The 115,343-nt window shown below is 43.5% G+C and carries 92 protein-coding genes, 1 tRNA gene and 1 riboswitch (1 of these 94 running past the window's edge); of the genes, 75 read left to right on the top strand and 18 right to left on the bottom strand.

Features of this window, described 5'->3' with window-relative positions:
- A protein-coding gene (locus ABHC48_RS13725; RefSeq protein WP_118583384.1) for a hypothetical protein crosses the window boundary here: on the top strand, positions 1-100 show its 3' portion. It extends 92 nt beyond the left edge of the window; only the last 100 of its 192 coding nucleotides appear in the window; its start codon lies off the left edge, out of view; the stop codon is at positions 98-100.
- Between the two features lie 213 nt (positions 101-313).
- On the opposite strand, the gene ABHC48_RS13720 is transcribed toward ABHC48_RS13725, so the two are convergent.
- Positions 314-952, bottom strand: a complete 639-nt coding sequence (locus tag ABHC48_RS13720) for a helix-turn-helix transcriptional regulator (RefSeq protein ID WP_148463365.1) — start codon at positions 950-952, stop codon at positions 314-316.
- A 544-nt stretch (positions 953-1,496) separates the two neighbouring features.
- On the opposite strand from ABHC48_RS13720, the gene hydA reads away from it, so the two are divergent.
- Positions 1,497-2,876, top strand: a complete 1,380-nt coding sequence (gene hydA / locus ABHC48_RS13715; protein ID WP_195699712.1) for a dihydropyrimidinase — start codon at positions 1,497-1,499, stop codon at positions 2,874-2,876.
- 387 nt (positions 2,877-3,263) lie between these two features.
- Here hydA and ABHC48_RS13710 read toward each other — a convergent pair whose 3' ends face one another.
- Positions 3,264-4,457, bottom strand: a complete 1,194-nt coding sequence (locus ABHC48_RS13710; RefSeq protein WP_195699713.1) for a cation:dicarboxylase symporter family transporter — start codon at positions 4,455-4,457, stop codon at positions 3,264-3,266.
- Positions 4,458-4,775: 318 nt separating this feature from the next.
- On the opposite strand from ABHC48_RS13710, the gene ABHC48_RS13705 reads away from it, so the two are divergent.
- From ABHC48_RS13705 to ABHC48_RS13690, 4 genes are all read left to right on the top strand, one after another.
- On the top strand, positions 4,776-5,825 hold the full coding sequence (locus ABHC48_RS13705; protein WP_195699714.1) for an XdhC/CoxI family protein: 1,050 nt from the start codon (positions 4,776-4,778) through the stop codon (positions 5,823-5,825).
- Positions 5,826-6,151: 326 nt separating this feature from the next.
- On the top strand, positions 6,152-6,526 hold the full coding sequence (locus tag ABHC48_RS13700; protein WP_148463369.1) for a response regulator: 375 nt from the start codon (positions 6,152-6,154) through the stop codon (positions 6,524-6,526).
- 25 nt (positions 6,527-6,551) lie between these two features.
- The gene (locus ABHC48_RS13695; RefSeq protein WP_195699715.1) at positions 6,552-8,603 is read left to right on the top strand and encodes a hypothetical protein; all 2,052 of its coding nucleotides are present in this window, start codon (positions 6,552-6,554) and stop codon (positions 8,601-8,603) included.
- A 260-nt stretch (positions 8,604-8,863) separates the two neighbouring features.
- Positions 8,864-9,361: an SH3 domain-containing protein gene (locus ABHC48_RS13690; RefSeq protein ID WP_118579901.1), complete on the top strand. Its 498-nt coding sequence runs from the start codon at positions 8,864-8,866 to the stop codon at positions 9,359-9,361.
- Between the two features lie 151 nt (positions 9,362-9,512).
- On the opposite strand, the gene ABHC48_RS13685 is transcribed toward ABHC48_RS13690, so the two are convergent.
- Positions 9,513-9,992 (bottom strand): S-ribosylhomocysteine lyase, encoded by a 480-nt coding sequence (locus ABHC48_RS13685; RefSeq protein WP_118579904.1) that lies wholly within the window; start codon positions 9,990-9,992, stop codon positions 9,513-9,515.
- Between the two features lie 166 nt (positions 9,993-10,158).
- On the opposite strand from ABHC48_RS13685, the gene ABHC48_RS13680 reads away from it, so the two are divergent.
- A complete protein-coding gene (locus ABHC48_RS13680) occupies positions 10,159-10,959 on the top strand; it encodes a peptidylprolyl isomerase (RefSeq protein WP_243284529.1) in 801 nt (266 codons plus the stop codon).
- 124 nt (positions 10,960-11,083) lie between these two features.
- Here ABHC48_RS13680 and ABHC48_RS13675 read toward each other — a convergent pair whose 3' ends face one another.
- The gene (locus ABHC48_RS13675; protein ID WP_207749328.1) at positions 11,084-11,644 is read right to left on the bottom strand and encodes a class I SAM-dependent methyltransferase; all 561 of its coding nucleotides are present in this window, start codon (positions 11,642-11,644) and stop codon (positions 11,084-11,086) included.
- A gap of 321 nt (positions 11,645-11,965) precedes the next feature.
- On the opposite strand from ABHC48_RS13675, the gene coaBC reads away from it, so the two are divergent.
- From coaBC to ABHC48_RS13660, 3 genes are all read left to right on the top strand, one after another.
- On the top strand, positions 11,966-13,165 hold the full coding sequence (coaBC, locus tag ABHC48_RS13670) for a bifunctional phosphopantothenoylcysteine decarboxylase/phosphopantothenate--cysteine ligase CoaBC (protein WP_118579910.1): 1,200 nt from the start codon (positions 11,966-11,968) through the stop codon (positions 13,163-13,165).
- 228 nt (positions 13,166-13,393) lie between these two features.
- Positions 13,394-14,044 (top strand): ECF transporter S component, encoded by a 651-nt coding sequence (locus tag ABHC48_RS13665; protein ID WP_195699717.1) that lies wholly within the window; start codon positions 13,394-13,396, stop codon positions 14,042-14,044.
- A gap of 93 nt (positions 14,045-14,137) precedes the next feature.
- Positions 14,138-14,911: a type III pantothenate kinase gene (locus ABHC48_RS13660; RefSeq protein WP_118579916.1), complete on the top strand. Its 774-nt coding sequence runs from the start codon at positions 14,138-14,140 to the stop codon at positions 14,909-14,911.
- A gap of 83 nt (positions 14,912-14,994) precedes the next feature.
- Here the strand turns inward: ABHC48_RS13660 and ABHC48_RS13655 are convergent, their stop codons facing one another.
- Positions 14,995-15,885: an RluA family pseudouridine synthase gene (locus ABHC48_RS13655; RefSeq protein ID WP_243284530.1), complete on the bottom strand. Its 891-nt coding sequence runs from the start codon at positions 15,883-15,885 to the stop codon at positions 14,995-14,997.
- Between the two features lie 193 nt (positions 15,886-16,078).
- On the opposite strand from ABHC48_RS13655, the gene ABHC48_RS13650 reads away from it, so the two are divergent.
- The 13 genes from ABHC48_RS13650 (at position 16,079) to ABHC48_RS13590 (ending at position 30,437) form a co-directional block, all read left to right on the top strand.
- On the top strand, positions 16,079-17,422 hold the full coding sequence (locus ABHC48_RS13650) for an MATE family efflux transporter (protein ID WP_195699718.1): 1,344 nt from the start codon (positions 16,079-16,081) through the stop codon (positions 17,420-17,422).
- 50 nt (positions 17,423-17,472) lie between these two features.
- Positions 17,473-17,736, top strand: a complete 264-nt coding sequence (locus ABHC48_RS13645) for a hypothetical protein (protein WP_195699719.1) — start codon at positions 17,473-17,475, stop codon at positions 17,734-17,736.
- Between the two features lie 17 nt (positions 17,737-17,753).
- Positions 17,754-18,929, top strand: a complete 1,176-nt coding sequence (gene cbiD, locus ABHC48_RS13640) for a cobalt-precorrin-5B (C(1))-methyltransferase CbiD (RefSeq protein WP_195699720.1) — start codon at positions 17,754-17,756, stop codon at positions 18,927-18,929.
- 142 nt (positions 18,930-19,071) lie between these two features.
- Positions 19,072-19,755 carry a precorrin-2 C(20)-methyltransferase gene (gene cobI / locus ABHC48_RS13635; RefSeq protein WP_195699721.1) on the top strand — a complete coding sequence of 228 codons (684 nt, stop codon included), beginning with the start codon at positions 19,072-19,074 and terminating at the stop codon, positions 19,753-19,755.
- Positions 19,756-19,862: 107 nt separating this feature from the next.
- Positions 19,863-20,621 carry a precorrin-4 C(11)-methyltransferase gene (cobM, locus tag ABHC48_RS13630; RefSeq protein WP_118579928.1) on the top strand — a complete coding sequence of 253 codons (759 nt, stop codon included), beginning with the start codon at positions 19,863-19,865 and terminating at the stop codon, positions 20,619-20,621.
- Between the two features lie 46 nt (positions 20,622-20,667).
- The gene (locus ABHC48_RS13625) at positions 20,668-21,774 is read left to right on the top strand and encodes a cobalt-precorrin 5A hydrolase (protein WP_243284531.1); all 1,107 of its coding nucleotides are present in this window, start codon (positions 20,668-20,670) and stop codon (positions 21,772-21,774) included.
- Entirely contained in the window at positions 21,767-22,507 is a 741-nt protein-coding gene (gene cobJ, locus ABHC48_RS13620; protein ID WP_173716581.1) for a precorrin-3B C(17)-methyltransferase, read from the top strand. Before ABHC48_RS13625 ends, cobJ begins: the two co-directional genes overlap by 8 nt.
- Entirely contained in the window at positions 22,500-24,548 is a 2,049-nt protein-coding gene (gene cobK / locus ABHC48_RS13615) for a precorrin-6A reductase (protein ID WP_195699722.1), read from the top strand. Before cobJ ends, cobK begins: the two co-directional genes overlap by 8 nt.
- A 64-nt stretch (positions 24,549-24,612) precedes the next feature.
- Positions 24,613-26,115, top strand: coding sequence for a cobyrinate a,c-diamide synthase (locus tag ABHC48_RS13610; protein WP_195699723.1), 1,503 nt, complete (start codon positions 24,613-24,615; stop codon positions 26,113-26,115).
- Entirely contained in the window at positions 26,112-27,077 is a 966-nt protein-coding gene (gene cbiB / locus ABHC48_RS13605) for an adenosylcobinamide-phosphate synthase CbiB (RefSeq protein ID WP_195699724.1), read from the top strand. The genes ABHC48_RS13610 and cbiB overlap by 4 nt, the downstream gene beginning before the upstream one ends.
- Before the next feature lie 127 nt (positions 27,078-27,204).
- Positions 27,205-28,269: a histidinol-phosphate transaminase gene (locus ABHC48_RS13600; RefSeq protein WP_195699725.1), complete on the top strand. Its 1,065-nt coding sequence runs from the start codon at positions 27,205-27,207 to the stop codon at positions 28,267-28,269.
- Between the two features lie 15 nt (positions 28,270-28,284).
- On the top strand, positions 28,285-29,793 hold the full coding sequence (locus ABHC48_RS13595) for a cobyric acid synthase (protein ID WP_195699726.1): 1,509 nt from the start codon (positions 28,285-28,287) through the stop codon (positions 29,791-29,793).
- Between the two features lie 2 nt (positions 29,794-29,795).
- Positions 29,796-30,437, top strand: coding sequence for a precorrin-8X methylmutase (locus tag ABHC48_RS13590; RefSeq protein WP_118579949.1), 642 nt, complete (start codon positions 29,796-29,798; stop codon positions 30,435-30,437).
- A gap of 149 nt (positions 30,438-30,586) precedes the next feature.
- Here the strand turns inward: ABHC48_RS13590 and ABHC48_RS13585 are convergent, their stop codons facing one another.
- Positions 30,587-31,915 (bottom strand): PLP-dependent aminotransferase family protein, encoded by a 1,329-nt coding sequence (locus ABHC48_RS13585; RefSeq protein WP_118579952.1) that lies wholly within the window; start codon positions 31,913-31,915, stop codon positions 30,587-30,589.
- 109 nt (positions 31,916-32,024) lie between these two features.
- Between ABHC48_RS13585 and ABHC48_RS13580 the strand changes: the two genes are divergently transcribed.
- Together ABHC48_RS13580 and ABHC48_RS13575 are read left to right on the top strand one after the other, a co-directional pair.
- Complete coding sequence (locus ABHC48_RS13580) at positions 32,025-32,996, top strand: bifunctional hydroxymethylpyrimidine kinase/phosphomethylpyrimidine kinase (RefSeq protein ID WP_195699727.1); 972 nt, start codon at positions 32,025-32,027, stop codon at positions 32,994-32,996.
- Between the two features lie 151 nt (positions 32,997-33,147).
- The gene (locus ABHC48_RS13575) at positions 33,148-33,789 is read left to right on the top strand and encodes a TIGR04100 family radical SAM protein (protein ID WP_195699728.1); all 642 of its coding nucleotides are present in this window, start codon (positions 33,148-33,150) and stop codon (positions 33,787-33,789) included.
- Positions 33,790-33,976: 187 nt separating this feature from the next.
- Here the strand turns inward: ABHC48_RS13575 and ABHC48_RS13570 are convergent, their stop codons facing one another.
- Together ABHC48_RS13570 and ABHC48_RS13565 are read right to left on the bottom strand one after the other, a co-directional pair.
- On the bottom strand, positions 33,977-34,753 hold the full coding sequence (locus tag ABHC48_RS13570; protein WP_195699729.1) for an inositol monophosphatase family protein: 777 nt from the start codon (positions 34,751-34,753) through the stop codon (positions 33,977-33,979).
- Between the two features lie 495 nt (positions 34,754-35,248).
- Complete coding sequence (locus ABHC48_RS13565) at positions 35,249-36,151, bottom strand: Abi family protein (protein ID WP_195699730.1); 903 nt, start codon at positions 36,149-36,151, stop codon at positions 35,249-35,251.
- An 873-nt stretch (positions 36,152-37,024) separates the two neighbouring features.
- On the opposite strand from ABHC48_RS13565, the gene ABHC48_RS13560 reads away from it, so the two are divergent.
- The 4 genes from ABHC48_RS13560 to ABHC48_RS13545 all read left to right on the top strand — a co-directional run bounded on the left by ABHC48_RS13560 (position 37,025) and on the right by ABHC48_RS13545 (position 41,389).
- On the top strand, positions 37,025-38,533 hold the full coding sequence (locus ABHC48_RS13560; protein ID WP_148462856.1) for a class I SAM-dependent DNA methyltransferase: 1,509 nt from the start codon (positions 37,025-37,027) through the stop codon (positions 38,531-38,533).
- The gene (locus ABHC48_RS13555) at positions 38,523-39,716 is read left to right on the top strand and encodes a restriction endonuclease subunit S (protein WP_294431790.1); all 1,194 of its coding nucleotides are present in this window, start codon (positions 38,523-38,525) and stop codon (positions 39,714-39,716) included. Before ABHC48_RS13560 ends, ABHC48_RS13555 begins: the two co-directional genes overlap by 11 nt.
- 110 nt (positions 39,717-39,826) lie before the next feature.
- A complete protein-coding gene (gene xerA, locus ABHC48_RS13550; RefSeq protein ID WP_148462853.1) occupies positions 39,827-40,813 on the top strand; it encodes a site-specific tyrosine recombinase/integron integrase in 987 nt (328 codons plus the stop codon).
- 15 nt (positions 40,814-40,828) lie between these two features.
- Positions 40,829-41,389, top strand: a complete 561-nt coding sequence (locus ABHC48_RS13545) for a restriction endonuclease subunit S (RefSeq protein ID WP_294431787.1) — start codon at positions 40,829-40,831, stop codon at positions 41,387-41,389.
- Here ABHC48_RS13545 and ABHC48_RS13540 read toward each other — a convergent pair.
- A complete protein-coding gene (locus ABHC48_RS13540; protein ID WP_347505691.1) occupies positions 41,386-41,931 on the bottom strand; it encodes a restriction endonuclease subunit S in 546 nt (181 codons plus the stop codon). The genes ABHC48_RS13545 and ABHC48_RS13540 overlap by 4 nt on opposite strands.
- 81 nt (positions 41,932-42,012) lie before the next feature.
- Between ABHC48_RS13540 and ABHC48_RS13535 the strand changes: the two genes are divergently transcribed.
- The 12 genes from ABHC48_RS13535 (at position 42,013) to ABHC48_RS13480 (ending at position 57,436) form a co-directional block, all read left to right on the top strand.
- Positions 42,013-45,141 (top strand): type I restriction endonuclease subunit R, encoded by a 3,129-nt coding sequence (locus ABHC48_RS13535; protein ID WP_195699732.1) that lies wholly within the window; start codon positions 42,013-42,015, stop codon positions 45,139-45,141.
- Positions 45,142-45,246: 105 nt separating this feature from the next.
- Positions 45,247-45,445, top strand: a riboswitch (cobalamin riboswitch).
- Between the two features lie 117 nt (positions 45,446-45,562).
- A complete protein-coding gene (locus ABHC48_RS13530) occupies positions 45,563-46,555 on the top strand; it encodes an ABC transporter substrate-binding protein (RefSeq protein WP_195699733.1) in 993 nt (330 codons plus the stop codon).
- 1 nt (position 46,556) lies between these two features.
- Positions 46,557-47,642 carry an iron ABC transporter permease gene (locus tag ABHC48_RS13525; protein ID WP_173716563.1) on the top strand — a complete coding sequence of 362 codons (1,086 nt, stop codon included), beginning with the start codon at positions 46,557-46,559 and terminating at the stop codon, positions 47,640-47,642.
- Positions 47,639-48,412 carry an ABC transporter ATP-binding protein gene (locus tag ABHC48_RS13520; protein WP_195699734.1) on the top strand — a complete coding sequence of 258 codons (774 nt, stop codon included), beginning with the start codon at positions 47,639-47,641 and terminating at the stop codon, positions 48,410-48,412. Before ABHC48_RS13525 ends, ABHC48_RS13520 begins: the two co-directional genes overlap by 4 nt.
- 22 nt (positions 48,413-48,434) lie before the next feature.
- On the top strand, positions 48,435-49,223 hold the full coding sequence (locus ABHC48_RS13515; RefSeq protein ID WP_195699735.1) for a sirohydrochlorin cobaltochelatase: 789 nt from the start codon (positions 48,435-48,437) through the stop codon (positions 49,221-49,223).
- Positions 49,220-49,576: a CGGC domain-containing protein gene (locus ABHC48_RS13510; RefSeq protein ID WP_195699736.1), complete on the top strand. Its 357-nt coding sequence runs from the start codon at positions 49,220-49,222 to the stop codon at positions 49,574-49,576. Before ABHC48_RS13515 ends, ABHC48_RS13510 begins: the two co-directional genes overlap by 4 nt.
- A gap of 167 nt (positions 49,577-49,743) precedes the next feature.
- A complete protein-coding gene (gene hemA, locus ABHC48_RS13505) occupies positions 49,744-50,973 on the top strand; it encodes a glutamyl-tRNA reductase (RefSeq protein ID WP_173735320.1) in 1,230 nt (409 codons plus the stop codon).
- A complete protein-coding gene (locus ABHC48_RS13500) occupies positions 50,963-51,448 on the top strand; it encodes a bifunctional precorrin-2 dehydrogenase/sirohydrochlorin ferrochelatase (RefSeq protein WP_118579973.1) in 486 nt (161 codons plus the stop codon). Before hemA ends, ABHC48_RS13500 begins: the two co-directional genes overlap by 11 nt.
- Positions 51,441-53,879, top strand: a complete 2,439-nt coding sequence (gene cobA / locus ABHC48_RS13495) for a uroporphyrinogen-III C-methyltransferase (RefSeq protein WP_195699737.1) — start codon at positions 51,441-51,443, stop codon at positions 53,877-53,879. The genes ABHC48_RS13500 and cobA overlap by 8 nt, the downstream gene beginning before the upstream one ends.
- On the top strand, positions 53,870-54,853 hold the full coding sequence (gene hemB, locus ABHC48_RS13490) for a porphobilinogen synthase (RefSeq protein ID WP_173718125.1): 984 nt from the start codon (positions 53,870-53,872) through the stop codon (positions 54,851-54,853). Before cobA ends, hemB begins: the two co-directional genes overlap by 10 nt.
- A complete protein-coding gene (gene hemL / locus ABHC48_RS13485; RefSeq protein WP_195699738.1) occupies positions 54,853-56,124 on the top strand; it encodes a glutamate-1-semialdehyde 2,1-aminomutase in 1,272 nt (423 codons plus the stop codon). The genes hemB and hemL overlap by 1 nt, the downstream gene beginning before the upstream one ends.
- A gap of 223 nt (positions 56,125-56,347) precedes the next feature.
- Positions 56,348-57,436 carry a lactonase family protein gene (locus ABHC48_RS13480; RefSeq protein ID WP_195699739.1) on the top strand — a complete coding sequence of 363 codons (1,089 nt, stop codon included), beginning with the start codon at positions 56,348-56,350 and terminating at the stop codon, positions 57,434-57,436.
- A gap of 116 nt (positions 57,437-57,552) precedes the next feature.
- Here the strand turns inward: ABHC48_RS13480 and aroC are convergent, their stop codons facing one another.
- Complete coding sequence (aroC, locus tag ABHC48_RS13475; RefSeq protein WP_195699740.1) at positions 57,553-58,644, bottom strand: chorismate synthase; 1,092 nt, start codon at positions 58,642-58,644, stop codon at positions 57,553-57,555.
- A gap of 264 nt (positions 58,645-58,908) precedes the next feature.
- On the opposite strand from aroC, the gene ABHC48_RS13470 reads away from it, so the two are divergent.
- From ABHC48_RS13470 to ABHC48_RS13455, 4 genes are all read left to right on the top strand, one after another.
- Positions 58,909-59,850, top strand: a complete 942-nt coding sequence (locus ABHC48_RS13470) for a magnesium transporter CorA family protein (protein WP_148462836.1) — start codon at positions 58,909-58,911, stop codon at positions 59,848-59,850.
- A 13-nt stretch (positions 59,851-59,863) separates the two neighbouring features.
- On the top strand, positions 59,864-60,721 hold the full coding sequence (locus tag ABHC48_RS13465; RefSeq protein ID WP_118580009.1) for a hypothetical protein: 858 nt from the start codon (positions 59,864-59,866) through the stop codon (positions 60,719-60,721).
- A gap of 98 nt (positions 60,722-60,819) precedes the next feature.
- Entirely contained in the window at positions 60,820-62,253 is a 1,434-nt protein-coding gene (pyk, locus tag ABHC48_RS13460; RefSeq protein ID WP_195699741.1) for a pyruvate kinase, read from the top strand.
- Positions 62,254-62,341: 88 nt separating this feature from the next.
- Complete coding sequence (locus tag ABHC48_RS13455; RefSeq protein ID WP_195699742.1) at positions 62,342-63,628, top strand: diaminopimelate decarboxylase; 1,287 nt, start codon at positions 62,342-62,344, stop codon at positions 63,626-63,628.
- A 285-nt stretch (positions 63,629-63,913) separates the two neighbouring features.
- On the opposite strand, the gene ABHC48_RS13450 is transcribed toward ABHC48_RS13455, so the two are convergent.
- A tRNA-Leu gene (locus ABHC48_RS13450) sits at positions 63,914-63,996 on the bottom strand.
- A 148-nt stretch (positions 63,997-64,144) separates the two neighbouring features.
- Between ABHC48_RS13450 and ftsH the strand changes: the two genes are divergently transcribed.
- From ftsH to ABHC48_RS13400, 10 genes are all read left to right on the top strand, one after another.
- Positions 64,145-66,004: an ATP-dependent zinc metalloprotease FtsH gene (ftsH, locus tag ABHC48_RS13445; protein WP_195699743.1), complete on the top strand. Its 1,860-nt coding sequence runs from the start codon at positions 64,145-64,147 to the stop codon at positions 66,002-66,004.
- Between the two features lie 236 nt (positions 66,005-66,240).
- Positions 66,241-66,579 carry a zf-HC2 domain-containing protein gene (locus ABHC48_RS13440; protein WP_173735330.1) on the top strand — a complete coding sequence of 113 codons (339 nt, stop codon included), beginning with the start codon at positions 66,241-66,243 and terminating at the stop codon, positions 66,577-66,579.
- 23 nt (positions 66,580-66,602) lie between these two features.
- On the top strand, positions 66,603-69,242 hold the full coding sequence (gene polA, locus ABHC48_RS13435; protein WP_195699744.1) for a DNA polymerase I: 2,640 nt from the start codon (positions 66,603-66,605) through the stop codon (positions 69,240-69,242).
- A gap of 92 nt (positions 69,243-69,334) precedes the next feature.
- Positions 69,335-69,934, top strand: coding sequence for a dephospho-CoA kinase (coaE, locus tag ABHC48_RS13430; RefSeq protein ID WP_118580027.1), 600 nt, complete (start codon positions 69,335-69,337; stop codon positions 69,932-69,934).
- Positions 69,921-70,718 (top strand): MBL fold metallo-hydrolase, encoded by a 798-nt coding sequence (locus tag ABHC48_RS13425; RefSeq protein WP_118580030.1) that lies wholly within the window; start codon positions 69,921-69,923, stop codon positions 70,716-70,718. The genes coaE and ABHC48_RS13425 overlap by 14 nt, the downstream gene beginning before the upstream one ends.
- 141 nt (positions 70,719-70,859) lie before the next feature.
- The gene (locus tag ABHC48_RS13420; RefSeq protein ID WP_021925040.1) at positions 70,860-71,132 is read left to right on the top strand and encodes an ACT domain-containing protein; all 273 of its coding nucleotides are present in this window, start codon (positions 70,860-70,862) and stop codon (positions 71,130-71,132) included.
- A gap of 83 nt (positions 71,133-71,215) precedes the next feature.
- A complete protein-coding gene (locus ABHC48_RS13415) occupies positions 71,216-72,580 on the top strand; it encodes a PFL family protein (protein ID WP_195699745.1) in 1,365 nt (454 codons plus the stop codon).
- A gap of 544 nt (positions 72,581-73,124) precedes the next feature.
- On the top strand, positions 73,125-74,150 hold the full coding sequence (locus ABHC48_RS13410; RefSeq protein ID WP_173718134.1) for an ABC transporter substrate-binding protein: 1,026 nt from the start codon (positions 73,125-73,127) through the stop codon (positions 74,148-74,150).
- A gap of 16 nt (positions 74,151-74,166) precedes the next feature.
- Positions 74,167-75,099: an ABC transporter permease gene (locus ABHC48_RS13405; RefSeq protein ID WP_195699746.1), complete on the top strand. Its 933-nt coding sequence runs from the start codon at positions 74,167-74,169 to the stop codon at positions 75,097-75,099.
- A gap of 3 nt (positions 75,100-75,102) precedes the next feature.
- On the top strand, positions 75,103-75,894 hold the full coding sequence (locus tag ABHC48_RS13400; RefSeq protein WP_195699747.1) for an ATP-binding cassette domain-containing protein: 792 nt from the start codon (positions 75,103-75,105) through the stop codon (positions 75,892-75,894).
- 76 nt (positions 75,895-75,970) lie between these two features.
- Here ABHC48_RS13400 and ABHC48_RS13395 read toward each other — a convergent pair whose 3' ends face one another.
- Positions 75,971-77,284, bottom strand: a complete 1,314-nt coding sequence (locus tag ABHC48_RS13395; protein WP_195699748.1) for a nucleotidyltransferase family protein — start codon at positions 77,282-77,284, stop codon at positions 75,971-75,973.
- A gap of 165 nt (positions 77,285-77,449) precedes the next feature.
- On the opposite strand from ABHC48_RS13395, the gene pta reads away from it, so the two are divergent.
- From pta to ABHC48_RS13360, 7 genes are all read left to right on the top strand, one after another.
- A complete protein-coding gene (gene pta, locus ABHC48_RS13390) occupies positions 77,450-78,454 on the top strand; it encodes a phosphate acetyltransferase (RefSeq protein WP_117853900.1) in 1,005 nt (334 codons plus the stop codon).
- A 124-nt stretch (positions 78,455-78,578) separates the two neighbouring features.
- Entirely contained in the window at positions 78,579-79,769 is a 1,191-nt protein-coding gene (locus ABHC48_RS13385) for an acetate kinase (protein ID WP_118580050.1), read from the top strand.
- Between the two features lie 283 nt (positions 79,770-80,052).
- On the top strand, positions 80,053-80,580 hold the full coding sequence (locus tag ABHC48_RS13380; protein ID WP_195699749.1) for a DUF177 domain-containing protein: 528 nt from the start codon (positions 80,053-80,055) through the stop codon (positions 80,578-80,580).
- A gap of 5 nt (positions 80,581-80,585) precedes the next feature.
- Entirely contained in the window at positions 80,586-80,768 is a 183-nt protein-coding gene (gene rpmF, locus ABHC48_RS13375; protein ID WP_077610953.1) for a 50S ribosomal protein L32, read from the top strand.
- Positions 80,769-80,903: 135 nt separating this feature from the next.
- Positions 80,904-81,791 carry an alpha/beta hydrolase gene (locus ABHC48_RS13370; RefSeq protein WP_195699750.1) on the top strand — a complete coding sequence of 296 codons (888 nt, stop codon included), beginning with the start codon at positions 80,904-80,906 and terminating at the stop codon, positions 81,789-81,791.
- Positions 81,792-81,975: 184 nt separating this feature from the next.
- Positions 81,976-84,057, top strand: coding sequence for a hypothetical protein (locus ABHC48_RS13365; protein ID WP_195699751.1), 2,082 nt, complete (start codon positions 81,976-81,978; stop codon positions 84,055-84,057).
- A gap of 18 nt (positions 84,058-84,075) precedes the next feature.
- The gene (locus tag ABHC48_RS13360; protein WP_347505681.1) at positions 84,076-85,983 is read left to right on the top strand and encodes a GHKL domain-containing protein; all 1,908 of its coding nucleotides are present in this window, start codon (positions 84,076-84,078) and stop codon (positions 85,981-85,983) included.
- A 73-nt stretch (positions 85,984-86,056) separates the two neighbouring features.
- Here the strand turns inward: ABHC48_RS13360 and ABHC48_RS13355 are convergent, their stop codons facing one another.
- Positions 86,057-86,761, bottom strand: coding sequence for a LytTR family DNA-binding domain-containing protein (locus tag ABHC48_RS13355; RefSeq protein ID WP_195699753.1), 705 nt, complete (start codon positions 86,759-86,761; stop codon positions 86,057-86,059).
- A gap of 223 nt (positions 86,762-86,984) precedes the next feature.
- Here ABHC48_RS13355 and ABHC48_RS13350 point away from each other — a divergent pair, with 223 nt between their 5' ends.
- Positions 86,985-87,608, top strand: a complete 624-nt coding sequence (locus tag ABHC48_RS13350; protein WP_195699754.1) for a hypothetical protein — start codon at positions 86,985-86,987, stop codon at positions 87,606-87,608.
- Positions 87,609-87,783: 175 nt separating this feature from the next.
- Here ABHC48_RS13350 and ABHC48_RS13345 read toward each other — a convergent pair whose 3' ends face one another.
- A complete protein-coding gene (locus tag ABHC48_RS13345; RefSeq protein ID WP_243284532.1) occupies positions 87,784-89,721 on the bottom strand; it encodes a sugar-binding domain-containing protein in 1,938 nt (645 codons plus the stop codon).
- 353 nt (positions 89,722-90,074) lie between these two features.
- Between ABHC48_RS13345 and ABHC48_RS13340 the strand changes: the two genes are divergently transcribed.
- The 3 genes from ABHC48_RS13340 to selA are packed head-to-tail and all read left to right on the top strand — an operon-like array spanning position 90,075 to position 94,935.
- Positions 90,075-91,436: an MATE family efflux transporter gene (locus ABHC48_RS13340; RefSeq protein WP_195699755.1), complete on the top strand. Its 1,362-nt coding sequence runs from the start codon at positions 90,075-90,077 to the stop codon at positions 91,434-91,436.
- 60 nt (positions 91,437-91,496) lie between these two features.
- A complete protein-coding gene (locus tag ABHC48_RS13335; protein WP_195699756.1) occupies positions 91,497-93,362 on the top strand; it encodes an ABC-F family ATP-binding cassette domain-containing protein in 1,866 nt (621 codons plus the stop codon).
- Complete coding sequence (selA, locus tag ABHC48_RS13330; RefSeq protein WP_195699757.1) at positions 93,355-94,935, top strand: L-seryl-tRNA(Sec) selenium transferase; 1,581 nt, start codon at positions 93,355-93,357, stop codon at positions 94,933-94,935. The genes ABHC48_RS13335 and selA overlap by 8 nt, the downstream gene beginning before the upstream one ends.
- A gap of 38 nt (positions 94,936-94,973) precedes the next feature.
- Here the strand turns inward: selA and ABHC48_RS13325 are convergent, their stop codons facing one another.
- A complete protein-coding gene (locus tag ABHC48_RS13325) occupies positions 94,974-95,627 on the bottom strand; it encodes an L-rhamnose mutarotase (RefSeq protein ID WP_118580077.1) in 654 nt (217 codons plus the stop codon).
- 650 nt (positions 95,628-96,277) lie between these two features.
- On the opposite strand from ABHC48_RS13325, the gene ABHC48_RS13320 reads away from it, so the two are divergent.
- The gene (locus tag ABHC48_RS13320) at positions 96,278-97,615 is read left to right on the top strand and encodes an MATE family efflux transporter (RefSeq protein ID WP_118580128.1); all 1,338 of its coding nucleotides are present in this window, start codon (positions 96,278-96,280) and stop codon (positions 97,613-97,615) included.
- Between the two features lie 280 nt (positions 97,616-97,895).
- On the opposite strand, the gene ABHC48_RS13315 is transcribed toward ABHC48_RS13320, so the two are convergent.
- Positions 97,896-100,331 carry a glycosyl transferase gene (locus tag ABHC48_RS13315; protein ID WP_195699758.1) on the bottom strand — a complete coding sequence of 812 codons (2,436 nt, stop codon included), beginning with the start codon at positions 100,329-100,331 and terminating at the stop codon, positions 97,896-97,898.
- 569 nt (positions 100,332-100,900) lie between these two features.
- On the opposite strand from ABHC48_RS13315, the gene ABHC48_RS13310 reads away from it, so the two are divergent.
- The 6 genes from ABHC48_RS13310 to ABHC48_RS13285 all read left to right on the top strand — a co-directional run bounded on the left by ABHC48_RS13310 (position 100,901) and on the right by ABHC48_RS13285 (position 108,220).
- Positions 100,901-101,929, top strand: coding sequence for a LacI family DNA-binding transcriptional regulator (locus ABHC48_RS13310; protein WP_118580086.1), 1,029 nt, complete (start codon positions 100,901-100,903; stop codon positions 101,927-101,929).
- A gap of 42 nt (positions 101,930-101,971) precedes the next feature.
- The gene (locus tag ABHC48_RS13305) at positions 101,972-103,324 is read left to right on the top strand and encodes a hypothetical protein (RefSeq protein WP_148462812.1); all 1,353 of its coding nucleotides are present in this window, start codon (positions 101,972-101,974) and stop codon (positions 103,322-103,324) included.
- Positions 103,325-103,557: 233 nt separating this feature from the next.
- On the top strand, positions 103,558-104,538 hold the full coding sequence (locus ABHC48_RS13300) for a sugar ABC transporter permease (RefSeq protein ID WP_118580131.1): 981 nt from the start codon (positions 103,558-103,560) through the stop codon (positions 104,536-104,538).
- Positions 104,535-105,407, top strand: a complete 873-nt coding sequence (locus ABHC48_RS13295) for a carbohydrate ABC transporter permease (RefSeq protein ID WP_226814790.1) — start codon at positions 104,535-104,537, stop codon at positions 105,405-105,407. The genes ABHC48_RS13300 and ABHC48_RS13295 overlap by 4 nt, the downstream gene beginning before the upstream one ends.
- Before the next feature lie 317 nt (positions 105,408-105,724).
- Positions 105,725-106,363 (top strand): TRIC cation channel family protein, encoded by a 639-nt coding sequence (locus ABHC48_RS13290; RefSeq protein WP_173715597.1) that lies wholly within the window; start codon positions 105,725-105,727, stop codon positions 106,361-106,363.
- A gap of 24 nt (positions 106,364-106,387) precedes the next feature.
- Entirely contained in the window at positions 106,388-108,220 is a 1,833-nt protein-coding gene (locus ABHC48_RS13285) for an ABC-F family ATP-binding cassette domain-containing protein (RefSeq protein ID WP_195699759.1), read from the top strand.
- A gap of 136 nt (positions 108,221-108,356) precedes the next feature.
- Here ABHC48_RS13285 and ABHC48_RS13280 read toward each other — a convergent pair whose 3' ends face one another.
- A complete protein-coding gene (locus ABHC48_RS13280; protein WP_195699760.1) occupies positions 108,357-110,084 on the bottom strand; it encodes an ammonium transporter in 1,728 nt (575 codons plus the stop codon).
- Between the two features lie 329 nt (positions 110,085-110,413).
- Positions 110,414-112,513 (bottom strand): glutamine synthetase III, encoded by a 2,100-nt coding sequence (locus tag ABHC48_RS13275; RefSeq protein ID WP_195699761.1) that lies wholly within the window; start codon positions 112,511-112,513, stop codon positions 110,414-110,416.
- 418 nt (positions 112,514-112,931) lie between these two features.
- Between ABHC48_RS13275 and purF the strand changes: the two genes are divergently transcribed.
- Complete coding sequence (gene purF / locus ABHC48_RS13270) at positions 112,932-114,356, top strand: amidophosphoribosyltransferase (protein ID WP_195699762.1); 1,425 nt, start codon at positions 112,932-112,934, stop codon at positions 114,354-114,356.
- Positions 114,357-114,618: 262 nt separating this feature from the next.
- A complete protein-coding gene (locus tag ABHC48_RS13265) occupies positions 114,619-114,846 on the top strand; it encodes an HPr family phosphocarrier protein (RefSeq protein ID WP_118580104.1) in 228 nt (75 codons plus the stop codon).
- Positions 114,847-115,343 lie beyond the last annotated feature (497 nt).

The raw sequence follows: 115,343 nt of genomic DNA, 5'->3' as shown, positions 1-115,343 counted from the left end.
GATACTTACCTTTATGGACTGTGCCTATAAAAGATGTGTAAATCAGGGCGCCTGTGAAATTTATAAAGAAGCGCACCAGTTGGGAAGCGAGGAAGAGTAGCCGCAGCCTGCAGGCAGCAGACTGCAGAAAGCCTTTTTAAACACGCTCTAACGAACAGCAGGTAAAACTGGCAGAGGGTGTTCTGACTGGTTTTATAAAATAAGCCATATAATAACCAAATCCTGTAATGAGGAGACGGTATTATATGGCTTTTTTATAACATGTTTCCAATATGTTATTTTTGTTATAAAATATAAAGAAATAACTATAATATTACTTGTTTACATCAATATAACTATAAAGCGTATATTTAGAGATTCCAAAATAATTCGCTACTTTATCTCCGGACTTTGTAATAAGGAAAGCTCCGGAATCATTAAGAAACTGGATCGCAGTTACCTTATCCTCTTTATTCATGAGAGCTACCGGCTTGCCTACAAGCTTCACGGATTCCTCGATGAGACGATCCAGAAGATCGTTGACACTGTGAGTGATCTGCTTCGGCTTCTCTTCTTTGTTCTTCGGGGTGATCAGATCATCAAGGGCACTGTTGATCAGGGTCAGCTTGGTGATGTCGTAGTTGATGCCGAATACATAGTGAAGGCTGCCGTCATCGTCCTTTATATATGAAGTACTGCACTTCAAAATCTTGCCGTCTGCTGTTTTCATCAGGTAACCATTGTGGTCGGCTGGAGCATAGTCACTTCCCCGTCCTTTCTGGCGGATGCCGTCGAAAACTGCGTCCGATGGACCGTCACCTACATTTCGTCCGGTTACGTGTCCGTTTACAATATAGATAATGGAATGCTCCGGTTCTTTTGTCTTCAGATCATGGATGACGACCTCGCAGTCGGTCCCGAATTCTGCTGCGATATCCTGCGCAATCTGCTCTAAGACAGTTAATCTTCCCATATTTGTTCCCTCCTGTTTTGGATTTGATTTTTTTATTAAGAGCAGGAAAATCCTGCCATGGGTCGATGCCTGGAATCTCCGCATAGAATCCGGGCATCCTGTCTGTATTTATTACTGTTCACTGGGAGCGTTCCGCGAGGTGTTTTTTGTGAACAGAGTTCACAGAAAACCCGAGAATGTCGGCGCGAAATCATGCAAGGCATGATTTCTGTGCATCGCGAAGCGGGTTGCTGTGAATGTAGTGAACAGTAACCTGTATTCGTATGTTGCAGATAGTAACGAATGACTTACTATATTTATAATAGCATGTCAGAAAAAAAATAAAAAGACAATTTTACAAAAAAATTATTGAAGGCTTAAAAAATTTCGTATTTATTTTGTTGAAGATGGAAAATACATGTGGTATATTTACATTAAAATAAGATATGAGGTAAATAAAATTGGTTATTTTGTATAAATGCAAGTCAATGTGGAAGAAAAATAAATACAGGACTGGCTTGGGAATGGCAGATAACTACAGAAATGTGAAGGGAGGATCTGTTGTATGAAATATCTTTTGAAAAACGGAACCGTAATATCAGGTGCAGGCACAAGGAAACAGGATGTGTTGGTGGAAGGCGAAAAAATCATAAAAGTAGGAGAGGAGCTTTCACAGCCAGATGCCAAGGTGGTGGATGTATCTGGTAAGCTCCTTTTCCCGGGATTTATTGACGGACATACCCATTTTGACCTGGAGGTCGCAGGTACTGTAACAGCAGATGATTTCGAGACAGGAACAAGAGCGGCAATCCTTGGCGGAACCACTCTGGTTATTGATTTTGCTTCACAGGATAAAGGTGGACATACCCTGAAAGAGGGCCTTGAGAAGTGGCACAAAAAGGCTGACGGCAAATGCTCCTGTGACTATTCTTTTCACATGTCCATTGTGGAATGGAATGAGGAGACAAAGAAAGAAATTCAGGATATGATCAATGAGGGCATTACCAGCTTCAAGCTATATATGACTTACCCGGCAATGATCGTAGACGACGAGGATCTTTATAAGATCATAAAGGCCTTAAATGAAAAAGGCTGTTTCGCAGGCGTACATTGTGAAAATGCAGGCGTGATCGACGCATTGATCCAGGAAGCGAAAGCACAGGGAAAACTGGGTCCGGAGAATCATCCTCTTGTACGTCCGGATACCATGGAGGCCGAGGCAGTACACCGTCTTCTTGTAATTGCGAAGGAAGCAGGAGCTCCGGTCATGGTGGTGCATTTGACCAACCGCAAGGCATACGAAGAAATCATCCGTGCCCGGGAAAATGGTCAGACCGTATTTGCAGAGACCTGTCCTCAGTATCTTCTTCTGGACGACAGCGTTTATTCCAAACCTGATTTCGAAGGTGCCAAATATGTGTGCGCTCCGCCAATCCGCAAGAAAGCGGATCAGGATTGCCTGTGGAAAGCCCTGGCAGATGGAGATATCCAGACAGTAGCTACAGACCAGTGCAGCTTTACCCTTGCCCAGAAAGCAATGGGAAAAGCGGATTTTACCAAGATTCCAGGTGGCCTGCCGGGAGTTCAGACAAGGGGAACTCTTCTTTATGCTTACGGCGTGCGCACCGGCAAAATTACAGTCGAGAAAATGTGCCAGCTTCTGTGTGAAAATCCAGCTAAGTTGTACGGTGTATATCCAAACAAAGGAGTTATCGCCGAAGGCAGCGACGCAGACATTGTAGTATTTGATCCGGAAAAAGAGAATGTAATTTCTGCGGAAACACATGCTTATAATACAGACAATAACCCCTATGAAGGCTTTGAAATACATGGAGATATTGACAAGGTATTCCTCCGGGGAAAACTTGCTGTGGATGATGGAAAACTGGTGCAGGAGAAACTTGGAACTTATATTAAGAGAGGATTGAGACAGCCACTGGCCTAGAACGTGTCTGAAAAAGGCTTTTTGCAAGATGTGCGCCACAATTTGTGGGAGATTTTACCCGAACTCGGTTGCCGTAGCCCGCGTTTTTTGAAAGTGAATATTGTCTGAAAAGTGAGCAGATCATGAAGGAAAGTATTGGGCAGCCGCGAAAGAAATAATGAAAGCGAAGAAAAAGGAACAGCCATAATTGCAGCTATTTCTGTAATTGTTAAAAGATAATGTAAGGTAGCCGTAAAATAATGAATGACCAGAAACTCTTACAGTAAAGGAAATAAGAGTTTCTGGTCATTTAAGTTTTGTGAGATGTGAATGAACTGCTATTGTGCGACTAAAGATATGAGAGCAAATAATACTTTTTAGCTTTTAAAGCTTACTTTCTGCGCTAAATCATAAATCATGTCTTTTCACATACCCTGTCAGAAACAGTGCAGCGGCTCCGTCACATGTGGCATTACATGCTGCTGCAAAAGCATCATTTAGTGCAAAAACAGCGAACATCAGCGCCACACCGGAATCTCCGAATTTCAGGATTCCGGTCAGGGTTCCCAGGGATACCATTACGGTTCCCCATGGAAGTCCGGGTGTGCCAATGGAACAGGTGGCAAGCAAAATACTGAAAATCACCATAGTTCCCGGTGCAGGAACAGAGCCGTATAGAATACGGGAGATCATCATAGCGAAGAATACCTCTGCAAGCACAGAACCACAGTGATGAATCTGGGTAAAAAGAGGAATTGCCTCTTTGATAAGCTCGGAATCAAGCGGCACACATTTGTCAGCTGCTTCCTGTGAATATTTTTCCACAGCTGTGGAAGAATGGGTTCTTAAAGCCATTTTATAGATCGGTATATAATTTTTCAAAATTCCCCATGCCTTTTCTCCGGCATAAGATCCTGCAATATGATACAGAACCAACACCCAGACCATATAAGCCGGAATTATAATAATAAGTGCCAGAAGCAACAGTGGCAGATACTTGATGAAATATCCCTGATAAGCCAGTGTACATAGAGAAAGCCCGATATAAGCAGGCAGCAGTGGAAGAAGAATCCTGGACATCAGGGAAAGGGTGATTCCCCGAAACTCCTGCAAAAGCTCTTTGGTTCGCACTGCATTGGTCCAGCAGGCACCAAGGGCAAGCAAAATAGCAAGTACTAACGCGCTCAGTGCAGAAACCGGTGCTGGAATGGGAAGCTCAAACAAGGTATCCGGCAGGAAGCGGAAAGATAAACTGTCTGTGGATACCGGAAGTTTTGGAATGATCAGATATCCAAGAACGGATGCGAAAGCTGCGGCTCCAAGCATCGAAAAATAAGTGATCCGGACAATTGGCGCGGTGACTGGTGTGGGAGCTTTTTTTACGGAAATAATGGAAGATGCCACAAGACCGATAATGATCAGCGGTGCCAGAAAGGTGATTATCTGACTTAGCACATAACGGGCTGTAACCACCAGATTCAAAGCCCCGGAGGTCAGTCCCATAGTTCTTGTGACATTTAAAAACAGGCCTGCAAGGAGGCCGGGTATACTGACTGCCAGAATCCGAATGGGAAAACTGGCCATAATTCTTTTTTTCTTCATTGTGAAAATTCCTCCGGATGTATTATAATATATAGGAATGAAAGGTGCAATGAAATTTTAACCGCTGCATCATCCTCTTGCCAATAAAAGGTTACTGTTCACTCCGTGACCAGTAACGCGCTTCGCGATGCACAGAAATCATGCATTCGCATGATTTCGCGCCGCAATTCTCGGGTTTTCCGTGAACTTTGTTCACAAAAAACACCTCGCGGAACGTTACCGGTGAACAGTAACAATAAAAGGGATTGATTAAAGAATGCCTGGTAATGATGGCAGGAAGGGATGGGTAGTTGATATGACAGGATGGAGTGAAAAATCATGTATAATAAAATTTATCAGATTCTTGATGAAAAAGGCAGGGCAAAAACTGGAATTTTTCTGGATGGACCATATATGGGAAAGAAGTGCATTTTGAAACCCGAAACGGTTATTAGAGAAGAAAACTGTGGTGAAGCTGCTGAAAAAAAATCAGGTGTACAGCTGATCCCCGAGAAAACGGAAGATGCTTCCATATGGGATAATTATCTGAATATTCTGAGTGAGACGAAAGAGACAAAAGTGACAGAAGCAGACGGTCGCCGGCTTTTCGTAGAAGATTACCGCAAGAATCCAAGGCTTGTGATCTTTGGAGGCGGTCACGTATCCCAGCCTACTGCCCATCTGGGAAAAATGCTTGGCTTTCATGTGACGATCATGGATGACAGAGAAGATTTCGTGAAAAAGGCTCGATTCCCGGAAGCAGACCAGCTGGTCTATGGTGATTTCAAGGACCTGGACAAATATATTGCTCCTTATGACAATGCCTATTATGTAATTCTTACCAGAGGCCACATTGGTGATGCAGACTGCCTTCGCAGGCTTCTCCATCGTCCCTACGAATATCTTGGCATGATCGGCAGCAAAAACAAAGTGCGGATCACTAGGGAAAATCTTCTAAAAGAAGGTTACACTCTGGAGCAATTGGACGAAGTCCATGCACCAATCGGAATTCCTCTTGGCGGGCAGCTTCCGGAGGAAATTGCAGTGAGCATTATGGCAGAGATCATTAAGGTAAAAAATCAGCATTATTCCGCATACTGTGATGAAAAAGTAGAGACAGCAGTTCTGGAAGGTCGTCATGGTGTCATGGTCACTATCGCAGAGAAATCCGGCTCTTCTCCAAGAGGAGTAGGAAGCAAAATGTTCGTAGAACCATCCGGATACATTACAGGCAGCATTGGCGGCGGCAAAGTAGAGTACGAAGCCATCAATCATTGTAAAGAAGTAAAAGAAAAAGAAGTAAAACACTATGCCTTAACAGCAGACGGCCAGGACAGTCTTGGAATGATCTGCGGCGGACAGGTGACGGTGGTATTTGAGCGGGTATAAGTTATGGAATGGGAAAATGTTCCTATAACACGTACAAGATCACATTGTAAACCAATAAGAATTCAGGCTGGCTTCTACAGAAGATATGTGGACCAGCCTGTTTTCTTTGAGTATATAAAATATAAATGTGATGGCACTGCTAAAAAAGAAATTAATCCCTGTCCGCTCCGACAGACAATTCCCCAAACTTAAAATTATCTAAATACCATAGATTTACAATTCGTGTCATTTTCTGGCGTTTCGTGACAGAATTATTGAAATAATTTCCGACTTTTTTATAATGAGAATAACAAATGGGAGACATCAGATGGAAAAGGAGGGATGTCGTGTATTGTATTGCTATATTGACTGATCAGAAACAGGAAGGACAGAACTGTGCGGAATATATCAGGAATTACTGTACAGAAAAGAAAATTTTTCCATTGATTGAAATCTATCAGGATCAGGAACAATTTTTTGAGTGGACACGAAAAACAGTACCGGCAGTGGTGTTTCTTGCATTACCTGGTGTGTCCGGGCTGAATGCGGCAGAACATCTTCGTTCCCTGTATCCCAAATGTGGGATCATCTGGTGCAGTGATCTTGATTTTTCGCTTCATGCGTTCAGGATGCGGATAGAATATTTTTTTATGAAACCTATGGAAGAGCAAAAAATAAAAGAAGGACTTTCCATTTGGTTTGAACGCAGCAAGGTAATATGATAAAAACACTCAGGAGGAAAACAATATGAAGAAAAGAGCTTTAATTCTTGCAATGATCACTTTTATAGCTGCTGCAACATCTGAACCATCAATAAATATGGTACGTGCAGAAGAAACACAGACGGAGGAAAATACAGCTCAGACATCAGAACTGCCCATAAAGACACTTACACAGAAGGTTATTGACGAGAATCCTTATATGGCAGCAAGTGATTCCAATATTCATCATGACTGCTACAATACAGATTCCACAGACGAAGTATTACCGGTAGGCATTTATTCAGAAATCAATGTTTCTTATGAAAAAACCAATGCAAATGCGTCTCCTGCTATCTTTTTCGATTCTTATGGACATGCAGTGGTTCCGTTGCTTGGTGGACTGGCAATTCGTGATATCAATGCAGAGGAAACACAGACACTGGGATATTTTTCTCCAAAACAGCATGACAATGGAGAATATCTGATCCAGAGCTCCTATTCCTTTGTAGATGAGAGTAACCGTCTGGTGTGTCCAACCAATAATAACCATGTGCTGATGCTGAAGGCAACAGATGAAGACGGAAATGTACTTCCGGAATTTGAGAAAGTGCTGGATATTGATATTAAAGCAGCGGCAGAGGCAGCACTTGGAAAAACACTGGATCAGAATCTTCTTGCTGTAGTGTTTGACTATGAAGGAAATCTCTGGTTTGCAACCGGAGGATTCCGTATTTACCCTGACAGGAAACAGCAGGGTGCTATGGGCTATATTTCCCGTACAGCTATTGATGCCATTTTAAATGGAGAGGAAACTGATCTGTCAGAGGCAGTCTTCGTATATGAGCTGGCTCCGGGAGAGGGTGCAGAGAATGGAATTGCAGCATCCAAGGATGGAGCAGTGATCCTGACGAATCAGAACTGTTATCTGCTGCAGGCGGACAATGGGGTGAAGAAAATCTGGGAAACTCCTTACGAGAGTGCTGGTGCGAAAGAAAGCAAAGAAGGGGATGAAACAACTGGCGGAGGTCTTGCCTGGGGCAGCGGATGCTCTCCATCCCTTACAAAAGATCTGGTGATGTTTACCGATAATCAGGAGACCGTAAATCTCCTTGCTCTGGATATGAAAACAGGAGAAGTTGTTGCAAGTCTTCCTGTGATCGATGAACTTCCGGAGGGCAGCCAGGTATCTGTTGAAAATTCTGCGATCGTATATGATAACGGTGCAGGAACCGTAAGTACCATCGTATGTAACTGGTTTGGTGCAGGAAGTGCCAACCTGGGAAAAGAGGACAGTGATTCCTCCATTCAGAGTTATACCAATATTTATGATGAAAATTGGTTGAGACAGGGAAATAAAATGATCACGCCGGGTGTGGAACGCGTAGATACGATTAAGACTGAGGATAGATATGAAATGAAGAGTATCTGGTGCAGAAGTGATCTGTCAGATACTTCCATGATGAAATTATCTACGGCAACCGGATATATTTACGGATATGTACAGAATCTGGAAACCGGTATGTGGCAGTATATTATACTTGATTTTGAGACCGGTGAAACTGTTTTTTCCATGGATGTTGCCAGCAAGCCTATGTACAATAACATGGCTATCGGAATGTATGCCGGAAACAGCGGAAATTCACTTTACTGTCCTACCGGTTATCTGGAACTTCTGAGACTTCAGGACAGGTTCGTTTATCTGCCGGAAATGCCTTATCGTAAGGTTAATCTGGATCAGGCAATGCGCAATGTGTTAAGCCAGGAGAAATTTGCGGCAGATGGTGGTCTGGGAGATGTGGAAGGATGGCTGAATACGATCACAATTGAGAACGTACATCCGAATACAACCGTTGCAATACGTATGAAAGGAATCTCTGGGGAAACAGGTTCTCTGAAGCTGTATGCATACGGCACAGATGGTACCTTGAAAGAAGTTCCGGCAGAGAAATGGCATATCCAGACAGAAGATGGTGAAACACCGGATACATTATCCGAAGATGTACTGTATGAGGTACACATGACTGTGGAAGATGGCGGTGACTTTGATCTCAGTGAAACAGAAAAGGAGATTAAGATATCTGCTGTTCTGGGAATCTGAAGGAGGTCTGATAAACAACCACCAGTTGAGCCGGTGGTTGTTAACTAAGAACGCTTTATTTCAAATTACTGTTCACTCCGTGACCAGTAACTATTTCAAATATGCTTTATTGCAAAGATACACTTAGGGGTTGCATAATTTGTAATAATACTGTATATTAATTGTAACGATTCGCGAAATGAGTCTGTTTTTGTAATATTATATGAAAAGAAGATGAATCAATTCAAAGCACCATTGCTTTGTAAAGGAGGAACTATATTATGAAAAAAGCAGCATTAGCCGTTTTGCTTCTGGGCGCAGCACTTTGCATCCCTGGATGTGGATTTGAGGAAGGTGCAGGAGCAAGCGTTACAGTTATACAGGCAACCCCGACCCCTATTCCAACACCAACCCCTGAGGTGACTCCTACACCAGAAGTTACTCCTACTCCAGAACCAGTTGTAGAGCAGACTGCAAGCGGTGTGAATGTAACCAAGCAGGATGGTACATATGTTGCGAATGCAGATATTAACCTTCGTGCAGATGCAAGTGCAGATGCTACCTGGATCGCAGGTGTAACAAGCGGTACACAGCTTACAAGTACAGGTGTATGCGACAATGGCTGGATTGAGGTTTCCTATGAGGGACAGACTGCTTATGTGTCCGGTGATTATGTAAGTGCAGTGGCAGCTGACGGTGCAGCCGCAGATGGAACTGCTGATCAGGCAGCTACAGAAGGAAGTGCAGATGCTGCAGCTGATGAGGCTGTCGCAGGCTGACAGGCTGGAAATTTAAGCGATGAAATGATGAGATGAAAGACGCTATGTAAATGGATGATATTATCGTTTGCATAGCGTTTTTTGAGTACTAAAGAAATTCCCTCCTGCCATGAAATGGTAAGAGGGAGATTTCTGAATATATCAAATCAAATTATTCCGGATAAACCAGTCTGTCTGGCTTGATGTCATACAGCACTTCATCCAGGAACTTCTTAGCCAGATATTTCGCCATTCCAAGGTTCATATCCAGATAATTTCCACAGTCTTTCGGGGAAGCACCAGGAACCTCGCCCTGGAAATCACGGATAAACTCAAAGGTTTCAACCATAAGCGGAACAATATCCTTAGATTCATAATCTCCGTTCAGCAGCAGATAATTGCCGGTACGGCAGCCCATTGGTCCCCAGTAGATCATCTTCGGTCCGAATTCCTTGTGGTTGCGAAGAAAAGTAGCAGCAAGATGCTCAATGGTGTGAAGCTCTGCTGTGTTCATAACAGGCTCCTCATTTGGGGAAGTCATACGAATGTCAAAAGTGGTGATCACACTATTTCCAACCGGATCCTTGCGGGAAACGTAAACGCCTGGCTGAAGTTTGATGTGATCTATTGTGAAACTGGTAATCTTTTCCATAAAAAAGACCTCGCTTTCTGATAAATTCTTTCTTGATTTTAGCAGACAATACAAGCTGTGGCAAGACAAAGAAAAAGAAATTGAACAATCTGTGAAAACAATTGTTTTTTACGTGATTTTCGTTATAATAGAAAAAGATGGCATCAAGAATTGGAGGCATAAAATCATGAAAAAAAGAAAAATTCTGGCAATGCTGATGGTGGCAGCTCTTTCCGCAGGAATGCTGGCAGGCTGTGGTTCAGATAATACGAAAGAGGAAAGCAAGAGCACAGAAGCAGATACTAAGGAGAATACAGAAGAAAATAAAGACACTGAAGAAACAAAAGAGGAAAGTACAGAGGAAAGTGCTGACCAGCCAGAAGGAACGGAGGAAGAAGTTTCCGGCTTTACAGACGGTTCCGGGGATGGAGAAGGTACAGATGAGACAGCAGACGATACCAGCACTGTTCTGGATACTTCAGAGCCTCTTACCGGTCTTCATCATGCAGAGATTGAGGTGAAGGACTACGGTACCATTAAGGTGGAACTGGATGCGGACACAGCACCTATCAGTGTAACCAACTTTGTGAAACTGGCACAGGAGCATTTCTATGACGGACTTACTTTCCACCGTATTATTGATGGATTTATGATCCAGGGCGGAGATCCGGAAGGAACCGGAAGAGGAGGCTCTGATGAGACTATTAAGGGCGAGTTTTCTGAGAATGGTGTAAAGAACGATATTTCCCATGAGAGAGGTGTGATCTCCATGGCAAGATCCTCAGATCCGGACAGTGCAAGCTCCCAGTTCTTTATCGTGCAGTCCGACAGTACCTATCTGGATGGACAGTATGCCGCTTTCGGACATGTGACAGAAGGCATGGACATTGTTGACCAGATCTGCAAGGATGCAAAGCCTACAGATAACAATGGAACTATTTCAGCAGATGAGCAGCCGGTGATGACAAGCGTTACCGTTATTGACTGACAAAGTACAGTTTAAGAATATCGAAGATAAAATACCCCTTTGGCAGACACAAATAATTACAGTCTGTCTAAGGGGTGTTTTTGAGTAAATATATGGAAAAAAGTTGTTGCTTTTTGTATACAAGTTACAGTTTGACTACAAGTACGGGCATAGGCGGATGATTAGGACGGTTGTAATATTCTGTTTTGATAACCAGAAATTTCCTGGAATCCAGTACCTTCAGCCATTCCAGCAGTGCATCCCGTTCCTCAAACCCGGAATCTCCGCCGCTGTAGATACACAGCATCAGGATCCCGCTCTTTTTCAAAAGGGACAGGGATACGGTAAGTGCCTGAATACTGGATTCTGCCCTTGTGGCAAGAGTATGATCGCCCTTCGGCAGATAGCCGAAATTGAATACAATGCAGCTTACACTCACAGGCTCTGCGTATTTTCCCATATTTACGTGGGAATCCAGAAATAGTTCATAATTGTGGGGGGCATTTTCTTTTTCGAGCCGCTCTCTGGTATTGGCAAGTGCTATTTCCTGAATATCGAAAGCGAGTACATGCCCTTTTTTCCCACAAAGACGGGAAAGAAGCAGAGTGTCATTTCCGTTTCCCATGGTGGCATCAATGCAAAGGTCTCCTTCTTTTACATGCTCTGAGATAAAGTGGGCGCACCACTGTGTGATCTGGTAGTTCATAATGGTTCCTTTCTTTTGTAGTATCCTTATAATGAAAGTCGAAAACAGATGGCAAAATTTCCCGCAAAGTGGGGCATGCAGGTTGCGGGAAGGATTTTCAAACATGCTCTGGAATAGCTGTTAAAAGTCTAAGGCTATTATAACAGATAAAAAAACAAAGAAAAGATGCATATAAAGGTAAATTATGTATGAAAAGCCGAACATATAAAAAATACATTGCATTCATACGTCTCTTTGCATTATAATAAGCGGTACGGACAAAGATATAAAATAACAGATGAATTTTGTCCAAAAGATTTCAAAGAGAGATGAGGGAAGATAATGTTAGAGGGAAAGACAGTTCTTCTGGGAGTTACTGGAAGTATTGCAGCATATAAGATCGCATATCTTGCAAGTACGCTGAAGAAGCAGCAGGCAGACGTTCATGTGCTAATGACCAGAAATGCCACTAATTTTATTAATCCCATTACTTTTGAGACACTTACCGGGAATAAATGCCTTGTGGATACCTTTGACCGGAATTTTCAGTTCCAGGTAGAGCATGTGTCCATTGCGAAAAAGGCTGACGTTGTGATGATCGCACCGGCAAGTGCCAATGTGATAGGCAAGCTGGCTCATGGAATTGCAGACGATATGCTTACAACCACCATTATGGCATGCAGATGCAAGAAATTTATTTCTCCTGCAATGAACACCAATATGTTCGAGAACCCCATTGTCCAGGATAATCTAAAAACCTTGGAGCATTATGGATACGAAGTAATCGATCCTGCTGTAGGCTATCTTGCATGCGGCGATACCGGAGCGGGAAAAATGCCGGAGCCTGAGACTCTTTTAAACTATATTTTGAGAGAGTGTGCCTGTGAGAAGGATATGAAAGGGCTGAAGGTGTTGGTTACCGCCGGTCCTACCCAGGAGGCAATTGATCCTGTCCGTTATATTACCAACCATTCTTCCGGCAAGATGGGCTATGCCATTGCAAAAATGGCTATGCTGCGCGGAGCAGATGTCACACTGGTAAGTGGACGTACTGCACTTGCACCGCCACCATTTGTGAGAGTGGTTCCAGTGGTAACAGCCAGAGATATGTATGAGGCTGTAACCTCTGTCAGTCAGGAACAGGATATTATCATTAAAGCAGCAGCAGTGGCAGACTATCGTCCGGCCAGTGTGAGCGATGAAAAAATTAAAAAGAAAGACGATGACATGTCCATTGCCCTTGAGAGAACAGATGATATTCTGAAATATCTTGGAGAGCACAAACCGGATGGACAGTTTCTCTGTGGATTTTCCATGGAAACAGAGAATATGATCGGTAATTCCAGAGTCAAACTTACCAGGAAAAATCTGGATATGGTAGCTGCCAACAATGTAAAAATGGCAGGCGCCGGATTCCAGGGGGACACCAATGTTCTGACTCTGATTACACAGGATGAGGAAGTATCACTCCCGCTAATGAGCAAGGAGGATGCAGCCGGTAAGATCCTGGATAAAATACTGCTTGAGAGAGTTCGCAGATAGTTATTTACAGGCTGTCATTCTGGCAGCATTTATAAATCTTTTGCGAAGCCGCAGGCAGTGGCACTGGTGTTATATTCGCAGATTGTATTTTGTAAATCTGGACAGAGGATAACACATTTTTCAGAGTGGCGGGTAAATACAAAAAAAGCATGCCCGCTGTTCCATACCGTATTGTATCCCTGAGTCTGAATAGGCTCTAATATAGGGAACGATAACAAGGAGGACAACATGAACAAAAAATTTACAACATCTCAAATCACCTTACTGGGCCTTATGATCGCAATTCTGCTTCTTATGGCTTACACACCTCTTGGCTACCTGAATATCGGGCCTCTTGCAATCACCTTTAATATTATTCCGGTTGCCATCAGCGCAATTACAATGGGACCTGTAGGCGGAGCCATTGCGGGAGCCGTATTCGGACTTACCAGCTTTGGACAGTGTATCGGCATTGGCGGTACCAGCCTTATGGGTGTTACCTTATTCGGAATCAATCCATTCCTGGCGTTTGTTCAGAGATTTATTCCAAGACTGGTTGACGGACTTCTTCTTGGATATATTTTCCAGGGAGTCCGCAGAAAATCAAAAAATATTTATCTTTCCTGCGCTGTAACAGGATTTCTTTCCGCATTTTTCAATACTCTGTTTTTTATGGGGTTATTAGTTGGCCTTTTCGGAAATACCGAGTATGTACAGGGACTTATGGGTGGAAAAAACGTGATTCTGTTCATCTGTACATTTGTAGGAATCAACGCAGTATGTGAAATGCTTTCCGCTACCGTTATCACAGGTGCTGTAGGTGCAGCCCTTTACAAGGCAAGGCTTCTTCCGGGAACAGAGAAGAAATCTGAGAAAGTGGTAAAAACAGCAGAAGTTTAAGAAAATTGAAAACAGCCAGATTGTTTCTGAAAAGGTCCGCTGATTGCGGCTGAAAGCAGTCTGGCTGATGATAGAGAAACCATGGAGGAAAAAATGATTTTAGCAATTGATATTGGAAATACAAATATTGTGGTTGGCTGCATTGATTCAAAGCAAACCTATTTCATTGAGAGACTTTCCACTGTCCGTACAAAAACAGAACTGGAATACGCAGTTGACCTGAAGACAGTTTTGGATTTATATCATATTAAGCGGATTGATATTGAAGGCTGCATTATTTCCTCTGTAGTACCGCAGATTACCAATGCCGTGAAGCTTGCAGCTGAAAAGGTTCTGAAAAAAGAACCTATGGTATTGGGACCAGGTGTAAAAACAGGACTGAATATCCTGATGGATAATCCCGGACAGCTTGGAGCAGATCTTGTAGCAAATGCAGTTGCAGGAATTCATGAATATTCTCTTCCACTGGCAATTATTGATATGGGAACTGCAAGTACGGTAAGCGTGGTAGATGAGAAGAAGCATTATGTGGGAGGCATGATTTTTCCCGGAATGGGAGTGTCCCTGGATGCCCTTACAGCCCGTGCTTCTCAGCTTAGCGGAATCAGTATTGAAGCACCGAAGCGCATCATTGGAAAAAATACCATTGAATGCATGAAAAGCGGTGTGATTTACAGCAATGCAGCAGCCCTTGACGGAATTGTTGACAGAATTGAAGAAGAGCTTGGTCAGAAAATTACAGTTGTTGCAACTGGTGGTCTTGCACGTAAGATTATCCCACATTGCAAGCGGGAGATTTTGTTGGATGAGGATCTTTTGTTAAAAGGTTTGCTCATTATATATGAGAAGAACAGAAAAGAATTATAAGCTTTCTGAGAGTGAAAAATGAGACAGGTCAGAACTTCACGGTTATGAGGTTCTGACCTGTTTTTGCCCGAATTCGGTTACCGTTAGGAACGATGAAAGGCATCTGCAAAATCTTCTGGGACAGGGGCAGTAATACACATGTTTTCTCCTGTAACAGGGTGAGCAAATTCCAGCTGAAAGGAGTGCAGGGGCTGTCTTTTTATAATTCTGTAATCTGGATTGTAGAGAAAATCTCCTGGCAGCGGATGTCCAATGTACTTCATATGCACACGGATCTGATGAGTGCGTCCGGTTTCCAGATGGAGCTCGATGAGAGAGTAGGAATGATAGGTGGCTAATCGCTCATAGTGTGTGACCGCACTTTCCCCATTTGCGAAATCCACCTGTCTTTCGATGGTGGAATCTGCTGCGCGCCCGATAGGCGCATCAATAGTTCCTTGCTCTGGTGCGATTCCCTGTACAATTGCCAGATAGGTACGCCGGATCTGACGCTGTTTCATCTGGGCAGAGAGAACTGCTGCACTATAAGGATTTTTCGCCAGGATCAGGGCTCCTGTGGTGTCTCTGTCCAGACGGTTGATGCAGCGGTAGACGAACTGCTGTCCTTTTTCTTTGAAATACCAGGTAACTCCATTCGCCAGTGTATTATCATAATTTCCAATGGAAGGATGCACAGGCATGTCTGCCGCCTTATTTATGACTAAAATATCTTCATCTTCATATAGAATAGAAAGATCCATTTTCACAGGCAGGATATTCTCAGTGTTGTCCGCTTCCGGAATATGTATGTGAAGAGAATCCCCGGCCTGAAGAATTGATTTCCCAAATCCTCGTTCACCATTTAGCTGAATCGCATTTTTATCTGCCTTCATGGAAGATAAAATTCCCCGGGAAAAGCCCTTGCTCCTGAGAAAATCAAGAAGCTGCATTCCTTCCTGCTCTGGCTTTATAGTGTATGTAAGAATTCTGTCCAAGGTGTTCCTCCTGAAATTGTATTAAAATTATGTTGAAACATAAGGATTGTGCGTAATTAAATACTGTATTTTTTTCGCTCAAGGTGTATAATAGCACAGAAAATATTTGCATGGAAGTATCTGAAGCAGTTTTATGAGATATACATCCATGCGACAGGAACTATTTATACATTTAAGGAAAAAGAGAAAACATATGAAACAACAGCAACATCTTTTTACAAACAAAATGCTCCGGGCGCTTCTTGTTCCCATTATTATGGAGCAGCTATTAAATGCCTTGATGGGTACGGTAGATACCATGATGGTCAGCAATGTAGGTTCTGCGGCCATTTCCGCCGTTTCTCTTGTGGATTCTATCAATGTACTGATCATTCAAGCCTTTTCTGCACTGGCAGCTGGAGGTACCATTATCTGTACCCAGTATCTTGGACAGAAGAATCACGAGATGGCGAACAAATCAGCCAGGCAGGCACTTTTTATTATAACAGCCATTTCTGTCTTCATCGTTGTGCTTGGACTTGCTTTCCGTGCACCGCTTCTTAGCTTTATTTTCGGAAAAGTAGACGCGGATGTTATGGAGAATTCTATGGTGTATTTCTTTTATACTGTGCTGTCCTATCCTTTTATTGCACTTTATGATGCCGGAGCATCCATTTTCCGTGCACAGGAAAACACCAGAGGACCGATGGTAATCTCCATTATTTCCAATGTGATGAATATTGTGGGAAATGGAATCCTGATCTGGGTATTTCATATGGGAGTTGCCGGAGCAGCTATTTCCACACTGGCGTCCAGAATTTTCTGTGCAGTAGTAGTGCTGTACCAGCTTAGAAAAGACAGGCAGCCAATTGTGGTACGTGATTATCTGAAAATCCGTCCGGATGGAAAAATGATTGGCAGGATTCTTGCTCTTGGCATTCCTTCTGGCATAGAGAACAGCATGTTCCAGCTTGGAAAGCTGGCAATCCAGTCTACAGTCTCTACACTTGGAACCACTGCAATTGCAGCCCAGGCTATGACAAATATGCTGGAGATGTTAAATGGAACAGCTGTAATTGGTGTTGGAATCGGACTTATGACAGTAGTGGGACAGAGTCTTGGAGCCGGAAAAAAAGACGAGGCAGTTTATTATATGAAGAAACTGATGATCTTTTCCGAAGTCTTTCTCATCGCCTGCTGTGCAGTGGTATATGTCCTTGCACGGCCGATTACCATGATTGGTGGAATGGAAGCTAAAAGCGCTGAAATGTGTCTTGATATGATGTTCTGGATCACCATTGTGAAACCAATCGTATGGATGTTTGCGTTTATTCCGGCTTACGGCATGCGTGCGGCAGGAGATGTGAAGTTTTCCATGATTACTTCCTGCATTACTATGTGGACCTTCCGCTTTTGCCTGTGCGTTTATCTGATCCGGGTATGTGGCATGGGACCGATGGCTGTCTGGATCGGAATGTTCACAGACTGGACGGTACGTGCGATCGTGTTTGGTCTGCGGTTTAAGAGTGGAAAATGGATGGAACATAAAGTTGTGTAAAAGGTAACTGCAAAAGATAAGGAAAGCGATCCCCTTTTATTGACTTTTAAATGGCAAAATTATATAATGTAACGGATAAAAACAGGGAAAAGCATGATCAGGAAGCCAGGTGTAATTCCTGCACAAGTCCGTTACTGTACAGTCAGATACTGGTTGCTTTTTCAGAAACAGGATTTCCTGCGGCAACCGGGATAAGACTGATAGGAAAGAAGCTTTGTTGTCAGGACAGGGCTTCTTTTATTTACGTAACAGATGGGGCGGACGTGAAGATTGCCGTCACAATCCCGGAAACCTGCATAGCGGGTTCCTCATAGCTTTGGAGGCAAGAAACATGGAACATAAGACAGGATTGGAAGATTATTATGTGATCCGCGGACAGAAGAAAATGCGTTTTGGCTATACTACAGGTTCCTGCGCGGCAGCAGCTTGCAAGGGCGCCTGCCTGATGCTTCTGGGAAAAGAAAAGTTAACATCTGTACCGCTTATGACTCCCAAGGGAATCCTCCTTGACCTGGAACTGCATGATATTCAGATCAGTGAAAATCAGGTTACCTGTGCAGTGAAAAAAGATGCCGGAGATGATCCGGACACAACAAATGGCATTCTTGTGTATGCTACAGTGTGGAAGACGGATACTGCCGGAATCGTTATAGATGGCGGAGCGGGCGTAGGCAGAGTTACAAGACCTGGGCTCTCCCAGAAAGTGGGAGAAGCGGCGATCAATCCTGTTCCTCGTGCAATGATTCTTCGGGAAGCAGAGGAAGCAGCAGTTTCCCATGATTATGAGGGTGGCCTAAAGGTTGTAATTTCCGTTCCGGAAGGAGTGGAGATTGGGAAAAAGACCTTTAATCCCAGGCTGGGAATCACAGGAGGAATCTCCATCCTTGGAACTTCCGGAATCGTGGAGCCGATGAGCGAAAAAGCCCTTGTGGAGAGCATCCATGTGGAAATGAAGCAGCATTTTACCCAAGGTGAGAAGTATCTTCTTGTGACACCTGGAAATTATGGGGCAGATTATCTGCGTGAGCACATGACCTTACCTTTCGAACGAAATATCAAGTGCAGCAATTATGTGGGAGAAACCATTGATATGGCTGTGGATATGGGCGTGAAAGGAATCCTGTTTGTGGCCCATATTGGCAAGTTTGTAAAGGTAGCAGCAGGAATTATGAACACCCATTCCCACAGTGCAGATGCCCGTATGGAAGTGCTTGCAGCCAATGCCCTCAGAGTGGGAGCGGATGGAGATACAGCAAGAGCTATCTTGAATTGCAATACCACAGATGATGCCCTTGATGTTTTGCACGAAAAAGGTCTTTTAGAGCCTGCAATGCAAGAAATTATGGAGAAGATCCAGTTTTATTTGGATCACCGTTCCTATGAACAAATTAAGCTTGGTGCGGTTGTTTTTAACAATGTATATGGATATCTGGGAAAAACAAGAGATGCCAGTGAACTGATTCAGGAAATTCAGAAGCAGGATAAAATGCTTAAACTTCAAATGTAAGCGGGATGATAGAGTGTGCAGATTGCAGGCATGGACAGTATGTTGCAGGGCATTTTTACGAATAAAGATATGTTCAGTTTATGAGAGCAAAAAATAAAAACAGAGTAGTTATGCTTAAAAACTATTTCAGAAAGAGAGATCTATGACAGGAAAATTATATGGCGTAGGAGTTGGCCCAGGGGATCCGGAGCTGATCACTTTAAAGGCCTTAAGACTTACAAAGGAAGCAGATATACTGGCTTTTCCAGGGGAAAAGCCAATAGAATCTGTGGCATACAGGATCATGAAAGGAGCGTACCCGGAAATTGACAGCAAACAGATGATTTCCCTGCCAATGCCCATGATCAAAGACAGAGAAGAACTGAAACGTGTTCATGATGAAGGAGCAAAAATAATTGCAGAATGGCTTGAGAAAGGAAAAAATGTAGTATTTCTCACCCTGGGAGACCCGACCGTATATTCTACATATATTTATGTACACAAACGTGTGGAACAGCTGGGATATGCCACAGAAATCGTCAGCGGCATTACATCCTTTTGTGCAGTCAGTGCCAGATTTAATGAAGGACTGGTGGAAAAATCCCAGCAGCTTCATGTAATCCCTGCCTCCTATCAGATAGAAGAAGCATTGAAGCTTCCCGGAACGAAAGTTTTGATGAAAACCGGCAAAAAAATGCAGAAAGTAAAAGCACAGATCAAAGCATCTGGTAATAAGGCCGAGATGATTGAAAATTGCGGAATGCCAGATGAGAAAATTTATAGAAGTGTGGAAGAAATTCCAGATGATGCAGGTTATTATTCGTTGATCATTGTGAAGGAAAAATAAGATAATGTAAATAAAAAACCAATGTAGGCAAAGTGAAAATTTATTAAAGTAAGAATTATAAAACTTTGCCGCACAATAAAAATTATAGTGAAAAAGGAGAGAAAGCCATGATTCATTTCGTAGGAGCAGGTTCCGGAGCACCGGATCTGATCACCGTAAGGGGAAAGAAATATCTGGAAGAAGCAGACGTAGTTATTTATGCAGGATCTCTGGTAAATCCCAAACTTCTGGAGTATACAAAGGATATTTGTACTATTTATAATAGTGCAAAGATGACACTGGAAGAGGTGCTTTCTGTTATGGAAAAGGCAGAAGCGGCCGGCAAGACAACAGTAAGACTTCACACAGGTGATCCCTGTATTTATGGTGCCATCCGTGAGCAGATGGATGTGCTGGATGAGAAGGGAATTGCTTATGATTACTGTCCTGGTGTCAGCGCATTTTGCGGTGCGGCAAGTGCTTTAAATCTGGAATATACGCTGCCGGATATTTCCCAGAGCGTGATCATCACCCGTATGGAAGGCAGAACTCCGGTTCCGCCAAAGGAAAGCATTCAGTCCTTTGCCGCTCATCAGGCAACTATGGTTGTTTTTCTCAGCACAGGAATGCTGGAAGAACTGAGCAGAAGACTGATCGAAGGCGGTTATACGGCAGATACTCCTGCTGCGATTGTGTATAAGGCAACCTGGGAGGATGAGAAGAAATTTGTGTGCACAGTAGGAACCCTGGCGCAGACTGCGAAGGAGAATCATATTACGAAGACTGCACTTATGATCATTGGAGACTGCGTAAATGCCGCTCATTATGACCGTTCCAAGTTATACGATCCAGGATTTACAACAGAGTTCCGTGAAGCAACGAAATAAGAATAAGGTTATTTGATATGGCAGCTTAGGTTAGAGCCTGTTCCAGATGAAAGGAAAACGGATGAAAATTTCCATGATATGCTACACCCTGACAGGGCAGCAGACAGGAGAGAAATTAAAAAAAGGACTGGAAAAAGAAGGAAATATAGTTTCTCTTTTCACAAAGAGCAAATACATTCCAGATTCTATAAAGGGAAGCTGCGGGAAATGGACGGGAGAACAGTTCGAAACTGCAGACAGTATCATTTTCATTGGAGCAGCCGGAATCGCAGTACGCAGCATCGCCCCCTTTATACAGAGCAAAAAGAAAGACCCGGCTGTGCTGGTAGTAGATGAATTGGGCAAATTTGTGATATCCCTGCTGTCTGGACATCTTGGCGGGGCAAATGAACTTGCCTGTCTGGCTGCAGACATTTTACAGGCAATCCCTGTAGTCACAACTGCCACAGACCTTGAGGGGAAATTTGCTGTGGATGTGTTTGCAAAGAAAAACAATTGTCACATTTTTCTAATGAAAGAGGCGAAAGAGGTTTCTGCTGCGCTGCTGGCAGGTGAGAAGGTTGGATTCTTTAGCGAATTTCCCTGTGAGGGAGAACTGCCAAAGGGACTGATCTGTTGCCGAAGAACAGGCATACCACTTTCAGAAGCATTGTACGAGACTGTGGACGGCACACCGCTTCCAGAGATGGGAATTGCTGTGACCGTACATAAAAGCTGTCAACCCTTTGCCTCAACGACGCACGTAGTTCCACCGGCTGTCGTGCTTGGAATGGGTTGCCGGAGAAATAAAGAATCAGAAGCCGTGGAAAAAGCAGCATTCAGCTGCCTGAAAGAAAATGACATTTATCCGGAGGCAGTTGCAGCTCTTGCAAGCATTGATGTAAAAAAAGAAGAACCCGGGCTTCTGGCTCTTTCAGAAAAGCTGGGAGTTCCTTTCAAAACATTTTCCAGTGAGGAACTTCTGTCTGTGCAGGGTGAATTCACCTCATCCTCTTTTGTGAGTAAGACAGTAGGTGTGGATAATGTGTGTGAACGAAGCGCGGTGAAAGCCGCAGAGAATCATACTGGCATTCATTTTATACAGAGAAAACAGGGCGCAGAGGGCGTGACAACGGCTCTTGTCCTTGGAGATTGGAGGATACGTTTTGAGTAAAGAAAAGAAAATCTATGTGGTAGGAATCGGACCAGGTTCTTATGAAGGAATGACAGGAGCTGCAGCTACAGCTCTTGAAAAAAGTGATGTGATCGTTGGATACACGGTTTATATTGATCTTGTAAAAGACCATTTTCCGGGAAAATCTTTTCTCACCACACCTATGAGAAAGGAAGTAGACCGCTGTGTAATGGCTTTTGATGAGGCTATGAAAGACCAGACAGTTTCCATGATCTGCAGTGGTGATGCGGGAGTTTACGGAATGGCTGGTCTTATGTATGAAATCGGCGCAAACTATCCGGAGGTGGAGCTGGAAGTAGTTGCAGGTGTTACAGCAGCAACCGGAGGAGCAGCAGTGCTTGGTGCTCCATTGATCCACGATTTCTGTCTGATCAGTCTCAGTGATCTGCTCACACCATGGGAAAAGATCGAGAAGCGTCTTCTTCTGGCTTCGGAAGCTGATTTTGTGATTGTTCTTTACAATCCGTCCAGTCACAAGAGACACGATTATCTGAAAAAAGCCTGCGAACTTATGCTTCAACACAAATCTCCGGAAACAGTATGCGGTACCGTGCAGAACATTAACCGCGAGGGTGAAACTGCCCGGGTTATGACTCTGGCTGAATTGAAAGAAACACAGGTAGATATGTTTACCACTGTATTTATTGGAAATTCACAGACCAGAAATATTGATGGAAAAATGGTAACACCAAGAGGATATAAAAATGTTTGATGTTGTCGTATTTGCAGGCACCACAGAAGGCTGTGAAATCTGCAGCTTTCTGGCAAAAAATAAAGTAAGTGTGCTTGCATGTGTCGCTACCGATTACGGCAGCAAATCATTAAAAGAGGGCGAATATCTGAAAATCCACGCTGGCCGCCTGAATGGGGCGGAGATGGAAAATCTTCTGAAAGAACTCAGTCCCGGACTGGTGCTGGATGCTACCCATCCGTATGCTGCCGAGGTAACGGAGAATATTCGTGCTGCCTGCCAAAATACAGGTTTTTCTTACCAGCGAGTATTAAGAGAGGCCGGTGCTTATCAGGATAAGGCTGTTTATGTGGAGAATACAGAGGCAGCAGTGGAATTTCTGGAAGGTACAAAAGGAAATATCCTGCTTACCACAGGCAGCAAGGAGCTTGGAAAATTTACAGCTTTGTCTGATGCTGGAGAACGCATTTATGCCCGTGTTCTGTCTTTGCCATCTGTGATGGAAACCTGCAAAGGTTATGGCTTTGAGGGCAAGCATCTGATCGGTATGCAGGGACCCTTTTCCATGGAATTAAACGCGGCCATGCTTCGTCAGTATGACTGCAGATATCTTGTGACAAAGGATACAGGAAAAGCAGGTGGTTTTCAAGAGAAAATTGATGCTGCACTTATGTGCGATGTGATTCCTGTTATAATTGGAAGACCGCTGCAGGAAGAAGAGGGCCTTTCTGTGGCAAAATGTAAACATATGCTCGCGGAACACTTTGGACTCACCCTGAAACCTCACGTTACACTTCTGGGAATTGGGATGGGAAGTGAGAAAACCCTTACAATTCAGGGAAAAAGGGCAGTTCAAAGAGCTGATCTGATCATTGGGGCCAGGCGTATGGCAGATTCCATCCGGGAGCCGGGACAGCCGGTGGTGTATGAATACCGCAGTGATGTGATTGGAGCTTATATTAAGAGCCATCCGGAATATGAGAATATTGTGATAGCTTTGTCCGGGGATGTGGGATTCTACAGCGGAGCGAAGAAGCTGCTGGATGTGTTGAATGGAAGGAAACCAGAGGGTGTTTTAGCAGATGATTTAAAAGGGCAGGAGCACAGTGAAAAAGAGAATGGCTGTGTCTCCATTGAGATTATCTGCGGAATTTCTTCTGTGGTTTATTTTATGTCCCAGATCGGTTTATCCTGGGATGATGCGAAGATCACCAGCACCCACGGCAAAAATTGCAATTTGGTTTCCATGATCAAGCAGAATCAGAAGGTTTTTTCCATTCTGGGAACAGGAAGTGCAGTTGCGGAACTTGCACAGAAACTTGTGGAATATGAGATGGGAGATGTGGTTCTCTATGTTGGAGAAAATCTTTCCTATCCAGATGAAAAAATATTCCAGGCGAACGCCAGTGAACTGACTTCCTATGCGGGTCAGGCATTGAGCGTTGTCTGTGCTTACAATGAAAAAGCCAGACCGGCATTTTCCACTCATGGAATTCCAGATGAGAAATTTATCCGTGGAAAAGCACCTATGACAAAAGAAGAGGTGAGATGTGTTTCCCTTTCCAAGCTTCGTCTTCAGGAAGATTCCATCTGTTATGATGTAGGTGCCGGAACAGGTTCTGTTTCTGTGGAAATGGCTCTTCGCGCAGATCAGGGACAGGTTTTCGCTGTTGAGAAAAAGGATGACGCGGTGGCTCTTCTTTACAAAAACAAACAGCGGTTTGCAGCGGATAATCTGGAAATTATAAAGGGCGAGGCACCGGAAGCACTAAAAGAACTGCCGGTTCCAACTCATGCGTTTATCGGCGGTTCATCAGGAAATCTGAAAGAAATCGTTGCCCTGCTTTTAGAAAAGAACCAGGATGTGCGGATCGTGATCAACTGCATTACGTTGGAGACTATCAGTGAGGCACTGGAGATATTGAAAGAATACGATTTCGCAGATCAGGAAGCAGTGCAGCTTACAGCCTCCAGATCAAAAGAGATTGGAAGATACCATCTAATGATGGGAGAAAATCCTATTTATATCATTACCTGCCAGAGCCCCCGGGCGCAGATATGACAGGTGTGGTTTTCTTAAGAGTGCAGAAAAAGGCTGTTGGCGCGGAAAGAAGAGGAGGACTATCATGAAAAAAAGAATACCCAGGATCTTGCTTGCAGCAGGAGCCAGCGGAAGCGGAAAAACACTTCTCACCTGTGGTCTGCTGCAGGTACTGGTAAACAGAGGAATAAAGACAGTCTCCTTTAAATGCGGACCGGATTATATTGATCCCATGTTCCATACCCAGGTAATTGGTACAAAATCCCGAAATCTGGACACTTTTTTTACAGGAGAGGAGATTACCAGATACCTTCTTGCAAAAAACAGTGCTGATTGTGAAATAGCAGTGATGGAAGGGGTCATGGGATTTTACGATGGAGTGGCAGGAATTACCACCAGAGCAAGTGCCTATGATCTGGCCAGGGTAACGGACACACCTGTAATTCTGATCGTGAACAGCAAAGGAATGAGTGTTTCACTTGCTGCTTACATAAAAGGATTTATGGAGTATAAAAGGGACAGCCATATAAAGGGCGTGATTTTTAACCAGATGTCGCCCATGCTTTATCCCCGAATGAAAAAGCTGATAGAAGAAGAGCTTGGTATTAAAGTGCTGGGCTATGTGCCAAAGGTAGAGGACTGTGTGATAGAAAGCAGACATCTGGGCTTGGTTCTTCCGGAAGAAATTCCGGAATTAAAGGGAAGGCTTTTGAAGCTGGCAGAAGTGCTGGAGAACAGTCTGGAAATTGAAGAGATATTGAAACTGGCCAATGAGGCACCAGTGTTGGAATATCCGTTGCTGGAAAAGACAGATGAGAGATCCCTATGTCAGCCAGCTGGAACCAGTGCAATAGCTGAAAAGGTGAAAAGAGAAGTGGATGTATTGACTGAAATGAGTCAGGTGTATACCTGGAAAAGCCCAAAGAAGCTTCGGATCGGTCTTGCGAAAGATGAGGCATTCTGCTTCTTTTATGAAGACAATCTGGATCTTCTTCGTTCCATGGGTGCCGAGCTGGTGGCCTTTTCGCCTGTACATGACGGACATTTACCAGAAAATCTGGACGGACTTCTTCTCTATGGTGGATATCCGGAATTAAATGGAAAAGCATTGGAGGAGAATCTTTCTATGCGGCAGGAAATTGCGGCAGCCATAAAGGATGGAATGCCCTGTCTTGCAGAATGCGGTGGGTTCATGTATCTCCACGAAAGCATGGAGGGAATGGATGGGAAATTCTATGAAATGGCAGGCGTTATTCCGGGTAAGGTATGGCGCACACCCAGACTGACCCGGTTTGGCTATATTACTTTGAAGCAGAATCAGGGGATTTCCCATGGAAAACAGGAAACTGCAATTCTTGGGGAGTCAGATCTTGGAGTAAGTCCGGCCCATGAATTTCATTATTTTGATTCGGATAATTGTGGAACTGCATTTCATGCTTCCAAACCGGAAAGCAAACGCGGGTGGGACTGCATGCACGGCTTTGATCATTTGTTAGCTGGCTTTCCTCATTTATATTATTACGCAAATCCGAAAATCCCACAGGCATTTTTAAAAAAGTGTCTGGAGTATAAGGAGTTACAAAAATGATACGATTATTAACTCTTCCAGCAGGTTTTATTCTTGACCTGCTTATAGGAGATCCAAGATGGCTATATCATCCGGTATGTCTTATAGGAAATCTGATCAGCATACTGGAAAAAGGAATACGAAAGGTGTTTCCGAAAACAGATAAGGGTGAGCGGGCAGGAGGCATTCTGGAGGTTGTCTTTGTCTGTCTTATTACCTTTTTTATTCCTTACGGTGTGATCTATCTGCTTTATAAATGGAATTTCTGGTTGGGTTTTGCACTGGAGACTTTCTGGTGCGGACAATTACTTGCGACGAAATCTCTGAAAGCTGAAAGCATGAAAGTGTATGACCGATTGAAAAACGGAACCATTGAGGAGGCGCGGTATGCAGTTTCCATGATCGTAGGCCGCGATACAAAAGAGCTTACAGAAGAAGGCGTGACTAAGGCTGCTGTGGAAACGGTTGCAGAAAATGCTTCAGATGGAATTATTGCCCCTATGTTTTATATGGCAATCGGTGGAATTCCCCTGATGTTTTTGTACAAGGGCATCAACACTATGGATTCTATGCTTGGATATAAAAACGATAAATATCTGTATTTTGGAAGATGTGCAGCCAGACTTGACGATGTGGCGAATTATATTCCAGCCAGAATTTCCGGTTGGTTGATGGCATTGTCCACAGTATTTGTTGGAATGGATACCAAAAATGCAGTGAAAATATACAGAAGAGACCGCCGCAATCATGCAAGCCCCAATTCTGCCCAGACAGAAGCGGCTATGGCAGGAGCACTGGATGTTCAGCTGGCAGGAAATGCTTATTATTTTGGTAAGCTATATGAAAAACCGACGATCGGGGATCCGATCCGCCCGGTTGAAATCGAGGATATTCCAAGAGCGAATAAACTGCTTTATGCAACCTGTATTGTGGGAGCAATTTTATTCTTCGGGCTGAGTGTTCTTCTGAAAACTGTGTTATAGCGGATTTTGCTGAAAAAACAGCAACAAATAAAAGATTAAAGTATGTTTTAAAATTGTGACGCACATCTTACAGAAAGCCTTTTTCAAACACGCTTTAGATCATGTAATTACTTGAATGGAGACAACAATGGAAAAACACATACATGGCGGTGATGTGTATCATCATCAGGGGTGCATTGACTTTTCAGCAAACTGCAATCCTCTTGGTACCCCGGAGGGAATCAAAAAAGCGATCATTGAAAGTCTGGAGCATATAAATGACTACCCCCAGGTAGGCTGCACTCCCTTAAAAAAAGCCATTGCAGAATATGAGAATACGAAGCCGGATCAGGTGATCTGCGGAAACGGCGCTGCAGAGGTGATCTTTTCCCTTTGCCGGGCGGTGAATCCAAGACGGGCTCTGGTGCCGGCTCCGACTTTTGCAGAATACCAGCAGGCATTATATAGTGTGGATTGCCAGGTAGAGTTTTTTCCCCTGAATGGGAAAAAGGGGTTTGTGCTGGAGGAAGACTTCTTACAGGCATTGACAAAAGAGATTGACATTATTTTCCTGTGTAATCCCAATAATCCAACCGGGCTTCTGGTGGAAAAACCGTTGCTGGAAAAAATTCTGAAGCGTTGTCAGGAGCTTGATATTCTTATGGCTGTGGACGAATGCTTCCTGGATTTCGCTCCATCACCAGAAAAATATACGCTAAAAGAATATCTGGAAACCTATGACAATCTGTTTCTTCTGAAAGCTTTTACAAAGCGCTATGCTATGGCAGGCGTGAGACTTGGCTATGGCCTTTGCGGAAATAAAGGACTTCTGAGGAAAATGGAAGGTGTATGTCAGCCCTGGAATGTCTCTTCCATGGCACAGGCGGCTGGTCTGGCGGCTTTGCAGGAAAGAGAATATGTAGAAAAGGGAAGACAGGTGACCTTTCAGGAACTGGCATATCTGAAAGAAGAACTGGCGGCACTTGGCTATCCGGTTTATCCTTCTCAGGCGAATTACGTGTTTTTTACAGGTCCGGCGGATTTGTATGAGAAGCTGGAGCAGAAGAAGATCCTGATCCGCGATTGCAGTAATTATACCGGGCTTTCCAAAGGATATTACAGGGTGGCGGTGAAGAAACATGAAGAAAATCAGCAGCTTGTCAGGGCATTGAAAGAAATAGATAGAACCAAAGTTGAAAATGTGATTTTATAAAAGGAGGAACACATTTTGGCAAAAGCAATCATGGTGCAGGGGACAATGTCCAATGCCGGAAAAAGCCTTCTGGCAGCAGGCCTTTGCAGAATTTTTAAACAGGACGGGTACCGTGTGGCACCTTTCAAGTCCCAGAATATGGCGTTGAATTCTTTTATCACAAAAGAAGGACTGGAGATGGGACGTGCCCAGGTGATGCAGGCAGAAGCAGCCGGAATTGCTCCTTCTGTTCTGATGAATCCTATTTTGTTAAAGCCTACAAATGATGTTGGTTCTCAGGTAATCGTAAATGGCGAAGTCCTGGGAAATATGAGCGCCAGGGATTATTTTAAATATAAGAAAAAACTGGTGCCGGATATTATGAAGGCTTACAATGCTCTTGCAGCAGAAAATGATATTATTGTTATAGAAGGAGCCGGAAGTCCAGCGGAAATCAATCTGAAAAGTGATGACATCGTAAATATGGGTATGGCGAAAATGGCGAAGGCTCCGGTTCTTCTGGTGGGAGATATTGACCGCGGCGGTGTTTTTGCCCAGCTGATCGGAACTGTTATGCTTCTGGAAGAAGACGAGAAGGAGATGGTAAAAGGTCTGATCATCAATAAATTCCGTGGAGACAAAACCATTCTGGATCCCGGGGTGGAAATGCTGGAGGAGAGAAGCGGCATTCCGGTTGTGGGTGTAGCTCCTTATCTGAATATTCAGGTTGAAGATGAAGACAGCCTGACGGAACGTTTTGAGACAAATCGGACAGTAGACCTGATTGACATTGCGGTGATCCGAGTGCCCAGAATTTCTAATTTCACAGATTTTAATCCGCTGGAGAGTATCCAGGGGGTTTCCCTTCGTTATGTGAAAAATCCATCAGAGCTTGGTAATCCGGATATGATCATTCTGCCGGGGACCAAAAATACAATGGAAGATCTTCTGTGGATGAGGGAAAATGGCCTGGAAGCGTTGATCCTGAAGGAGGCTGCAAAAGGAAAGCTGATCTTTGGAATCTGCGGTGGCTATCAGATGATGGGCGAGACTTTAAGCGATCCTCATGGAGTGGAAGCTGGCGGAACGATCAAAGGTATGGGCCTTCTTCCAATGGATACCGTTTTTGCTGAGAAAAAGACCAGAACCAGAGTGGAAGGCTCTTTCAGCCAGCTGACTGGTGCGTTTGCGAAGCTTAGTGATACTGCTCTGGAAGGATATGAGATCCATATGGGTGAGACTGCCCTGAAGGGAGATGCAAAGCCATCTACCAGTATTCAGGATAGCGTAACCGGAGAGAGAAAGGCGGATGGTGCTTATCTTGACAATGTGTGCGGAACCTATGTACATGGTGTTTTTGATAAAGAGGCAGTAGCTGAGGCAATCGTACAGATCATTGGAGAAAAGAAAGGTCTGGATGTATCTGGAATGACTGGTATGGATTTCCAGGCGTTTAAGGAAACCCAGTATGATATCCTGGCAGCAGAGCTACGGAAACATCTGGATATGAAGAAAATATATGAAATCCTGGAAGAGGGGGTATAAATATGAAGGTAGAACTGGAAAATGTAAAACCAATGGACATAGAGAAAAGAAGCTTTGAGATCATCACAGAGGAGCTTGGTGATACCCCTCTGATTCCGGGAACAGAGCTGGTGGTAAAGAGATGTATTCACACAAGCGCTGATTTCGATTATGCGAAAAATCTTTGTTTTTCCGAAAACGCAGTGGAAAAAGCGATTCAGGCAATTAAAGATGGCGCCTGTATTGTAACCGACACCCAGATGGCAAAAGCAGGAATCAATAAACGCGCCCTTGCAAGGTATGGCGGTGAGGTTTACTGTTTTATGTCAGATGAGGATGTGGCGAAGATTGCGAAAGAAAATGGTTCCACCCGTGCCACAGCCAGCATGGACAAGGCGGCCGGGTTGGATAAAAAGCTGATCTTTGCCATTGGAAATGCACCTACAGCACTGGTTCGCCTTTATGAGCTGATCGAGGATAAAAAGCTGGATCCGGAGTTGATCATCGGTGTGCCTGTGGGGTTTGTGAATGTGGTGCAGTCCAAGGAACTGATCATGCATACAGAGGTACCGTACATTGTAGCCCGCGGGCGTAAGGGTGGATCAAATATCGCAGCGTGCATCTGTAATGCCTTGCTGTATATGATTGACAACAATCGGGGATAAAAAAACGGCGTATACTCTGTCTGTGGTAAATGGCAAAGTATACGCTGCTTTTACTATAAAAGTCCCGGACGGCAGCTGTGGGAGCGCCATAGGCGCGGAACAGCTGACTTTCATATATGGTGACGTCGCCGAATAGGCGACATATCCGTTTAGTCCAAAACTACAGACTTCAGCAGTTCGCAGGCCGGGACGAAATCCTGTACTGGCATGGAAGAGCAGGACATAAGTACCGTCACATCTTTCTCACTTTCTTTTAAAATTTGTAAATGCAGGCTTTTTTCAGAGGCCTGTTTTTTTAATTCATCCCCACTTTTTTCATAAGGCAAAGTAAGAGCCAGACTGGTACCGGCTGCGCCCACCTGAATCTGACAGCCAGTGCCAAATACCTGACGGACTGAGCTGCGAAGCTGCTTTAATTTGGAGGAATAAAGTCGTTTCAGCCTTCTGGTCTGTGCAGCAAGATGACCGTCCCGGATAAATTGACACAGGGCAATCTGTTCTGCCTTGGAAGCAGTCTGGTTATAAAATCCGGCTTTCTTTTTATAAGCATTGAGAAGCTCAGGAGGCAGGATCATAAAGCTGATACGGATAGAAGGCAGCAGCAATCTGGAAAATGAACCAATGTAAACTACGCCCTGTCCTCCGGAAAGTCCGAAAAGGGAAGGGGTAGGCTTCTGGAAATAGACAAATTCGTTTTCGAAATCATCTTCGATTACCAGATGATGGCGTTCATTTGCATATTTCAAAAGCTCCAGACGGCGCTTTACCGGCATGATTTCGCCCCACTTTGTCATGTGTGCAGGAGAAACATAGACCACATCACAGTCTTTGTTACGGTAACAGATCTCATATCCATAGTCCCCGAAAACTGTGCTTCCGTGAACGAAAGAAGGGGTTGGAAAGGATACCCAGTGAAATTCCGGATATACTTCATGGATAAGAGGACAGAGAATCTGCAGCAGGCTTTGGAAACTGGCGCCTACTACAATATCATCCGGTGAACAAAGAATGTTCCGCCTCTCACGGATGTAATCTGACAAAGTTTCCCGGAAATCCGCTTCCCCCTGGGGTTCGCCGTAGGTCAGCATGCGTTCATTCTGCCGGAGGGCGCTTTTCATGTAACGGCTCCACAGGTCAAAACGAAAGCTTTCTTTATCCACACCTGAAGATGCCAGGTCATAGCGGTAATGAGTTTCTTTATGAGTACCCGGCTGGTTGTTTTTATGCTGGTGGGAGGCAATCTCTGTGACATAATAGCCGCTTTGGGCTTTTGCCATAATGTAGCCGTCTGCGGCAAGCTGAAGATAGGCAGTTTCAATAGTAGTGCGGGAAAGCTTCAGCTCCTGGGAACACTTGCGGAGAGAAGGCATTTTGCTTCCGGGTGTCATTTTCCCATCCAGGATCAGTTTCCGGTAGTATTCGTAAACTTCCATATAAAGATGCGTAGTGCGGTTTTGATTCTTTTCAATGTTTAACATAAAACTGTCCCCTCTAAAAAAGTTGAATTTGGATATTTCTGTACATACACTTAGGTGATATTTTATAATATAAACGAAAAATTTACAATAAAAATCAGGAGTGATATATTTGAAAAAAATAGCGGTAATTCAGGATCTGTCAGGGCTTGGAAAATGTTCCCTGACAGCGGCAATTCCGGTGATCTCGGTGATGGGCGTGCAGGCGGTACCGCTGCCAACAGCAGTACTCAGCAACCAGACTGGTTATCCTTCCTATTACTGTGACAATTATACAGAGCACATGGAACAGATCATGGATGAATGGGAGAAACGGGGATTTTCCCCGGATGGAATCTATACAGGATTTCTGGCTGACGAGGAGCAGGCTGATAAGATCCTGGATTTTCTCAGAAGGTTCCGGAAAGAGAAGACCATGGTACTGGTGGATACGGTTATGGGAGATAATGGCAGTGCTTATGGAATTTATACAGAAGGTCTGCGGGAAAAGATGCTTCAGCTGGTGGGAAACGCCCATGTGATTACGCCCAATCTTACGGAAGCGCTGCTTCTTTTATATGGGAAAGAAGGGATGGAAAAAAGATATGCCAGCCTTTTGGAACTGGATGGAAGGAAAAGGCTGGAACAGATCGGAAAGATTGGGGAGCAGCTGAAAAAAGAATATGGCTTACAGGCAGCTGTGATTACAGGCGTGGAATCCAAGAGGAATGTTTTGGCAATTCTTCAAGAGGTATCTGTAATTTCAACTCAGAAGTTAAGTAGAACTTCTGAGCAGACAGAAAATCTGGCAGGAAAACCAAATTCAAAGGAAACAAGTCTGCCGCAGATGGGAAACCTTGTGGTGGAAAATGGTCATTTGTCCTGGTGCTTTGCCCCAAAAATAGGAGGCAGTTATTCTGGAACAGGAGACCTGTTTGCCTCGGTGCTTAGTGCCGGTCTGGTGAAAGAGATGTCCATGATGCACTGCGTAGAACTGGCGGTGAATTTTCTGTCCAAGGCAATTGCCCAGACGGTACAAGAAGGAACAGACCGGAATGACGGAGTCTGCTTCGAGGCGTATCTTGGGGAATTATGTAAAAGTTGATAAGAGAATAACAATTGCTGTAAAAGGATAATATCCACTGGCAATGTTACGCAAGGTGCTTTGAGATAGCGAATGATTTCGGAAAAGAAAGTTATAGTGCCGCAAAGTAATGTCTGCGAACCGCAATATAGATGAGAAGGAGAGTGTAATAATGGCAGATATCGTATATTGTTATAATGATGAGGTGTATTTTAATCTGACAAATAAATGCCCTTGCAACTGTACCTTTTGCATCCGCAACAATGGAGATTCGGTAGGTGAGGCAAAAACTTTATGGTTTGACAAGGAACCAACAATGGAGGAGATTTATAAAGCAATTGATGCTTTTGATTTTTCAGGATACAAAGAAGCTGTTTTCTGTGGATATGGAGAGCCGACTATGGCACTGGATAAGCTGATCGTTGTCAGTGAGTATATGAGAAGCAAATATCCGGCACATTTGGACCGCGATGGGAAGCCCTGTCCAGGAATCAAGCTTCGCCTGAATACCAATGGTCTGGGGGATTTGATTAACAAGCGTTCCATAGCGAAAGAGGTCTGTCAGGCGGTCGATGTTGTTTCTATCAGTTTAAATATGCCAGATGCCAAGTCCTACAACGAAGTGGTACGCCCGGCTTACGGCGAGAAAGCCTTTGATGCCATGCTGAAATTTGCGCAGGATTGCAAAAAATATACAGAAAATGTGAAATTCACGGTTGTAGACTGTATCGGGGAAGAAAACGTTGAGAAAAGCCGTAAAGTGGCAGAGAAGCTTGGAATTCCGCTGAGAGTACGGGAGTATACGGCGGAATAAAATTGAGGAAAAAAAGACATCAATGCAGATGCATCATAAAATCAGTTGGAGACACTTTCAAATGTGCGCTGGATTTATCTATGAGATTTTATGAAAAATGGAAAAATCTGCATTGGTGTCTTTTGATATCTGTAGGTTATTTTTTTGCATTTGCAAAGCATTTGAAATGCCAGGTCTTGGGTCAGACCTATTTTTTTATAAGGTGTTGTAAAATTTCCCGGAATTGGGGTACACAGGCCAGTATATCCGAATTCTCAAGATAAGGTGGCTCTTTATTTTCCCAGTCCGTGATGACACCGCCAGCTTCTCTTAAAATAACGGTAGCCCCGCTGTAATCCCAGGGCTTCAGATTTTGTTCCAGATAAGCGTGCTGTCTGCCGCAGGCTACATAGCAAAGGTCAAGGGCAGCAGAGCCGGTGCGCCTGAAATCTGCACAGTTCATAAAAATATTGTAAAATACCGGGAACAGTTCCTTTGCCCTGTTTTTTTCATAAGGAGAGGAGCCGAAAGACACTACAGCATCTTTGAATTCCGGCTGGTTGGACACATGGATAGGAGTTCCGTTCAGATAGGCACCTTCTCCTTTGGCACCGTAGAAGAGTTCCTCTGTAAAGGGATTATAGACCACTCCGAAAGTGATTTCCCCATTTTCATAAAGCCCCAGAGAAACTGCGCTTAAATGATAATCCCGGATTAAATTGGTGGTTCCGTCAATGGGATCCAGAATCCAGTAAGATTTCCGGGAATTCAGTCCAAGGTTCTCTTTCTCTTCGGCAATCAACCGGATTTCAGGAAATTCTTTTTCAAGGGCTTCCTTCAGGTAATTTTGTACGGCAACATCTACGTTGGTAACGTAATCGGCAGCCCCTTTTTCGGTAACCTTTTCGTGGGTCATTTCTTGGAGAATCAAGGGCTTGGCTTGTTTTACCAACTCTATGATTTTGGCTTGGTTTTCCTTATTCATATCAATATACCTCCTAACGTATGTCAAAAAATTTCAACAATTTGTATGGTCTAGAGAAAATTTACCATAAACGGAAAGAAAGGGCAAATGAAAAATTAAGCTGTAAAAAACGAAGAATAGTTGTTGTTACTGTTCACTGGTAACATTCCGCGAGGTGTTTTTTGTGAACAAAGTTCACAGAAAACCCGAGAGTTGCGGCGCGAAATCATGCAAAGCATGATTTCTGTGCATCGCGAAGCGTGTTACTGTGAACGGAGTGAACAGTAACTAGTTGTCTATCGTTGGTTAAGTATGCCGATAGCTACATAATCTGCTATGGGAAGAAGATATAAGAAAAAATGAAACTGAGAAGTACAAATTTTATAAAAAGGACTAAATAAAAATGGAGAGACGAAATGTCTCTCCTGAATGTCCAATCGATTTGAGCATCGAAGAGAGGCTGGATTGGTTCTATCATTTATAGTATATGCGGATATCTGAAAACTATGAATTGCATTAAAAGTGGCTTTCCCAATCGGATGGGAAATTAAGTCTGCGAATATCACATACATCAGAATAGTTATTCAGAAGCTGTTTGAAATCAGTTATAAAAGCCGTCCACGAATCTTCGGTTGGACGAAGATATTTCATTGAAAGCATAATCTGATATAGCCCATTGTACCGAGGATGCGGATGGATGACATCTGAATAAATAAGCTGTGGTCTTGTACTGATGCTACGATTATAAATACGGCTGTTGTGAGCACAAATATTTCTCATGATGGAAACAGCCTGAATCCAGGATGTAAACATATCTTTTGATGGATTGATATCACGTCCATTGCTGTTTTTAAACTTATAATTTTTAATCAGCTCAGAAAAAGCAGTGTTGCTGCCGGTTTTCATATTTTTAATAGTTTTTGATATAGTGCCGAAAGACATAACCTCGACAGCAGCCCATATAGGAATGGCTCCATCGTGATTATCAAAGTTATGTTCTATAAAAACATCATTGGAACGGCTGATTTCAGATGCAATGGTGCTCTGATTCTTCCAGAATGTTTTTTTATCTTTAAATACGGAAGGATCATTTAAAACAAGTGCATCGTGAGTAATCTGGAATGCATTGACAAGTTGTGACTTTAATGCAACTTCAATTTGTGATAAATAGCTAAACAGCAGGTCTGACAGCTCTGAATCAAAGCGGTACAGTCTTAAAATATTTGATAAGGATGTTCCTTCTATGTACTTTTTGGTGGAAGGATCAATAAGATGAAAACTATAACCTTTTAAACGGTAATATCCAATTGTTGTTAACGCTATTTCAGCGGTGTCATTCGAATCGATAGTCATTCCAGTGTCTTTGAGTTTCTGAATTAATTGTGTAATGGATAAAAAATTCTTAGGATATGTATACATGGCTCACCTCTGGATATAAAAAGTCCCGCCGGGTTGCGCATTCTTGCCGAAACAAGACTAAGCGTGGCGGGTTCTGTTACACATATTTTACTTGGAACGAACCAATCTGTCAATACTTTGAGATAGGTTTGCTAAGATATTTTTGGGACTACTATATAGAATGCGAATTAAAAAAAGATTAAATATTGGCTCTTAAAGTCAGAGTTACTTTGCAGAATATTGCAAAAATCACTGAGCCTACATCCGGACTTAAAGCAATGAGTGCGATATGCTAAAACGCATTGAGATTGGAATGTCGGCAAAGTAGTTCAGGCTTGTCAACGGTATTGAAAAGAGAAAAACCATCTGGTCATATCTGAATAAGGAGCAGATTGATATGGTGGAAACACTGCAGAAAGTAGAAGTTGTCTTGGATATTCAGTTTTCTGCGGTAAACTGCAAAAATCTTTTGCTACACAGATTGATTTTATTTGCACTTTAGCGTATGATAAATTTGATTATTTGTGTCCTACTTAGAGAGCAATTTAACATGAAAAATTCAAACACTGTGTTCGACAGAGGGAGTTCCCGATGCTAAAAAGTAGGATATTCATGGGGTATTTCTGAAGATGCAGAAAAGAAGATAAATAAACAGATGGAAACGAATGTAGAGCTGAAAAGAAATCTTTCTATATATTTAACAGGCTTATTTGGAAAGTGATTTTCCTCAACAAATCTGATGTAGATGTGAAAATTCTACCTTGCTTATGAAAATACCCCAATTAGTCAGACACAGTCTGACCAATTTGAAACGCTTCCGACTATCAGCACTGGAAGAAAATACGACTGATTTATAAAAATAACAATCATCAATCAATAGATGGAGGAAAACAAATGGCGGGTAAAACAAATGCCAACATTGGCTTTGAAAAACAGTTGTGGGATGCAGCTTGTGTATTGTGGGGGCATATCCCGGCGGCGGAATATAGAAAGGTTATTATTGGATTGATTTTCCTGCGGTACATTTCTGCTGCGTTTGATAAACGGTATCAGGAACTTATAGCAGAAGGTGACGGTTTCGAGGATGACCGTGATGCTTACGAGATGGACAATGTATTTTTCGTTCCGGAGGAAGCTCGCTGGAGCAACATTGCATCCAAGGCACACACACCGGAAATCGGCACAATCATTGATAATGCAATGAGAGCCATTGAAGCAGAAAACAAAAAGCTGAAAAATGTACTGCCGAAGAATTATGCGAGTCCAGACTTAGATAAGCGAATCTTGGGTGATGTGGTAGATATTTTTACAAATAACATCGACATGAGCGATACGACTGCAAGTGAAGACTTGCTCGGTCGTACTTATGAATACTGTATTGCACAGTTTGCAGAAAAAGAAGGTGTTGGCGGCGGTGAATTTTATACACCGTCCAGCGTGGTAAAAACTCTGGTTTCTATTTTGCGTCCGTTTGATAACTGCCGAGTGTACGATTGCTGCTGCGGTTCCGGCGGTATGTTTGTACAGAGTGAAAAGTTCATTGAAGCACATGGTCATAAGCGTGGAGCAATTTCAGTGTATGGGCAGGAAGCAAACCCGGATACTTGGAAGATGGCGAAAATGAATATGGCAATCCGAGGTATTGATGCTGATCTGGGACCATACAATGCGGATACATTTACAAGTGACTTGCATCCGACACTGAAAGCAGACTTTATTCTCGCTAATCCCCCATTCAATTATCATCCGTGGGGACAGGAAAAACTGAAAGAAGACAAGCGTTGGAAATACGGTCTGCCGCCTGCAGGTAATGCCAACTACGCATGGATTCAACATATGATTCATCACCTTGCTCCGAATGGGAAAATCGGTCTGGTACTGGCGAATGGTGCGTTGTCTACGCAGAGCAGCGGCGAAGGTGAAATCCGAAAGAAAATCATCGAGGATGATCTGATTGAAGGCATTATCGCAATGCCTACCCAGCTTTTTTATAGCGTGACAATTCCTGTTACTCTGTGGTTCATTACAAAAGGTAAGAAACAGCCCGGCAAAACGCTGTTCATTGATGCCCGCAAGATGGGACATATGGTTGACCGTAAACATCGTGATTTTACAGATGAAGATATTCAGAAACTTGCAGATACCTTTGAAGCATTTCAGAATGGCACTTTGGAAGATGTTCAGGGATTCTGCAGGGAGGCAACACTTGTGGACATTGCAAAGCAGGATTATATTTTGACTCCTGGACGATACGTCGGCATTGAAGAACAGGAAGATGACGGAGAACCGTTTGAGGATAAAATGAATCGTCTGACTTCTGAGTTGTCGGAGATGTTCGCAAAATCCCATGAACTGGAGGATGAAATCAGAAAGAAGCTGGGGGCGATTGGGTATGAAATTTGATACAATAAAATTATCTGAACTTGCAGCAATTCAGACAGGACCATTCGGTAGCCAACTACACAAGGAGGATTACGTAGTTCATGGAACGCCTATCGTTACAGTAGAACATCTCGGAAGCAGAAAGTTTACAGAACAAAATCTTCCTTGTGTTTCAGACAAGGATAAAGAAAGGCTAAAAAAATACGTACTGAAAACAGGAGATATTGTTTTCAGCCGCGTAGGATCAGTTGATCGTTGCTCATATGTTAGTGCAGAATATGAAGGATGGATGTTTTCGGGGCGATGCCTTAGAGTACGACCTTGTGAAAAATTGAATCCAGAATATTTGTATTATTTCTTTTTATTGGAAAAAACAAAACAGTTTGTTCGTAATATTGCTACCGGTGCAACGATGCCATCTATTAATACGAAATTTATGGGAGAGATTCCAATAAGAGTCCCATCTCTGGATGCACAGAATAAGATCGCCAGTATTCTATGGATGATAGACGATAAAATTGAGTTAAATAAAAAGATAAACAAGAATTTAGAGCAACAAGCAGAAGCTCTTTTTCATTCATTATTTGTTGAGAATGCTAATCCAACATGGAAAGATGGTATGCTTTCGGACCTTGGAACTGTTGTTGCAGGTGGAACCCCATCCAAAACAAAGCCAGAATATTACTCCGAGCAAGGCATAGCATGGATCACTCCAAAGGATTTATCTCTTAATAAGTCAAAATTTATCTCTCACGGTGAAATTGATATTTCAGAATTAGGATTTTACAAGAGCAGTGCAACCAAAATGCCAACCGGAACAGTTCTGTTTAGTTCCAGAGCACCTATTGGATACATTGCCATTGCTGCCAATGAAGTAACAACTAATCAGGGATTCAAATCGGTAGTTCCAAATGAAAATGTTGGTACATCCTTTATGTATTATCTTCTGAAATTTTTATTGCCGACCATCGAGGGGATGGCTTCGGGTTCAACTTTTAAGGAAATATCAGGTGCAGGTATGAAATCTGTCCCTGTTGTAATTCCTGATAACGAAACTATCGAAAAGTTCAATGCCTTTTGCACTCCAATTTTCCAACAGCAGGAAGTGCTTGAAGCAGAAAACTCACGACTTTCTGATATCCGAGATGCATTGTTACCTATGTTGATGTCTGGCGAATTGGATGTCTCAGACATTAACCTTTAAGTCGCTAAATTCTTGTTTAACCTAAATACTCCTACCAACGGCAGGAGCTAAAGCCAATGGAACTGCCGTTGAGTCGTTCTCTGGAAAATAAATTTGAAGGAGAATGACCTATGAAACAACAGATTATTTCAGAGGTGGTGCAGCAAATGCTGCCACACCTCGACAACGCACAAATGCAGCAGTTGCAAAAAGTGCTTGAAAACACACTGTTTGGCTGTGAAATTACAGCACAGACAGAAAAGAAAGATATGAACGATAACCAAAAGCTGATAGACGCTTTTGTTTCGGCAAAACGAATTGAAGGCTGTTCAGAGAAAACGCTGAAATATTACCGCACAACCATTGAAATGATGGTAGCTTCGACAGATAAAGGTATTCGCCATATACAGACGGAGGATTTGCGTTCCTATCTGACGGATTATCAGAGCAAGAACCAGTCCAGCCGTGTGACGATAGATAATATCCGCAGAATTCTGTCCAGTTTTTTCTCTTGGTTGGAGGATGAGGACTATATTTTGAAAAGCCCTGTTCGCCGCATCCATAAGGTGAAAACGGCAACCAACATCAAAGAAACCTACACAGATGAGGACTTGGAAAAAATGCGCGACAACTGCACAGAACTTCGTGATTTGGCAATGATTGATATGCTGGCCTCTACCGGAATGCGTATCGGTGAAATGGTTTTGCTGAATAAAGCGGACATCAATTTTAATGAGCGTGAATGTGTCGTTTTCGGTAAAGGCGATAAGGAACGCATTGTATACTTTGATGCTCGGACGAAGATTCATCTGCAAAACTACATTGATAGCAGAATGGATGATAATCCGGCATTGTTTGTTACTCTGCGTTCTCCGCATGAGAGAATCAAGATCGGCGGCATAGAATCCCGCCTGCGTGAAATGGGAAAACAGCTGGATATTCCCAAAGTTCATCCGCATAAGTTCCGAAGGACGCTTGCAACGATGGCAATTGACAAAGGAATGCCTATTGAGCAGTTACAGAAACTCTTGGGACATAAAAGAATAGATACGACCTTACAGTATGCAATGGTTAAGCAGAGCAATGTTAAGTTGGCTCATAAGAAATATATAGGCTAGAGGAGAAAAGGTATTGTGATTATTGAATTAGAGGAACTTGTTAAGAATGGAGAAATTGAAATAAAAACAGGACCATTTGGCACCCAACTAAAAGCGGCAGAATATGTTGAAAGTGGAACTCCAGTTCTAAATGTGAAAAATTTAGGATATTCAACAGTTGTAACAACAAAAGTAGATTATGTTGGTGAGAAGACACTTGAACGGTTATCTATGCACATACTTAAAGAGGGAGATATTGTATTTGGAAGAAAGGGGGCTGTTGATCGTCATGCCTACATAGGAGCAAATGAAGCGGGATGGATGCAGGGATCAGATTGTATCAGATTAAGAGTAAAAACAAACAAAATCAATCCACGATATTTATCATATTATTTTCTTACGCCTAAGCATAAAGCTTTCATGATAAGCATGTGCTCACATGGAACGACAATGGCATCCTTAAATCAAGGCATTTTGTCGAAAATAGAGATAGACTTGCCAGAACGGTGCATACAAGACCGTATAGTATCAATTATTGCAGTTTTGGATAAAAAAAGAAAAACAAATGAGAAGTTAAACAAGAATTTAGCGGCTTAAAGATCGATGTCAGAGACATCAAGCTCGCCGGACATAAGTTTTGGCAGAAGTGCATCACGAGTATTGGCAAGAATCTTGGATTCTTTTGTGTTTTCCTGCATTGCACTATACATTGGTGAAACTATATTCTCAAACTTTTCTAATGTTTTTTCGTCAGGAATATATAGTTGCATTGCGTTAAGAATATTGGTTGTCATGCTCGGTACAGCAGAGCCAGCATTCAGTGAAGCCAGATCTTTGCTTTTTACAAAATGGTACACAAATTTTGCAATATTAGGACGCAGCATCTCGGTATAGAACATGGTGTCTACCGACCAGAACGCTTCATTGACATACATGATATTGTTGAGAGTTCCTTTACGGGGAATTAGAACAGATTCGCCAGTATAGAGAGGCTTTTCTACATATCGCATTATTCCGCCTGATCCATATACTGGATAGTTTCCGTCAGCCAGTTTTTTATGATCTTTTCCATACTTAACTGAGATTAGGTCAGACAGCTGCCCTGTGCTCCAACTTTCTTGTCGGTGCTCAATAAACATACGGCTGTAAATTGCCTGAGCTTGTTGCTCTAAATTCTTGTTTACCACGAAAAATGTAACGAAAAAAGGAGTGATTAACCTATGGCTGGCTTTTATACCGAAGCAGACTATGAAAATTCTGTTATAGAGCTATTTCAGAATATGGGGTATCGGCATGTCTATGCTCCTGATTTGGAGCGGGACTTCAAAAGCCCCCTGTATGAAGATAAATTAGACGAAACACTGCATCGTTTGAATCCGGATATGCCGGAGGACGCAATTCACGATGCTTTGTATAAGCTGAGAAATTTTGAAAATGCGGAAATTGTGCAGAAAAACGCTCTTTTTATGGATTACATTCAGCACGGTGTAGAAGTGCGTTATTTTGTCAAGGGTGAGGAACGCTCCGGCTTGGTATATCTTGTTGATTACAAGAATCCGGACAACAACTCCTTTATTGTGGCGAACCAGTGGACATTTATTGAGAACAGCACCAAACGCCCTGACGTACTGCTATTTTTGAATGGTATGCCGGTAGTCCTGGTGGAACTGAAATCTCCCTCTCGTGAGGAAACGGATGCATCCGAAGCATACACACAGATTCGCAACTATATGCATGAGATTCCTTCCATGTTTATTTATAACTGTATCTGTGTTATGAGTGACCTTATGACATCGAAAGCTGGTACAATTACTTCTGGCGAAGATCGCTTCATGGAATGGAAAACGAAGGACGGCGGCTATGAAAATACACAGTATGCTCAGTTCGATACATTTTTTGAGGGTATTTTTGAAAAAGAACGTTTACTGGATATTATCAAGAACTTTATCTGTTTCTCCAATGAAGGAACCAAACAGTTCAAGATATTAGCAGGTTATCACCAGTATTTTGCTGTCAATAAGGCAGTACTTTCCACGAAACACGCAACGGAGACAGACGGCAAGGGTGGTGTATTCTGGCATACACAAGGCAGCGGCAAATCGCTGTCGATGGTGTTTTATGCCCATTGTCTGCAAGATGCTTTGGATAGCCCGACCATCGTAGTTATCACAGATCGCAACGACCTGGATGACCAGCTTTACAGGCAATTTGCCAAGTGCAAGGATTTTCTGCGTCAAGACCCAGTTCATGCCGAAAGCCGGGTGCATTTGAAAGAATTACTGGACGGTAGAAAAGCAAACGGCATTATTTTTACCACGATGCAGAAATTTGAGGAATCCTTTGATTGCCTTTCTGAGCGCAGAAATATTGTGGTTATGGCGGATGAAGCTCATCGTGGGCAGTACGGTTTGAAAGAAAAGGTCGATGTCAAGACAGGTGAAATCAAAATCGGTTCTGCTCGTATTATCCGCAATGCTCTGCCGAATGCAACTTTTATCGGATTTACCGGAACGCCGATTTCTATGAAAGACCGCAACACTCGTGAAGTGTTCGGTGACTACATAGATATTTATGACATGACACAGGCGGTTGAGGATGGTGCTACCCGTCCGGTATATTATGAAAGCCGTGTTATCAAGCTGAAACTGGATGAGCAGACTTTGAAGCTCATTGACCAAGAATATGACATTATGGCAAAAAATGCTGATTCAGAGGTTATCGAAAGGAGCAAAAAAGAACTGGGGAAGATGGAAGCCATTCTTGGCAATGAGAAAACTATCAACTCCCTTGTGGACGATATTTTGAATCATTATGAAAATTATCGTGCGAATCTGCTCACAGGTAAGGCAATGATCGTAGCATACTCACGCCCTATTGCCATGAAGATATATGAGCGTATCTTGCAACTTCGTCCCGGATGGACGGATAAGGTTGCTGTTGTTATGACAGGTAGTAACAAAGATCCAGAAGAATGGAATAAAATCATCGGCAATAAACACCATAAGGATGAGCTGGCAAAGGAGTTTAAGGATAATGATAGTCCGCTGAAGATTGCCATTGTCGTGGATATGTGGCTTACAGGATTTGATGTGCCATCTCTTGCAACCATGTATGTGTACAAGCCGATGCAGGGGTATAATCTGATGCAGGCTATTGCCAGAGTAAACCGTGTATTTGGAGATAAGGAAGGCGGTCTGATTGTCGATTATGTTGGCATTGCTTCTGCATTGAAGCAGGCAATGAATGACTACACTACTCGCGATAGGAAGAATTACGGTGATACCGATGTTGCCAAGGTTGCATATCCGAAGTTCCTTGAGAAACTGTCTATCTGTCGGGATTTGTTCCACGGTTATGATTATTCCAAGTTTATGACAGGTACGGATTTGGAGCGTTCCAAGGCAATCAGCGGTGCGGTCAACTTTATTGTCGCTGTGAATAAAGAACAGGAACGAGAGAATTTCCTGAAAGAGGCATTGCTGCTCAGGCAAGCATTGTCGCTGTGTTCCTCTCTGGCAGAAAAAGAGCTGCGTGTGGAAGCGGCATTCTTTGAATCTGTTCGTGTGCTTGTTACAAGATTGATGAATCAGGGAGAGGGGAAGAAAATTTCTCTGCCAGAAATGAATGCTCGCATTAACGAGCTTCTGAAAGCCAGTGTTCAGAGCGAAGGCGTCATTAACCTTTTCTCAGATATAAATCAGGAATTTTCGCTCTTTGATCCAAAGTTCCTTGAGGAAATCTCTAAAATGAAGGAGAAAAACCTTGCTGTAGAGCTGTTAAAAAGGCTGATTGCGGAACAGGTGCAGATTTACCGTCATACAAATGTGGTAAAATCGCAGAAATTCAGTGAAATTATACAGCGTGCTATGAATGCGTATCTGAATGGAATGTTGACCAATGAACAGGTTATTGAAGAATTGCTGAATCTGGCAAAACAGATTGCGACAGCTCATAAAGAGGGAGACAAGCTTGGACTGACTGCTGATGAACTGGCATTTTATGATGCGCTGACAAAGCCGGAGGCCATTAAGGATTTCTATGAAAACGAAGAACTGATTGCCATTACAAAGGAACTGGCAGATACACTGCGTAAGAACAGAACAATAGATTGGCAGAAACGGGATTCTGCCAGAGCGAAAATGCGTATGATGATTAAGCGGTTGCTCAAAAAGCATCGCTATCCGCCGGAAGGAATGGATGATGCAGTGCAGACCGTGATGACACAGTGTGAGCTATGGACAGATAATAATGATATGGAGAATTACGCTGAGAATAGCAAGGTGTATACCTATTCTCCGAAAACGGAATTGGGTATGGTTGCTGAAGACACGGCACCGTATGGGAAATAGATATATAAGTAAGGAAGGGGATGCCTATATTATATTCAAAATCAAAAACATTGTTAAAGAAATATCTTTACTTTATTTAAGGGGTAAGTTATAATAATTCTGCTTAAAAGAATAAATGTGCCAAGTGCTGAAAAAATATATAAAATTTGTACTGCTTTCAGAAGAGGGAATCAGGTGAGAATCCTGAACGATCCGGTCACTGTATTCAGTTATGCCACATTCATATCCATTGCATTTTTATGTGAGAAGGGAATGGGGATTTAAGCTGTAAGCCAGGAAACCTGCTTGGTTCATAGAAAGAAACTTCCGTGTAAAGTGCTGTCTTTCGTATCATGTTTTTTTGTGATGCCCGCTTTTTCATGGAAGCGGACTTTTTTCTTTTAAAAACAAAAAAACAAAAGAAAAAATAAGGAGAAAAAGCATGAAAAACATGAAAACAGCAGCAGGAATGTTATGTCTGGCAGGAATTCTCAGCCTGGGAATGGGAACAACTGTATTTGCGGAGGATGGAGACAGCCATTATCCCGTAACAATCACAACCTACAATTATGAGAACGAACCGGTTGAAATGACTTTTGAGAAAGCTCCGGAGAAAGTATTTGCATATGCAAACTCCAATATCGAAGAGCTTCTGGCACTTGGTCTCGGTGATAAGATCGTAGCTGCTTGCGGTCTGGACGGTGATGTGCGTGAGGATTTAAAAGATGAATTTGACAAGATTCAGTATATGGATACCAAGCCATCCAAAGAGGAAGTTGTTGCAATGGAGCCTGATTTTATTGCGGCATGGTATTCTTCTTTCAGTGATGACTGGCTTTCTGATGTAAGCTTCTGGCAGGAGAGAGATGTAAATACATACATGTCCCTGAACAGTGCTGCAAAGGGACCGGCTTCTGAGTTCCCACGTACAATTGAAGACGAATATGAGGATATCCTGAACCTTGGCAAGATCTTTGATTGCGAAGACAAGGCAGAAGAAATCGTTGATCAGATGAAGGGTGAGATTGATAAAGTAAAAGAGCATGTAGAAGGAACAGACCCGTTATCTGTAGCAGTTCTTGAGGATGAGGGAGATTCCTTCCGTGTATATGGAACAGAGACACTTGGCGGAAATATTCCGGAGACACTTGGTGCGGAGCTGAAGCTTGGTGCAGAGAACTCTGAAAACGTTGGTGCAGAGGATCTGATTGCAGCTGATCCGGACGTATTATTCATGATCAACTATGATGGATTTATGACAGCTGATGAGGCTATCGCTGATATTACAGATAACCCTGCATATGCAAGCCTTTCAGCAGTTAAGAACAACAAAGTATTCTCTGTAAACCTGAATGAAGTATACTGCAGCGGTGTCAGAACCTATGATGGAATTATGACATTTGCAAAAGCATTATATCCGGATCTGTACGAATAAAATGAAAAGAAAACCGGATTTTAAAAATGGAATTTTTCATGGAAAGCCGATCTATGTGCTGGCGGTGATATTACTGACTGTGCTTCTGGTGATATCCATTCTGACTGCAGTTACCATTGGTTCTGTAGATCTTTCTGTGAAAGATGTGTATAGTGTAATTTTGTATAAAGTATTTGGAATCGGGGATCCGGAGGTTTATGGTGTAGGAGCCATGTCCGATATTGTATGGTTTATCCGCCTTCCCCGTATTCTTCTTGCAACAGCCGTTGGCATGGGTCTGGCAGTTGCAGGTGTGGTAATGCAGGCCATTGTGAAAAATCCGATCGCAGATCCGTATATTCTTGGTATTTCCTCTGGTGCATCTCTTGGTGCAACAGTGGCAATCTTTCTTGGAGTTGGAGCCGTATTTGGCTCCAACTCTATTGGAATCTGCGCATTTATCGGAGCCTTCCTTATTTCTGTACTGGTACAGATCACTGCAAATATAGGAGGCCGGGCAAATTCAGTCCGACTTCTGCTTGCAGGTACAGCACTTGGAAGTGTGTGCAGTGCATTTTCAAACTTTGTTGTCTATATTGCGGGCGACAGAGATGGAATCCAGACAGTTACTTTCTGGCTGATGGGAAGTCTGGCAGGTGCGAAATGGGAAAATCTGGCTGTGATTATTCCCTGCGTTTTTATAGCAACCCTGTTTTTCTGCACCCAGAGCCGTATTCTCAATATGATGCTGCTTGGAGATGAGGTATCCATCACATTAGGAACTGACCTGCACAGATATCGTCAGGTGTATCTTGTAGTGACAGCACTGTTGATCGGTTTTGTGGTATATTCCGCAGGTATCATTGGATTTGTAGGACTCATTATTCCTCATGTGGTACGAATGTTCTTTGGAACCGATCACAAGAAAATGCTTCCACTGTCAGCACTTAGCGGTTCCATTTTCCTGATCTGGGCAGATGTTGCTTCCAGGATCATTATTCCCAAGAGTGAAGTCCCAATCGGAATCCTGGTATCCATGATCGGAGCACCTTGCTTTATTTATCTGCTGGTACGCAGATCTTATGGATTCGGAGGTGAGAAATCATGAAACTGACAGCTTCTGATATCCATGTAGAGCTTGGCGGAAATGAGATTCTTAAGGGAATTGACGCAGCCATAAAGGAAAAGGAATTTGTAGGAATCATAGGACCAAATGGAAGTGGAAAAAGTACATTGCTGAAATGTATTTACCGTGTACTGAAGCCAGATACCGGTGTGATCATCCTGGATGGAAAACCGCTGAACGAATATAAGGTAAAGGATTCTGCAAAAGCACTGGCAGTGGTGTCCCAGCACAACTACTATAATTTTGAATTTTCCGTACAGGAAATTGTAATGATGGGAAGGGCTCCTCATAAGAAAACCATGGAACGGGATAATGCCGAGGATTATAAGATCGTGGAAGAATGTCTGGAAAAAGTGGGAATGCTTCCCTATCGGCACCGTGTTTTTTCAAGTTTGTCTGGCGGTGAGCAGCAGCGAATCATTCTGGCAAGAGCTCTGGCACAGAAAACTGACTGTCTGATCCTGGATGAGCCTACCAACCATCTTGACATCAAATACCAGCTCCAGCTTCTGGATATTGTAAAAAGTCTTGGGGTCACTGTGATCGGTGCTTTGCATGATCTGAATATTGCAGCAGCATACTGCGACCGGATCTATGCCATGAAGAACGGTCGTCTGGTGGCTTGCGGAACTCCGGAAGAAGTCATTACAGAAGATTTTATACATATGTTGTATGAAGTAGATGCAACTGTAAAAAAGGATGAATACGGCATGCTGAATGTTACATACCATCCTTTGCATGTGAAAAAATAAAGGAAAAGTGGAGGAAATCTGAATGAGCGATACAGCAAAAAAAGGGATCCTTGTAGTCAGCTTTGGCACCAGTCACGAGGATACCAGAGCAGTGACCATTGATGCAATTGAAAAAGAAATTGGAGCTGCTTTTACAGATTGTAAAGTTTATCGCGCATGGACAAGCAAGATGATCCTTGCCAGAATTGCAAAGAGAGATCATATTCACTATGACAATGTGGCAGAAGCAATGGAGCGTATGAAAAAGGATGGAATTACAGAGGTGATCATTCAGCCTACTCATGTAATGAACGGTGTGGAAAATGATCTTATGAAAAAGGATGTTCTGGCGTATGCAGATCATTTTCAGTCTGTGAAATTCGGAGCTCCTCTGCTTACAACAGAAGAAGACAATGAATACGTGGTGAAAGCGGTTGCAGATGAGTTTTCTGTAATTAAAGATAAGGAGACGGCACTTGTGCTTATGGGGCATGGAACCGAGCACTACGCAAATGCCGTTTATGCCGCACTGGATTACAGGTTCGAGGATATGGGATATGAAAATGTGATCGTAGGAACTGTGGAAGGTTATCCTGAAATTGACCAGGTCATGAAACAGCTTGGAAAATGCAGGGCAAAAAAAGTGGTAATTGCACCGTTTATGATCGTTGCCGGTGACCATGCGAAAAATGACATGGCAGGAGAGGAAGAAGACTCCTGGAAAAATATCATCAGCAAAGCTGGCTATGAAGTGCAGACCGTTCTGAAAGGACTGGGGGAATATGAAAGTATTCGAAAACTCTTTGTGGAACATGCGAGGGAAGCGGTATGATTAAAATTGGGACACTGACCTGCCTTCACTCCAATAATGTATGTGCCAGAGTGGGATGCCTGAAGGCCTTTCAGAATCGCAGTGACTTTTTTGATGGATATTCTCCGGACACATTTCTGGGAGCAATGATGACCTGTAATGGATGCAAAAGTGTAAATCCCAAAGAACCGGATGTAGATGAGGGAATTCTGGAAAAAATAGACAGGCTGGTCAGCGAAGAAATTAAGGTAATGCATGTGGGAGCCTGTCGTCTGGACAGGGAGAAAAAAGAGTGCCCACGAATTGCCAAAATCTGTGAGATGATAGAATCCAGGGGAATCCAGGTGGTAAGAGGAACTCACAGAGAATCCTGAAACAGGATAGAGAAATCGTATAGGGGAAACTTCCAGGCAGATTGTGGAAAATAGTCTGTCTGGAAGCTTTTTTATTGCTGTGTTTTGCCTGGCTTTATTGACAATATACGCAGGAATTAGTAAAATGAGCGGTGGCAGAAAATGATATTTAAGGAGAATTACATAAGATGAGTATTTCTATGATTGGAATAGACCATAGTATGGCTCCCGTAGATATACGAGCCTTGTTTGCATTTACCAGAAAAAATGCAGGGGAGGCTATGGAAAAATTAAAGGAACAGCGGGGAATAGACGGCTGTATTATTCTTTCTACATGCAATCGCCTGGAGGTATGGGCAAGTGTGGATGATGAGGCAGAGCTTTCTTTATATAAAGAGCTTTGTAAACTGAAAAATATTAATGATGATCAGTACGAGATATATTTTACAAAGCGTGAAGGCCATGCTGCTGTGGAACATCTGTTTTACCTTGCATCAGGTCTGAAATCCCAGATACTTGGAGAAGATCAGATTCTTACTCAGGTAAAAGATGCATTGGGAATTGCCAGAGAGCATTTTACAACAGATGGAGCCCTTGAAGTGCTTTTCCGAATGGCTGTAACAGCAGGAAAAAAGATTAAAACTGAGGTACCATTTTCTCATGGGAATCCGTCTGTGATCCATCAGGCGATAGAAATGCTTGACAGACAGGGCTATTGCGTACAGGATAAGGTCTGCATGGTGATCGGAAATGGAGAAATGGGAAAGGTTGCAGCCCAGGCTCTTATGGAAGCCGGTGCAGATGTGACTGTAACCGTGCGTCAGTATCGCAGCGGAATGGTGAATATTCCATTTGGATGTAAACGAATTAATTATGGCGAAAGAATGGACTATCTGCCTAAGTGTGATCTTGTAGTCAGTGCTACGGCAAGTCCGAATTTTACTTTGCGTGAGGAACTGTTTGAAAATCTGGAACTGGAAAAAAGTATTGTTCTCATTGATCTGGCAGTTCCAAGGGATATTGAACCGGAGGTTGGAAAATTCGAAGGGATAACCTTGTTTGATATGGATAGCTTCCGCATGGAAGAAACTCCGGCTGAGCTTCAGGAAAATCTTGAGGCGGCAGGACTGATCGTGAGAGATCAGATGGATGAATTTTTTAAATGGTTAGATGGTAAGGAACTGATACCAAGAATTCAGGAAATCAAAGAGAATGCAGTGAATGACTTTAACCTGCGGATCATGAAGCCATTGAAAAACACACAGATGGATGAGCAGGAAAAAGAGAAGTTGATAAATGCAGTGGATACTGCAATGGGGAAGGTTATAAATAAAATGCTGTTTGCATTGAGAGACAGTGTGAATGAGAAAGCATTTCTGGAATGTGTAGCAGGACTGGAGAAAACATATGAAAAATAAGCGCTATTTCCCACTGTATGTGGATCTATCGGATAAGAACATTGTGGTAGTGGGTGGGGGAACCATTGCCACAAGAAGAGTGAAAGCATTATTATTATTTACCAGGAATATTACAGTAATTGCGCCGAAGATGACAGCAGATCTCTGGGAACTGGGCAAGCTGGGAAAAATTCAGATCCAGCCCCGTCCTGTGAAAAAATCGGATTTCTCTATGGCTTATATGGTGCTGGCTGTTACGAATAACAGTGAGCTAAATGAGGAAATTTACCGTACCTGTAAAGAAGAGGGAATTTATGTAAATGTTGCAAGTGATAAGAATTTGTGCGATTTTTACTTTCCCGGAATTTGTCTGAAGGATGATATTGTAGTGGGAATCACGGCCAGCGGTGTCAATCACAAAAAGGCTAAGGCAGTAAGAGAAAAAATGCAGGCACTTCTGGAAGAACTGGAAAAAGATGAGGATAGTTATGAATAAAAAAGTTGTGATCGGAAGCAGGGAAAGCAAGCTTGCCGTACTGCAAAGCCAGATGGTGAAGGATTATATTGTATGCAGGCATCCGCAAATGGATGTGGAAATCCTGACCATGAAGACTACAGGAGACAAAATACTGGACCGTACTCTGGATAAGATTGGAGGAAAAGGCCTTTTTGTAAAGGAACTGGATCGGGCGCTTTTAGAGGGCAGAAGTCAGCTTTCTGTTCATAGCCTGAAGGATATGCCTATGGAAGTCCCGGAGAAGCTCCCCATACTTGCTTTTTCAAAAAGGGAAGACGTAAGAGATGTGCTGGTTCTCCCAAAAGGCTGTGATGTTCTGGATCCTTTGAAGCCTATCGGTTGTTCCAGCCTTCGCAGAAAGCTGCAGCTGAAAGAAATTTACCCGGATATGCAGGTGAAAAGTATTCGTGGAAATCTTCAGACCAGACTGGAAAAGCTGGATAGTGGAGAATATTCTGCGTTAGTTCTTGCAGCCGCCGGTTTGAAACGTCTGGGGCTTGAAAACAGGATCAGCAGGTATTTTGATACAGAAGAAATGATTCCGGCAGCGGGACAGGGAATTCTTGCAGTTCAGGGAATTGATGGTCTGGATTATGAGTTTCTGAAAGGGTATGATGATCTGCAGGCCCATCAGGCTGCAACAGCAGAGAGAGCCTTTGTAAAATATTTAAATGGCGGATGTACCTCTCCGGTAGCTGCCTATGGAGAAATCAAAGATGGTCAGTTGAAACTTACCGGTCTTTACTATGAAGAAAAGACTGGACATTATCTGAAAGGATATAAAACAGGAAATCCTTCAAATGCAGAAAAACTGGGAACTTCTCTTGCAAAAGAACTGCAGGAGCGCTGCAAAGTGGAATACAAAGAGTCTGGCTTGCAGGAAGACAACAAAAAAGAACCGGGAAAAGTCTGGCTGGTGGGAGCTGGTCCTGGAGATGTGGGGCTTTTTACAATGAAAGGTGCCCAGGTTCTGGAACAGGCAGATGTGGTTGTTTATGACAGCCTGGTAGGACAGGGAATCCTGACCAGAATTCCTGCTTCTGCAAAACTGATCAATGTGGGAAAACGTGCCGGCCACCATACTATGCCCCAGGAGAAGATTAACCAGGTTCTTGCTGATGAGGCAAAAAAGGGCAACCGGGTAGTACGTCTGAAAGGCGGCGATCCTTTCCTTTTTGGACGAGGAGGAGAGGAACTGGAGCTTCTCACAAAGGAGGGCATTCCTTATGAAGTAGTTCCTGGTGTGACTTCCCCGATTTCCGTACCTGCATATAACGGAATTCCTGTGACACATCGGGATTTCTGTTCGTCTGTTCATGTTATCACCGGACATAAGCGCAAGGGAATGGAGTACGACATTGATTTTGAGGCGCTGGTACATACGAAAGGAACTCTTGTTTTTCTCATGGGAATCACTGCCATGGAGGATATCTGCAGTGGCCTTATGAAAGCTGGAATGGATCCGGATATGCCGGCTGCTGTTTTATCCAAGGGTACTACGGCTGGTCAGCAAAGAGTCGTGGCAACTGTCGCTACATTAAAGACAGCCTCTGATCAGGCGAAAATCCAGACACCGGCCATTATTGTAGTAGGAAAGGTCTGCACTCTGGCAGATGATTTTGCCTGGTATGAGAAATTACCTCTGGCAGGCTGGAAGATTCTTGTCACCCGGCCCAAGGAGAATATTTCCAGAACTGCGGCCCTTCTTCGGGAGAAAGGTGCAGAAGTACTGGAACTTCCATCCATCAGTATTATCCCTCTGGAGGATCAGAGCAGACTGTACCAGGCCTTTTCTCATATCCGCAGCTATGACTGGCTGGTATTTACAAGTCCTGCAGGCGTGGAAGTTTTCTTCAGGCAAATGGAGAAAAAGAAGATCGACCTGCGTTCTCTTGGAAATGCAAAAATCGCGGTGATCGGTGAGGGCACAAAGAAGAAATTTCTGGAAAGAGGAATCTATCCGGATTTCATGCCTTCTGTTTATGATGGAAATACCCTTGGAAAAGAACTTGGCGCTCTTTTAAATGGAACAGAAAAGATTCTGATTCCAAGAGCCTCCCTTGGAAACAAGGAGCTGGCAGAAGAACTGAAAAAAACAGGTGCACAGGTGGATGATGTTCCGACTTATGAGACCGGATATGTAAGCTGTCCTCTTATTAATGAGAAAAGAGAATTTGAAGAGGGCACCATTGACCTGGCTGTATTTACCAGCGCTTCCACAGTGAAAGGCTTTGTGGAGAGTACCAAAGGACTTGATTATTCTAGGGTTCGTGCTGCATGTATTGGAAAACAGACTCGTGCAGCGGCGGATTCTTATGGAATGCAGACATATATGTCAGAAAAAGCAACCATCGACAGTCTGATCGAACTGGTTGAGACACTGAAGAGGAGTGAAGAAAAATGGAACTGATTAAGAGACCTAGAAGATTAAGGGGCAGTGCAAATTTGCGAAAAATGGTGAGAGAGACCAGAATGGACAAATCTTCTCTTATCTATCCGCTGTTTGTAATGGAAGGAAATGGAATCCAGGAAGAGATTCCTTCCATGGAAGGGCAGTACCGTTACAGCCTGGACCGTCTTCCCTATAAGCTGGAGCAGTTGGAAAAAGCAGGGGTAAACAGCATTATGCTTTTTGGAATCCCGGCTCATAAGGATGAAGTCGGAAGCGGCGCTTACGCTCAGGATGGTATTGTACAGAAGGCACTTCGGGAAGCAAAGAGCAGATTTCCAGAGATGTATTATGTGACAGATGTGTGCATGTGTGAATACACCTCCCACGGTCACTGCGGCGTTCTTTGCGGCCATGATGTTGACAACGACAAGACACTGGAGCTTCTGGCAAAAACAGCTCTGTCTCATGCGCAGGCTGGCTCTGATATGATCGCGCCTTCCGATATGATGGACGGACGTGTGGCTGCCATCCGTAAAGAACTGGATCTGGGCGGTTATACCAATATTCCAATCATGTCTTATGCAGTAAAATACGCTTCTGCGTTCTATGGCCCATTCCGTGATGCAGCTGGAAGTGCTCCTGCTTTTGGAGACCGCAAGAGCTATCAGATGGATTTCCACAACAGAAGAGAGGGAATGAAAGAAGCTCTTATGGATATTGAAGAAGGCGCTGATATTATTATGGTGAAGCCTGCCATGTCCTATCTTGATATGGTATCTGAGATCTCCAAGGCTGTGAATGTTCCGGTAGCGGCCTATAGTGTAAGCGGTGAGTATGCCATGGTGAAGGCAGCAGCGAAGATGGGCTGGATCGACGAAGAGCGGATCATTGGAGAAATGGCTGTGGGAGCTTATCGTGCAGGTGCCCAGATTTATATCACTTATTTTGCAGAAGAAATTGCAAAAATGATGGAGGAAGGGAGAATCGGATAATGACAAAGTCTGAGAAGCTTTTTGAGAGAGCGGTAAAAAGAATCCCTGGCGGTGTAAACAGTCCGGTGCGTGCATATGGCGCTATTGGAGAAGCACCGAGATTTATTGAACGTGCAGAAGGCTGCTATATTTATGATGTAGATGGCAACCGCTATATTGATTACATAGATTCCTGGGGACCAATGATCCTGGGACACAATTTTCCTGCAATACGGGAAAGTGTTCTGAAGGCCTGTGAAAAAGGTCTGAGCTTTGGATGCGCTACAGAGATTGAAGTGGAAATGGCTGAATTTATTTGTGACAGAATCCCGCATGTGGATATGGTCCGAATGGTCAATTCTGGTACAGAGGCTGTTATGAGTGCAATCCGTGTGGCAAGAGGTTATACGGGGAAAAATAAGATCATCAAATTTGCAGGCTGCTATCATGGACACAGTGATGCCATGCTGGTAAGCGCAGGTTCCGGTGTGATGACAAGTGGTGTGCCGGACAGTGCCGGTGTTCCAAAAGGCTGTACAGAGGATACTATGCTGGCAGCTTACAACGATCTTGGCAGTGTGGAGACTCTTTTTCAGCAGGCAGATGGCCAGGTGGCAGCAGTGATCGTGGAAGCAGTTGGAGCCAACATGGGTGTAGTTCCGCCAAGGGAAGGATTTCTGCAGGGACTTCGCGCTCTTTGCGACCAATACCATGCCCTTCTTATTTTTGATGAGGTGATTACCGGATTCCGACTTGCATTTGGCGGCGCAGCACAGTATTTTGGTGTAACACCGGATCTGGTTACTTATGGAAAAATCATTGGTGCCGGAATGCCGGTAGGTGCATATGGCGGAAGAAGAGATGTGATGGAATTGGTTGCTCCGGCAGGAAAAGTATATCAGGCAGGTACTTTAAGCGGAAATCCGGTAGCTATGGCTGCCGGGCTTACCCAGCTGAAATATTTGTATGACCATCAGGAAATTTACACGGAACTGGAGAAAAAGGGAGAGCTTCTCTACGGTGGAATGGGAAAAATCGTGAAAGAAAAAGGTCTGAATTACCAGATGAATTATGTGGGCTCTCTTGGAAGCCTGTTCTTTACGGGACAGCCTGTTGTAGATTATGTTTCTGCAAAATCTTCTGACACAGTGGCATTTGCAGAATATTTCAAAAAAATGCTGAATATGGGAATTCATATGGCTCCGTCCCAGTTTGAAGCCATGTTCCTGTCAGCGGCTCATACAGATGAAATTATTATGGAAACTCTGGATGCAGTAAAGCTTGTTCTTTGAAAACGTGTGTGGTATAATCTAGACACAATTACATAAAAGAAACCAGAATACGAGTTGCTGTAATAAAATGCGGCTGTAATAAATGAACCGTGGCAGAGGATTTACTGATATAGAGAATGCAGTAATATTCAGAGCTGCACAGTGACCCGCTACGCTGTAAAAAAGATCGGAAGAACAGCGTGAACGGACGGTTTCCAGAAAGAGACTGTAGGAGGCTAGACAAATGGGTAAGAAATATGTGGCTTATGTAGGAACCTATACTCACGGAACCAGCAAGGGAATTCAGGTTTATGACGTGAACCTGGAAGAAGGTACTCTCACAGAGAGAAGTGAAGTGGAAGTAAGTAATGCGTCTTATACCGCGGTATCCAAGAATGGAAAATACCTTTATTCTATCGAGGATGAGGGCGTTGCGGTATTCAAGCGTGATCATAATGGCGATTTGGCACGTATCAACAGCGTGGATATTGATGGCATGAGAGGTTGTTTCCTTGCTACAGACGTAGATGGCAAATATCTTTACGTAGCAGGTTATCACGATGGAAAGGTAACTGTTGTACACACTCATAAGGATGGACGTCTTGGAAGTGTTATGGACGGTGTTTTCCACACTGGTCTTGGAAGTGTTGCAGAGCGCAACTTCCGTCCTCACGTAAACTGTGTACGTCCTACTCCGGATAATAAATATCTCTGCGCAGTAGATAATGGAATTGACCAGATCAAGGTTTACCGGATCAATAAGCGCACAGATAAGCTGGAGCTTGTTGATATTGTCCGCTGCCCGAGAGAGAGCGGACCGCGTATTATCCGTTTCAGTGCAGATGGACGTTTCGCATATGTGCTTTTTGAGCTGAGCAATGAGATTAAGGTTTATAGCTATAACGGAAATGGAGATATTCCGGAATTTGAACTGCTTCAGAGCGTTTCTACCCTGGCGAAGAAGGAGGATGGAAATGTATCTCACAATGCAGCATCCGGACTTGCCCTTGCACCGGACGGCAAGCATCTGTTCTGTACCACAGCCGGTGAGAATACAGTTGGTATGTTTGAAGTAGACGCCGAGACAGGACTTCTGGAGCGTAAGTTTGTCCTTCCGGTAAGTGGTGACTATCCGAAAGACCTTGTAATCTTCCCGGATAACCAGCACATTGCCGTTGCCAACCATTCCAGCAACAGCATTACCACCTTTAAGGTTGACTATGAGAAGAACATCATTATGATGAAAGGGAAACCTCGTAAGATTGAGACGCCGAACTGCATCAATATCTGGCCGGTACCGGATGGAAATGATATTGAGGATTTGGAGGCATAGGTATATTTTTTCAAACCCGCATTAGTGTGAATAGTGAAATTTTTCACAGATTATATAAATAATGAAGGCAGTTATCTGAATGAGAGAGATTCAGGTAACTGCCTTTTTGACGAATTTTAAAGATAAAAATTTTTTATGTAGTCCATGCGTGCACTCATATTGGAGAACATGGCATCTACCAGTGTAATGGCGGCCATGGATTCCACGACTACGACGGCGCGGGGCACGATCACAGGATCATGACGGCCTTTGATTTCGATGGAGGTGTTCTCGCCGGTAGTGGTAACAGTCTGCTGTGGCTGTGCAATGGATGGGGTTGGTTTGATGTGGGCGCGGAGGAGAATTTCACCGCCGTCACTGATTCCGCCTAAAATGCCTCCAGAGTGGTTGGTGGTCTTTACAATTCTGCCATTTTCCATGTGGAAGCCATCATTGTTTTCGGAACCCTTCATGGTGGATACTTTCACACCATCGCCGATTTCCACTGCTTTTACAGCGCCAATAGACATCAGTGCCTGGGCAAAAGCTGCGTCTAGTTTTCCAAATACAGGATCTCCAATGCCAGCAGGAACGCCGCTTATACGGCACTCGACAACGCCGCCTGCACTGTCCTCCTCTTTCATGCATTTCTCCAGATACTTGGCTGCTTTTTCCGCGGCAACCATATCTGGCATATAGAAAGAGTTTTCCGGTATTATTTCAGGGTGGTAGCTGTGGCATGAGACTGGTCCGATGGAAAGGGTGTAGGCCTGCAGGGTAATACCAAGTTCTTTCAGAATCCTGGCTGCAATGGCTCCTGCAGCAACTCGGCCGATGGTCTCACGTCCAGAGGAACGTCCGCCGCCTCTGTAGTCGCGAAAACCATATTTACTGTCAAACCCAAAATCTGCATGTCCCGGGCGATAGGTCTGCGCGATATTTCCGTAATCCCGGGAACGCTGGTCTTTGTTCCGTACGATCATGGAAATGGGGGTACCAGTGGTCTGTCCTTCAAAGACTCCGGATAGGATTTCGACTTCATCTCCTTCATTTCGGGCAGTGGTGTAACGGCTCTGGCCAGGCTTCCTTCTGTTCAGATAAGCCTGTATATCTGCTTCCGTAAGGAAAAGTCCTGCCGGAACGCCATCTACAACGGTGCCCAGTGCCTTGCCGTGGGATTCTCCCCAGGTAGTAACCGTAAATTTTTTTCCAAATGTTGACTGACTCATAGGCATAAAATCCTTTCTTTTTCAGACTGCAGCAATCGCCAGTTGTGGAGGGAAAACTGCTGTGCCGAATTAAAGTATGAATGTAATGTTAAAGACATTATAGCGAAATGCAAAAAATTTGTAAACCGAATCTATTAGAATTGACAAAATTTCCTGTAGAAATTATAATTAAGCGTGTATTTTTGAGGATAGGAGCCCTGTCTGACAGAAAAGTGGGACAGCCGGTTTTTATGTAGAAGCAAGAGATTGGAAGGAGTGCAGCTTGTGGTAAGGATTTTTAAGACAATAGAGGGTGCGATCCATGAGATTCAGGAGCCACAGGAGGATTGCTGGATTGCAATGACCAATCCCACTGCAACTGAGATCTTTGAGATGTCCGAAAGATTCGGAATCGAAGTAGATGATCTTCGCGCTCCTCTGGATGAGGAAGAGCGTTCTCGTATTGAAGTGGAAGATAATTATACACTGATCCTAGTAGATGTTCCTATGATCGAGGAACGCAATGACAAGGACTGGTATGGCACTATCCCTCTTGGTATTATTGTTACCAAGAAGATGATTTTTACCGTATGTCTGGAGGATACCCAGGTGCTTACCCGGTTTATGGAGGGAAGAGTACGTAATTTCTTTACCTATATGAAAACCAGATTCATTTTGCAGATCCTGTACCGCAATGCCACTATGTACCTGCATTATCTGCGTATTATAGATAAGAAAAGTGAACAGGTGGAGGAGAAACTCCACATGTCCACCCGTAATCAGGAACTGATGGAACTGTTGGAACTGGAGAAATCCCTGGTTTATTTTACTACATCTCTTCGGTCGAACGAGGTAGTACTGGAGAAGCTTCTGAAGGTAGAGAGCATTAAGCAGTACCCGGAGGATACGGATCTTCTGGAAGATGTTATCATTGAGAATAAACAGGCAATCGAGATGGCCAATATATACAGCGGTATCTTAAGCAGCATGATGGGTACTTTTGCCTCGGTTATTTCCAATAACCTGAATGTGGTTATGAAGGTTTTGTCCGTTATCACGATTGTAATGAGTATTCCCACTATTGTGTTCAGTGCATATGGAATGAACCTGAGCCCTTCGGGAATGCCGTTTTCTGCTGACAAATGGGGATTTTTAGTGGTGATATTGCTGTCCATACTGGTGAGTATTGTGGCAGCTGTGATTCTGTCCAAGAAGAAATTTTTCTGAATAGGAGGATTACATGAAATTTATTGATAAGCTGGAACGAAAATTTGGAAGATTTGGTATTCCCAATCTCACAATTTACATGATTGTATGCTATGTGATCGGTTATGCACTGATGATCGTGAATCCAGGCATACTGAACTGGCTGAGCCTGGAACCAGCGTATATTCTGCGGGGACAGGTATGGAGACTGGTAACCTGGGTACTGTATCCACCGAGCACTTCCGGAGTATTATGGTTTGCAATTGCAGTTCTGTTCTTTTATTATCCAATTGGAACTTCTCTGGAGCGGACGATTGGAACTTTTAAATATACGTTGTATATTCTTTCGGGCGTGATATTTACAATTTTGGGAGCGTTTATTCTGTATTTCCTTCTCGGAGGAAATGTTCTGGTAGGAAACGTATTTTCTACTTATTATATCAGTCTGTCCACATTCCTTGCATATGCAATGTGTTATCCGGATATGCAGGTTCTGCTTATGTTTATCATTCCGGTGAAGATGAAGTGGATGGCAATTTTTTATGTGGTGATCGTTGTATATGAAATGATTCAGTACGTTATGGCAGGTGCATGGTATCTGGTGATCCCGATTGTGGCTTCACTGTTGAATTTCATTATTTTTTACTTTGGAACAAAGGATTTCAGCCGGTATAACCCGAAGGAGATCCACAGAAGAAATGAATTCCGCAGAGCAATGGAACCCCAGGGACGTATGAAATCAGGCAGCGGCAGTGTGACCAAGCACAAATGCGCGATTTGCGGACGTACTGAGCTTGATGATCCTAATCTGGAATTTCGTTTTTGTTCCAGATGCAATGGAAATTATGAGTATTGCCAGGATCATCTTTTTACACATACACATGTGAAATGAAATTAATGTAATTGTTAACCGGTAACATCGCATGGCTGCTGTGAACGATGTGGGCAGCAGCCAGCAAATGACTGAAAAGACAGAGGGAAAGACTGCTTATGAAGAGAACAAAAATTATCTGTACTATGGGACCAGCATCCAGTAAGAAAAATACTTTAAGAGCTATGATGCGTGCCGGAATGGATATTGCACGTTTTAATTTTTCCCATGGTTCTCATGAAGAACACAGGGGAAGAGTAGACATGGTCAAAAACCTACGGGAAGAACTGAATATTCCGGTTGCCCTGCTTCTTGATACAAAGGGACCGGAGATCCGTACCAAGCTTCTTAAGGATCATAAGAAGATTACATTGGAGGCTGGAAGCGAATTTACACTTACTACCGGTGATATAGAGGGAGATGAGACCAGAGTCGCCATCACATATGAAAATCTTTACAAAGATGTGAAAAAAGGCGGTAAAATCCTGATTGATGATGGTCTGATCGAACTGGAGATTGAGAATATTAAGAATGGGGATATTGTCTGCCGTGTCTTAAACGGCGGCGAGCTTGGAGAGCGCAAAGGAATCAATGTTCCTTATGTGAAAGTGAAGCTTCCGGGAATTACAGAGCAGGATAAAGATGATATTCTGTTTGGAATTACACAGGAGTTTGACTATATTGCAGCTTCTTTTGTCCGTGATGCAAAAGCGATTAAAGAAATCCGTCAGCTTTTGGATGAAAATGGCGGACATGATATTGGAATCGTTGCCAAAATCGAGAATGCCGAAGGTGTTGAAAATATTGATGAGATCATCAAGGCTGCAGATGGTATTATGGTTGCCAGAGGTGATCTTGGTGTGGAGATTCCTCCTAGTGAGGTTCCTTATATCCAGAAAATGATTATCCGCAAGTGCAATGAGAACTATGTTCCGGTTATTACTGCTACCCAGATGCTGGATTCCATGATTCGCAATCCACGTCCTACAAGAGCAGAGGTGGCAGACGTTGCCAATGCTATTTACGACGGTACAGATGCTATTATGCTTTCCGGTGAGACTGCAGCTGGTAAATATCCGCTGGAAGCACTGAAGATGATGGTGGAGATTGCACAGACCACAGAGCCTCACCTGAATTATGAGGATTATACCCATAACCGCAATATGTGTGGTGAGAGCAGAGTGTCCAGCGCTGTGGGACTGGCAGCAGTGCAGACTGCAAGAGATCTGAAGGCCAAGGCCATTGTGACTCCTACCTTTGGAGGAAGAACAGCCAGACTGATTTCCAATTTCCGGCCGGAAGCTCCTATTTATGCTGTTACTCCCAATGATACGATTCTGCATAGACTTCAGCTTGTATGGGGCGTTACACCGTTGAAAGGATACGAGAAGGATTCCACAGAGCATATTATTTCACAGGCCATGAGCGTTGTCCGCAGAAAGCGGCTTGCAAAGAAAGGAGACCTGATCGTATTTACGGTTGGAGATCCTGCTACCAATATGACCCGGGAAGGTGCTGTAACAAATATGCTGCATGTGATTGAAGCCAAATAAAGCTGTCACAGGCTCTGACTTGTGACAACAGAAAAATTACTTTTTAAGAGCAGCGAGTGCTGTATTTTACAAACGAGGAGAAACTATTATGAAAAAGACACCTTTTGTAACACTGGAGAAGGTACAGGAAATTGCCGGAAAATATCCTACCCCATTTCATCTTTATGATGAGAAAGGAATCCGGGAGAATGCACAGGCTTTGAAGGAAGCTTTTGCATGGAACAAAGGCTTTAAGGAGTTTTTTGCAGTAAAGGCAACCCCGAACCCATTCCTGATCAAGATTCTGCAGGAATATGGCTGCGGATGTGACTGCTCATCCATGACAGAACTGATGCTTTCCAAAGCTATCGGATGTAAGAAGGGAGACATTATGTTTTCCTCCAACGACACTCCGGATAAAGAGTTTAAATATGCAGATGAGATTGGTGGAATTATCAATCTTGATGACATCACTCATATTGAGAGTGTAGAGAAAGCTGTTGGAAAGATTCCGGAGATTATCAGCTGCCGTTATAATCCTGGCGGAGTGTTCAAAATCAGCAACGATATTATGGATAATCCCGGGGATGCAAAATATGGCATGACTACGGAGCAGATTTTTGATGCATTCCGTATCCTGAAGAGTAAGGGCGCCAGGGAGTTTGGAATTCATGCATTTCTTGCCAGCAATACAGTGACGAATGATTACTACCCGATGCTTGCGAAGGTTATGTTTGAACTTGCTGTGAAGCTTCAGAAGGAGACTGGGGCGCATATTAAATTCATCAATCTTTCCGGTGGTATTGGTATTCCTTATCGCCCGGAGCAGACTCCAAACGATATTCGTGCAATTGGAGAGGGTGTACGCAAGGTATATGAAGAAGTTCTGGTTCCGGAAGGAATGGGAGATGTAGCTATTTATACAGAACTTGGACGATTCATGATGGGACCTTATGGCTGCCTGGTAACAAAAGCGATTCATGAGAAGCACACTCACAAAGAGTATATCGGTGTGGATTCCTGCGCAGTAAACCTTATGAGGCCAGCTATGTACGGTGCTTATCATCATATTACTGTTCTTGGAAAAGAGGATCAGGTTTGCGATCACCTGTATGATATCACAGGATCTCTTTGCGAGAATAATGATAAGTTTGCAATTGATCGTTATCTTCCGAAGATTGATATGGGAGATTATCTGGTGATTCATGATACTGGCGCACATGGTTTTTCCATGGGATATAATTACAATGGCAAATTGAAATCTGCGGAGATCCTTCTTCACGAAGATGGAAGCTTCGATATGATCCGTCGCGCCGAGACTCCAAGAGATTACTTTGCAACTTTCGACTGCTTCCCGATTTTTGAGAAAATGTTGGAGGATGAAGACCGGGCGTAATTACTTATGAGTAAGATAAAAACAGTTTGATGCGTTTGGCTTGTAGACTGTGTAAATGAAAAGAGGAACCGCTGAGATGCTGGCGGATCCTCTTTTACTATTTTTACTATATAGAAAGAATTTCTTTGGAACAGTTTGGGATAGATGATCAAAAGTATGAACCCGCGAGGTAAATGCGGGGCAGATTTTTGACAACCCTTGACATTTTTTGAAATTCTGAGCAACAAAAAATCCCGCAAAATCAAGGACTTGACGGGATTTATATAACTTATGAAGTATTAAAAATGCCGGCAGTGGGACTTGAACCCACACGTAGTTGCCTACAACAGATTTTGAGTCTGCCTCGTCTGCCATTCCGACATGCCGGCGGTTGAACAATTGATATAATAGCACATTATAAAAATAAAGTAAAGATGAAATTATGAAAAGTTTATAAATTTTTGAGGCAGAATATTGATATTCATACATGGAAATGCTAAAGTATTTAACAGTTGACAGAAAATGGAGGAAATGCCAATGAATATTGACCATAAAAAACCAGAAAACCGGCCATTGTACATTTTTGTACTGATAGCGGTTGTGGTGATCCTTTTCCTGAACATATTTGCCATTCCAGCCATGCAGGAACACTCTGTAGAGAAAACCGACTACAGTACATTCCTCAGCAATGTAGAGCGTGGAAATGTATCCAAGGCAGAGGTGCAGGACGATTATATCTATTATATAGTGAGAAAGAACGGCGAGGACGTGGTGTGCAAGACTGTACGCATGGATGATCCGGATCTTGTAAGCCGCCTTTATGAAGCCGGAACCAGTATGGAAGCAGTGGAGCCTCAGAAGCAGTCCATCTTACTCAGTCTGGTGATCGGATATGTGATCCCAATCGTAATCTTTGTTTTCCTTGGAAGATGGCTGAGTAAGAAGATGATGAGCTCTATGGGAGGTGGTCCAGGCGGAGCAATGTCCTTTGGAAAAAGCAATGCCAAAGTATATGTGAAGTCTTCTACAGGAATTAAATTTACAGATGTGGCAGGTGAGGACGAGGCGAAAGAGCTTCTTACAGAAATTGTAGATTATCTTCATAATCCGCAGAAATACACGGAGATTGGAGCCTCCATGCCCAAAGGCGCCCTTCTTGTAGGCCCTCCGGGTACAGGTAAGACATTGCTTGCCAAGGCAGTTGCAGGAGAAGCAGAAGTACCGTTTTTCTCTATTTCAGGTTCAGAATTTGTGGAAATGTTTGTGGGCATGGGTGCTGCCAAGGTTCGTGATCTGTTTAAGCAGGCAAATGAGAAGGCACCTTGTATTGTATTTATTGATGAGATTGATACCATTGGTAAGAAACGTGACAGCGGAAGTTTCACAGGTGGAAACGATGAACGTGAGCAGACATTAAACCAGCTGCTTACAGAGATGGATGGATTTGACGGCTCCAAGGGAGTTGTGATCCTGGCTGCTACCAACCGTCCGGATTCCCTGGATCCGGCCCTTCTGCGTCCAGGTCGTTTTGACAGACGTATTCCGGTAGAACTTCCGGATCTGAAAGGACGTGAGGAAATCCTGAAAGTCCATGCCAGAAAGATCAAAATCGCAGACAGTGTCCGTTTCGATGAAATTGCCAAGGCAGCAGCCGGCGCTTCCGGTGCAGAGCTTGCCAATGTTGTAAACGAGGCAGCTCTTCGTGCTGTCCGTGACGGCAGGAAGTTTGCTACCCAGGCTGACTTTGAGGAGAGTATTGAGGTAGTTATCGCTGGTTATCAGAAGAAAAACCGGGTGCTTTCCAATAAGGAGAAGTTGATCGTATCCTATCATGAGGTGGGACATGCACTTGTGGCGGCGAAACAGACGGATTCTGCTCCGGTTCACAAGATTACCATTATTCCCCGTACCTCAGGCGCTCTTGGATACACCATGCAGGTGGATGAGCAGGAGCACTTCCTGATGTCAAAGGAAGAATTGGAGAATAAAATTGCTACATTTACTGGTGGACGTGCTGCTGAAGAACTGATTTTCCACAGTATTACAACTGGCGCGTCGAATGATATCGAGCAGGCTACCAAGATTGCCCGAGGCATGATTTCACGCTATGGCATGAGCGATGAGTTCGATATGGTTGCGATGGAAAGTATGAGCAATCAGTATCTGGGTGGTGATTCAAGTCTTAGCTGCTCCTTTGAAACACAGACACTTCTGGACAAAAAGGTAGTAGAGCTGGTACGAAGACAGCATGAGAAGGCCTATAAGATTCTTGAGGATAATATTGAGAAGCTTCATGAACTGGCAAAATATCTGTATGAGCATGAAACAATCACAGGCGAGGAATTTATGAAGATTTTAAATGATCCGCCGAAGTCTCTTACGGCCAGTGCAGAGTAAAAAAGCATTTTTGTATTATTTGACTGGATTTTGCGGCAATAAAGAGAACCGCATTGCCGGATATATAAAATAAGGGACAGCAGAAAATGATCGGATACCTCTTAAGCAGATTTTTGTTATTTACATTGTCTGTTTAAAGAGTAACCGTATCCGATCAAACATCTGCTGTCTCTTGTGTTTTGAGGGAGATTCGGATATAATAACAAATATGGGCTGCAAAAGGGAGGTGTGTTTCCATGAATTGTCAGACAGCAGAGAGTATGGTAAACCGATACATTGAGCATGATTTATCTGTAGATGAACTGGAGGATTTTCTGGAACATGTGGAGAATTGTCCGTCCTGTTACGACGAACTGGAAACTTATTTTATTGTTCATGCTGCCATGCAGCAGCTGGATGAGCAGAGCAGAGATTCCACATTGGATCTTCGGGAGCTTCTGGAAGAAGATATTCGTAAATCCAAGCATTATATACTGAAGATGAGATTCCGCCGCGCGCTGAGTGGAATGGGATTCTGCGCGTTGATTGCCGGACTGGGTGGATTTTTGATTTATATTATTATGCAGGTATTATAGGAAACACGGTACAGGAGGCTTATATGTGTGAGAAAATTTTACTGATAGATGGTCACAGTATTTTAAACAGGGCATTTTACGGACTTCCGGATCTGACTAATTCAGAAGGTCTGCATACAGGTGCTGTTTATGGCTTTTTAAATATCCTGTTTAAAGTGCTGGGAGAAGAGAAACCGGAATATCTGGCAGTGGCATTTGACAGAAGTGAGCCGACTTTTCGCCATGCGAAATATCCGGAATACAAAGGTAAACGTAAGCCCATGCCGCAAGAACTAAAGGAACAGATCCCGCTTTTGAGAGAGATGCTTGAAAAGATGGGAATCGCCACAGTTTCCCTTGCTGGTTTCGAAGCAGACGATATTCTTGGTACGCTGGCGAAAAAGGGTGAAGAAAAAGGCCTGGATGTAATCATTCTTTCCGGTGACCGTGATCTTTTACAGCTGGCGACTAAAAAAACTATGATCCGTCTGCCCAGGACTGCAAAAGGGCAGACTGTTATAGAAGACTATAAGGAAGACCAGGTGCAGGAACGTTATCTGGTTTCCCCTGCCCAGATCATAGAATTGAAGGCTCTTATGGGTGATCCTGCCGACAATATTCCTGGAATTCCAGGTGTCGGAGAGAAGACAGCTATCAGGCTGCTTGTAGAATATGGCTCTATAGAAAATGCTTTTTCCCATGTGGAAGAGATTTCACAAAAGCGGGCCAGAGAATCTTTGAGGGAAAATTACCAGATGGCCCAGCTGAGTAAGGAGCTTGCAACCATTTGTACAAACAGCCCAATAGAATTTGAACAGGAGAAATTCCAGTTAGGAAATGTTTTTACAAAGGAATCCTACGAGCTGTGCAGAAAACTGGATTTCCGAAATTTTCTGCTGAAATTTGATCCGGCTGAAGTGAATGAAAATACAATGGAACAGGATTTTTTCACCTGCAATGATCTGGAGGGCTGTGAGGCACTTTTTGAAAAAGCGGGACAGGCAGAAGCTGTGGGAATAGCGCTTCTCTGGGATAAAGAAGGCGTCTATGGAGCTGGTCTGGCATTAGGGGAAGATGAAATGTATTACGTTCCTGTGGAGGGAATGGTAACAGCAGCTTATTTAAGTGATAAAATCGGGAGGCTGGGGAAGCATACCACAGTTTGCTCCATGGACGTAAAAACCATGCTCAAGCGTGCTGATCTAACACCCGATGCAAACGTATTTGACTGTGGCATTGCAGCTTATCTTCTGAATCCTTTGAAAAGTACTTACACTTATGAAGAGCTTGCAAAAGATTATCTGGATGGGAAGCTTCTTCCGGGAAAAGAAGAGCTTCTGGGAAAAATATCCCTGAAAAAGGCCTGGGAGGAGGATATGCCGGAACTGGAACATCTGGCATGCTATATGGCGTATACCGCATTTGCCACCAGAGCCCCCCTGAAAGTGAAGCTTCAGGAAACAGGTATGTGGAAGGTATATACAGAGATTGAACTTCCTCTTGTATTTACGTTAGATTCCATGGAAAAATGGGGAATCGAAGTAAAAGGAGAAGAATTGAAAAATTATGGTGAAAAGCTGACTGTCCGCATTCATGAACTGGAAAAGCTGATCTGGCAGCAGGCAGGAGAAGAATTTAATATCAATTCTCCGAAACAGCTGGGTGTGATCCTTTTTGAAAAAATGGCGATTCCAGGAGGAAAGAAAACGAAGACCGGCTACTCTACATCCGCAGATATATTAGAGAAACTGGCATCAGAGAATCCAATCGTAAATGATATTTTGGAATATCGTCAGCTTACAAAGTTGAAATCCACTTATGCAGACGGCCTTGGAGCCGTGATCGAGAAGGATGGAAGGATCCATTCCACTTTTAACCAGACCATAACTGCCACTGGCAGAATCAGCAGTACAGAGCCAAACCTTCAGAATATTCCGGTCCGCATGGAACTTGGAAGACTGATCCGCAAAGTGTTTGTACCGGAAGCTGGATTTGTATTCCTGGATGCTGATTACTCACAGATTGAGCTGCGTGTTCTTGCTCACATGTCCGGGGATGAGAAGCTGATCAAGGCTTACAGGGAGGCGGAAGATATTCACCGACTGACAGCGTCTCAGGTCTTTCATATTCCGCTTGAGGAGGTCACTCCTCTGCAAAGACGAAATGCCAAGGCGGTGAATTTTGGTATTGTATATGGTATCAGCTCTTTTGGTCTTAGCCAGGATCTTAGCATTACAAGAAAAGAGGCTGCTGCTTATATCCAGAAATATTTTGAGACCTATCCAAGCATAAAGGGATTTCTGGATGGACTTGTGGAGCAGGGAAAAGAAAAAGGCTATGTTTCCACTATGTTTGGCAGAAAAAGGCCGGTTCCGGAACTGAAATCCAGCAATTTTATGCAGAGATCCTTTGGCGAGCGTGTTGCCATGAACTCGCCAATTCAGGGAACTGCTGCAGATATAATCAAAATTGCCATGAATCGTGTGTATAAACGTCTTTTGGATGAGAAACTGAGATCCAGACTGGTGCTTCAGGTCCACGATGAATTGCTGATCGAGACCTGGAAAGATGAAATCCCTCAAGTATCAAGAATTCTGGAAGAGGAAATGAAGGGTGCAGCTAATCTGGCAGTGGAGCTGGAAGTAGATATGCATCAGGGGAATAACTGGTACGAGGCAAAGTAGAAGCAGAACTATGTCTGGAATAAGATTTAGGAAGAAAATAGTTTGTACCTCATAATTACCAGGTGAAATCGAAGCAGTAAGGAATAGGAAAAATGAAGACAATTGGTATTACAGGAGGAGTTGGTGCCGGAAAAAGCACGGTGCTTGCTTATCTTGAGGAAAAATATAATGCTTTTGTTATACAGGCTGACGAAGTGGGACATATTGTGATGGCTCCGGGACAGGAATGTTATCAGCCAGTGATCGATCTGTTTGGGAAAGATGTGATAAAAAACGATAAAACTATTGACCGGAAGAGGGTTTCCGATGTAGTATTTGAGCAACCGGATTTTTTGAGCCGTCTAAATGGGATAATTCATCCGGCTGTAAAAAGATATATCCTGAAAAGCCTGGAGGAACAGAAGAAGGAGGGACGGAAGCTATGCGTTGTGGAAGCCGCACTTTTTCTGGAAGAACATTACCAGGAGTTTTGTGATGAAGTATGGTATATTCATACAGATGAGGAAATCCGCATTCAGCGCCTGATGAAAAACCGAGGCTATACCAGGGAGAAATCTCTTGGAATTATCGGAAATCAGGCCAGCGAAGATTATTTTCGAGCCCATACAGATTTCGTTGTAGAAAATAACGGAAATGTGGAAAAAACCTGGAAGCAGATAGATGAAGGAGTAAGAAGAAATGAGACTTTGTAGCATTGCCAGTGGAAGCAGCGGAAACTGTATTTATGTGGGATCAGAAGAGACCCATGTTCTTGTAGATACAGGAATAAGCGGCAAAAGGATCGAGCAGGGACTGAACCAGCTGGAGCTTACTGGCAGGGACATTGATGCGATTCTGGTCACGCATGAGCATTCTGATCATATCAGCGGTCTGGGGGTGATGGCACGCAGATACCACATTCCGGTTTATACTACAGGTGGAACTGCAGATGCGATCAGCAGAATGAAGAATATGAAGAATCTTCCGGAAGACACTTTTCATGAGATTGTGGAGGATCAGGATTTTCATATCAGGGATCTGACCATTCATCCTTTTTCCATTCCACATGACGCGGCACAGCCGGTAGGATACCGGGTTGAGTGTGAAGATAAGGCAGTTGGAATCGCCACAGATCTTGGGAAATATAACGATTACATAGTAGATAATTTACAAAATCTGGATGCTCTTTTGCTGGAGGCAAATCATGATATCCGTATGCTTCAGGTGGGAAGTTATCCCTATTATCTGAAACAGCGTATCTTAGGCGACAGGGGACATCTTTCCAATGAAAATGCAGGAAAGCTGCTTTGCAGGCTTTTGCATGATGACATGAAAGCTGTTTTTCTTGGACATTTAAGCAAAGAAAACAACTATGAGGCTCTTGCCTATGAGACCGTGTGCTCAGAGGTAACCCTTGGAGATAATCCATATAGATCAAAAGATTTTCAGATTCAGGTTGCGAAACGGGACAGTATTTCAGATGTGGTTGTATTGTAGAAGAGATAATTTACAGTAAAGAAACAAAACTATATTTGAAATACAGGTTCAGTTTTTATATACAGTTCAGGGAAAACTTAAAGCTGTATTTTCCCTGGGACAGTCAAAATGGGCAGCAGACCCAAATACAGGAGGAGTATCATGAAAAAAACAATTATCACAGTAGTAGGAAATGACACCGTTGGTATTATTGCAAAGGTATGTACTTATCTTGCCCAGAATCAGGTTAACATTCTGGATATCTCCCAGACGATTGTACAGGGATATTTTAACATGATGATGGTCGCAGATACCAGCGCTTCAGACAAGGAAATTGCAACTCTTTCCAAAGAACTGGCTGCTCTCGGGGATGAGATCGGCGTAGTGATCCATTGCCAGCATGAGGATATTTTCAACGTAATGCATCGAATTTGAAATGAAAGTCCCTTCCATCGGACTTCCATTTAACAAAAATGTCGCCTGTAGGTGATATATCCATAGAAAGGAATACGAATGCTATGATTAATATATTTGAGGTAAATGAGACCAACAAAATGATCGAGCAGGAGAATCTGGATGTACGTACCATTACTCTTGGAATCAGCCTGCTGGATTGTATTGACAGCGATCTTGAGAAATTAAACGAAAAAATTTATAACAAAATTACCACATATGCCAAAGATCTGGTGGCAACTGGTGAGAAAATATCAGCACAGTACGGAATTCCGATTGTAAACAAACGAATTTCTGTTACACCAATCGGTCTGGTTGGGGGTGCTGCATGTAAAACTACAGATGATTTTGTAACAATAGCCAGGACCCTGGACAAAGCAGCAAAGCAGGTGGGGGTGAACTTTATCGGTGGATATACAGCTCTTGTAAGTAAGGGAATGACACCGGCAGAGGAGCTTCTGATCCGTTCTATTCCGCAGGCACTTGCCAGTACGGAGCGGGTATGCAGTTCTGTGAATGTTGGTTCCACAAAGACTGGAATTAATATGGATGCCGTGAAGCTTATGGGAGAGATTATTCTGGAAACAGCTCAGGCAACCAAAGAACAGGATTCCCTTGGCTGTGCCAAGCTGGTAGTATTCTGCAATGCACCGGATGACAACCCCTTTATGGCAGGTGCTTTCCACGGTGTTACAGAAGCTGACAGTATTATTAATGTTGGCGTCAGCGGTCCAGGTGTTGTAAAAACCGCTCTGGAGAAAGTAAGAGGAGAGGATTTCGAAACTCTCTGCGAGATGATCAAACGAACTGCATTTAAGGTAACACGTGTAGGTCAGCTGGTTGCCCGGGAGGCTTCCAAGATGCTTGGCGTTCCATTTGGAATTGTGGATCTTTCCCTTGCGCCTACTCCTGCAATCGGTGACAGTGTGGCTGAGATCCTGGAAGAAATCGGTCTTGAAAGAGCCGGCGCACCTGGAACTACAGCAGCTCTTGCCTTGTTAAATGACCAGGTAAAAAAAGGTGGTGTAATGGCTTCCACAGCAGTTGGAGGCTTGAGTGGTGCATTTATTCCGGTCAGCGAGGATCAGGGAATGATCGATGCGGTAACAGCAGGTGCCCTTACCATTGAGAAATTAGAGGCTATGACCTGCGTATGCTCTGTGGGACTTGATATGATCGCAGTACCAGGTGATACGAAGGCATCCACCATTTCCGGCATTATTGCAGATGAAGCAGCAATTGGAATGGTGAACCAGAAAACAACAGCAGTCCGTCTGATCCCTGTTATCGGAAAAGGAGTAGGAGAGACAGTAGAATTCGGTGGTCTTCTTGGCTATGCACCAATCATGCCGGTAAACAAATTCTCCTGTGATGCGTTTGTGGCAAGAGGCGGAAGAATTCCGGCTCCGATCCATAGCTTTAAAAATTAAGGTTACTGGATGAATTTGCACTTGACATTCTTACATCACTGTGCTAAAGTATAAACCAGTTAAACCGATGAGAAAGAGTAGTAAATCAGATGTGACATTTAGTCATTATGAATAGATTGAATAATGACTTACCAGAGAGCGGAGGATGGTGTGATCTTCGTATGAAGCGGCTGATGGAATGGACTTTCGAGGGCGGTCCGAAATTATATTTCAGGAGAGTAGGCGCCGACGGGAACCGAACCCGTTACCAATCAGGAGTGTATGTTTGTACATGAGAAAGTGGACGATTTGTCAATTTGAGTGGCACCGCGATAATAAGATTTTATTACCGTCTCAAAGAGCAACAGGGAATGTTGTTTTTTGAAGACGGTTTTTTGATATCCATTTTACCACTCATTCTTTCTCGCAGACAAGATGCAGAAGATCGGCTTAGTTATCTTCTGGAGCCTGTTTGAAAATCATTTCCGTAAAGTGTGACACATATTATGCGGAAAGCCTTTTTAAACACGCTCCCGCCAATTTTAAGAGAGAGAGGAAAAACACTATGAAAAAAAGAATGATCGCAATCGCAGCAGCAACAATGGCAACTATGATGATGGCAACACCTGTTCTTGCAGAGGACTACAAGATCGGTATCTGCAATTATGTAGATGACGCATCTCTGAACCAGATCGTAGACAATCTGGAAAGTCGCCTGAAAGAAATCGGCGATGAGAAGGGTGTAAACTTCGATATTTCCTATGACAACTGTAATGCAGATGCCAATGTTATGGAGCAGATTATTTCTGATTTCCAGGCAGACGGTGTAGATCTTATGGTTGGCGTTGCAACACCGGTAGCTATGCGTATGCAGGCAAGCACAGAAGGAACCGACACGCCGGTTGTATTCTCCGCAGTATCGGATCCGGTTGGTGCAGGTCTTGTAGAATCCCTGGAGGCACCTGGCGCAAACCTTACCGGAACAAGCGATTATCTGGATACCGCTTCCATTATGAAACTGATCGAAGCTGTTAATCCGGATACCAAGAAGATCGGACTTTTATATGATATCGGACAGGATTCCTCTACAGCAGCCATCGAGGCAGCAAAAGCTTACATGGATGAGAACGGAATCGAATATGTTGAGCGTACCGGAACCACTACAGATGAAGTTCAGCTTGCAGCAGATGCACTGGTTGCAGATGGTGTTGACGCAGTGTTTACCCCAACTGATAATACCATTATGACAGCAGAGCTTTCCATTTATGAGAAATTTATTGATGCAGGAATTCCGCATTACACAGGAGCTGATTCCTTTGCGTTAAATGGCGCTTTCGCAGGGTATGGTGTTGATTACGCAAATCTTGGAGCAAAAACAGCAGATATGGTTGCAGATATTCTTCTGAATGGTGCTGATCCGGCAACCACTCCTGTAGAAACCTTTGATAATGGTACTGCTACTGTAAACACAGAAACATGCGAAGCACTCGGTCTTGATTTTGAAACTGTCAAAGCTGCTATGGAGCCGCTCTGCACACAGGTAAATGAGATCGTGACAGCAGAGAGCTTTGACGAACTGGAAGCAAATTAACGATTAACCGGAGGAAATGATTGTGACACTGGCTACTGCACTCTCCTTAGGAGAAACTGCCCTGAAACTTGGACTGATCTGTTCCCTGACTGTCCTTGCATTGTTTTTAAGTTATTCCATGCTGAATGTCTGCGACCTTTCTACAGACGGCTGCTTTACATTAGGAGCCGCTGTAGGAGCCGCCGTGGCGGTCAGCGGACATCCTTTTTTATCAATAATAGCAGCAATGCTTGCCGGAATCTGTTCTGGTTTTGTAACCGGATTTTTGCAGACAAAAATGGGAGTAGACAGTCTGCTTGCGGGAATTATTGTGAATACAGGATTGTATTCGATTAACATAGCAGTGATGGGAGGTTCTTCCCTGATCAACATGAACCGTACAGATACGGTGTTTTCCATGATGAAGGATGTTCTGGCAGATACCCCTCTGAAGGGAAGAACAGATATAATTGTTGCGCTGATCGCAGTAGCAGTAGTGGTTGCTTTTCTGGTGGTATTTTTAAAGACACGACTTGGCCTTGCAATCCGTGCTACAGGAAATAATGCAGATATGGTGAAGTCGTCGTCTATCAACCCGGTATTTACAACGATTATCGGACTTTGTATTGCAAACTCTTTTACAGCACTGTCAGGATGCCTTCTTTCCCAGTCCCAGAAATCTGTGGACATTAACATCGGTCAGGGAATGGTTACCATTGCGCTTGCATCCCTTCTGATCGGAGGAACAATTCTTGGAAAAGGCGGAATTTTTGTAAGAGCTGTGGGAATGGTATTGGGTTCTTTTGTTTTCCGACTGGTTTATACGGTGGCTTTAAGATTTAATATGCCAGCGTTTATGCTGAAACTGGTATCTTCTGTGATTGTTATTCTGGCAATTTCCGGCCCTTATCTGAAACGACAGTGGCCGCAGCTGAAAAGAAGAATGACGCACAAGAAGGGAGGAATCTGATCCATGTTAAAGCTTTCACATATTTCCAAAACCTTTAATCTGGGAACAGTAAATGAAAAAGTGGCAATCAGAGATCTGTCTCTGCATCTTGAAAAAGGCGATTTTGCAACAATTATCGGTTCCAACGGAGCTGGTAAATCTACTATGTTTAATGCCATCTGTGGAGATTTTCTCACAGATTCCGGATCTGTTGTTCTGGATGGAGAGGATATTACATTTCTGCCACAGCATGCCAGAGCAAAAAATATTGGAAGACTGTATCAGGATCCGATGCGGGGAACTGCTCCTGGAATGACGATTCTGGAGAACCTTGCGCTTGCTGCAGGTCAGGGAGGCTGGCTTTCCCGTATTTCCAAAAGTGATAAACAGCGTTTTCGTGAACAGCTTGCACTTCTGGATATTGGCCTTGAAGACCGCATGAACCATCCGGTTGGACTTCTTTCAGGAGGTCAGAGACAGGCACTTACTCTTTTGATGGCAACTATGAATCCACCGAAGCTGCTTCTTCTGGATGAGCATACAGCAGCTCTTGATCCGGGAACAGCCGAGAAGGTGCTGAACCTGACCAGCAGGATTGTGGAAGAACATCATCTGACCTGTCTGATGATCACCCACAATATGCAGTCTGCACTGGAACTTGGAAATCGTATTCTGATGATGGATTCCGGTGATATTGTTCTGGATATCAAGGAAGAGGAGAAAAAAGGTCTTACTGTGGAAGGGCTGCTTGACAAGTTTAAAGTTGGAGCAGGAAAGAAGCTGGATAATGACCGCATTCTTCTTTCTAATGAGTAAGACAAAATGGACAAAAGTGAGCCCTGGCTATTGTACGGAATTGCAGTAGCCGGGGCTCTTTATGCAGTTGAGAATATTATACAATAATAATCTGTTGTCTGTACTCATGAACATAAGAAACACTGTTTTTTTGTGCCAGAATGCTTTCGTAAAGATTGGATGCGAAAGTTGTTTCATTTAGTAAATCCATAGCTTGCGGTGCGTTTTTAAGCACTGCGGCAGCATCCGGCAGTCTGGTAAGCAGAGGAATGCTGCCACATTTTTTTATTTTGCCCAGAAGCGCAGAACTGTTTTTTCGAAATCCCAGAACCCGGGCGTAGGGAATCTGCGCTGGCACACTCTGAATATGAAGAAGCATGTGAAGCAGTGCTCTCTGGATCCTGGTTCGTGTGATCTCCTTGGTTTTCAGAAGGTTGGCAAACTGGGAAAAGGTTTCATACTGACCCCGGCAGGAGAGGATCCTTCTGGCAAGAGCGTGGGACATGTCCAGGTATGTGCACAGGCTTTCTTCTGTTTCCTGAAGAAGACAGTAACGGTAAAGCGTGTCCAGATCGTTTTCCAGAAGATAATGATTTCCGGAAATTGCCTGTAAAAATAGTTCCAGGGAATTTGCTGGTAAAAATTTTTTTGCCATATCAGCAAGAAACGCAAAATTCTGTGTTGAGGTTTCTGATGATTCAGATAAAAAGCAGTGGGAATGCTCGGTATCGGACGAGTCCCCGATGGGTGGAGCATTGAAATCCAAAATAGCATTTCGAATAGCAGAAGCAGAAGGAAAGTGATTTTCAGACAGAGTATTTTCGTGATAATCATTTCCTTCCCGTTTAATGGAAACCGGTGAAATAGAGCTGTTTTCCCGTAGAATAGCTTTACAGTATTCAATTCCCAGAATATTATTGGGGGAAGAGAGCAATTGCTGGTATTTTTCTAATTCGGGAAAAACTGCACAGAGAGCCATGCTTCTGGCCTTTGGAAAAGTCATTCCGTCTTTCAGATTCCGGCGAAGGGCGGTCTGAAAATCTTCCGGCTCCTCTGCCAGGATTTTGGCCAGCTCCATAAGCGCATCCGTATCACCGCATTCACTTCCGAAACAAAGTATATCTGTAACCCCAAGTCCATCCAGAAGCTGTACGCCTCCTCTGGCAAATAACTCTGCACTGGCAGAAGAAATGGAAACCGGCAGCTCCAGAACCAGGTCTGCGCCGCTCCGAAGAGCCATTTCTGCACGTACATATTTTGAAAAAAGAGCAGGGGTCCCTCTTTGTACGAAATCACCACTCATGGCGATAACTACATAGTCTATCCTTAGTTTTTCTTTTATATAGTTTATCTGATATTCATGTCCTGTATGGAATGGATTATATTCTGCAATAATTCCGGCTGTTTTCATAAAATTGCACCTCAAAAAATACGTTGTTCTTCCATATTCTAACATTGAAAAGCTTGAAATACAAGGCGGGGTGGCGTATAATGAGGTTAAGTTACTGAATGGGAAATGGATACTTATGCCAGTTCCCAGAGGATTACTGTAACAAATGAAAGGAGCCATTTAATCATGGGATTTATTGATGTAATCAAAGAAAGAGCAAAATCCAGCATTAAGACAATCGTACTGCCAGAGACAGAGGACATGAGAACTCTTGAAGCAGCAGACAAGATTTTAAAAGAAGGAATTGCTAAGCTTGTACTTGTAGGTAATGAGGAGGCAGTTAAGAAGAGCGCAGCTGAAGGCGGCTTCGACATTTCCGGTGCACAGATCGTAGATCCTGCAACATCTGAGAAAACTCAGGGATATATTGACAAATTAGTAGAGTTAAGACAGAAGAAAGGTATGACACCAGAGCAGGCTAAGGAGATTCTTCTGAACCAGTATCTGTATTATGGTGTTATGATGGTTAAGATGGGCGACGCAGACGGAATGGTTTCCGGAGCCTGCCACTCCACAGCTGATACTTTAAGACCATGCCTTCAGATCCTGAAGACAAAACCAGGTACCAAACTTGTCTCCGCATTCTTCCTGATCATTGTTCCAGATTGCGAGTATGGCGCTAACGGCGCCTTTGTATTTGGTGATTCCGGTCTGAACCAGAACCCGAATCCAGAAGAGCTTGCAGCAATCGCAGCTTCTTCTGCTGAATCTTTCAAGCTTCTTGTACAGGAAGAGCCTGTAGTAGCTATGCTTTCCCATTCTACAAAGGGAAGTGCGAAACATGCAGATGTTGATAAAGTTGTTGAGGCTACCAAGATTGCGAAAGAGCAGAATCCGGACCTTGCACTTGACGGAGAGTTCCAGCTGGATGCGGCTATCGTTCCAAGCGTAGGTGCTTCTAAAGCTCCGGGAAGCCCGGTTGCAGGTAAGGCTAACGTTCTTATCTTCCCAGACCTTGATGCAGGAAATATCGGATACAAGCTGGCTCAGCGTCTTGCAAAAGCAGAAGCTTACGGACCTATCACCCAGGGTATCGCAAAACCTGTAAATGACCTGTCCCGTGGATGCTCCGCTGACGATATCGTTGGTGTTGTAGCTATCACATCCGTACAGTGCCAGGCTCAGGACTAATTTCAGATTAGTTTCCAAAGGCTGAATCGTATTGTGATTAAGGGCACATGTCCTTGAAGAGATGCCAAGAATAAAATGTCCGGCATCGGGTAATACATAATCATGTAAACAGGAGAGTAAAAAAATGAATGTATTGGTAATTAACTGCGGTAGTTCTTCTTTAAAATACCAGCTGATCGATTCTGACACAGAGGCAGTTCTTGCAAAGGGACTTTGCGAGAGAATCGGAATTGACGGAAGACTGGTATATCAGAAAGCCGGAAACGACAAAGAGATCACAGAAGCTTCCATGCCGACTCATAAAGAAGCAATCCAGATGGTTCTGGAAGCTCTTACCAATGAGAAAACAGGTGCGATCAAGAGTCTTGCAGAGGTTAATGCAATTGGTCATCGTATCGTACATGGCGGCGAGAAATTTGCTTCTTCTGCAATTATTACAGATGAGATGATCAAAGCAGTAGAAGAGTGCAATGACCTTGCACCACTTCACAATCCGGCTAACCTGATCGGTATCCGTGTATGCTCCGAGCTTATGCCAAATGTACCTCAGGTAGGTGTATTTGATACTGCTTTCCATCAGACAATGCCTGCAAAAGCTTATCTGTACGGACTTCCAATTGAATACTACAAGAACTACAAGGTAAGAAGATACGGTTTCCACGGAACTTCCCACAGCTTTGTATCCAAACGTGCTGTTGAGTTCCTTGGTCTTGACAAAGACAACTCTAAAGTTATCGTTTGCCACCTTGGAAACGGTTCCTCCATCAGCGCTGTTCAGAATGGCAAATGTGTAGATACCACAATGGGTCTTACTCCTCTTGAAGGCGTTGTAATGGGTACACGTTCCGGAAGCATTGATCCGGCTATCGTTGAGTACATTGCAAAGAAAGAGAATCTGGATCTTGCAGGTGTTATGAATGTTCTCAATAAGAAATCCGGTCTTCAGGGTATGTCCGGTGTTTCCAGTGATATGCGTGACCTTAGAGCTGCAGCCGCTGAGGGCAACGAGGATGCTAAGAATGCAATCGAAGTTCTCTGCTATGGCATTGCGAAATATGTAGGTGGATATGTAGCTGCTATGAACGGTGTTGATGCAATCGTGTTTACAGCTGGTATCGGCGAGAATGTTGGCATGATTCGTGAGAAAGTCTGCTCTTATCTTGGATTCCTTGGTGTTACAATTGATGCTAAGGCTAATGAGGCTATGGGCGAGGAAGTTGTTATTTCCGGTGCTGACTCCAAGGTAAAGGTTGCAGTTATTCCGACTAACGAGGAGCTTGCAATCTGCCGTGATACGGTAGCACTTGTAAAATAATTAGCTGCAGTGTGATCAGCAGTACATGGGCAAAGTCAGTTGCTGAGAGGCAGGCTGCTTTGCGGTAATACTGCATTACTTTGTAAAAATGCATAAATCCTGCCAGAGAATCATACGCTCTGGCAGGATTTTATATGCAACAGGAAATTGATTTTATATTCCACCTGAAATTTCGTCAGCTTTTGTAATTTTTTTGAAAATTTATTGTATATAAGGGAAAATTCAAGTTGACAAATAATGACAGGGTATGTATAATTGATTAAGTGTGAATAGGGAGACGATTATGCAGATACATTTATCAGACATTTCATCCAGCGAGGGTAAGAGCCAGCACTACAGTGTTGCTTTTGAGATGGATACCATCACCTTCCAGCAGGGAACCTTTCCAGTACTGGCGAAGGAACCTGTAGAGCTTACGATTACGAATACCGGAGACAGAGTTCTGGAACTGGAGGGAAGCGGTCTTATGACTGTTGGAATTCCATGTGACAGATGTCTGGAAGAGGTTAGGACCAGGATTCCTTTTGAATTCAAGAGGAAACTTGACATGAAGCTTACGGATGAAGAACGTGTGAATGATCTGGATGAGAGCAGCTATCTCACCGGCTATGACCTGGATGTGGACCGTTTGGTCTATCTTGAGGTACTGATGAGCTGGCCTTTGAAAGTCTTATGTAAAGAAGACTGCAAAGGGATTTGCAGCAGATGCGGGAAGAATCTGAATGATGGTCCCTGCGGATGTGCCGAGGAGCCTAAGGATCCCCGTATGGCAGCTATCAGTGATATATTCAGTAAATTTAAGGAGGTGTAACCGAAATGTCCATCTGCCCAAAGAATAAATCTTCCAAAGCAAGACGCGATAAGAGAAGAGCAAACTGGAAAATGAGCGCTCCGAACCTTGTAAAATGCAGCAAATGCGGCGCACTTATGATGCCACACAGAGTTTGCAAGGCTTGCGGAAGCTATAACAAAAAAGAGATCGTTAAAGTTGAAGACTAATAGCGAATCTTTAAAGAACACCTGAGTTGATTGGGTGTTCTTTTTTTATGCAGCAAGCAGGATTCTTTCCTGTTGTTTTTTCTATATAATTCATTTATAATATTCATAGAAAATACATTACCTGGAGGAACTACAATGTCTGAATTAAGTGATAAGATCAGATCAGAATTTAAAAAGGCAGATGATGAGCGCGATGCTCTTATGAATACCCCGGAAGATATCGAACGTTGGGATAATATTGTATATGGACATGATGACAGGGAAATGCAGAGGCTGGATGTATACAGACCGAAGCAGGCACAGGGAGAAGACCTTCCGGTCATTATCAGCGTTCATGGAGGAGCCTGGATGTATGGAGACAAAGAAAGGTACCAGTACTATTGTATGAGTCTTGCACAGCGAGGATTTGCAGTTGTAAACTTTACATATCGTCTGGCTCCTGAGAGCAAATTTCCAGCACAGTTAGAAGATGTAAATCTGGTATGCAAGTGGGTGATGAAGCGTGCAGGAAGATTTCATTTTGATACAGAACGTATTTTTGCGGTAGGAGATTCTGCAGGAGCTCATCTTCTGGGACTTTATGCAGCAATCTGCACGAATCCGGCATATGCTGCCAAATATGATTTTGCTGTACCAGAGGGGTTTGCCCTTACTGCAATTGCTTTAAATTGCGGTGTGTACAGGATCCAAAGGGAAGGGTCAGACAATATGACGACACTGATCATGAAGGAACTTCTTCCGGAAGGTGGTACAGAGGAAGAACTGGAGAGCATTGATGTGCTGAACGGCATTACAGATGTTTATCCTCCTGTATTTTGCATGACTTCCGTGGCAGATCATCAGAAAGCACAGGCACCTGCATTAGTCCAGAAACTGATGGAGAATAATGTGCCCTTTGTATATCGTGTGTTTGGAGATAAGGTTAATAAACTTGGTCACGTGTTCCACTGCGATGTAAAAACAATTGATGCTGCCCAGTGCAATGATGCAGAATGTGATTTTTTCAGGGAGTTTTGTTTCTGATAGTAGGACATTCATGTAAAACATATTACGGTACAATGCAAAGTTAGAGCCTGTTTCAAACACGCTCTTGTTGTTGTGATAAAGTAAACAGTAACACCCATTTTTCACGGAAACCTGCGGTTCGCCACAGGTTTCTTGTATTATACGATAAAATCTTATATGCTTGGGACAAGGGAGAAAATCAATGAAAAAAAGGTTAAAAGGTCTGATAAGTGTTTTTTTCTTTTTGCTTTGCATATTTGCCTGGAAAAGCGGGCAGGAAGTAAGGGCAGCAGAAAATATAATAAGGGATTTTTCCAGAATTTTCTACATACCTGCTGGAGCAGTTTTGAAAGGCGGAAGCCTGCAGAAACTGCAGGAAATTTATAATAGCATGAGCTGCATTGCATATACAGAAGATGGGGAAGAGCTTTATCTGGATGCAATCTGGGACTATTCCGGAATTGATATTCAGACTGTGGGAGCCTATAAGATTACAGGGACAGTGAGACTTCCGGAAGGATATACAAGCAATGTCGGTCTTCCGGAATGGACAGCATGGATTTCTGTACAGAATCCGGGACAGCCGGAGATTCAGGTGTATTCCCGAATGATTTCAGCAGGTATTTACTATTTTCCATGGATCACAGAGCAGAATCCAGATATAATGGAAATATGGCTTCAAAAAGAAGGAGAGGACTGGGTAAATGTAAGCGAGGAAGGATATGGATTTGCGGATACCGATGGGATGTATCTTTCCTGCCAGAGTATGATAGCTGAAAATATATATACACTGACAGTTATTTATAATGAAGGGAAAACCAGAAATCTTAAATACCGCTATCAGTCAGATGGAAGCCTGGAGATACTCAGTTATCAGCCTGGAACGATTGGTGGGACAGTACCAAAAGATACTGTTATCCGTTCTTGTGAGGATATAGACGAAAAAAGCCTGCAGCGCTGTATGGTATATGCGGTGCGGGCGGGGCAGAGTCTGGCAGAAGTACGGACCGAGCTGGAGGAGACTTTTTATATTCTTGGGAGCACCTGTGAAGAATATGAGGATACTGCGGCCCATCCGGCTGTTATCATGCCTTCGGTATGGGATTTCAGTCAGGTTGATGTGAATGCTCCTGGCGTTTATAAAGTGACGGGAACTTTTGCAGCTCCAGAAGGCTGCACGGTGGATCAGGAGCTTACTGTTCCGGGGGCGTCTGCTTATATTACCGTTCAGCGCCCGGATCAGCCGGAAGTACAGACGTGCTGTGTGGTTGGCGTGGATACTCTGTTTTTTCCTATGATATTAGACCGTTTTACAGATGAACAGCTGGACAATCTGCAGGTATATCTGCAGGAAAATAAGGGAGATAAAGAAATAAGCAAAAGTAATTTCTATTTTGACAGAAAGGGTCTGTATCTGAAAAAAAGTGTTCTTAAAGCTGGCTGGGAATATGGAATTTACGTAACCTATCCAGGTGGAAGTACCGGGGTATATACTTTTGTGTATGGTGAGGAGCTGATTTCTAATGAGCACTGGTACAAGCGCAATTATGCAGACAGGGATGGCAAAGAGCTTCCGGATATTGACAATGAAACGGAGCGGGTAACGGATACTTCCGCCATCCTTGTAGGAAACAGGCTGCTGGATCTTATGAAGAATGGTGTAAAGCTGATTCCTTTTGAAGGAGACGGAGTGCTGGTAAGGGTTCCTGTGGAAGTGGTAAAAGACTGGAATATAAAAGCGGAGGATCAGATTGAGACAGACATTTCCTGGGTGGGAAGTGATGTTTCTGTAAAAATTTCCAAAAATGGAGAAGCTGTTACAGATATTCCAGGAGCTACCGTGGAGATTCCGTATGCGAACCGTGACTCTCAGACTATGCTGACAGACGAAGAAGGTAACTCCTATACAGGTTCGGTAAATGATGCACAGAACGCTGCGGTGATTCCCATTGATAAAACCGGAGATTATACAGTGGAAGAGCAACCACAAAATCAGACGGAGAATGATGGAAATATAGAAGAGGATGATCCGGAAGGGGACAGTCTGGAAAATGCGGCGGACTCAGGGGAAGAAAAGCTGTCAGAACAGGTTGAGGAACTTCTTTCGGAAAATGTCAAAAACCAGAAAGCGAATTCAGATGAGAATCTTAACAGTCAACATAAAAAAACGGCTTCAATTGTTATAATAATTGTAATTTTGTTAATATTGTTATGGAATATACCAATGAGACGCGGCAAAAAGCTCCGAAAGGGGGAACGGGGTGAAGGAGAACAAAGCAAATAAAAAAGGAAGGAAGCTGCTGTGGGGAATTGTAATCATAACCATGATTCTATCCTTTATGTTTTTTACGTGTTGTATTGTTCAAATAACAAATATATGACAAGAGAGGAAAAAGCCATACACGGACTTTTGTATGCAGATGGCTCCTATGAGAGCTTTCCTGTCTATTATTTGTCCAGAGAATGGGAATATTATCCGGATGCACTTCTTACGCCGGAGGATGATCTGGATAAATATTATTTTCGTTATATTTCTATTGGGGAATATGGTGGAATGGAACTTGGAAACAGTGGGAGAAGTCCGTATGGAAGTGGTACATACCGGTTAAAAATCATGCTTCCCGCTGAGCAGCATACATATGGTTTGTATCTGCCGGAAATTTTTTCAGCATATAATTTGTATGTGGATGGTGTTCTGGTCGGACAGATGGGAAATCCGGACCCGGATCATTATGTGGAACGGACTCAGAACAGAATGTTTACCTTCAAGACCAATACTTCATTAGAAATTCTGATTGCAGTGACAGATAAAAGCTCTGCTTCGCCGGGAATCCAGAGTGTACCTGTTTTTGGAAATCCTTTAAAAATAAACACCATAAGGGGAATTTCGGTGTTTATCAATTCCTCTGTATTTACCTTGATCATTCTGGTTCTGGCGTTTTCCGTATGGGCATTTTTTAAAACCAGAAGCAGGGCAAATGTACTTTTTGCAGGAGTATGCCTTTGTGTGCTCGGATATACCTGCTATCCCCTTCTGCATACATATCTGGCACTAAGAGTACAGCCCTGGTTCTCTGTTGAAATGCTGTTCTATTTTCTTGCTTTTCCGGCAATGCTTTTGCTGGAATATGAGATCACAGGGCAAAAGTATAAGTGGATGGTATGGGGGGTTCTTGCTACAGCTGTGGCAGGTCTTGGGGTTACGCTTGCCGGGATTTTTGCAGGGGGAATGGAGACCGCAGCTCTTTCTTATGGTATTTCAGCGGCAACAGAGGTGCTGAAATGGTTTACCGCTGTATGCCTTGTTTTAACTGCGTTTTTCTATACGGAAGGGATGCAGGGCATTTCTCTTCTTGCAGGAACCGTAATTTACGCAGTATCTCTGGCAGCAGACCGCATATGGTCTTTGTATGATCCGATTATTGGCGGCTGGTTTCCGGAATGGGGCGGCATCATTTTGACAGGTATATTTGGAATGTTTCTCTGGAGAGAACTGACAGAAGGCTATCGGATGCGGCTGATCTATGAAGAACAGTCCAGACAGATGGAATTGCGTCTGCTTATGCAAAAGGAGCATTATCAGAAGTTAACTGATGCACTGGAAGAGGCAAGCCGTACAAGACATGACTTCAGACAGTATATCCGTACTGCTTCCATTCTGCTGGAACAGGAACATTATGAAGAACTGAAAGCGTATTTTCATCAGTTCGCACAGGAGAGCACCGAAAAAATGCAGACACCAGTATGCTATTGCAAGAACATGTCTGTGGATGCAATCTTACATTACTATGCGTCACAGCTGGAGCAAAAAGGTATAAAGTACAGATATTCAGTAGAGGTTCCAGAGAAAATGAAAATTTCTGATCTGGATATCTGCAGGATTTTTGGTAATCTGATGGAAAATGCAGTGAGAGCAGTGCAAAAAGAAGAGAACGCGGATGAGGCTTATGTAAATTGCATCTGCAAAGTAAAAATGGGAAAACTTCTGATCAATATTGAAAACACCTATGCAGGAGAAGTGCAGAGAAATGGGGCAGCTTTTTATTCCACAAGTCACAGCGGGCAGGGAATTGGAATTGCTTCTGTTTCCAAAACAGCAGAGAAATATGGTGGATATGCCGACTTTTCTGCCAGAAACGGTGTATTCCGGGCGAATGTGTTTATTCCACTGGAAGATATGGATTTACGGCTTTCGGACAAAGCCGGCTGACAGGCTGAGAAATTTTGCCGGGTCTTTCTTCCACATATAAAAGTCTGCGCAACCAGTTGTGCAGACTTTTGTATTACGAGAAAAGATAATTCAGATATTCCTTCTTGATTGCGTTAGCTCCCCGTTTACGGATCTGGACGGTTTCCTGGTTGTCCAGAAGAAAGCCCTCCTCCAGTGTTTTGTAAATGCGGTCCATATTCACAAGACAGCCGCGGTAGCAGGAGAGAAAACAGGGGAGATCGTGAATCAGTTCCTCGAATTTCTGGAAAGTCAGGTATGTGCGCAGAACTCCTGCGTCTGTGTGAAGCTGGACAGCATTGTGAAAGGTGTCTGCATATAAAATGGTTTTTACAGGAACATGCAGAAGGGTACGATCGCAGATCACCTCTATATATCGTGTATCCTGTACACGCTTGATCTGAATGGAGTCCAATACCTTTATGAGCTTGTTTGTATCAAGAGGCTTCAGAAGATAATAAGCTGCCTGCACGTCGTAACTGGCAACCGCAAAAGCATCGCTGCTGGTAACAAAAATAAGAGCGCAGGAGTCGCCTTTTTCCCGAAGCTGGGCGGCCAGGTCCATACCATTGGCCTGCTTTATGTAGATATCAAGAAAAATCAGGTCATAACTGCCGGGAGAATAGCTGTTCCAGAAGTCTTCAGGTGAAGAGAAGGTATGTAATTGGATAGATATCTGTCTTTGGTCATAATGTTCCCGGGTAGCTTCTACAAGTGCATCAAGATCCTGCTGCACATCATCAATTATTGCAATGTTCAATGCTGAAATCCTCCAAAAGAATGAAAACCTGCAGTAAATCAAAATGTTGCTGTGAACAGTAACATCAAAATATCACTGAAAGTGTCATTTCATCCCATGTATATTGTTTTTTCAAAATAAATCGGATATAGTAACCTCAAGGTGATGAGGCGTTAGAAAGTATTATAAACTTTTTAGATCCTCTATATAATATCACAAAATATGATAAAAGTGAGGTAGAAAAATGAAAAACTGGAAAAAAGTTATGGCTATGTTATGTACCGCAGCAATGGTAACCGGATCTTCTGCTCCTGTATGGGCTGAGGCAGATGCAGCAGAAGATACTGAGGCTGCAGATGATGAGATTACAGAATTAACAATGGACATGCTTGATGAAGCTGCATATGAAGGAACATGGTTATCTTTTGAGCCAGGCTTCGATCTCTATGTACCAAGTAACTGGGATGTTCTGGAAATTTCAGATGAAGATGCTGCAGACGGTGTTATGTTCCAGGCACAGGATCCGGATTCTGAAGAAGGCGTGAACATGGTAGTGACCGCTACAGATGTTGGAACAGAGTATGATCTGTATTCCATGGCTGATGAGCTGGCTACAGAGTATGAAGATGTTGAGAAGGTTTGCATTAACGGACTCTATGCGGTTTCCTTCGAGACTGAAAGTACATACGGAATCGCTTTCCTGGAGGATGCTGAGGGAATGATGTACAATGTTCAGATCGGACCGAAATCTGATGACATTCAGCCTATCGCTGAGACACTTTTCGTTTCTCTGATCAAGACAGAAGACAATGTGGAAAATGCAGAGGCTGAGACCGATGCGGCAGCTGACGAAGAAGCAGCAAACTAATTGCTATAAATGCAATCAGCAGTAATAACTAATTTAAATGCGAAACGTAAATGTCAGCTGGAAATAAATTCTGAAGCTGGCGCTTAAGAAAACAAAACAGAAGCTATGCAGTATATGGAAAAAGACTGCAAGGCTTCTGTTTTTTTGTTTTGTCAGATAAATATGCGTTTAACAGTTAACTGTGTAAAGATTTCTTCAGCTTCGTATTCCATTTCTGTACAATCAACGGATTCATTTTAATCTTTTTACGATCGTAAGTGATCAGTCCGTTGGTTTCTTCTTCAATATCAGAAAGCTGCGTGAAAACAGTTGCAGAGTATCCATTTTTTACAGAAGGTACGATAGTGTTTTCCATCAACCTGGAGAAGCTGTCGGTAAGCGCCTCGCTGGTGGTAAATTTCTTATATCCGTAAATGTTTCTACAGGCACTGTGCTCTGGCAGGCGAAGAGAGTAACCTCCAAATTCAGATAAAGCAAGTACACGGTCTGATTCTGGTACTGGAAGTCCAAGAAAATAATAATGGAGACTGTTAATATCACCACAGCCCTGATCAAACCATCCACTGGCAGAATCTACCAGGCGGGAAGGATCCAGACGGTGAATAAAATCTGTGACTTTTTTGGTGGAAAATTGTCCCCATCCTTCGTTGAAAGGTACCCATGTGACAATGGAAGGATGATTATACAGTGTCCTGACCATATCCCGGATATCGTCAATGTATTCCTGACGGCCGAATTCATCTGTGCGGGAGAGCAGGCGGGCGTGGAGGTCTTTTACTGGAATGCGCATCCAGTTTAATAATGTGGCCAGATAGGTGACAAACCAGTGATGGTAGGAAGAACCGCCGTTAGGCATATCCTGCCATACCAGCATTCCCATGCGGTCACAGTGGAAATACCAGCGGTCTGCTTCGATTTTGCCATGCTTGCGGAGCATGTTAAAGCCAAGATCTTTCATTGCACGAATATCGTAGATGAAAGCTTCGTCGGAAGGTGCTGTATAAAGCCCGTCTGGCCAGTAGCCCTGATCCAGCACGCCGCTCTGAAAATATGGCTGATCGTTCAGGAAAAAGCGTGGATAGCCATCGTCAGCTATCTGTACGTCACATTTGCGGAGTGCGAAATATCCAAGAACCCGGTCTTTGCCATATTCCAGGGAATAGGGGTAAAGCCACGGCTCTTTGGGAGTCCAGGACTTCTGCATATTTTCCGGGATGGAGAGGGTGGCTCCTTTTCCGGGACGGATTGCGGCGGCAGTTATTTCATCCTGGCATAATGTATCGTTAAGTCCGTCTGCTTCGAGAAAAACAGGTGGGTAAACCTTACAGATCACATTGGATGAATTCTGCCTGTCAGGTGAAAAAGCCAAAACAGTTCCCTGAGAATCTGTCTGATCCGCTGCCGTGTGACTTATATGGGCAGGAGATGCATTTTCAGTCAAGGATGGGGAGGATACGCGGATGCGCATCCGGACCAGACCATTGTCCCAATCCGGGGTAACACGCACATCTCTTATGTATTCGTTCGGTACGATCTCCATCCATACAGTCTGCCATATCCCGCTCTGGGCAGTATAGAACATACCGCCGCGTTTCAGCTGCTGTTTGCCTCTGGCATGATAGGAGGTGTCACTGAAGTCGTGGACACTTATGAGGATAGAGACTGTGAGATCTTCTGTGATAAAGTCTGTAATATCTGTGGTAAATGGAAGGTAGCCGCCCTTGTGATAGCTGACGAACTTTCCGTTAATGTACACGCTGCAGATCTGATCTACAGCTCCAAAATGCAGAAGAAGCCGCTGACTTTCTGTATCCAGGCAGTTCTCTGGCAACTGGATGGTACGGGAATACCATAAGGTTTCATCTGGCAAAAGCTGGCGCTTTACCTGGGAAAGAGGCGCTTCAGGTGAAAAGGGCACCAAAATCTGTCCGTCAAAGGGGAAATATTCGCTTTTATAAAATTGCCATGGAAGAATGCGGCTGTCAGTGATCAGGTAGTCCCACATGCCGTTCAGATTGATCCAGTGACGGCGTACCATATCCGGACGAGGATATTCTTTCAGAGTCTGTTCCCGGGCAGCCGCTTTGCTCCAAATGGTTTCCAGATTTTTCAAATATATGTCCTCCTTAAATTTACGAAAAGTATGAAAAAATAATTATAATGATATGTTTTATTATACACGAAATATGGACGTTTGCAATTGGATTTGTGAAAACCTGTTCCGCAACATTACTGTTCACTGGTAATGTTCCGCGAGGTGTTTTTGCGAACAAAGTTCACAGAAAAACGAGAATCTGAGCGTGAAATCTTGCGGATGCATGAGTTTTGTGTAACGCGAAACGTGTTGCTATGAATGGAGCGAAGAGAAACACGCTTGCAGGGGGGAGTGGACAGCATATCGCAACTTACGATTGAAAAAGCAGGTGCGGTATGTTACGATAAAAAGGATTGATGGAGGGGAAAAAGATGAATAATTCACAAAACAAAAATCTGCTGACAGAGGGGTCTATCTGGAAGAAACTGATGGGATTTGCGTTCCCGCTTTTTCTGGGAAACCTGTTCCAGCAGCTGTACAATACAGCAGATTCTCTGATCGTGGGAAACTTTCTGGGAAGTGATGCACTGGCTGCGGTAAGTTCATCCGGCAGTCTTACATTTCTGCTGGTAGGATTTTTTCAGGGTCTTGCTATGGGAGCAGGCGTTATCATAGCGAGATATTTTGGCGCAAGGCAGAAGAAGGAGCTTCACAGGGCGATTCATACCACGGTGGCTTTTGGTATTCTGTGCGGTATACTTCTTACAGCTGGCGGTGTTGTGCTTGCACCGAAGATTCTGATCCTTATGAAAACACCAGCAGATATTTTGCCGAAATCCACCCTGTATTTCCAGGTATATGCCATGGGATCCCTGGGGCTGGTTCTTTATAACAATTTTGTAGGCATTATGCAGGCAGTGGGAGACAGCCGTCATCCATTGTATTACTTGATTTTTTCATCACTTTTGAATGTAGCTCTGGATATGGTTTTTGTAGGCGGACTTGGAATGGGTGTGGAGGGCGCAGCTCTTGCCACTATCATTTCCCAGTTTATGAGTGCATTTTTGTGCCTGTACCGTCTGATGAAAAAAAGCCCGGAGGAGTATACGGTTTCCCTTAGGGATGTTCGCCTGGACTCCTATATGCTGAAACAGATCGTATCCAACGGTCTTCCTGCTGGCATCCAGAATTCCGTGATCGCTATTGCAAACGTGGTAGTGCAGTCTAATATCAACAGCTTCGGCAAGCTGGCTGTTGCTGGATGCGGGGCATATTCCAAGGTTGAGGGATTTGGTTTTCTGCCTATTACCTGTTTTTCTATGGGGCTGACCACATTTATCAGTCAGAATCTGGGCGCAAAGAAATATGACAGGGCAAAAAAAGGAGCCCGTATTGGTATCCTCTGCAGTATTTCGATGGCAGAGATCGTGGGAATTATTGTGTATTTTGCAAGCCCGGTATTTATTGCCGCTTTTAACAATGATCCGAAAGTGATTGCTTTTGGAGTGAAAGAAGCACATATCATTACTCTGTTCTATTTTCTGCTTGCCTTTTCCCATTGCATTGCAGGACTTATGCGTGGAGCGGGAAGAGCTACGGTGCCCATGTTCGTTATGCTGGGCTGCTGGTGCGTGATCCGTGTGACTTATATAACCATCGCTGTGAAGCTGCATCCGGTGATCCAGACTGTATTCTGGGCTTATCCACTGACCTGGTCATTAAGCTCCATTCTGTTTTTGGTTTTTTATCTGAAATCAGACTGGATCCATGGTTTTGAGAAAAAAAGAAACTGACAGAGGCGGAAAATACTGAAATAAATGCCAGTGGATGGTGAAAAAGGAGTTATGGTTTTTATGAATGTACTGAACATTGAACATGTAAGCAAGATTTTTGGAGATAAAAAGATTTTTGATGATATTTCCTATGGAATCCATGATGGGGATAAAATCGGAATCATTGGAATCAATGGAACTGGAAAAAGTACTCTGCTGAAAATCATTGCAGGGGAAGAGGAGACAGATGAGGGACAGGTGATTTCCCAGAATGGCCTTCGTATCACCTATCTGCCTCAGATGCCAGATTTTCCAAAAGGTGCCATTGTACAGGACTATGTGGCTGATGGGAAATGGCAGAAGGACTGGAGCACGGAAAGCGAGGCCAGAAATATTTTGAATAAGCTGGGGATTACAGAACATGATGTCCCTGTGGAGCAGCTTTCTGGTGGACAGAAGAAGCGTGTAGCTCTGGCCAGAACTCTGGTAAACCCTTCTGATGTGCTGATTCTGGATGAGCCTACCAACCATCTGGATAATGAGATGGTAACCTGGCTGGAGGATTACCTGAACCGGTTTAAAGGCGTTGTGATCATGGTTACGCATGACCGTTATTTCCTTGACAAAGTTACCAATAAAATTCTGGAAATCAGTCATGGAAAAGTATATTCCTATGATGCCAATTATTCAGGATTTCTGGAATTAAAAGCACAAAGAGAAGAGATGGAGCTGGCTTCTGAGAGGAAGAGACAGAGCATTCTCCGTATGGAGCTGGAATGGGCGAAGCGTGGCTGCCGTGCAAGAAGCACCAAGCAGCGGGCCCGTCTGGAGCGTCTGGAAGCGTTAAAAAATGGCAAGGCGCCTGTTCAGGAGACAGATGTGCAGATGGACTCTGTGGAGACCAGAATGGGGAAAAAGACAGTAGAGCTTCATCACATTTCCAAAAGCTATGGCGATAAGGTGATTCTGGATGATTTTGACTATATTGTGCTGAGAAATCAGAGACTTGGAATTATCGGACCAAATGGATGCGGAAAATCTACTTTGATCCGTATTATTGACGGAATGGTGGAACCGGATTCCGGTACCGTGGAGATTGGGGAGACGATCAAGATCGGTTACTTCGCCCAGGAAGTGCCGGATATGAATGGAAACCAGCGGGTGATTGATTATATCCGTGATGTAGCAGAGTTTATTCCTACACGTGATGGAAAGATTAGCGCATCTATGATGCTGGAGCGTTTTCTTTTTGATTCTGCAATGCAGTATACACCGGTAGCCAAGCTGTCAGGAGGAGAGAAGAGACGTCTGTATCTCCTGAAGGTACTGATGGAGGCGCCAAATGTACTTCTTCTGGATGAGCCAAGTAATGATCTGGACATTCCTACACTGACCATTCTCGAAGATTATCTTTCTACATTTTCCGGAATTGTGATCACGGTATCTCACGACCGTTATTTCCTGGATGATGTGGTGGACCGCATTTTAGCCTTTGAAGGGAATGGAAAACTGACCCAGTATGAGGGTGGTTATACAGATTATGCAGAAGCGAAAACGCGGAAATATGGGGCTGGAAGCAGTGAAATTGGTGCCGGGACTGGCAGCAGTTTGTCGGACAAAGCAGCTTCTGGAAATAACAGTACAGAGGATGAAGAGAAAAAACCTACCAGAAAAGACTGGAAGCAGGGACAGAAGTCTGAAAAACTGAAATTTACTTATAAAGAAGAACGTGAATATGCCGTTATTGATGAGGATATAGCCAGACTTGAAGAGAAAATTGCCAGGCTGGAGAATGATATGATGGCAAATGCCACCAATTCCGTGAAACTTCGTGAGATTATGGCTGATAAAGAGGCAGCGGAGAAACAGCTGGAAGAGAAAATGGATCGCTGGGTGTATCTGAATGATCTGGCGGAGCGGATTGAGGCGCAGAAAAATAATGGATAAAGGTGACAGGAAGCTGCATGTTTCGAAAGCCCATAAAGAAGAGAAAAGCTTTTTGAACAGGAGAAATGAATTGTTTCGCAGACTGCCCAAAATTGACAGGATCATGGGAATGGAACGGACGAAAGAACTGACGGAACAGTATGGGCATTGTGCAGTACTGGAAGCTGCCAGAAAAGTGGAAGCGCAGCTGCGGGATGCCATGCGTCAGCAGATTTTTACGGAAGAAAAGCCAGCGGTGTTCCTGGATACATCCGGACTATCAGGGCAGAAGGATGGTTTACTGGTGAAGTTGTCTGATATGAAAGCTTTGTCTGGGACAACATTAGATTATACAGAGTACATTTTGCAGGAAATGAATAGACTGCTTGCGCACAGGAGCCAGAGGCAGATGCAGCGAGTGATCAATGCTACCGGTGTGATTCTCCACACAAATCTGGGAAGAGCGCCTCTGGGGGACAGACTGGTGTCGGAGCTTGTACCTTTGATGACCGGATATACCAATCTGGAATTGAATCTGGAAGATGGGAAGAGGGGAAGCAGATATGATCATTTTGCTGAAAATCTCTGTAAGCTGACAGGTGCTGAGGCTGCCATTACAGTGAATAACAACGCGGCAGCAGTGCTGCTCATGCTGACAGCGCTGGCCTCTGGAGGGGAAACCGTAGTTTCCAGAGGAGAGCTTGTGGAGATTGGCGGGAAGTTCCGGATTCCTGATGTATGCAGTCAGAGTGGAACGATGCTTGTAGAAGTGGGGACTACCAACCGGACTTATCTGGAGGATTACGAAAATGCAGTGACGGCGAATACAGCTGCCTTTCTGAAAGTGCACACCAGCAACTATCAGATTACCGGTTTTACCCATGAAGCAGAGCTTGCAGAGCTTGCAGAAGCGGCACATAACCGCGGAATTCCCCTTTTGGTGGATTTTGGAAGTGGGAGCCTTGTGGATATTGCCTTTTATGGAATCGAGCCTGAAAAGACCGTACAGGAGCTTTTGAAGAAGGGTGCAGATATTGTATCTTTCAGTGGAGATAAACTTCTGGGCGGACCACAGGCAGGAATACTGGCAGGACGTAAAGATTTGATCGAAAAGATTTCCAGGCATCCTCTCATGCGGGCACTGCGGATCGATAAGTTTACAGCTGCCGCGTTGGATAAGACAGTAAGTATTTATCTGGATGAAGGTCGGTTGGAGAAAGAGATTCCGGTTTATGATATGATGAGTCGAAGTGCAGAAGAACTTAAGCGGAATGCATTATGGCTTATGAGTGAACTGTTGGCCGATGATTCTGAATATGAACTTGCAGTAACCTCTACACGAAATCCTGTTGGCGGTGGTACTACACCTGGAAAAACACTGCCTGGAGCTGCATTGCAGATAAGAAGCCTGAATGGAAGTGGATTTTCCGCTCAGGAAATCAGTGATCGCTTACGGAAACTGGATACTCCGGTTATTGGTCATATTGTAGACGACTGGGTCTATCTGGAAATGAGAACCATAAGGACTGGCGAAGAATTGGAGATTCTCAGAAAAGAATTGAAATATGATCTGTACAAGAAAAACCCTCAATGATCTTTGAAAATCATTGAGGGTTTTGGCATATTATGATTTTATTTCCCTATATGCCATGCTAGTCTTACACTTGCAGAGTGGACTGTTCCTGTGAGCCAGTCGCAGTCATTGGTGATCCAGTCCATGATGCCAAGTTGACGGGTTTCCCAGGCAACGGTAGCTTCATGGGCTTCCGGTGTTTCTTCAGTCTCCATAGTGGTGTCGATCTCGTCGTAGCCGAAAATATATCCGCCTGCGCTCCAGATGCTGAAGTTGCTGTCAGGACCCGGGTCAATTCTGCCCTCTCTCGCGGCAACCAGTCCGTCATGTCTTGCCTTATATTCTTCCTCGCAATCAGGTTTCAGTCTGGTCATGAACATTCTGTGGCGGATCAGCTCTTTGTTTTCGCGGACAACACCGAAATTGTGGTACATCAGACGCATGTTTTCGCCAGGGGTGGAGATCCAGGTGAAGGTGTGGTCAATTCTGGAAGTGAGAGCCTGGATGCTGGCTTTTTTCTCTTCTGAAAATTCGTTATTTTCGTCTGTTTCGTAATATCCGAAAATCAGGGAATCACAGTTCCAGATGCTGAAATTATGTACCTTTTCCTGATCCAGAAATGCAGTCAGATCTGGCCAGATCTCTCCTAATATCTGGCGGTATTCATTTTTTTTCCCTTTTTTGATTTCCATAGCAAAGCTGTGTCTTTCCATAAGAAAAATCCTCCGTTTTATAAAAATAAGATATTGTGTATATCTGGTTTTTCTGTTTTGAACCTTGTAAAAAAATATTAATCTAAGAAAAAGTCAAGTTTACTTCTCACGGAATGTTACCAGTGAACAGTAATAGTTACTGTTCACTGGTAATGTTCCGCGAGGTGTTTTTTGTGAACAAAGTTCACAGAAAACCCGAGAATTGCGGCGCGAAATCATGCTTTGCATGATTTCTGTGCATCGCGAAGCGCGTTACTGTGAACGGAGTGAACAGTAACCAGTAATAAGGATAGCATAATTTCTCAGATAAATCCACCCTTATATTGACATTCAGCATGTACTTATATACAATAAGAGGACTGGCCTGGAGCATGTTTGAAAAATCATTTCCACAATCTGCACGCCCTGCTTTGCAGTATATTTTGCCTGAATTTGGTCTGCGTAGCCCGTTGCGACGTCCCATCTGGACAAAATTTCCTACAAATTGTGATGCATATCTTGCAGAAAATCTTTTTCAAACACGCTCTAAAAAAGAAGGCGACAGAACAAAAAGGGTTACTGGTCACGGAGTGAACCGTAAACGAAAAGGTTTAATTACAGAAGAGAGGGGATTGTTTTTGGAAAAAGAAGTAAAAGTTCAGGAAAATAAAATGGGTGTGATGCCAGTGGCAAAGCTTCTGCTCACCATGTCTGTACCGATGATGATTTCCATGCTTGTCCAGGCACTTTATAATATTGTGGACAGTATGTTTGTGGCGAAATTAAGTGAGAGTGCACTTACTGCAGTTTCACTTGCGTTTCCGGTGCAGAACCTGATGATCGCAGTGGGAACCGGTACTGGTGTTGGTATCAATGCGCTGGTGTCGCGCTCTCTTGGGGAGAAAAAGCAGGAGTATGCCAACAGTGCTGCAAATAACGGTATTTATCTTGCAATTTTCAGCTTTATTGGATTTGCAATTGTTTGTGGATTTTTTGCACCTGCTTTTTTCAGGGTGCAGACTACGGATCCACAGATCATGGAATATGGTGTGGATTATGTCAGAGTGATCGGAATTATGTCCTTCGGCCTGTTTATCCAGCTGACCTGCGAGAAGCTTCTGCAGTCTACAGGGAAGACGGTTTATTCCATGGCAACACAGCTTCTTGGCGCTATTATCAATATTATTCTGGATCCAATCATGATTTTTGGTTTATTTGGATTTCCAAGAATGGAAGTAACAGGAGCAGCCCTTGCCACTGTTACCGGACAGATCATTGCAGCAATTGCAGGTGTGATCGTGAATATGAAGCTGAATAAAGAGCTTCATATTTCTCTTGTGAAATATAAGATTTCCGGTGATGTGATCCGCAGCATTTACAGTGTAGGCTTCCCATCTATTATTATGGCGTCTGTTGGTTCTGTTATGACATTCGGAATGAATAAGATCCTGATGGGCTTTACTTCTACTGCAACGGCGGTATTTGGCGTGTATTTCAAGCTGCAGAGCTTTATTTTTATGCCAGTGTTTGGACTGAATAATGGAATGGTTCCCATTGTTGCTTACAACTATGGTGCCAGAAAACCGAAACGTATTACGAAAGCAATTAAGCTGAGTATTATTTACGGAGTATGTATTATGCTTGCTGGTTTCGCTGTATTTCAGCTGTTTCCGGGAAGCCTTCTGGGAATTTTCAGTGCCTCTGATGATATGATGGCAATCGGTATCCCGGCACTTCGTACCATCAGCCTCAGCTTTCTGATCGCAGGATTTTCTGTAGTTGCATCTTCTGTGTTTCAGGCGCTTGGACATGGTTTTTTAAGCCTTGCAGTGTCTGTGCTGCGTCAGCTGGTAGTACTGCTCCCGGCTGCATTTATCCTGTCAAAAGTAGGTGGCCTTGGAGCCTGCTGGTGGTCCTTTCCCATTGCAGAGGTGTTCTCAGGAGTGATCTGCTTTGTATTTATACGATATGCGTATAAAAAAGAAATTCATCCGCTTTACGAGAAATAAAATGATATGAGTGTCAAAAGGTCTTTTGACACTCATTTGATACCCGGATTGCTACGCAGCTACTCTGCTCCCGCAATCCTCCAAATATTCGAAATCCGCTGATTTACTACGTAAATCGCTACTTTCTCATATTTGGCGTGTTCCAAGTTCAAAAGCCTTATCGTGCAAGCACGAACAGCTTTTTGACCTTTTGACACTGGTATCATAAAATAGATAGGAAAACAAGAGCCCTCGGAATTTCGGTTCCGGGGGCTCTTGCTAAAATTCGTAATATTTGTTTTTATTCCATATGCACCGTCACATGATACTCTGTCTTTCCGTCCTCAACAGGTACCACATTTCCATCCACATGCTTGCCATCAACCTCCAGGTAAGCTACACCCTTTTCCACATTATTCGGATTCTTAACGTCGAAGTAATAGGTGGCACCGCGGAAGCGGCGGGTGAGGGTGAAGTCACCGAAGCCCTCCGGAATACACGGATCGATGGAAAGTCCGTCATAGGATGGCTGCACACCCAGGATTGCCTGGGAGAGGTTCACGAAAGTCCATGCGGCTGTTCCGGTAAGCCAGCTGTTCTTTGCCTCACCGTGGCGGGCTGCGTCACGTCCTGCGATCATCTGGGAATAAACATAAGGCTCTGTACGATGGATTTCGCTGATGTTTTCAATATAAGATGGGCAGGTCTTTTTATAAATTTCAAATGCACGGTTTCCTCTTCCGATAACAGTTTCGGCAATGGAAATCCATGGATTGTTATGGCAGAAGATTCCGGCATTTTCTTTGTATCCTGGCGGGTAGGAAGAAATTTCACCAAGGTTCAGGTAATATCTGGTGTAAGCCGGCTGGTGAAGCATAATACCATATTTGGTATCCAGGCGCTCTTTTACAGAATCAAGAGCTTTTTTTGCCAGACCTTCTTTCACGCCAATGCCAGCAATGATACAGAAGCCCTGCGGTTCAATGAAAATCTGTCCCTCTTCGCATTCGTGGGAACCAACCTTCTGAGAGGTGGCGTCATAAGCACGAAGGAACCATTCTCCATCCCAGCCAGCGTCAAGGACTGCCTGGTACATTTCTTCAACAGCTTTCTGCGCGATAGCAGCGTCCTCCTCTTTTCCAACACGTCTGCAGATCTCTGCAAACTCATTTCCATATTTTACATACATACCTGCAATAAATACAGATTCTGCAACTGGTCCCTCAGATGGTCCTGTGGTCTGGAAGGATTCACCAGGCTCATTGGAAAAGCAGTTCAGGTTCAGACAGTCGTTCCAGTCAGCACGTCCGATGAGAGGAAGCTTGTGTGGTCCAAGATGGGTGCGGCTGTATTCGAAGGAACGGCGGAGATGCTCAAAAAGAGGAGCTGCTTTTTCCATATGGCAGTCAAAAGCAACCATTTCATCCAGAATGGAATAATCTCCAGTTTCCTTTAAGTAAGCGGCCACAGCAGCAATCAGCCACAGCGGGTCATCGTTAAATCCGCTTCCGATATCCAGGTTGCCCTGCTTGGTAAGCGGCTGGTACTGATGATAAGCACTTCCATCTTCGAACTGGGTTGCAGCAATGTCAAGGATTCGTTCTCTTGCACGCTCCGGGATCAGATGTACAAATCCAAGAAGATCCTGGCAGGAATCACGGAAGCCCATTCCACGGCCGGTTCCGGATTCATAGTAAGAAGCGGAACGGGACATGTTGAAGGTTACCATACACTGGTACTGGTTCCAGATATTTGCCATACGGTTTACGTGAGGATCCTTACTCTCTACATGATAGCGGGAGAGAAGATCATTCCAGTAAGTATTCAGGATGGCGAAAGCTTCATTTACCTGTTCAGAAGTTTCGAATTTCTCCATGATCTTCTTGGCCGGCTCTTTTTTGATCACGTTTAAAGCCTCCCATTTGTCGTCTTTTGGGTTTTCGCAATAGCCGAGAAGGAAAACATATTCTTTTTCTTCACCAGGTGCCAGAGAAACATTGATCTGCTGGCTGGCAATGGGATACCATCCGCTGGCAACAGAATTGTGGCTCTTGCCTTCCTCTACAACGATTGGAGCATTGTTGCCGCGGCCAAGTCCTAAGAACTCATCACGGCTGGTGTCAAAACCGTCTACAGGAGTATTTACAGTGAAAAAGCTGTAGTGATTGCGTCGTTCGCGGTATTCGGTCTTATGGTAAATGGTGCTGCCGATGATCTCAACTTCACCGGTGCTTAAGTTTCGCTGGTAGTTGGTCATGTCGTCAACAGCATTCCAGAGGCAGAATTCTACATATGAAAATAACGAAATCTCTTTCACTTTATCTGAATTGTTTCGCAGAGTCAGTTTGTTGATCTCGCAGGCTGTGTCAACAGGGACGAATGCAAGAAGATCAGCTGCCAGGCCGTTTTTCTCACCATGGAAACGGCTGTAGCCAAGTCCATGGCGGCACTCATAAACATCAAGAGGAGTGCGGGTTGGCATTGCACCTGGATTCCATACGGTATCCCCATCTTTGATATAGTAGTATTTTCCATTGGAATCTACCGGGATGTTATTGTAGCGGTAACGAGTGATACGGAGCAGCTTTGCATCTTTATAGAAGCTGTAGCCGCCGCAGGTGTTGGAAATCAGTGTGAAGAAATCCTGGGAGCCAAGGTAATTGATCCATGGCAACGGGGTATCTGGTGTTGTAATGACATATTCTTTATTGGCGTCATCAAAATGTCCGAAATTCATAGTGGATCTCCTTTGATAAATTTTATTCTTGCTGAATTCTTTCTAATTGGTTGATTGCTATTCGTGATTTACATCAGGGTGCATTAATTTATTTTTCGAAGCTGCACAGTGATCTACGCTTATATAGTAATAATGTTTTGCAAATGCAATGAGTAGTTTCGAAAAAATCAATTGGATTGAATAGCGAGATAATTAACATACGAAAACGAATAAGTAAAGGCAATTAGAAATAAAAGTAAAGAATAATGGTATATATTTGCTCTTAGTATAATAGAAAGACTGATTAAAAGCAACATAAAAATTACTGTAATAATGAAATCTATTATATATTACAAATCAGAGATTTAAAACACGAAACTTTTCGCGAAAACATTTCGGAAAGAGCTCTTATTCACAATTAAATTGTTAAAAACACAAATATCTAAATTGTGCAATAGGTAGAATGATGTGAAAACGCACAAAAAATGCAGGAAACCACTTGATTTTTTGTGCACTAGGGGGTACTATAAGCTCACGAAAACGATTTAGAGATGACAGGAAAGAAAAACAGGAAAGAATGAGGCAGGCATATGGTTTCCATGAAAGAAATCGCAAAACAATGTAATGTCTCAGTCGCCACTGTCAGTAAAGCATTAAATGGTTACTCCGATATCGGAGAAGAAACAAAAAACTACATATTAAGAACGGCTTCAGAGATGGGATATCTTCCCAACTCATCGGCAAGAGCTTTGAAGACGAAGCGAACCTTTAATCTGGGAGTTTTATTTGTGGACGAGGCCCGAAGCGGTCTCACACATGATTACTTCAACAGAGTACTGGAAAGCTTCAAAAGCACCGCAGAGGCGAAAGGCTATGACATTACTTTTACAAGCGGAAATGTTTCCGGTAAAAGGATGACCTACCTGGAGCACTGCAGATACCGGGGCGTGGACGGAGTGGTAATGGCCTGTGTGGATTTCACCGCAGAAGAGGTTCAGGAGCTTCTCCTTTCAGACATTCCGGTGGTGACCATCGATCATATCTGTGATGGAAGGATATCGGTAGTATCCAACAACATCCAGGGAATGGAAGAACTTGTTACCTATATATATAAGAAGGGACACCGCAAGATCGCTTACATTCATGGAGATGACACATCGGTTACCAAGAATCGTCTTGGAAGCTTTTACCGGACCTTGCAAAGACTGGGGATTGAAGAACCGGATGAATATGTAAAACCGTCTTTTTACAGAGATGCTGATCTGGCAGGTGAGAGAACCGGTGAACTTTTGGATTTGAAAGATCCGCCAACCTGTATTCTCTATCCTGACGATTATGCAGCGATGGGAGGGATAAACGAGATACGGGAAAGAGGACTTCGGATACCGGAAGACATTTCAGTAGCCGGGTACGATGGAATTAATATCGCCCAGGTTCTTGAACCCAAGCTGACAACCCTTTGCCAGGACACAGCGGCAATCGGAAGGATAGCGGCAGAAAGGCTGATTGAGCTGATTGAGCACCCGAAGACAACAGTTATTGAGAAATACACAGTGGATGGAACCCTTTTTAAAGGAGCTTCCGTGAAAACTTTGTATCCATCAAAAAATTTCAAGTAGCTATTAAAAAAATTAAAAGATATAATTAAAGGAGGAAGTAACATGAAGAAAAAAATGGTGAGCGTATTATTAACAGCTTCTATGCTGGCAGGAATGACATTATGTGCAGTCCCGGTTATGGCAGAAGATGCAGAAACACCGGAAAACGAAGTTACCGGTGACGCTTCCGCAGATGATTCCTTTGTAGTATGGGGATGGAACGATGATATCAAGAAGATCCTTGATGGACCATTCAAAGAGGCTTATCCAGATGATTACGAAAGAATCGTTTTCGTAAACACAGGTGGATCTGATTATTATCAGAGCAAACTGGATCCTGTACTTGATGATCCTTCAAATGAGTTATATCCTGATATGATGGGCCTGGAAGTTGACTATGTTCAGAAATATGTAAACAGCGACTGGGTACAGAATGTAGCAGATCTTGGAATCACAGCTGATGACTATGCAAACAGCTATCAGTACAATCTGGATCTTGGATCCGATGTTGATGGAAACGTAAGAGCACTGTTCTGGCAGGCAACTCCTGGATGCTACGCAGTTCGTGCAGATCTGGCTGAGAAATATCTTGGAACAACAGATCCTGCAGCATTAGCTGAGAAATTCAAAGATCTGGATACCATCGTTGCTACAGCTAAAGAGGTTAACGATGCTTCCGGCGGAAAATGCAAACTGTTCTCCGGCTATGATGAGATCAAACGTAGCCTGACCGGTTCCAGAACTCAGGGCTTCTATGATGAGAACGATAAGATTACAATTGATGACAACATCAAGACATATATGGAAACAGCTAAGACTCTTTATGATGAAGACCTTACCTTCAATACCGATCAGTGGAGCGCTGACTGGAGTGCAAACATGAGTGGTGATGGCGTTGATTCTAACGCAGCACTTGCTTATATGGGATGCCCATGGTTCGTATACTGGAGCTTAAGTGATGCTTGGAAAGGCAACACAATCCTTGTTCCTACCCAGACAAAATGCTATTGGGGCGGCACAGGACTTGCAGCTACAACAGATTGTGCAGATACCGAGCTTGCAGCTAAGATCATGAAATTCTTCACATGTGATGAAGATGGAATGGTTGCAATCAACGCTCTGAACTCTGACTATGTAAACAATACAGCAGCTGTCAGCAAGATCATCGAGGCTGGTACATCCGCAGATGGAAACGGCTATCTGTATCCAGACGCTGGACAGAACTTCATGGAGTTCTTCCTTCCATTAGCAGACGGACTTGACGCTTCTATGGTAACAGCAGAAGATCAGCAGATCCTTTCCCTTATGGATACTCAGACCAAGGCTTATGCTACAGGCGAAAAAGACCTTGATACTGCACTTGCAGATCTGACTGCATCTATCCATGATACATTCTCTTACCTGAGCGCAGAATAATGTGGCTTAAGAGTTTGCAGAGTCAATCATAAGTAAGTAGTGAATGTGCTGCTTCTTCCCAAAAGAAGGAGCAGCACATTCTTATATAAACGAGCAGCTGCTTTTGCTATAAAAAAGCAGAATGACTGCCAGTGGCAGAGGAGGATGGCGCAGAAGCCCGGAGGGGCAGGTACTCCCGCCAGTGTCAGGCATTCTGCCTGGGAAAAGCAGGCAACTTCAGACAGGAGGCTGTTATGAATAAGAAAAAGAAAAAAATGATTGATTATGGAAGGTATGGCTACTTCTTTATTGCACCGTTTTTTATCACTTATCTGGTGTTCCAGCTGTGGCCACTGATCAATACTTTCTATTATAGTACCTTATCCTACTACAAACGTAACGGGCGTGAATTCATGGAGTTTGCAGGACTTCAGAATTTTGTAAATATCCTTGGTATGGCTGCAGGAGAGAGAGGTTATGTACTCAGCTATCTGAAAAATACCCTTGTAATGTGGGGCTGCAACTTTGTTCCTCAGATTCTGGTTTCCCTTCTTCTGGCTGTATGGCTGACGGATGAGAAGGTTAAGGTAAAAGGAACCGGTGCGATGAAGGTTATCGTTTATCTTCCAAGTGTTATCACTGCAGCTTCTGTTTCTGTATTGTTTAAATCTTTGTTTTCCCAGTACGGACCAATCACCCAGACTTTGAAGGACTGGGGCGTTCTTGGCAAGAACTTCGATTTTATGTCCAGCGTAGCAGGAAGCCGTGGGCTGATCTCCACAATTCTGTGGTGGATGTGGTTTGGTAATACGACCTTGCTTCTGATTTCAGGCGTTCTTGGCATTGACCCGGGACTTTTCGAGGCTGCTGATATTGATGGTGCAACAGGCTGGAAAAAATTCCGCTACATCACTTTACCGCTTTTGAAACCAATTATGTTGTACACATTGGTTACCTCCGCAATCGGTGGTCTTCAGATGTATGATATCCCGGCATTGTTTAACGTTCCGGAAACCGGACTTGTTGGTCTTCCAGATGATAAGACTACTACAATGGCTATGTATATTATGCGTCTGTATAACAGCGATGTTGGAAAGGCAGCAGCCGTTTCCGTAGTACTGTTTATTATCACGTTGGTTGTCAGTCTGATCCTGTTCGCAACTATGAGCGACAGCGAAGACAGACGTATGAAAAAAGAGCAGAAACAGCGTAGAAAGGCAGGTGGAAGATCATGAGTAAAGCCGCAACAGCAGACAGCTACAGCAAGAATATGCTGCATCAGAAAGTCTTCCGTACCATTATTTGTATTTTATTCTGTATCATTGCACTTTTGCCATTTGTTCTTCTGGTTATGAACGCAACAAGAGATTCTGAGTCTATCAAGGCTGGTGTTTCCCTGATTCCGTCCACACACCTGATCGAGAACTGGAAAAACCTGATGATCAAGCAGAACGGTATGCAGATCACTTTGCAGAAAGCAATCATTAACTCTGCAACCATTACAATCCCTGGAACCTTCCTGTCAGTTTACTTTTCATCTCTGACAGCTTATGGTATCCATGTATATGATTTCAAATTCAAAAAATTTGCATGGGCATTTATTATGGCAGTTATGATGGTGCCAAGTCAGATTTCCATCATCGGTTTCTACCGTTTCATGCTGGATCTGAAGCTGATCGATACATACGTTCCGCTGATCATTCCTACCATTGCAGCTCCAACTGTTGTTTTCTTTATGAAACAGTATATGGAAAGTACACTTTCTCTGGAGATGATCGAGGCAGCCAGAATCGACGGTTCAAAAGAGTGGAATACCTTTAACAAAATTATCCTGCCGATTATGAAACCGGCAGTTGCCACACAGGCAATCTTTCAGTTTATTGCACAGTGGAACAACCTGTTTACACCTACCATTTTGCTGACAACAGATTCCAAGAAAACACTTCCTATGTTTGTACAGCTGCTGAGCTCCAACCAGTTCCGTACGGACTATGGTGTAGTTTATGTAGGACTGTTTGTTACCATTATCCCTCTGGTTGTTGTATACCTGGTACTTTCCAAGTACATCGTCGCAGGTGTTGCACTTGGCGGTGTTAAGGGTTGATGGCGTGTATGAAAAGCATTTGATTAAGAAAAATATTAAAAGAGAATAACATGTACAGTCAGGGGAGAAATCTTCTGGCTGTATTTTTGCACTTTTTTTGAAAAATAATTTAGCATCACTGAAATTTATTAAGAATTTTGGTATTTTCAGGTGGCAAACAGAGAATTATATGTTATACTGATTTGGTGTCATTTATAGGAAAAAACAGCATGTTTTTTGAGAATGGCATAGAGCCTGTTTGAAAAATCATTCACGTAATCTTGCAGAAAGTCTTTTTAAACATGCTTTAGGATAAAATTGGGCGAGGTTATTGTTTTATGGGGTATCAGGAAACAATCACATTTATTTTGGAGATGATTGGAACTATTGCATTTGCAGCGTCAGGTGCACTGGTGGGATCGGAGCAGAAGATGGATATTTTCGGAGTTTCGGTTCTTGGGGTGATCACTGCAGTTGGCGGGGGTATGATTCGTGATGTGACGCTTGGAATTACCCCTCCGGGAGTTTTTCAGAAGCCAGTATATGCGGCTGTAGCAGTGCTTACTTCAGTGCTGGTGTTTTTTCTTCTTTATTTTAAAAGGGAGATGCTGAAAGGAAATGTTACTTATGACAAAGTAATGCTGGTGATGGACTCTGTAGGACTTGGGATATTTACTGTGGTTGGCGTAAATACTGGAATCCGTCAGGGGTTTGCAGACAACACTTTCCTGCTGGTATTTGTGGGAACCATCACCGGTGTTGGCGGAGGATTGCTCCGTGATATGATGGCAGAGGTGCCGCCTTATATTTTTGTAAAGCATATTTATGCATGTGCATCCATTGTGGGAGCTATTGTTTGTGTGTATACGTACCGCTGGTTTGGAGTGGTGTTCTCCTTGATCTTTGGATCTGCAGCGGTGATCCTGATGCGGTATCTGGCTGCACATTACAGGTGGAACCTGCCGAAATTAAAATAAAAGGCAACTATTAGAGGAGTACTTATGATTAAAGCAGAGAATTTATCCTATTCTTTTCCACATAAAGAGTTATATAATAAAATTTCATTTACCCTGGAGGATGATGTGCATTGTGCCTTTATCGGAACCAATGGAACCGGTAAGAGTACACTGGTGAACATGATCCTTCATCCGGATAAATATTTATACGATGGAAAGCTGATCGTGGATGTACCTGGAAGGATTGGATATGTCAGTCAGTTTTACACCATTGAGAGAGAAAAAGAGGTTACGGTATTTGATTACATCAGTGAAGAATTTGTAAGGCTTCAGAATAAGATCAACCAGATCTGCGAGGATATGGCAGTTACAGATCATCTGGAGGAGCTGATGGAGGAATATCAGCAGACTTTAGATGAATTTAATGCCATTGACGGTGACTTTTACGAAAGTAATATTCGCAAGCAGCTGAAAACAGCGGGTCTGGCTGGGTATGAAGATCAGCTTCTTACAAATTTAAGCGGTGGAGAGTTCAAACTGGTGCAGGCCATCCGGGAGATGATGATCAGCCCGAAATTTATTATTATGGATGAGCCAGATGTGTTCCTAGATTTTCAGCACTTAAATGCACTTCGGAATCTGATCAATTCCCATAAGGGAACATTGCTTGTGATCACCCACAACCGCTATCTTCTGAATCATTGCTTCAACAAGATCCTCCATCTGGAAAATACGGAGATGCAGGAATTTGATGGCAATTATGTGGATTATAATTTTGCACTTTTGCAGATGAAAATTGAGCAGCAGGAGCTGGCTGCGGCAGATATGGAGGAAATCGAGCGTAACCGCAAGATTGTAGAGCGTCTTCGAAACAGCGCTACTGCCATTGACAGTGCAACAAGGGGAAGAAGCCTGCATGCGCGAGTTTCCCTTTTGGAACGTCTGGAAGCGAGAAAGACAAAGTCTCCATTTGTGGATATTAAGCAGCCGGAGATCGTATTTCATGCAGATGAGGTTTTTGATGCGGAAGTTTCTGGTGAAAATCCGGAAGAAGCTTTGGAAAGTGAAAGAAAATCCGAGTTGGGAGATGCGAATGCAGAAAATGAAGCTGAGAAGATAGTGTTAAGTGTAGAAGACTATAATGTGACCTTTGACCGTGAGATTATGGAACATGTTTCCTTTGTTCTTCATGCAGGGGATAAGGTTGCAATTGTGGGACCAAACGGTACTGGAAAGACGACTCTTCTTCGTGATGTTATCAAAGGAGAAAACCCGGCAATCCGTCTTGGCGAAAATGTTAAGATGGCATATCTTTCCCAGATGCATGGGGAGGTATTTGATGAGAAGGCCACTGTTCTTAAAAATTTTGAGGATGCAGGCTTTGATACCGATGATCAGGTGATAGCTTACCTGAAAACCTATGGTTTTGAGGAAGAGCTGATCTACAGTTCGGTATGTGATCTGTCTGGTGGAGAAAAGAATCTTCTCCAGCTTGCGAAGATTTCCAGAACAGGTGCAGGTCTGCTGCTACTGGATGAGCCAACCAGTCATCTGGACACATATTCCCAACTGGCACTGGAGCAGGCGGTAGAGAAATACAATGGGACAGTTCTCATGGTTTCCCATGATTTTTATACCGTAGCCAACTGCATGGATTATGTGCTTCTCACAGAGGATAAGGGCCTTCGCAAGGTAAGTATGCGAAAATTCCGAAAGATGATTTACGCCGATCACTTTGATAAGGATTACCTGGAATATGAGCAGAAGAAAAAAGAACTGGAGAATCGAATAGCTTTCGCACTTCAGGCTGGCAAGTATGAGGATGCGAAAAAAATTTCACAAGAACTGGAAAAACTTTTGCGGAAATATAATGGATAACAAAATATTTGTATAGGAAGCAGCAGTGACGGACATATGTGCCGGAAACGTATAAGAAAAACAGCCCCCGGAAAAATTCCAGGAGCTGTTTTTAAATAAGGGAAACAAAAATATAGTAAGATGTCAAAATAATTTATTACTCTTCGTGAGTATCCTGCAATGCCAGGTAACCTTCCTCGCCGGTTCTGATCTTGACAACGTTTTCGATGTCGTATACGAAAACTTTTCCATCACCGATCTGACCGGTATGAAGAACTTTCTTGGCGGTTTCGATAACCTTCTGAACAGGAACAAGGCTGACAACAATTTCAATCTTGACTTTCGGAAGCAGGTTCATATCCATCTCAACGCCACGATAGTAAGCAGGAGCCCCTTTCTGGACACCACAGCCAAGAACGTTTGTAATGGTGATTCCGGTTACGCCGATTTCATTCATAGCCTGCATAAACTCTTCCAGCTTGTTCTGACGGGTAATGATAACAACCTTTGTAAGCTTATGAACGCCGTCTGTCGGGATTTCCGGAATGAATTCAGCTGGAGCAGAAGGTCTGGGAGCAGCGGTAAATTCTCTGGAAGTTCCCATAGGAGTGGGAACAGAAGCAACAGCATCGCGAATAGCAAATCCGTCATAAGCACTTGCAAGACCATGTTCTTTTATATCAAGACCCTGAATCTCCTCTTCAGCAGATACTCGAAGACCCATAGTATGTTTGATAACCTGGAAAATAATTGTCATTGTAACTGCAACCCATGCAATTGTGATAAGCATTCCGGCAAGCTGTACACCAAATCCGTGGAAACCGCCGCCAACAAGAAGACCTTTCCAGCCTGTACCAGCTCCATCGGAGAAAAGACCAACGGCGAGAGTACCAAATGCACCGTTTAAGCCATGGACACCAACAGCACCAACCGGATCATCCACTTTTAATACTTTATCAATAAATTCAATACCAAATACTACGACAAAACCAGCTGCAATACCGATAATAGCAGCAGATGCAGGAGATACAGTATCACATCCTGCAGTAATTGCAACAAGACCTGCAAGAGATCCGTTCAGTGACATGGATACATCTGGTTTTTTATAGCGGATCCATGTGATCATCATAACCGTTACAGTTGCAACTGCAGCAGCAAGGTTTGTGGTAACGAAGATTTTTCCTGCACTTACAATTGCATCGCCTTCCATGGATACAGTGGAAGCACCGTTGAAACCAAACCAACAGAACCAGAGGATAAATACACCAAGTGCACCGACTGTCAGGTTATGACCTGGAATTGCTTTTGATTTTCCACTTTTGGAATATTTTCCGATACGTGGTCCAAGAATGACGGCACCGATAAAGGCGGCCACACCACCTACCATATGTACTGCACAGGAACCTGCGAAATCATGGAAGCCCATCTGACTGATGAAACCGCCGCCCCAGATCCAGTGACCGGAAATCGGATATACTACAAGGCTGATCATAAGACTGTATACACAATACGATGAGAATTTGGTTCTCTCAGCCATAGCACCGGAAACAATTGTAGCGGAAGTAGCACAGAAGACTGTCTGGAAAATCAGGAATGCCCAGAACGGAACTCCGTCAGGAAGCATTGCACTGCCATAATTTGCTTCTGAAGCGATACCGCCGATTCTTCCGAAGAAGCCGTTTCCTGCACCGAACATGATTCCAAATCCAACTAACCAGAAAGCCGGAGTACCGATACAGAAATCCATCAGGTTTTTCATAATAATGTTACCTGCATTTTTAGCTCTGGTGAAACCTGTCTCCACCATAGCAAATCCGGCCTGCATAAAGAAGACCAGCGCGGCACCAACAAGTACCCAGATCGTGTTTACTGCTGAATAATCCATAATAATTTCCTCCCTCTTTTCGCACTTTTCGAAATGTTTCGAAAAACACGTTTTTAATATCAAAAAGCGCGAAAGAGAAAACAAATTTGTTTTTTCTTTCGCGCCTTTACGATTCTGGTATATTGTCTGCGTCTGCAGAAATATTCAGTTGTAAAATTAATATGTAAAACAGGGGATATCCGTATCGTGTGATTAATGGATGAGGAAATCGATAATGAATTATGAAGTAGAGTTTCATAATAGATATCCCCTGTATTTACCTGTGTGAGAAACAAATTCCAAAAACAGGAACAGTTTCTTTCATTTAGAATTCTCCTCTGTAAATCTGATCAGATATAGAAGAGAAGTTTTCCATATGTAGGATATGGAAGCAGATCATCCGGAATGAGAGTTTCAGCTTCATCAGCAGATTTTCTCAGTTCTGCCATGTCCTCAAGTACTTCAGCCTGATACAGTTTTGCATTTTCCAGAACATCATCAGTTGCTTTTGCTTTTGCTGTATCAGATTTCAGCTTCTCAAGACCTTTTGTCATAGCATCCTGAAGTCCGGACAGCTTGGTGATAAGAGCAGTTTCACTCTCACAGGTGATTCCAGGAACAACAGATGCTTTCAGACTTGCTGTGCTTGCAATTTCTTCAATATAAGACATAACCGATGGAAGAAGGTCTTTCTGAACCATTTCAACCATTGTGTTAGATTCGATGTTGATGGTCTTGGAGTAGTTCTCAAGCCAGATTTCATAACGAGAGTGCAGCTCTTCGCTGGTGAAAATGCTGTGCTTTGTGAACAGGTCGATATTCTTCTGGGCAATCCACATTGGGAGAGCATCCGGGGTAGACTTCAGGTTGTAAAGACCACGTTTTTCAGCCTCCTCAATCCACTCATCTGTATAACCGTTACCGTTGAAGATCACACGTTTGTGTTTCTTAATGGCTCTCTTAATCAGTTCATGAACTGCATGTTCCATATCTTCCGGAGCTACACCATCAAGCTCTTTGGCAAACTGGTCAAGAGCTTCCGCAACAGCTGTATTCAATACAATATTCGGGTTTGCAACAGAAGCAGCAGAACCAAGCATACGGAACTCGAATTTGTTTCCGGTAAATGCAAATGGTGAAGTACGGTTTCTGTCAGTATTGTCTTTTACAAAGTGTGGCAGAACAGTTGCTCCGATATCCATCTGTACAGCGCCGTGAGAAGTAAAGTAAGTATCATTTTCGATAGACTTCAGAACTTCTGTAAGTTCATCACCAAGGAAAATAGATACAACTGCGGGCGGAGCCTCGTTGGCACCAAGTCTGTGATCATTTCCTGCACTTGCAACGGAGATACGAAGAAGATCAGCATATTCATCAACTGCTTTAATAACTGCCATTAAGAAGACAAGAAACTGAATGTTTTCAGATGGTGTTTTTCCAGGATCCAGAAGATTTACGCCATCATCTGTGATCATGGACCAGTTGTTGTGCTTACCACTTCCATTGATTCCCTCAAATGGTTTTTCGTGAAGCAGGCAAACCAGATCATGTTTGTCAGCAACCTTTTTCATGATTTCCATTGTCAGCTGGTTGTGGTCAACGGCTACATTTGTGGTATCAAATACAGGAGCCAGCTCATGCTGTGCAGGAGCAACCTCGTTATGTTTTGTTTTTGCAGGAATGCCAAGCTTCCAGAGTTCTACATCAAGATCATGCATGTAAGCTGCAACCTTTGGCTTCAGAGTTCCAAAGTAGTGATCTTCCATTTCCTGTCCCTTAGGAGCTGGAGCACCAAGTAAGGTACGTCCACAGAATACAAGATCTTTTCTTTCTTTATAAAGCTCCTTTGGAACCAGGAAGTATTCCTGCTCAGGTCCTACTGTTGTGGAAACATGTTTAATTCCCTTGTTTCCAAGAACGTGAAGCATGTTTACGGCTGCTTTATTTAAGGTATCCATAGAGCGAAGGAGAGGAGTCTTTTTGTCAAGTGCCTCACCGCTGTAGGAACAGAATGCTGTAGGAATGTAAAGGGTTCCGTCTTTAATGAAGGCCGGTGATGTTGGATCCCATGCTGTGTATCCTCTTGCTTCAAAAGTAGCACGAAGACCGCCGGATGGGAAACTGGAAGCATCCGGTTCACCTTTTACAAGTTCTTTTCCGGAGAAATCCATGATCACCTGTCCATCGCCTGTTGGGGAAATGAAGCTGTCGTGTTTCTCGGCTGTTACATTTGTCATAGGCTGGAACCAGTGTGTATAATGAGTAGCACCATTTTCGATTGCCCATTCTTTCATGGCTACTGCAACGGAGTTTGCAACATCAAGCTCCAGGTGAGTACCATTTTCGATGGTCTTTTTCAGTGCTTTGTACATGTCCTTAGGTAATTTACTGCGCATAATCCTGTCGTTGAAAACAAGACTTCCATAGATTTCGGGAATATTCTGTGTCATAACGGATACGCTCCTTTCACTTTTCATGTCTTTCTTCATCCTTATTTTTGATAAAAGAAAAAGGCGCCTTGGATACATTTCTGTATTCCAAAGCGCCTTTGCTTTATGTTCTGTAGTATACTCAAAAAAAAACAGATGTCAATAGTTTTTTTGAAAAAAATTCCAAAAAGATTTTGCGGTTGACTGAAAAAAGTTCTTGCTCAAATTAGGATAGGCATACTTGACAAATAGGTTTCTTCCATTATAATTTTTGTTCAGAGCCAGGCAAATTTACAGTAAGATATGTGAGCGTGCTTGCATAACGATACGTCCTTGGCTGTAAATTTATTTGGCGATACGCAAAATCGACGAAATGGGATGCATTTCTGAGATTGGATTTGATCATTAAAATAAAACTCAGTACCGAGGAGGAAAACAAATGGCAGAGATTAAAGAAGAGTGTGGTGTCTTCGGAATCTATGACCTGGATGGAAATGATGTGACGTCTTCTATTTACTATGGTCTGACTTCTTTGCAGCACCGTGGTCAGGAAGCCTGTGGCCTGGCAGTATCGGATACTAAGGGACCTATTGGAAATGTTAAGTTTCACAAAGATCTTGGACTGGTAAGCGAGGTGCTTCGCGAGGATACACTCCATAAGATGAGTGGTGATATCGGAATCGGACATGTACGCTATTCCACAACAGGAGCATCCGTTGCAGAGAACGCACAGCCTTTGGTTTTATCTTATGTAAAAGGAAGTCTGGCACTGGCACACAATGGAAACCTTGTTAACACTGGGACACTGAAATGGGAACTGATCCAGAGCGGAGCAGTTTTTCATACCACCACTGACTCAGAAGTGATCGCATTTCATGTAGCCAGGGAGAGGGTACATACCAGCTGTGTAGAGGAGGCAGTTCTGAATACAGCCAGGAAGCTGCAAGGCGCATACGGTCTTGTGATCATGAGTCCCCGTAAGCTGATCGGAGTCCGTGACCCCTATGGCTTAAAGCCTCTCTGTCTTGGAAAAAGGGACAATGCTTACGTACTGGCTTCTGAGAGCTGTGCACTTATTTCTGTAGGTGCCGAGTTTATCCGTGATATCGAACCTGGTGAGATGATTACGATCAGCCGTAAGGGCGTGAAGTCAGACAGGACTCTTGCAGATACTGTGAAAAAACGTGCTCACTGTGTTTTTGAATATATCTATTTTGCAAGACTGGACAGTACCATGGACGGTGTAAAGGTTTATGATGCACGTATCCGTGGCGGTAAATCCCTTGCAAAATCTTATCCTGTGGAGGCAGATCTTGTCACCGGCGTTCCGGAATCCGGTCTTCCTGCAGCCAAGGGATTTTCTGAAGAATCTGGTATTCCATTCGGATTTGCATTTTATAAGAACTCTTATATCGGCAGAACTTTTATCAAACCTACTCAGAAGGAGAGAGAATCCAGCGTTCATCTGAAGCTGAGCGTATTGGATGCTGTTGTAAAAGGAAAACGCATTGTGCTTGTGGACGACTCTATTGTCCGTGGAACCACCATAGCAAACCTGATCCGCATGTTGAAAGAAGCAGGCGCTCTTGAAGTACACGTAAGGATCAGTTCTCCGCCATTTTTACATCCATGCTATTTCGGAACCGATGTGCCAAGTAATGACCAGCTGATCGCGGCGCAGCACTCTACAGAAGAGATCTGTAAGATGATTGGGGCAGATTCCCTTGGTTATATGGAGATTGATTATTTGGAGGGCATGGCAGGTGGACTTCCTATTTGTAAGGCATGCTTTGACGGAAAGTATCCGATGGTAATTCCAGATGAGAATAATTTACAAAATGATTTTGAAATTCATAAGATATAAGAGAAATAATTTTGCCTATGCAGGTTGTCTCAGAACTTCCACAATAATAAAATAGTGCATAACTACCAATATACCGGTTGCATATTTGTGCAATCGGTATATTTATTTCTGAAATGTTACAAAAAAGTGTGAAAGAAAAAACTTGACAAATATCGAGACTTGGTGCATAATTTGCCTCAATCAAAGGAAAACGTTTTCGAGAGCCTTTGATTTTGATAGAAAAGGAAACTATAATTCCTGTAAAACAGAAAGGGTGATAACGATGTGTCAGAAGCAGATTAAGCTGAATGCGAAGGAAGATGTTCAGGAATTCGTAAGGGCAGCAGGTAAATGTGATTTTGACATAGATGTTTTCTATAACAGAATCATCATTGATGCAAAATCCATTCTGGGAGTTCTGAGCATGGATCTTACAAGGGTTCTTACTGTACAGTGCCATGGCGAGAGCAAGGAATTTAACCGTACATTACAGAAGTTTGCAGTTGCCTGATTAAGTAGTTGCAAACTGGCACCTTTTAAGGTGTCCATAAAATCGTAAAAAACAGATATTGCCGGGAACGACTTGAAATATGAGACAGCATGGTATTCCGACAGCATCTGTTTTTTTTATAACTCAAATTGCTATTTAGTGTGTTGGGAGGGTGAAAAGTTCTTCAGGAGGGACGCATTTGGACAATGTGTATTACTCACTCGCCGGCGCAACGCTCCAGCAAACTAATCGCTAACTGCGACTAATGCGTTCGGGAGAGCCCTCACGCATAAGTCTACGTAAGCGCTGGATTTCGCTTACGCTAAGAACGCGCCTGAAATGGCTCGCTGGAGTAATACACATTGCCCAAATGCTGTGTGTCGGCTGGAAATGAGGTTATTTAGGAACTTTTAACGAGGGGGAGGGGAAGTGATTGGTTTTCCGATACTTTCTTGACAATGATAGATTAGGTAAAACCAATAAAGTTGCGAAGTATCAACCAGCTAAATGGGGTATCG

The sequence above is a fragment of the Ruminococcus sp. 1001136sp1 genome (assembly GCF_039841815.1).
Taxonomy (GTDB): domain Bacteria; phylum Bacillota; class Clostridia; order Lachnospirales; family Lachnospiraceae; genus Blautia_A; species Blautia_A faecis.
This window is presented reverse-complemented; position numbering and strand designations above follow the sequence as displayed.

Excerpts from the sequence above, each read along its gene's own strand:
- ABHC48_RS13720 (WP_148463365.1), bottom strand. The coding sequence starts at position 952 with ATGGGAAGATTAACTGTCTTAGAGCAGATTGCGCAGGATATCGCAGCA.
- hydA (WP_195699712.1), top strand. The coding sequence starts at position 1,497 with ATGAAATATCTTTTGAAAAACGGAACCGTAATATCAGGTGCAGGCACA.
- ABHC48_RS13710 (WP_195699713.1), bottom strand. The coding sequence starts at position 4,457 with ATGAAGAAAAAAAGAATTATGGCCAGTTTTCCCATTCGGATTCTGGCA.
- ABHC48_RS13705 (WP_195699714.1), top strand. The coding sequence starts at position 4,776 with ATGTATAATAAAATTTATCAGATTCTTGATGAAAAAGGCAGGGCAAAA.
- ABHC48_RS13695 (WP_195699715.1), top strand. The coding sequence starts at position 6,552 with ATGAAGAAAAGAGCTTTAATTCTTGCAATGATCACTTTTATAGCTGCT.
- ABHC48_RS13690 (WP_118579901.1), top strand. The coding sequence starts at position 8,864 with ATGAAAAAAGCAGCATTAGCCGTTTTGCTTCTGGGCGCAGCACTTTGC.
- ABHC48_RS13685 (WP_118579904.1), bottom strand. The coding sequence starts at position 9,992 with ATGGAAAAGATTACCAGTTTCACAATAGATCACATCAAACTTCAGCCA.
- ABHC48_RS13680 (WP_243284529.1), top strand. The coding sequence starts at position 10,159 with ATGAAAAAAAGAAAAATTCTGGCAATGCTGATGGTGGCAGCTCTTTCC.
- ABHC48_RS13675 (WP_207749328.1), bottom strand. The coding sequence starts at position 11,644 with ATGAACTACCAGATCACACAGTGGTGCGCCCACTTTATCTCAGAGCAT.
- coaBC (WP_118579910.1), top strand. The coding sequence starts at position 11,966 with ATGTTAGAGGGAAAGACAGTTCTTCTGGGAGTTACTGGAAGTATTGCA.
- ABHC48_RS13665 (WP_195699717.1), top strand. The coding sequence starts at position 13,394 with ATGAACAAAAAATTTACAACATCTCAAATCACCTTACTGGGCCTTATG.
- ABHC48_RS13660 (WP_118579916.1), top strand. The coding sequence starts at position 14,138 with ATGATTTTAGCAATTGATATTGGAAATACAAATATTGTGGTTGGCTGC.
- ABHC48_RS13650 (WP_195699718.1), top strand. The coding sequence starts at position 16,079 with ATGAAACAACAGCAACATCTTTTTACAAACAAAATGCTCCGGGCGCTT.
- ABHC48_RS13645 (WP_195699719.1), top strand. The coding sequence starts at position 17,473 with ATGGCAAAATTATATAATGTAACGGATAAAAACAGGGAAAAGCATGAT.
- cbiD (WP_195699720.1), top strand. The coding sequence starts at position 17,754 with ATGGAACATAAGACAGGATTGGAAGATTATTATGTGATCCGCGGACAG.
- cobI (WP_195699721.1), top strand. The coding sequence starts at position 19,072 with ATGACAGGAAAATTATATGGCGTAGGAGTTGGCCCAGGGGATCCGGAG.
- cobM (WP_118579928.1), top strand. The coding sequence starts at position 19,863 with ATGATTCATTTCGTAGGAGCAGGTTCCGGAGCACCGGATCTGATCACC.
- ABHC48_RS13625 (WP_243284531.1), top strand. The coding sequence starts at position 20,668 with ATGAAAGGAAAACGGATGAAAATTTCCATGATATGCTACACCCTGACA.
- cobK (WP_195699722.1), top strand. The coding sequence starts at position 22,500 with ATGTTTGATGTTGTCGTATTTGCAGGCACCACAGAAGGCTGTGAAATC.
- ABHC48_RS13610 (WP_195699723.1), top strand. The coding sequence starts at position 24,613 with ATGAAAAAAAGAATACCCAGGATCTTGCTTGCAGCAGGAGCCAGCGGA.
- cbiB (WP_195699724.1), top strand. The coding sequence starts at position 26,112 with ATGATACGATTATTAACTCTTCCAGCAGGTTTTATTCTTGACCTGCTT.
- ABHC48_RS13600 (WP_195699725.1), top strand. The coding sequence starts at position 27,205 with ATGGAAAAACACATACATGGCGGTGATGTGTATCATCATCAGGGGTGC.
- ABHC48_RS13590 (WP_118579949.1), top strand. The coding sequence starts at position 29,796 with ATGAAGGTAGAACTGGAAAATGTAAAACCAATGGACATAGAGAAAAGA.
- ABHC48_RS13585 (WP_118579952.1), bottom strand. The coding sequence starts at position 31,915 with ATGTTAAACATTGAAAAGAATCAAAACCGCACTACGCATCTTTATATG.
- ABHC48_RS13575 (WP_195699728.1), top strand. The coding sequence starts at position 33,148 with ATGGCAGATATCGTATATTGTTATAATGATGAGGTGTATTTTAATCTG.
- ABHC48_RS13570 (WP_195699729.1), bottom strand. The coding sequence starts at position 34,753 with ATGAATAAGGAAAACCAAGCCAAAATCATAGAGTTGGTAAAACAAGCC.
- ABHC48_RS13565 (WP_195699730.1), bottom strand. The coding sequence starts at position 36,151 with ATGTATACATATCCTAAGAATTTTTTATCCATTACACAATTAATTCAG.
- ABHC48_RS13560 (WP_148462856.1), top strand. The coding sequence starts at position 37,025 with ATGGCGGGTAAAACAAATGCCAACATTGGCTTTGAAAAACAGTTGTGG.
- ABHC48_RS13555 (WP_294431790.1), top strand. The coding sequence starts at position 38,523 with ATGAAATTTGATACAATAAAATTATCTGAACTTGCAGCAATTCAGACA.
- xerA (WP_148462853.1), top strand. The coding sequence starts at position 39,827 with ATGAAACAACAGATTATTTCAGAGGTGGTGCAGCAAATGCTGCCACAC.
- ABHC48_RS13540 (WP_347505691.1), bottom strand. The coding sequence starts at position 41,931 with ATGTTTATTGAGCACCGACAAGAAAGTTGGAGCACAGGGCAGCTGTCT.
- ABHC48_RS13535 (WP_195699732.1), top strand. The coding sequence starts at position 42,013 with ATGGCTGGCTTTTATACCGAAGCAGACTATGAAAATTCTGTTATAGAG.
- ABHC48_RS13530 (WP_195699733.1), top strand. The coding sequence starts at position 45,563 with ATGAAAAACATGAAAACAGCAGCAGGAATGTTATGTCTGGCAGGAATT.
- ABHC48_RS13525 (WP_173716563.1), top strand. The coding sequence starts at position 46,557 with ATGAAAAGAAAACCGGATTTTAAAAATGGAATTTTTCATGGAAAGCCG.
- ABHC48_RS13520 (WP_195699734.1), top strand. The coding sequence starts at position 47,639 with ATGAAACTGACAGCTTCTGATATCCATGTAGAGCTTGGCGGAAATGAG.
- ABHC48_RS13515 (WP_195699735.1), top strand. The coding sequence starts at position 48,435 with ATGAGCGATACAGCAAAAAAAGGGATCCTTGTAGTCAGCTTTGGCACC.
- ABHC48_RS13510 (WP_195699736.1), top strand. The coding sequence starts at position 49,220 with ATGATTAAAATTGGGACACTGACCTGCCTTCACTCCAATAATGTATGT.
- hemA (WP_173735320.1), top strand. The coding sequence starts at position 49,744 with ATGAGTATTTCTATGATTGGAATAGACCATAGTATGGCTCCCGTAGAT.
- ABHC48_RS13500 (WP_118579973.1), top strand. The coding sequence starts at position 50,963 with ATGAAAAATAAGCGCTATTTCCCACTGTATGTGGATCTATCGGATAAG.
- cobA (WP_195699737.1), top strand. The coding sequence starts at position 51,441 with ATGAATAAAAAAGTTGTGATCGGAAGCAGGGAAAGCAAGCTTGCCGTA.
- hemB (WP_173718125.1), top strand. The coding sequence starts at position 53,870 with ATGGAACTGATTAAGAGACCTAGAAGATTAAGGGGCAGTGCAAATTTG.
- hemL (WP_195699738.1), top strand. The coding sequence starts at position 54,853 with ATGACAAAGTCTGAGAAGCTTTTTGAGAGAGCGGTAAAAAGAATCCCT.
- ABHC48_RS13480 (WP_195699739.1), top strand. The coding sequence starts at position 56,348 with ATGGGTAAGAAATATGTGGCTTATGTAGGAACCTATACTCACGGAACC.
- aroC (WP_195699740.1), bottom strand. The coding sequence starts at position 58,644 with ATGAGTCAGTCAACATTTGGAAAAAAATTTACGGTTACTACCTGGGGA.
- ABHC48_RS13465 (WP_118580009.1), top strand. The coding sequence starts at position 59,864 with ATGAAATTTATTGATAAGCTGGAACGAAAATTTGGAAGATTTGGTATT.
- pyk (WP_195699741.1), top strand. The coding sequence starts at position 60,820 with ATGAAGAGAACAAAAATTATCTGTACTATGGGACCAGCATCCAGTAAG.
- ABHC48_RS13455 (WP_195699742.1), top strand. The coding sequence starts at position 62,342 with ATGAAAAAGACACCTTTTGTAACACTGGAGAAGGTACAGGAAATTGCC.
- ftsH (WP_195699743.1), top strand. The coding sequence starts at position 64,145 with ATGAATATTGACCATAAAAAACCAGAAAACCGGCCATTGTACATTTTT.
- ABHC48_RS13440 (WP_173735330.1), top strand. The coding sequence starts at position 66,241 with ATGAATTGTCAGACAGCAGAGAGTATGGTAAACCGATACATTGAGCAT.
- polA (WP_195699744.1), top strand. The coding sequence starts at position 66,603 with ATGTGTGAGAAAATTTTACTGATAGATGGTCACAGTATTTTAAACAGG.
- coaE (WP_118580027.1), top strand. The coding sequence starts at position 69,335 with ATGAAGACAATTGGTATTACAGGAGGAGTTGGTGCCGGAAAAAGCACG.
- ABHC48_RS13425 (WP_118580030.1), top strand. The coding sequence starts at position 69,921 with ATGAGACTTTGTAGCATTGCCAGTGGAAGCAGCGGAAACTGTATTTAT.
- ABHC48_RS13420 (WP_021925040.1), top strand. The coding sequence starts at position 70,860 with ATGAAAAAAACAATTATCACAGTAGTAGGAAATGACACCGTTGGTATT.
- ABHC48_RS13415 (WP_195699745.1), top strand. The coding sequence starts at position 71,216 with ATGATTAATATATTTGAGGTAAATGAGACCAACAAAATGATCGAGCAG.
- ABHC48_RS13410 (WP_173718134.1), top strand. The coding sequence starts at position 73,125 with ATGAAAAAAAGAATGATCGCAATCGCAGCAGCAACAATGGCAACTATG.
- ABHC48_RS13405 (WP_195699746.1), top strand. The coding sequence starts at position 74,167 with ATGATTGTGACACTGGCTACTGCACTCTCCTTAGGAGAAACTGCCCTG.
- ABHC48_RS13400 (WP_195699747.1), top strand. The coding sequence starts at position 75,103 with ATGTTAAAGCTTTCACATATTTCCAAAACCTTTAATCTGGGAACAGTA.
- ABHC48_RS13395 (WP_195699748.1), bottom strand. The coding sequence starts at position 77,284 with ATGAAAACAGCCGGAATTATTGCAGAATATAATCCATTCCATACAGGA.
- pta (WP_117853900.1), top strand. The coding sequence starts at position 77,450 with ATGGGATTTATTGATGTAATCAAAGAAAGAGCAAAATCCAGCATTAAG.
- ABHC48_RS13385 (WP_118580050.1), top strand. The coding sequence starts at position 78,579 with ATGAATGTATTGGTAATTAACTGCGGTAGTTCTTCTTTAAAATACCAG.
- ABHC48_RS13380 (WP_195699749.1), top strand. The coding sequence starts at position 80,053 with ATGCAGATACATTTATCAGACATTTCATCCAGCGAGGGTAAGAGCCAG.
- rpmF (WP_077610953.1), top strand. The coding sequence starts at position 80,586 with ATGTCCATCTGCCCAAAGAATAAATCTTCCAAAGCAAGACGCGATAAG.
- ABHC48_RS13370 (WP_195699750.1), top strand. The coding sequence starts at position 80,904 with ATGTCTGAATTAAGTGATAAGATCAGATCAGAATTTAAAAAGGCAGAT.
- ABHC48_RS13365 (WP_195699751.1), top strand. The coding sequence starts at position 81,976 with ATGAAAAAAAGGTTAAAAGGTCTGATAAGTGTTTTTTTCTTTTTGCTT.
- ABHC48_RS13350 (WP_195699754.1), top strand. The coding sequence starts at position 86,985 with ATGAAAAACTGGAAAAAAGTTATGGCTATGTTATGTACCGCAGCAATG.
- ABHC48_RS13340 (WP_195699755.1), top strand. The coding sequence starts at position 90,075 with ATGAATAATTCACAAAACAAAAATCTGCTGACAGAGGGGTCTATCTGG.
- ABHC48_RS13335 (WP_195699756.1), top strand. The coding sequence starts at position 91,497 with ATGAATGTACTGAACATTGAACATGTAAGCAAGATTTTTGGAGATAAA.
- selA (WP_195699757.1), top strand. The coding sequence starts at position 93,355 with ATGGATAAAGGTGACAGGAAGCTGCATGTTTCGAAAGCCCATAAAGAA.
- ABHC48_RS13325 (WP_118580077.1), bottom strand. The coding sequence starts at position 95,627 with ATGGAAAGACACAGCTTTGCTATGGAAATCAAAAAAGGGAAAAAAAAT.
- ABHC48_RS13320 (WP_118580128.1), top strand. The coding sequence starts at position 96,278 with ATGGGTGTGATGCCAGTGGCAAAGCTTCTGCTCACCATGTCTGTACCG.
- ABHC48_RS13315 (WP_195699758.1), bottom strand. The coding sequence starts at position 100,331 with ATGAATTTCGGACATTTTGATGACGCCAATAAAGAATATGTCATTACA.
- ABHC48_RS13310 (WP_118580086.1), top strand. The coding sequence starts at position 100,901 with ATGGTTTCCATGAAAGAAATCGCAAAACAATGTAATGTCTCAGTCGCC.
- ABHC48_RS13305 (WP_148462812.1), top strand. The coding sequence starts at position 101,972 with ATGAAGAAAAAAATGGTGAGCGTATTATTAACAGCTTCTATGCTGGCA.
- ABHC48_RS13300 (WP_118580131.1), top strand. The coding sequence starts at position 103,558 with ATGAATAAGAAAAAGAAAAAAATGATTGATTATGGAAGGTATGGCTAC.
- ABHC48_RS13295 (WP_226814790.1), top strand. The coding sequence starts at position 104,535 with ATGAGTAAAGCCGCAACAGCAGACAGCTACAGCAAGAATATGCTGCAT.
- ABHC48_RS13290 (WP_173715597.1), top strand. The coding sequence starts at position 105,725 with ATGGGGTATCAGGAAACAATCACATTTATTTTGGAGATGATTGGAACT.
- ABHC48_RS13285 (WP_195699759.1), top strand. The coding sequence starts at position 106,388 with ATGATTAAAGCAGAGAATTTATCCTATTCTTTTCCACATAAAGAGTTA.
- ABHC48_RS13280 (WP_195699760.1), bottom strand. The coding sequence starts at position 110,084 with ATGGATTATTCAGCAGTAAACACGATCTGGGTACTTGTTGGTGCCGCG.
- ABHC48_RS13275 (WP_195699761.1), bottom strand. The coding sequence starts at position 112,513 with ATGACACAGAATATTCCCGAAATCTATGGAAGTCTTGTTTTCAACGAC.
- purF (WP_195699762.1), top strand. The coding sequence starts at position 112,932 with ATGGCAGAGATTAAAGAAGAGTGTGGTGTCTTCGGAATCTATGACCTG.
- ABHC48_RS13265 (WP_118580104.1), top strand. The coding sequence starts at position 114,619 with ATGTGTCAGAAGCAGATTAAGCTGAATGCGAAGGAAGATGTTCAGGAA.